This is a genomic window from Streptomyces sp. NPDC033216 (assembly GCF_055577115.1).
Genome location: NZ_JBVIQK010000022.1, coordinates 1 through 103,012, shown reverse-complemented (window position 1 = coordinate 103,012; position 103,012 = coordinate 1). Strand labels below are relative to the sequence as shown.

89 protein-coding genes, 3 pseudogenes and 1 riboswitch are annotated in these 103,012 nt (G+C 71.5%); of the genes and pseudogenes, 76 read left to right on the top strand and 16 right to left on the bottom strand.

Annotation, left to right across the window (positions count from 1 at the left end; genetic code table 11):
* The first annotated feature begins 126 nt into the window (after nucleotides 1-126).
* From pgsA to ACZ5Y0_RS30075, 15 genes and pseudogenes are all read left to right on the top strand, one after another.
* Nucleotides 127-863, top strand: a pseudogene (gene pgsA, locus ACZ5Y0_RS30145) (phosphatidylinositol phosphate synthase).
* The gene (locus ACZ5Y0_RS30140; RefSeq protein ID WP_469131843.1) at nucleotides 860-1,768 is read left to right on the top strand and encodes a phosphatidylinositol mannoside acyltransferase; all 909 of its coding nucleotides are present in this window, start codon (nucleotides 860-862) and stop codon (nucleotides 1,766-1,768) included. The pseudogene pgsA and the gene ACZ5Y0_RS30140 overlap by 4 nt, the downstream one beginning before the upstream one ends.
* Complete coding sequence (locus tag ACZ5Y0_RS30135) at nucleotides 1,765-2,931, top strand: glycosyltransferase family 4 protein (protein WP_469131842.1); 1,167 nt, start codon at nucleotides 1,765-1,767, stop codon at nucleotides 2,929-2,931. Before ACZ5Y0_RS30140 ends, ACZ5Y0_RS30135 begins: the two co-directional genes overlap by 4 nt.
* A 167-nt stretch (nucleotides 2,932-3,098) precedes the next feature.
* Complete coding sequence (locus ACZ5Y0_RS30130; protein ID WP_469131841.1) at nucleotides 3,099-3,644, top strand: LemA family protein; 546 nt, start codon at nucleotides 3,099-3,101, stop codon at nucleotides 3,642-3,644.
* 133 nt (nucleotides 3,645-3,777) lie between these two features.
* Nucleotides 3,778-4,683: a pyridoxal 5'-phosphate synthase lyase subunit PdxS gene (gene pdxS, locus ACZ5Y0_RS30125; protein ID WP_356567268.1), complete on the top strand. Its 906-nt coding sequence runs from the start codon at nucleotides 3,778-3,780 to the stop codon at nucleotides 4,681-4,683.
* Between the two features lie 5 nt (nucleotides 4,684-4,688).
* Nucleotides 4,689-5,297 carry a pyridoxal 5'-phosphate synthase glutaminase subunit PdxT gene (gene pdxT, locus ACZ5Y0_RS30120; protein ID WP_469131840.1) on the top strand — a complete coding sequence of 203 codons (609 nt, stop codon included), beginning with the start codon at nucleotides 4,689-4,691 and terminating at the stop codon, nucleotides 5,295-5,297.
* A gap of 48 nt (nucleotides 5,298-5,345) precedes the next feature.
* On the top strand, nucleotides 5,346-6,098 hold the full coding sequence (locus ACZ5Y0_RS30115; RefSeq protein ID WP_469131839.1) for a YebC/PmpR family DNA-binding transcriptional regulator: 753 nt from the start codon (nucleotides 5,346-5,348) through the stop codon (nucleotides 6,096-6,098).
* 222 nt (nucleotides 6,099-6,320) lie between these two features.
* Entirely contained in the window at nucleotides 6,321-6,851 is a 531-nt protein-coding gene (gene ruvC / locus ACZ5Y0_RS30110; RefSeq protein ID WP_469131838.1) for a crossover junction endodeoxyribonuclease RuvC, read from the top strand.
* Nucleotides 6,848-7,453, top strand: a complete 606-nt coding sequence (ruvA, locus tag ACZ5Y0_RS30105) for a Holliday junction branch migration protein RuvA (RefSeq protein ID WP_469131837.1) — start codon at nucleotides 6,848-6,850, stop codon at nucleotides 7,451-7,453. The genes ruvC and ruvA overlap by 4 nt, the downstream gene beginning before the upstream one ends.
* A gap of 27 nt (nucleotides 7,454-7,480) precedes the next feature.
* Nucleotides 7,481-8,575: a Holliday junction branch migration DNA helicase RuvB gene (ruvB, locus tag ACZ5Y0_RS30100; RefSeq protein ID WP_469131836.1), complete on the top strand. Its 1,095-nt coding sequence runs from the start codon at nucleotides 7,481-7,483 to the stop codon at nucleotides 8,573-8,575.
* 186 nt (nucleotides 8,576-8,761) lie between these two features.
* The gene (gene yajC, locus ACZ5Y0_RS30095; RefSeq protein WP_469131835.1) at nucleotides 8,762-9,286 is read left to right on the top strand and encodes a preprotein translocase subunit YajC; all 525 of its coding nucleotides are present in this window, start codon (nucleotides 8,762-8,764) and stop codon (nucleotides 9,284-9,286) included.
* 136 nt (nucleotides 9,287-9,422) lie between these two features.
* Nucleotides 9,423-11,168, top strand: coding sequence for a protein translocase subunit SecD (gene secD, locus ACZ5Y0_RS30090; protein WP_469131834.1), 1,746 nt, complete (start codon nucleotides 9,423-9,425; stop codon nucleotides 11,166-11,168).
* Between the two features lie 3 nt (nucleotides 11,169-11,171).
* Nucleotides 11,172-12,296 (top strand): protein translocase subunit SecF, encoded by a 1,125-nt coding sequence (gene secF, locus ACZ5Y0_RS30085; RefSeq protein ID WP_469131833.1) that lies wholly within the window; start codon nucleotides 11,172-11,174, stop codon nucleotides 12,294-12,296.
* Entirely contained in the window at nucleotides 12,293-12,841 is a 549-nt protein-coding gene (locus ACZ5Y0_RS30080) for an adenine phosphoribosyltransferase (protein ID WP_469131832.1), read from the top strand. The genes secF and ACZ5Y0_RS30080 overlap by 4 nt, the downstream gene beginning before the upstream one ends.
* Nucleotides 12,842-13,044: 203 nt before the next feature.
* Nucleotides 13,045-15,591: a RelA/SpoT family protein gene (locus ACZ5Y0_RS30075; protein ID WP_469131831.1), complete on the top strand. Its 2,547-nt coding sequence runs from the start codon at nucleotides 13,045-13,047 to the stop codon at nucleotides 15,589-15,591.
* A gap of 419 nt (nucleotides 15,592-16,010) precedes the next feature.
* Here the strand turns inward: ACZ5Y0_RS30075 and ACZ5Y0_RS30070 are convergent, their stop codons facing one another.
* On the bottom strand, nucleotides 16,011-17,240 hold the full coding sequence (locus ACZ5Y0_RS30070) for a DUF349 domain-containing protein (RefSeq protein WP_469131830.1): 1,230 nt from the start codon (nucleotides 17,238-17,240) through the stop codon (nucleotides 16,011-16,013).
* A gap of 143 nt (nucleotides 17,241-17,383) precedes the next feature.
* Nucleotides 17,384-18,199 carry a peptidylprolyl isomerase gene (locus tag ACZ5Y0_RS30065; RefSeq protein ID WP_469131829.1) on the bottom strand — a complete coding sequence of 272 codons (816 nt, stop codon included), beginning with the start codon at nucleotides 18,197-18,199 and terminating at the stop codon, nucleotides 17,384-17,386.
* A 179-nt stretch (nucleotides 18,200-18,378) separates the two neighbouring features.
* Between ACZ5Y0_RS30065 and ACZ5Y0_RS30060 the strand changes: the two genes are divergently transcribed.
* From ACZ5Y0_RS30060 to nusB, 17 genes are all read left to right on the top strand, one after another.
* The gene (locus ACZ5Y0_RS30060) at nucleotides 18,379-19,086 is read left to right on the top strand and encodes an MBL fold metallo-hydrolase (RefSeq protein WP_469131828.1); all 708 of its coding nucleotides are present in this window, start codon (nucleotides 18,379-18,381) and stop codon (nucleotides 19,084-19,086) included.
* A 13-nt stretch (nucleotides 19,087-19,099) separates the two neighbouring features.
* The gene (hisS, locus tag ACZ5Y0_RS30055) at nucleotides 19,100-20,362 is read left to right on the top strand and encodes a histidine--tRNA ligase (protein WP_469131827.1); all 1,263 of its coding nucleotides are present in this window, start codon (nucleotides 19,100-19,102) and stop codon (nucleotides 20,360-20,362) included.
* Between the two features lie 220 nt (nucleotides 20,363-20,582).
* Nucleotides 20,583-21,242 (top strand): vitamin K epoxide reductase family protein, encoded by a 660-nt coding sequence (locus ACZ5Y0_RS30050; RefSeq protein ID WP_469131826.1) that lies wholly within the window; start codon nucleotides 20,583-20,585, stop codon nucleotides 21,240-21,242.
* A gap of 65 nt (nucleotides 21,243-21,307) precedes the next feature.
* The gene (locus ACZ5Y0_RS30045; protein ID WP_469131825.1) at nucleotides 21,308-22,663 is read left to right on the top strand and encodes a replication-associated recombination protein A; all 1,356 of its coding nucleotides are present in this window, start codon (nucleotides 21,308-21,310) and stop codon (nucleotides 22,661-22,663) included.
* Nucleotides 22,664-22,966: 303 nt separating this feature from the next.
* Entirely contained in the window at nucleotides 22,967-23,581 is a 615-nt protein-coding gene (gene rpsD, locus ACZ5Y0_RS30040; protein ID WP_073497279.1) for a 30S ribosomal protein S4, read from the top strand.
* 209 nt (nucleotides 23,582-23,790) lie between these two features.
* Nucleotides 23,791-24,225 (top strand): DUF948 domain-containing protein, encoded by a 435-nt coding sequence (locus ACZ5Y0_RS30035; protein ID WP_469131824.1) that lies wholly within the window; start codon nucleotides 23,791-23,793, stop codon nucleotides 24,223-24,225.
* Nucleotides 24,226-24,234: 9 nt separating this feature from the next.
* The gene (locus ACZ5Y0_RS30030; protein WP_469131823.1) at nucleotides 24,235-24,582 is read left to right on the top strand and encodes a hypothetical protein; all 348 of its coding nucleotides are present in this window, start codon (nucleotides 24,235-24,237) and stop codon (nucleotides 24,580-24,582) included.
* Nucleotides 24,582-27,254, top strand: coding sequence for an alanine--tRNA ligase (alaS, locus tag ACZ5Y0_RS30025; RefSeq protein ID WP_469131822.1), 2,673 nt, complete (start codon nucleotides 24,582-24,584; stop codon nucleotides 27,252-27,254). Before ACZ5Y0_RS30030 ends, alaS begins: the two co-directional genes overlap by 1 nt.
* Nucleotides 27,255-27,262: 8 nt before the next feature.
* Nucleotides 27,263-27,727: a Holliday junction resolvase RuvX gene (gene ruvX / locus ACZ5Y0_RS30020; RefSeq protein WP_469131821.1), complete on the top strand. Its 465-nt coding sequence runs from the start codon at nucleotides 27,263-27,265 to the stop codon at nucleotides 27,725-27,727.
* 121 nt (nucleotides 27,728-27,848) lie between these two features.
* On the top strand, nucleotides 27,849-29,564 hold the full coding sequence (gene mltG / locus ACZ5Y0_RS30015; protein ID WP_469131820.1) for an endolytic transglycosylase MltG: 1,716 nt from the start codon (nucleotides 27,849-27,851) through the stop codon (nucleotides 29,562-29,564).
* Nucleotides 29,564-30,397: a shikimate dehydrogenase gene (locus tag ACZ5Y0_RS30010; RefSeq protein ID WP_467515280.1), complete on the top strand. Its 834-nt coding sequence runs from the start codon at nucleotides 29,564-29,566 to the stop codon at nucleotides 30,395-30,397. Before mltG ends, ACZ5Y0_RS30010 begins: the two co-directional genes overlap by 1 nt.
* Before the next feature lie 176 nt (nucleotides 30,398-30,573).
* The gene (gene aroC, locus ACZ5Y0_RS30005) at nucleotides 30,574-31,758 is read left to right on the top strand and encodes a chorismate synthase (RefSeq protein ID WP_469131819.1); all 1,185 of its coding nucleotides are present in this window, start codon (nucleotides 30,574-30,576) and stop codon (nucleotides 31,756-31,758) included.
* Nucleotides 31,755-33,401, top strand: a complete 1,647-nt coding sequence (gene aroB, locus ACZ5Y0_RS30000; protein WP_469131818.1) for a 3-dehydroquinate synthase — start codon at nucleotides 31,755-31,757, stop codon at nucleotides 33,399-33,401. The genes aroC and aroB overlap by 4 nt, the downstream gene beginning before the upstream one ends.
* A 167-nt stretch (nucleotides 33,402-33,568) precedes the next feature.
* On the top strand, nucleotides 33,569-34,492 hold the full coding sequence (locus ACZ5Y0_RS29995; RefSeq protein WP_469131817.1) for a Pro-rich N-terminal domain-containing protein: 924 nt from the start codon (nucleotides 33,569-33,571) through the stop codon (nucleotides 34,490-34,492).
* A gap of 100 nt (nucleotides 34,493-34,592) precedes the next feature.
* Nucleotides 34,593-35,699 carry an aminopeptidase P family protein gene (locus ACZ5Y0_RS29990; protein ID WP_469131816.1) on the top strand — a complete coding sequence of 369 codons (1,107 nt, stop codon included), beginning with the start codon at nucleotides 34,593-34,595 and terminating at the stop codon, nucleotides 35,697-35,699.
* A gap of 52 nt (nucleotides 35,700-35,751) precedes the next feature.
* The gene (gene efp, locus ACZ5Y0_RS29985) at nucleotides 35,752-36,318 is read left to right on the top strand and encodes an elongation factor P (RefSeq protein ID WP_020117452.1); all 567 of its coding nucleotides are present in this window, start codon (nucleotides 35,752-35,754) and stop codon (nucleotides 36,316-36,318) included.
* Between the two features lie 2 nt (nucleotides 36,319-36,320).
* On the top strand, nucleotides 36,321-36,752 hold the full coding sequence (nusB, locus tag ACZ5Y0_RS29980; RefSeq protein WP_469131815.1) for a transcription antitermination factor NusB: 432 nt from the start codon (nucleotides 36,321-36,323) through the stop codon (nucleotides 36,750-36,752).
* A 183-nt stretch (nucleotides 36,753-36,935) separates the two neighbouring features.
* Here the strand turns inward: nusB and bldD are convergent, their stop codons facing one another.
* On the bottom strand, nucleotides 36,936-37,436 hold the full coding sequence (gene bldD, locus ACZ5Y0_RS29975; RefSeq protein ID WP_020128858.1) for a transcriptional regulator BldD: 501 nt from the start codon (nucleotides 37,434-37,436) through the stop codon (nucleotides 36,936-36,938).
* Between the two features lie 254 nt (nucleotides 37,437-37,690).
* On the opposite strand from bldD, the gene pyrR reads away from it, so the two are divergent.
* From pyrR to ACZ5Y0_RS29905, 14 genes are all read left to right on the top strand, one after another.
* Nucleotides 37,691-38,317: a bifunctional pyr operon transcriptional regulator/uracil phosphoribosyltransferase PyrR gene (gene pyrR / locus ACZ5Y0_RS29970; RefSeq protein ID WP_469131814.1), complete on the top strand. Its 627-nt coding sequence runs from the start codon at nucleotides 37,691-37,693 to the stop codon at nucleotides 38,315-38,317.
* An 80-nt stretch (nucleotides 38,318-38,397) separates the two neighbouring features.
* Complete coding sequence (locus tag ACZ5Y0_RS29965; RefSeq protein ID WP_469131813.1) at nucleotides 38,398-39,378, top strand: aspartate carbamoyltransferase catalytic subunit; 981 nt, start codon at nucleotides 38,398-38,400, stop codon at nucleotides 39,376-39,378.
* A 5-nt stretch (nucleotides 39,379-39,383) separates the two neighbouring features.
* Complete coding sequence (locus tag ACZ5Y0_RS29960; protein WP_469131812.1) at nucleotides 39,384-40,670, top strand: dihydroorotase; 1,287 nt, start codon at nucleotides 39,384-39,386, stop codon at nucleotides 40,668-40,670.
* A complete protein-coding gene (locus ACZ5Y0_RS29955) occupies nucleotides 40,667-41,233 on the top strand; it encodes a PH-like domain-containing protein (protein WP_469131811.1) in 567 nt (188 codons plus the stop codon). Before ACZ5Y0_RS29960 ends, ACZ5Y0_RS29955 begins: the two co-directional genes overlap by 4 nt.
* Complete coding sequence (gene carA, locus ACZ5Y0_RS29950; protein ID WP_469131810.1) at nucleotides 41,230-42,372, top strand: glutamine-hydrolyzing carbamoyl-phosphate synthase small subunit; 1,143 nt, start codon at nucleotides 41,230-41,232, stop codon at nucleotides 42,370-42,372. The genes ACZ5Y0_RS29955 and carA overlap by 4 nt, the downstream gene beginning before the upstream one ends.
* Nucleotides 42,365-45,673 (top strand): carbamoyl-phosphate synthase large subunit, encoded by a 3,309-nt coding sequence (gene carB, locus ACZ5Y0_RS29945; protein ID WP_469131809.1) that lies wholly within the window; start codon nucleotides 42,365-42,367, stop codon nucleotides 45,671-45,673. The genes carA and carB overlap by 8 nt, the downstream gene beginning before the upstream one ends.
* 73 nt (nucleotides 45,674-45,746) lie before the next feature.
* A complete protein-coding gene (locus tag ACZ5Y0_RS29940) occupies nucleotides 45,747-46,853 on the top strand; it encodes a quinone-dependent dihydroorotate dehydrogenase (RefSeq protein ID WP_469131808.1) in 1,107 nt (368 codons plus the stop codon).
* A complete protein-coding gene (pyrF, locus tag ACZ5Y0_RS29935; protein ID WP_469131807.1) occupies nucleotides 46,850-47,692 on the top strand; it encodes an orotidine-5'-phosphate decarboxylase in 843 nt (280 codons plus the stop codon). The genes ACZ5Y0_RS29940 and pyrF overlap by 4 nt, the downstream gene beginning before the upstream one ends.
* A gap of 279 nt (nucleotides 47,693-47,971) precedes the next feature.
* Nucleotides 47,972-48,295 carry an integration host factor gene (locus ACZ5Y0_RS29930; protein ID WP_073493500.1) on the top strand — a complete coding sequence of 108 codons (324 nt, stop codon included), beginning with the start codon at nucleotides 47,972-47,974 and terminating at the stop codon, nucleotides 48,293-48,295.
* A gap of 60 nt (nucleotides 48,296-48,355) precedes the next feature.
* A complete protein-coding gene (gene gmk / locus ACZ5Y0_RS29925; RefSeq protein WP_469131806.1) occupies nucleotides 48,356-48,949 on the top strand; it encodes a guanylate kinase in 594 nt (197 codons plus the stop codon).
* A 52-nt stretch (nucleotides 48,950-49,001) separates the two neighbouring features.
* Nucleotides 49,002-49,274, top strand: a complete 273-nt coding sequence (gene rpoZ, locus ACZ5Y0_RS29920) for a DNA-directed RNA polymerase subunit omega (protein ID WP_003977348.1) — start codon at nucleotides 49,002-49,004, stop codon at nucleotides 49,272-49,274.
* Between the two features lie 122 nt (nucleotides 49,275-49,396).
* Complete coding sequence (gene coaBC, locus ACZ5Y0_RS29915) at nucleotides 49,397-50,599, top strand: bifunctional phosphopantothenoylcysteine decarboxylase/phosphopantothenate--cysteine ligase CoaBC (RefSeq protein WP_469131805.1); 1,203 nt, start codon at nucleotides 49,397-49,399, stop codon at nucleotides 50,597-50,599.
* Nucleotides 50,600-50,836: 237 nt separating this feature from the next.
* The gene (gene metK, locus ACZ5Y0_RS29910) at nucleotides 50,837-52,045 is read left to right on the top strand and encodes a methionine adenosyltransferase (protein ID WP_469131804.1); all 1,209 of its coding nucleotides are present in this window, start codon (nucleotides 50,837-50,839) and stop codon (nucleotides 52,043-52,045) included.
* A 148-nt stretch (nucleotides 52,046-52,193) separates the two neighbouring features.
* Nucleotides 52,194-54,368: a primosomal protein N' gene (locus tag ACZ5Y0_RS29905; protein WP_469131803.1), complete on the top strand. Its 2,175-nt coding sequence runs from the start codon at nucleotides 52,194-52,196 to the stop codon at nucleotides 54,366-54,368.
* Between the two features lie 180 nt (nucleotides 54,369-54,548).
* Here the strand turns inward: ACZ5Y0_RS29905 and ACZ5Y0_RS29900 are convergent, their stop codons facing one another.
* Nucleotides 54,549-55,094, bottom strand: a complete 546-nt coding sequence (locus ACZ5Y0_RS29900; RefSeq protein ID WP_469131802.1) for a hypothetical protein — start codon at nucleotides 55,092-55,094, stop codon at nucleotides 54,549-54,551.
* 335 nt (nucleotides 55,095-55,429) lie between these two features.
* Here ACZ5Y0_RS29900 and fmt point away from each other — a divergent pair, with 335 nt between their 5' ends.
* The 10 genes from fmt to ACZ5Y0_RS29850 all read left to right on the top strand — a co-directional run bounded on the left by fmt (nucleotide 55,430) and on the right by ACZ5Y0_RS29850 (nucleotide 68,103).
* The gene (fmt, locus tag ACZ5Y0_RS29895; RefSeq protein WP_469131801.1) at nucleotides 55,430-56,401 is read left to right on the top strand and encodes a methionyl-tRNA formyltransferase; all 972 of its coding nucleotides are present in this window, start codon (nucleotides 55,430-55,432) and stop codon (nucleotides 56,399-56,401) included.
* Between the two features lie 102 nt (nucleotides 56,402-56,503).
* Nucleotides 56,504-57,922, top strand: a complete 1,419-nt coding sequence (locus ACZ5Y0_RS29890) for an RsmB/NOP family class I SAM-dependent RNA methyltransferase (RefSeq protein WP_469131800.1) — start codon at nucleotides 56,504-56,506, stop codon at nucleotides 57,920-57,922.
* Between the two features lie 125 nt (nucleotides 57,923-58,047).
* On the top strand, nucleotides 58,048-58,734 hold the full coding sequence (gene rpe / locus ACZ5Y0_RS29885; RefSeq protein WP_469131799.1) for a ribulose-phosphate 3-epimerase: 687 nt from the start codon (nucleotides 58,048-58,050) through the stop codon (nucleotides 58,732-58,734).
* A 78-nt stretch (nucleotides 58,735-58,812) separates the two neighbouring features.
* A complete protein-coding gene (locus ACZ5Y0_RS29880; RefSeq protein WP_469131798.1) occupies nucleotides 58,813-59,856 on the top strand; it encodes a sugar-binding transcriptional regulator in 1,044 nt (347 codons plus the stop codon).
* A 511-nt stretch (nucleotides 59,857-60,367) separates the two neighbouring features.
* Nucleotides 60,368-61,810, top strand: coding sequence for a GuaB1 family IMP dehydrogenase-related protein (locus ACZ5Y0_RS29875; protein ID WP_469131797.1), 1,443 nt, complete (start codon nucleotides 60,368-60,370; stop codon nucleotides 61,808-61,810).
* A gap of 296 nt (nucleotides 61,811-62,106) precedes the next feature.
* A complete protein-coding gene (locus ACZ5Y0_RS29870; protein WP_469131796.1) occupies nucleotides 62,107-63,576 on the top strand; it encodes an amino acid permease in 1,470 nt (489 codons plus the stop codon).
* Nucleotides 63,577-63,586: 10 nt separating this feature from the next.
* Nucleotides 63,587-64,039 carry an Lrp/AsnC family transcriptional regulator gene (locus tag ACZ5Y0_RS29865; RefSeq protein ID WP_469131795.1) on the top strand — a complete coding sequence of 151 codons (453 nt, stop codon included), beginning with the start codon at nucleotides 63,587-63,589 and terminating at the stop codon, nucleotides 64,037-64,039.
* Nucleotides 64,040-64,194: 155 nt separating this feature from the next.
* Nucleotides 64,195-65,412, top strand: a complete 1,218-nt coding sequence (locus tag ACZ5Y0_RS29860) for an MFS transporter (RefSeq protein ID WP_469131794.1) — start codon at nucleotides 64,195-64,197, stop codon at nucleotides 65,410-65,412.
* A 156-nt stretch (nucleotides 65,413-65,568) separates the two neighbouring features.
* Nucleotides 65,569-66,357: a carbon-nitrogen hydrolase family protein gene (locus ACZ5Y0_RS29855; RefSeq protein WP_469131793.1), complete on the top strand. Its 789-nt coding sequence runs from the start codon at nucleotides 65,569-65,571 to the stop codon at nucleotides 66,355-66,357.
* A gap of 48 nt (nucleotides 66,358-66,405) precedes the next feature.
* Nucleotides 66,406-68,103 carry a flavin monoamine oxidase family protein gene (locus ACZ5Y0_RS29850; RefSeq protein ID WP_469131792.1) on the top strand — a complete coding sequence of 566 codons (1,698 nt, stop codon included), beginning with the start codon at nucleotides 66,406-66,408 and terminating at the stop codon, nucleotides 68,101-68,103.
* Between the two features lie 64 nt (nucleotides 68,104-68,167).
* On the opposite strand, the gene ACZ5Y0_RS29845 is transcribed toward ACZ5Y0_RS29850, so the two are convergent.
* A complete protein-coding gene (locus tag ACZ5Y0_RS29845; RefSeq protein WP_469131791.1) occupies nucleotides 68,168-68,905 on the bottom strand; it encodes a DUF5995 family protein in 738 nt (245 codons plus the stop codon).
* 208 nt (nucleotides 68,906-69,113) lie between these two features.
* Nucleotides 69,114-70,493, bottom strand: a complete 1,380-nt coding sequence (locus ACZ5Y0_RS29840; protein WP_469131790.1) for a uracil-xanthine permease family protein — start codon at nucleotides 70,491-70,493, stop codon at nucleotides 69,114-69,116.
* A 196-nt stretch (nucleotides 70,494-70,689) separates the two neighbouring features.
* On the opposite strand from ACZ5Y0_RS29840, the gene ACZ5Y0_RS29835 reads away from it, so the two are divergent.
* Entirely contained in the window at nucleotides 70,690-71,148 is a 459-nt protein-coding gene (locus ACZ5Y0_RS29835; RefSeq protein ID WP_469131789.1) for an acyl-CoA thioesterase, read from the top strand.
* Here ACZ5Y0_RS29835 and ACZ5Y0_RS29830 read toward each other — a convergent pair.
* A complete protein-coding gene (locus ACZ5Y0_RS29830) occupies nucleotides 71,108-72,319 on the bottom strand; it encodes an MFS transporter (RefSeq protein ID WP_469131788.1) in 1,212 nt (403 codons plus the stop codon). The genes ACZ5Y0_RS29835 and ACZ5Y0_RS29830 overlap by 41 nt on opposite strands.
* A 151-nt stretch (nucleotides 72,320-72,470) precedes the next feature.
* Between ACZ5Y0_RS29830 and ACZ5Y0_RS29825 the strand changes: the two genes are divergently transcribed.
* Nucleotides 72,471-73,673: an ROK family transcriptional regulator gene (locus tag ACZ5Y0_RS29825; protein WP_469131787.1), complete on the top strand. Its 1,203-nt coding sequence runs from the start codon at nucleotides 72,471-72,473 to the stop codon at nucleotides 73,671-73,673.
* Nucleotides 73,674-73,762: 89 nt separating this feature from the next.
* Here the strand turns inward: ACZ5Y0_RS29825 and ACZ5Y0_RS29820 are convergent, their stop codons facing one another.
* Nucleotides 73,763-76,153, bottom strand: a complete 2,391-nt coding sequence (locus ACZ5Y0_RS29820; protein WP_469131786.1) for a chitinase C-terminal domain-containing protein — start codon at nucleotides 76,151-76,153, stop codon at nucleotides 73,763-73,765.
* A gap of 209 nt (nucleotides 76,154-76,362) precedes the next feature.
* Nucleotides 76,363-76,493, top strand: a riboswitch (FMN riboswitch).
* A 148-nt stretch (nucleotides 76,494-76,641) separates the two neighbouring features.
* On the opposite strand from ACZ5Y0_RS29820, the gene ACZ5Y0_RS29815 reads away from it, so the two are divergent.
* The 9 genes from ACZ5Y0_RS29815 (at nucleotide 76,642) to ACZ5Y0_RS29775 (ending at nucleotide 83,938) form a co-directional block, all read left to right on the top strand.
* A complete protein-coding gene (locus ACZ5Y0_RS29815) occupies nucleotides 76,642-77,247 on the top strand; it encodes a riboflavin synthase (protein ID WP_469131785.1) in 606 nt (201 codons plus the stop codon).
* Nucleotides 77,244-77,885, top strand: coding sequence for a nicotinamide mononucleotide transporter family protein (locus ACZ5Y0_RS29810; protein ID WP_469131784.1), 642 nt, complete (start codon nucleotides 77,244-77,246; stop codon nucleotides 77,883-77,885). The genes ACZ5Y0_RS29815 and ACZ5Y0_RS29810 overlap by 4 nt, the downstream gene beginning before the upstream one ends.
* On the top strand, nucleotides 77,882-79,171 hold the full coding sequence (locus ACZ5Y0_RS29805; RefSeq protein WP_469131783.1) for a bifunctional 3,4-dihydroxy-2-butanone-4-phosphate synthase/GTP cyclohydrolase II: 1,290 nt from the start codon (nucleotides 77,882-77,884) through the stop codon (nucleotides 79,169-79,171). Before ACZ5Y0_RS29810 ends, ACZ5Y0_RS29805 begins: the two co-directional genes overlap by 4 nt.
* Before the next feature lie 20 nt (nucleotides 79,172-79,191).
* Nucleotides 79,192-79,677 carry a 6,7-dimethyl-8-ribityllumazine synthase gene (ribH, locus tag ACZ5Y0_RS29800; RefSeq protein WP_469131782.1) on the top strand — a complete coding sequence of 162 codons (486 nt, stop codon included), beginning with the start codon at nucleotides 79,192-79,194 and terminating at the stop codon, nucleotides 79,675-79,677.
* Between the two features lie 33 nt (nucleotides 79,678-79,710).
* Complete coding sequence (locus tag ACZ5Y0_RS29795) at nucleotides 79,711-79,983, top strand: phosphoribosyl-ATP diphosphatase (RefSeq protein ID WP_355904837.1); 273 nt, start codon at nucleotides 79,711-79,713, stop codon at nucleotides 79,981-79,983.
* A 47-nt stretch (nucleotides 79,984-80,030) separates the two neighbouring features.
* The gene (gene hisG / locus ACZ5Y0_RS29790; RefSeq protein WP_469131781.1) at nucleotides 80,031-80,879 is read left to right on the top strand and encodes an ATP phosphoribosyltransferase; all 849 of its coding nucleotides are present in this window, start codon (nucleotides 80,031-80,033) and stop codon (nucleotides 80,877-80,879) included.
* A gap of 13 nt (nucleotides 80,880-80,892) precedes the next feature.
* Nucleotides 80,893-81,348: a PH domain-containing protein gene (locus tag ACZ5Y0_RS29785; RefSeq protein ID WP_469131780.1), complete on the top strand. Its 456-nt coding sequence runs from the start codon at nucleotides 80,893-80,895 to the stop codon at nucleotides 81,346-81,348.
* A gap of 221 nt (nucleotides 81,349-81,569) precedes the next feature.
* On the top strand, nucleotides 81,570-82,895 hold the full coding sequence (locus ACZ5Y0_RS29780; RefSeq protein WP_469131779.1) for a hemolysin family protein: 1,326 nt from the start codon (nucleotides 81,570-81,572) through the stop codon (nucleotides 82,893-82,895).
* Nucleotides 82,892-83,938 (top strand): hemolysin family protein, encoded by a 1,047-nt coding sequence (locus ACZ5Y0_RS29775; protein ID WP_469131778.1) that lies wholly within the window; start codon nucleotides 82,892-82,894, stop codon nucleotides 83,936-83,938. The genes ACZ5Y0_RS29780 and ACZ5Y0_RS29775 overlap by 4 nt, the downstream gene beginning before the upstream one ends.
* Nucleotides 83,939-84,100: 162 nt before the next feature.
* Here the strand turns inward: ACZ5Y0_RS29775 and ACZ5Y0_RS29770 are convergent, their stop codons facing one another.
* Together ACZ5Y0_RS29770 and ACZ5Y0_RS29765 are read right to left on the bottom strand one after the other, a co-directional pair.
* Complete coding sequence (locus ACZ5Y0_RS29770; protein ID WP_469131777.1) at nucleotides 84,101-85,960, bottom strand: AAA family ATPase; 1,860 nt, start codon at nucleotides 85,958-85,960, stop codon at nucleotides 84,101-84,103.
* Nucleotides 85,961-86,403: 443 nt separating this feature from the next.
* Nucleotides 86,404-87,034: pseudogene (locus ACZ5Y0_RS29765) on the bottom strand (uridine kinase family protein).
* 277 nt (nucleotides 87,035-87,311) lie between these two features.
* Between ACZ5Y0_RS29765 and ACZ5Y0_RS29760 the strand changes: the two are divergent.
* The 3 genes and pseudogenes from ACZ5Y0_RS29760 (at nucleotide 87,312) to ACZ5Y0_RS29750 (ending at nucleotide 89,433) form a co-directional block, all read left to right on the top strand.
* Nucleotides 87,312-88,733 (top strand): peptidase C39 family protein, encoded by a 1,422-nt coding sequence (locus ACZ5Y0_RS29760; protein WP_469131776.1) that lies wholly within the window; start codon nucleotides 87,312-87,314, stop codon nucleotides 88,731-88,733.
* Between the two features lie 144 nt (nucleotides 88,734-88,877).
* Nucleotides 88,878-89,024, top strand: coding sequence for an SCO1431 family membrane protein (locus ACZ5Y0_RS29755; RefSeq protein WP_469131775.1), 147 nt, complete (start codon nucleotides 88,878-88,880; stop codon nucleotides 89,022-89,024).
* Between the two features lie 107 nt (nucleotides 89,025-89,131).
* Nucleotides 89,132-89,433, top strand: a pseudogene (locus ACZ5Y0_RS29750) (hypothetical protein).
* 57 nt (nucleotides 89,434-89,490) lie between these two features.
* Here the strand turns inward: ACZ5Y0_RS29750 and ACZ5Y0_RS29745 are convergent.
* Nucleotides 89,491-90,735, bottom strand: a complete 1,245-nt coding sequence (locus ACZ5Y0_RS29745) for a glycoside hydrolase family 18 protein (protein ID WP_469131774.1) — start codon at nucleotides 90,733-90,735, stop codon at nucleotides 89,491-89,493.
* A gap of 202 nt (nucleotides 90,736-90,937) precedes the next feature.
* Here ACZ5Y0_RS29745 and ACZ5Y0_RS29740 point away from each other — a divergent pair, with 202 nt between their 5' ends.
* A complete protein-coding gene (locus tag ACZ5Y0_RS29740; protein ID WP_469131773.1) occupies nucleotides 90,938-92,110 on the top strand; it encodes an acyl-CoA dehydrogenase family protein in 1,173 nt (390 codons plus the stop codon).
* Nucleotides 92,111-92,541: 431 nt separating this feature from the next.
* On the opposite strand, the gene ACZ5Y0_RS29735 is transcribed toward ACZ5Y0_RS29740, so the two are convergent.
* Nucleotides 92,542-93,000, bottom strand: coding sequence for a hypothetical protein (locus tag ACZ5Y0_RS29735; protein WP_469131772.1), 459 nt, complete (start codon nucleotides 92,998-93,000; stop codon nucleotides 92,542-92,544).
* Between the two features lie 240 nt (nucleotides 93,001-93,240).
* On the opposite strand from ACZ5Y0_RS29735, the gene ACZ5Y0_RS29730 reads away from it, so the two are divergent.
* The 4 genes from ACZ5Y0_RS29730 (at nucleotide 93,241) to fxsA (ending at nucleotide 97,680) form a co-directional block, all read left to right on the top strand.
* Nucleotides 93,241-93,681 (top strand): Lrp/AsnC family transcriptional regulator, encoded by a 441-nt coding sequence (locus tag ACZ5Y0_RS29730; RefSeq protein ID WP_392247493.1) that lies wholly within the window; start codon nucleotides 93,241-93,243, stop codon nucleotides 93,679-93,681.
* Nucleotides 93,682-93,771: 90 nt separating this feature from the next.
* Nucleotides 93,772-95,385 carry an amidohydrolase gene (locus tag ACZ5Y0_RS29725; protein WP_469131771.1) on the top strand — a complete coding sequence of 538 codons (1,614 nt, stop codon included), beginning with the start codon at nucleotides 93,772-93,774 and terminating at the stop codon, nucleotides 95,383-95,385.
* A 568-nt stretch (nucleotides 95,386-95,953) separates the two neighbouring features.
* Entirely contained in the window at nucleotides 95,954-96,814 is an 861-nt protein-coding gene (locus tag ACZ5Y0_RS29720; RefSeq protein ID WP_469131770.1) for a polyprenol monophosphomannose synthase, read from the top strand.
* A gap of 305 nt (nucleotides 96,815-97,119) precedes the next feature.
* Nucleotides 97,120-97,680 carry an FxsA family membrane protein gene (gene fxsA / locus ACZ5Y0_RS29715; protein WP_469131769.1) on the top strand — a complete coding sequence of 187 codons (561 nt, stop codon included), beginning with the start codon at nucleotides 97,120-97,122 and terminating at the stop codon, nucleotides 97,678-97,680.
* Between the two features lie 124 nt (nucleotides 97,681-97,804).
* Here the strand turns inward: fxsA and ACZ5Y0_RS29710 are convergent, their stop codons facing one another.
* The 4 genes from ACZ5Y0_RS29710 to yczE form a co-directional block, all read right to left on the bottom strand.
* On the bottom strand, nucleotides 97,805-98,179 hold the full coding sequence (locus ACZ5Y0_RS29710) for an RNA polymerase-binding protein RbpA (protein ID WP_020128921.1): 375 nt from the start codon (nucleotides 98,177-98,179) through the stop codon (nucleotides 97,805-97,807).
* A 278-nt stretch (nucleotides 98,180-98,457) separates the two neighbouring features.
* Complete coding sequence (locus ACZ5Y0_RS29705) at nucleotides 98,458-99,813, bottom strand: MFS transporter (RefSeq protein ID WP_469131768.1); 1,356 nt, start codon at nucleotides 99,811-99,813, stop codon at nucleotides 98,458-98,460.
* Nucleotides 99,814-99,877: 64 nt separating this feature from the next.
* On the bottom strand, nucleotides 99,878-100,645 hold the full coding sequence (locus ACZ5Y0_RS29700) for a glycerophosphodiester phosphodiesterase (RefSeq protein WP_469131767.1): 768 nt from the start codon (nucleotides 100,643-100,645) through the stop codon (nucleotides 99,878-99,880).
* Nucleotides 100,642-101,319 carry a membrane protein YczE gene (gene yczE, locus ACZ5Y0_RS29695; RefSeq protein WP_469131766.1) on the bottom strand — a complete coding sequence of 226 codons (678 nt, stop codon included), beginning with the start codon at nucleotides 101,317-101,319 and terminating at the stop codon, nucleotides 100,642-100,644. The genes ACZ5Y0_RS29700 and yczE overlap by 4 nt, the downstream gene beginning before the upstream one ends.
* 98 nt (nucleotides 101,320-101,417) lie before the next feature.
* Between yczE and ACZ5Y0_RS29690 the strand changes: the two genes are divergently transcribed.
* Entirely contained in the window at nucleotides 101,418-102,917 is a 1,500-nt protein-coding gene (locus ACZ5Y0_RS29690) for an SCO1417 family PLP biosynthesis transcription factor (RefSeq protein ID WP_469131765.1), read from the top strand.
* The last annotated feature ends 95 nt before the right edge of the window (nucleotides 102,918-103,012 follow it).

The window sequence follows — 103,012 nt, the reverse complement described above, 5'->3', positions numbered from 1 at the left end:
GCGAGGCCTGCACGCGCCGTTACCCTTACCCTCCCCCACTCCTCCTTCGTTTCACCCCCTCTCTCCTCCTCCCCCTCCCCCCCCCCCCCCCCCCCCCCCGCCCCCACACCCACGCGCGTGGCTACGATGGGCCAGCCGGTGGCCAGCAGGGGCCGCGCGGCCATACAACCGTCGGGAAGGCCATGCTGAACAAGTACGCGCGTGCATTCTTCACGCGTGTCCTCACACCGTTCGCCGCGTTTCTCATCCGCCGGGGCGTGAGCCCCGACACGGTCACGCTGATCGGCACCGCCGGCGTGGTCGCGGGCGCGCTGGTCTTCTACCCCATGGGCGAGTTCTTCTGGGGCACGGTCGTGATCACGCTGTTCGTGTTCTCCGACCTCGTCGACGGCAACATGGCCCGCCAGCTCGGCCGCTCCAGCCGCTGGGGCGCCTTCCTGGACTCCACGCTCGACCGGGTCGCCGACGGCGCGGTCTTCGGCGGCTTCGCCCTCTGGTACGCGGGCGACGGGAACGACAACGTGCTGTGCGCCGTCTCGATCTTCTGTCTGGCCAGCGGCCAGGTCGTGTCGTACACCAAGGCGCGCGGCGAGTCGATCGGGCTGCCGGTCGCGGTCAACGGGCTCGTCGAGCGCGCCGAGCGGCTCGTGGTGTCGCTCGTCGCCGCCGGGCTCGCGGGCCTGCACGCGTTCGGGGTGCCGGGCATCCAGTACCTGCTGCCGGTCGCCTTGTGGATCGTCGCCGTCGGCAGCCTGGTCACGCTGATCCAGCGGGTGGTCACCGTCCGGCGCGAGTCGGCGGAGGCCGATGCGGCGACCGCCGCGGCCCAGCAGGGGACCGAGGGGCGTGAGGCGACCCAGTGAGCGCACGCGACCGGCTGACCGACGGGCTGTACGGGCTCGGCTGGAGCACCGTCAAGAACCTCCCCGAGCCGGTGGCGGCCCGTCTCGGCCGCACCATCGCCGACCTCGCCTGGAGGCGGCGCGGCAAGGGCGTGCAGCGTCTGGAGAGCAACTACGCGCGCGTGGTGCCGGACGCGAGCCCCGAGCAACTGGCCGAGCTGTCACGTGCGGGCATGCGCTCCTATTTGCGCTACTGGATGGAGTCCTTCCGGCTCCCCGCCTGGAGTCCCGAGCGGATCGCGTCCGGGTTCGAGCCCAAGGACCTGCACCACCTGACCGACGGCCTCGCGGCCGGCAAGGGCGTCGTCCTCGCGCTGCCGCACCTGGCCAACTGGGACCTCGCCGGCGCCTGGGCCACCACCGCGCTGGGCATCCCGTTCACCACGGTCGCCGAACGCCTCAAGCCCGAGACGCTCTACGACCGCTTCGTCGCCTACCGCGAGGGCCTCGGCATGGAGGTCCTGCCGCACACCGGCGGCGCGGCCTTCGGCACCCTCGCCCGGCGACTGCGCGGGGGCGGCCTGGTCTGTCTGGTCGCCGACCGCGACCTGTCCGCGTCCGGCGTCGAGGTCGAGTTCTTCGGCGCCACCGCGCGCATGCCCGCCGGCCCGGCCCTGCTCGCCCAGCACACCGGCGCGCTGCTGCTCCCCGCCACGCTCTGGTACGACGAATCGCCCGTCCTGCGGGGCCGCCTCCACCCCCCGATCGCCGTACCCGAGTCAGGTACGCGAGCCCAGCGGACGTCCGTCATGACACAGGCGCTGGCAGACGTCTTCGCCACGGGTATCGCCGACCATCCGGAGGACTGGCACATGCTCCAGCGGCTGTGGCTCGCCGATCTCGACCCCGCGAAGGGATCCGCGTGAGAATCGGCATCGTCTGCCCGTACTCCTGGGACGTGCCCGGCGGCGTCCAGTTCCACATCCGCGACCTCGCCGAGTACTTCATCCGGCTCGGCCACGACGTCTCCGTCCTCGCCCCCGCCGACGACGACACCCCGCTCCCGCCGTACGTCGTCTCGGCCGGCCGCGCCGTCCCGGTGCCGTACAACGGCTCGGTGGCCCGGCTGAACTTCGGCTTCCTGAGCGCCGCGCGGGTGCGCCGCTGGCTGCACGACGGCGCCTTCGACGTGGTCCACATCCACGAGCCGACCTCGCCCTCGCTCGGGTTGCTGACCTGCTGGGCGGCGCAGGGCCCGATCGTGGCGACCTTCCACACGTCGAACCCGCGCTCCCGCGCGATGATCGCCGCCTATTCCATCCTCCAGGCCGCCCTGGAGAAGATCAGCGCGCGGATAGCGGTGAGCGAGTACGCCCGCCGCACCCTGGTGGAACACCTCGGCGGGGACGCCGTGGTCATCCCCAACGGCGTCGACGTCGACTTCTTCGCCCGTGCCGAACCCAACCCCGAGTGGCAGGGCGGGACGATCGGTTTCGTCGGACGCATCGACGAGCCCCGCAAGGGTCTGCCGGTGCTGATGGCCGCCCTTCCGAAGATCTTCGCCGAACACCCGGACGCACGCCTGCTGGTGGCGGGCCGCGGCGACGAGAAGGAAGCCGTGGAGAACCTCCCCGAGGAACTGCGTCCCCGCGTCCAGTTCCTCGGCATGGTCAGCGACGAGGACAAGGCCCGCTTCCTGCGCAGCATCGACCTCTACGTCGCCCCCAACACCGGCGGCGAGAGCTTCGGCATCATCCTGGTCGAGGCCATGTCCGCCGGGGCCCCGGTGCTCGCCTCCGACCTCGACGCCTTCGCCCAGGTGCTCGACCACGGCGGCGCGGGCCAGCTGTTCGCCAACGAGGACGCGGACGCCCTGGCCGAGGCGGCGGTACAACTGCTGGGCGACCCCGAGCGACGGGCCGGCCTGCGTGAACGCGGCAGCGCCCACGTCCGGCGCTTCGACTGGTCGACGGTCGGCGCGGACATCCTCTCCGTGTACGAGACGGTCACGGCCGGCGCGGCGGCGGTGGCGGCGGACGACAGGGGCTCCCCGGGCCTGCGGGCACGGTTCGGCCTGGCCCGCGACTGACGCGGTGGGGCGGGACCGGCGACGCGGCCGGGCGACTCGGGCCCCACTGGGGGAGTGCGCGGACGAAGCCGCTCGAAGGCCGGAGCGGGGCCGTGGGCGGCAGTCCCCGGCCGCCGCCCACAGGCGGCACCCCGGCCGGGCCCGCGGAGCGACTAGCCTTGCCGCCCGTGACCGCAACCCTCATCTGGATCCTCGTCGTCCTCGTCGCCATCGGCCTGTACCTGAGCTGGACGGCCGGACGCCTGGACCGGCTGCACGCCCGTATCGACGCCGCCCGTGCGGCGCTGGACGCACAACTCCTGCGCAGGGCGTCGGTGGCCCAGGAACTGGCCACCTCCGGCGTGCTCGACCCGGCCGCCTCGATCGTGCTGTACGAGGCGGCGCACGCCGCCCGGCAGGCCGAGGAGGAGCAGCGGGAGGTCGCCGAGAGCGACCTGAGCCAGGCGCTGCGGGCGGTCTTCGCGGACGTGCAGCAGTTGGAGGCCGTCCGTGAGGTGCCCGGGGGAGAGGCCGCGGCACACGAGTTGAGGGAGGCGGTCCTGCGGGTGCCGATGGCCCGCCGCTTCCACAACGACGCGGTGGGCGGGGCCCGCAGGCTGCGCGAGCACCGCAAGGTGCGCTGGTTCCGGCTGGCCGGCCACGCCCCGTTCCCGCTTGCCTTCGAGATGGACGACGAGCCGCCCGCCGTGCTCACGGGCCGTTCGCGCTCGTGACCACACCCGGGCGAACCACGGCCGGGATCCCAAAAGGATCCACCGCCTTCCCATTGGCCCTTGCTGTGGACTGGTCCACTCGCGTTTCCTCGGTGCGGTAGAAAGCCCTCTTTCCCTTCAGTGAGGTCAACCCGTGTCCAGCACCCAGAACCAGGCCCCCGAGACCGGCACCGCGCGCGTGAAGCGCGGCATGGCCGAGCAGCTCAAGGGCGGCGTGATCATGGACGTCGTCAACGCGGAGCAGGCGAAGATCGCCGAGGACGCGGGCGCCGTCGCCGTCATGGCCCTGGAGCGGGTTCCCGCCGACATCCGCAAGGACGGCGGCGTGGCCCGGATGTCCGACCCCAACATGATCGAGGAGATCATCGAAGCGGTCTCCATCCCGGTCATGGCGAAGTCCCGCATCGGCCACTTCGTCGAGGCCCAGGTCCTCCAGTCCCTCGGCGTGGACTACATCGACGAGTCCGAGGTCCTCACCCCGGCCGACGAGGTCAACCACTCCGACAAGTGGGCGTTCACCACTCCCTTCGTCTGCGGTGCCACCAACCTGGGCGAGGCCCTGCGCCGCATCGCCGAGGGCGCCGCGATGATCCGCTCCAAGGGCGAGGCCGGCACCGGCAACGTCGTCGAGGCGGTCCGTCACCTGCGCCAGATCAAGAACGAGATCGCCAGGCTCCGCGGCTTCGACAACAACGAGCTGTACGCCGCCGCCAAGGACCTGCGCGCCCCGTACGAGCTGGTCAAGGAGGTCGCCGAGCTGGGCAAGCTGCCGGTCGTGCTGTTCTCCGCCGGCGGCGTGGCCACCCCCGCCGACGCCGCTCTGATGCGTCAGCTCGGCGCCGAGGGCGTCTTCGTCGGCTCCGGCATCTTCAAGTCCGGCGACCCGGCCAAGCGCGCCGCCGCCATCGTGAAGGCGACCACCTTCTACGACGACCCGAAGATCATCGCGGACGCGTCCCGCAACCTCGGCGAGGCCATGGTCGGCATCAACTGCGACACCCTCCCCGAGGCCGAGCGCTACGCCAACCGCGGCTGGTAGTCACCATGACCGACGCACCTGTCATCGGCGTCCTGGCCCTCCAGGGCGACGTACGGGAGCACCTCATCGCCCTGGCCGCGGCCGACGCCGTGGCCAGGCCGGTCAGGCGCCCCGAAGAACTCGCCGAGGTCGACGGCCTGGTCATTCCCGGCGGCGAGTCCACCACCATCTCCAAGCTGGCCGTCCTCTTCGGCGTGCTGGAGCCCCTCCGCGCGCGTGTGCGGGCCGGCCTGCCCGTCTACGGCACCTGCGCGGGCATGATCCTGCTCGCCGACAAGATCCTCGACCCGCGCTCGGGGCAGGAGACCGTCGGCGGCATCGACATGATCGTGCGCCGCAACGCCTTCGGACGGCAGAACGAGTCCTTCGAAGCGGCGGTCGACATCGAGGGCGTCGAGGGCGGTCCGGTCGAGGGCGTCTTCATCCGCGCCCCCTGGGTCGAGTCCGTCGGTGCCCGCACCGAGGTCCTCGCCGAGCACGGGGGTCACATCGTCGCCGTCCGCCAGGGGAACGCGCTGGCCACGTCTTTCCACCCGGAGCTGACGGGCGACCACCGCGTGCACTCCCTGTTCGTGGACATGGTGCGCGCCAACCGGACACCGGAGTCCTTGTAGGATCTCTGGCGTTCACGCAGAGATGGGTTACGCGAAGGAGACAGGCAGATGTCCGGCCACTCTAAATGGGCCACGACGAAGCACAAGAAGGCCGTGATCGACGCCAAGCGCGGCAAGCTCTTCGCGAAGCTGATCAAGAACATCGAGGTCGCGGCGCGGATGGGCGGCGTCGACCTGGACGGCAACCCGACGCTCTACGACGCCGTCCAGAAGGCGAAGAAGTCGTCGGTCCCGAACAAGAACATCGACTCCGCGATCAAGCGGGGCGGTGGCCTTGAGGCCGGCGGTGCCGACTACGAGACGATCATGTACGAGGGTTACGGCCCGAACGGCGTCGCGGTGCTCATCGAGTGCCTCACCGACAACCGCAACCGCGCGGCCTCCGACGTGCGCGTCGCCATGACCCGCAACGGCGGCTCCATGGCCGATCCCGGCTCGGTGTCGTACCTCTTCCACCGCAAGGGCGTCGTCATCGTCCCCAAGGGGGAGCTGACCGAGGACGACGTGCTCGGCGCCGTCCTGGACGCGGGCGCCGAAGAGGTCAACGACCTCGGTGAGTCCTTCGAGGTCATCAGCGAGGCCACCGACCTGGTCGCGGTCCGCACCGCTCTCCAGGACGCCGGCATCGACTACGACTCCGCCGACGCCAACTTCGTCCCGACCATGCAGGTCGAACTGGACGAGGAGGGCGCCAGGAAGATCTTCAAGCTGATCGACGCGCTCGAGGACAGCGACGACGTGCAGAACGTCTTCGCCAACTTCGACGTCAGCGACGAGGTCATGGAGAAGGTCGACGCGTAGCGTGCCGCAGGCGGGGCGCGATGTCGGCGGGCCGATGGGACACCTCCCATCGGCCCGCGGCCGTTGTCGGTGGCAGCGGATAGCCTGGCGGGAGTCAAAGATCACCGCCCGGGCGACCATCCATCGAGGAACCCCGACGGTGCTCACCCAGGTCCGCGGGAGCGGGGGCGGTTCGGCCGCCAGGAGAGCGGCGGCGGTTCAGTCGCGACGAGGGAGGGGCGCGTGCGCGTACTCGGGGTGGACCCCGGCCTGACGCGATGCGGCGTGGGCGTCGTCGAGGGCGTCGCGGGCCGGCCGCTCACGATGCTCGGCGTCGGTGTCGTACGGACGCCCGCCGACGCCGAGTTGGGGCAGCGCCTCGTCGCCGTCGAGCAGGGCATCGAGCGGTGGCTGGACGAGCACCGGCCGGAATTCGTCGCCGTGGAGCGGGTGTTCAGCCAGCACAACGTGCGCACCGTCATGGGCACCGCCCAGGCCAGCGCCGTCGCCATGCTGTGCGCCGCCCGCCGCGGCATCCCCGTCGCCCTGCACACCCCCAGCGAGGTCAAGGCCGCCGTCACCGGCAGCGGTCGCGCCGACAAGGCCCAGGTCGGCGCCATGGTGACCCGGCTGCTCCGCCTCGACGCACCCCCCAAGCCAGCCGACGCCGCCGACGCCCTCGCCCTCGCCATCTGCCACATCTGGCGCGCCCCCGCGCAGAACCGACTCCAGCAGGCCGTCGCCCTGCACACATCGAAAGGCCGTACGGGATGATCGCCTTCGTGAGCGGACCGGTCGCCGCCCTCGCCCCCGACTCCGCGGTGGTGGAGGTGGGCGGCATCGGCATCGCCGTCCAGTGCACCCCGAACACGCTCTCGGGACTGCGCATGGGCCGGGAGGCCAGACTGGCCACCTCCCTGGTCGTCCGTGAGGACTCCCTCACCCTGTACGGCTTCACCGACGACGACGAGCGCCAGGTCTTCGAGCTGCTCCAGACCGCGAGCGGGGTCGGGCCGCGCCTCGCCCAGGCCATGCTGGCCGTCCACTCGCCGGACGCCCTGCGGCGCGCCGTCGCCACCGGCGACGAGCGGGCCCTCACCGCCGTCTCCGGCATCGGCAAGAAGGGCGCCCAGAAGCTGCTGCTGGAGCTGAAGGACCGCCTCGGCGAGCCGACCGGCGCCCCCGCGGTCGGCACGCCCGTCACCCAGGGCTGGCGCGACCAGCTGCACGCGGCCCTGATCGGCCTCGGCTACGCGACCCGCGAGGCCGAGGAGGCCGTGACCGCGGTCGCGCCGCAGGCCGAGGCCGCCGGGGGCACGCCCCAGGTCGGCCAGCTCCTGAAGGCGGCGCTGCAAACCCTCAACCGAGCCCGCTGACCCACCTACATCCCCGAGGCACACCACATGAACTGGGACGACCCGACCGACGCGACGGCAGACGAGGGGCTCGCCGGCCCCGCCGCGGAGCGGCTGGTGGGCTCTGTCGCCGACGGCGAGGACCAGGCCGTCGAGGCCGCCCTGCGCCCCAAGGACCTGGGCGAGTTCATCGGTCAGGAGAAGGTCCGCGAACAGCTCGACCTCGTCCTGCGCGCCGCACGCGCGCGCGCCGCGACCGCCGACCACGTGCTGCTCTCCGGCGCCCCCGGCCTCGGCAAGACCACCCTCTCGATGATCATCGCGGCCGAGATGGGCGCCCCGATCCGGATCACCAGCGGCCCCGCCATCCAGCACGCGGGCGACCTCGCCGCCATCCTCTCCTCCCTCCAGGAAGGTGAGGTCCTCTTCCTCGACGAGATCCACCGGATGTCCCGGCCCGCCGAGGAGATGCTCTACATGGCGATGGAGGACTTCCGCGTCGACGTCATCGTCGGCAAGGGCCCCGGCGCCACCGCCATCCCTCTGGAGCTGCCTCCGTTCACCCTGGTCGGCGCCACCACGCGGGCGGGCCTGCTGCCGCCCCCGCTGCGCGACCGTTTCGGCTTCACCGCGCACATGGAGTTCTACGAGCCGGCCGAGCTGGAGCGGGTGATCCACCGCTCGGCGAACCTCCTCGACGTCGAGATCGACACCGACGGCGCCGCCGAGATCGCCGGCCGCTCCCGTGGCACGCCCCGTATCGCCAACCGCCTGCTGCGCCGCGTCCGGGACTACGCCCAGGTGAAGGCCGACGGCGTGATCACCCGCGAGATCGCGGAGGCCGCGTTGAGGGTCTACGAGGTCGACGCCCGCGGCCTCGACCGCCTCGACCGCGCGGTCCTCACGGCCCTGCTGAAGCTGTTCGGCGGCGGACCGGTCGGCCTGTCCACGCTCGCCGTCGCGGTGGGGGAGGAGCGGGAGACCGTGGAGGAGGTCGCCGAACCCTTCCTGGTCCGTGAGGGCCTGCTCGCCCGCACGCCCCGAGGCCGGGTCGCGACCCCGGCGGCCTGGACCCACCTGGGCCTGACCCCGCCCCGCCCGGCGACCGCGGGAAACGGACAACAGGACCTGTTCGGGGCGTGACGGCGCGGGCATCCCTCCGGGATCGGACGGGACGATGGCGGCGCAGGAACCCTGGTGCCATGCTGAGCGTTGTTCACTGCGCGCGGACTCGCTTAGACTCCGCCGATGCTGCCCTAGTCGGCAGCATCCACACCCCCAACCATCAGGCCGCTCACCATCGCGGTCGCGTGAAGGAAGTACCGACCCGTGAGTCTCGTGACCATCCTCCCGTTCATCGTGCTCATCGGGGCCATGTTCCTGATGACCCGGTCGGCGAAGAAGAAGCAGCAGCAGGCCGTGGACATGCGCAACCAGATGCAGCCCGGTAGCGGTGTCCGCACCATCGGGGGCATGTACGCGACGGTCAAGGAGGTCAGCGAGGACACGGTCCTCCTCGACGCCGGCCCGGGTGTGGACCTGCTCTTCGCGAAGAACTCGATCGGTGCCGTCCTGACGGACGACGAGTACAACCGCATCGTCCACGGCATCGAGCACGACCTGAAGTCCGACGCCGACGTCGTCCCCGACGACGCCTCCTCCCTCACCGGGACCGACGGATCCGCCGACGCTGCCGCCGCCTCCGACGACCAGCCCGTCGACCTCGGCAAGAAGGACGAGGACCTCGGCGTGAAGGACGAAGCCGAGGCCGAGGAGAAGACCGCCGGGGGGAACACCGCCGAGGCCGACGCAGAGCCGAAGAAGACCGACGGCGACTCCGACGCGAAGAAGTAGCCACGATCCGGGGCACGCGGGTCCGTCCCGCGTGCCCCGGGCGCGCGCAATCTCGCACCTAGGGGATCCCGACACCATGTCATGGCCGCTGCCGCGCTGACCCGGCGCGAGGCGGCCCGAGAGGGAGTACGAGAAGGTGGCAGCACCTAAGAAGGGCCGGAGCGCGAGTGCCCAGAGCAAGCCGTGGCGCTCGCTGGCCCTGATCCTGATCGCCATCGTGGGGCTCACCGGAGGCATGTTCCTCTCCGGCCACACGACTCCGCGTCTCGGCATCGACCTTGCCGGCGGTACGAGCATCACGCTCCAGGCGAAGGCCGACCAAGGGTCCGCGATCAACAAGGCCAACATGGACACCGCGGTCGAGATCATGAACCGCCGTGTCAACGGCCTGGGCGTCTCCGAGGCGGAGGTGCAGACCCAGGGCGATCGCAACATCATCGTGAACATCCCCAAGGGCATCAACTCCAAGGAAGCCCGGGCACAGGTCGGCACCACCGCCAAGCTGTACTTCCGCCCGGTCCTGGCCAGCGAGCCCAGCGGCCCCGCCGCGAGCGGCTCGCCGAGCCCCTCGGCCAGTGGCTCCCCGACCGCCTCGCCGAGCCCTTCCACCAGCGCCTCCGCGGGTGAGAAGGCCTCCTCCTCGACCTCCCCGTCGGCCTCCGCCACCTCCCAGGGCCGCGCCGTCACCGACGCGCTGAAGGCCGACTCCACGCCGTCGCCCTCCGCGAGCGCCTCGGCCTCCGCCGGCGGCTCCGCCACCGACGAGACCGCCCTCCAGGCGAAGTACGCCGCCCTGGACTGCACCAAGAAGTCGCAGCGTGCCGCGGCCGACGAAGGCGTCAAGCCCGGCGACACGACCGTGGCCTGCGGCCAGATCGAAGGCGCCTGGTACAAGTACCTGCTCGGCCCGGCCGCCGTCGACGGCACCGAGGTCGACGAGGCCCAGGCGATCTTCGACACCCAGGGTGCCGCGGGCTGGCAGGTCAACATGAAGTTCGACTCCAAGGGTGCGAAGAAGTTCGCGGACATCACGGGCAAGCTCGCCCAGAACCAGCAGCCGCAGAACCAGTTCGGCATCGTCCTCGACGGCGAGGTCGTCTCCAGCCCGTACGTCAGCTCCTCCATCGCCGGCGGCCAGGCCCAGATCTCCGGCAGCTTCACCCAGGACGAGGCCCAGAGCCTCGCGAACATGCTGTCGTACGGCGCGCTCCCGCTCAGCTTCGAGGAGTTGGGTGCCCAGACGGTGACCGCCGCGCTCGGCGGTGACCAGCTCCGCGCCGGTCTGCTCGCGGGCGCCATCGGCCTCGCCCTCGTGATCGTCTACCTGGTGGTCTACTACCGCGGCCTGTCGCTCATCGCGATCGCCTCGCTGCTGGTCTCCGCCGCGCTGACGTACGTGATCATGTCGCTGCTCGGCCCGACCATCCACTTCGCCCTCAACCTGCCGGCCGTCTGCGGTGCCATCGTGGCCATCGGCATCACGGCGGACTCGTTCATCGTGTACTTCGAACGGGTCCGGGACGAGATCCGCGAGGGCCGCTCCCTGCGCCCCGCGGTCGAGCGGGCCTGGCCGCGCGCGCGGCGCACCATCATGGTCTCCGACTTCGTGTCGTTCCTCGCCGCCGCGGTGCTGTTCCTCGTCACCGTCGGCAAGGTCCAGGGCTTCGCGTTCACCCTGGGCCTGACCACCGTCCTCGACGTGGTCGTGGTCTTCTTCTTCACCAAGCCGCTGATGACGCTGATCGCACGCCGCACGTTCTTCGCGAGCGGCCACAAGTGGTCCGGCCTCGACCCGAAGAGCCTGGGTGCCAAGCCGCCGCTGCGCCGTACCCGCCGTCCCTCCGGTCCTGCCGCCGGTCCCGTCGAGACGAAGGAGGCGTGAGCGATGTCGAAACTCGGCAGCCTCGGCGCCCGACTGCACCGTGGTGAGATCAGCTACGACTTCATCGGTCACCGCAAGATCTGGTACGGCATTTCGATCCTGATCACCATCACGGCCATCGTCGGTCTGGCGGTGCGCGGGCTGAACATGGGCATCGACTTCCAGGGTGGTGCCATCTTCACCACCGGGAAGCACAGCCCCATCTCCATCTCGCAGGCCGAGACCGCCGCCGAGGAGGCGGCGGGCCACGAGGCGCTCGTGCAGAAGCTCGGCGACGGCTCGCTGCGCATCCAGATCGCCGGCATGGACACCAAGCAGTCCGACGCGGTCAAGGAAGACCTCGCCAAGGAGTTCAAGGTCGATCCCGAGTCGATCGGCGCCGACCTGGTCGGCCCCAGCTGGGGTGACCAGATCGCCAACAAGGCCTGGCAGGGTCTGGCGATCTTCATGGTCCTCGTCGTGATCTATCTGGCGATCGCCTTCGAGTGGCGCATGGCCATCGCCGCGCTCGTCGCCCTGATCCACGACATCACCATCACCGTCGGCATCTACGCCCTCGTCGGCTTCGAGGTCACGCCGGGCACGGTGATCGGTCTGCTGACCATCCTCGGCTACTCCCTGTACGACACGGTCGTCGTCTTCGACTCCCTCAAGGAACAGACGAAGGACCTCACGAAGCAGACCCGCTTCACCTACAGCGAGATCGCCAACCGCTCGATCAACGGCACCCTGGTGCGTTCCATCAACACCACGGTCGTCGCGCTGCTCCCGGTCGCGGGCCTGCTGTTCATCGGCGGCGGCTTCCTCGGCGCGGGCACGCTCAACGACATCTCGCTGTCGCTGTTCGTCGGCCTCGCCGCCGGTGCCTACTCCTCGATCTTCATCGCCACCCCGCTCGTCGCCGACCTCAAGGAACGCGAGCCGCAGGTCAAGGCCCTGAGGAAGCGCGTCCTCGCCAAGCGTGCCCAGTCGCCCGCCGACGAGGAGCCCACGCCGTCCTACGGCTACGACGGGCGCGACGACGCCCCCGAGGACTCCGAGGGCGTCGAGACGGCGGTCGTCGGTCCCCGCACCCAGTCCGCGTCCCGCGGCCGCGGCCGCGGCCGTCCGTCGGGGAAGCGCCGATGACCGAGACCGCCGACATCACGTCGCTGCTGCTCAGCCGCATCCGTGACGTGGCCGACTACCCGGAGCCGGGCGTGATGTTCAAGGACATCACCCCACTGCTCGCGGACCCGGCGGCGTTCACCGCGCTCACCGACGCGTTCGCGGAGATCGCCGGACGCACCGGTGCCAGCAAGGTCGTCGGTCTGGAGGCCCGCGGCTTCATCCTCGGTGCCCCCGTCGCGGTCCGGGCCGGCCTCGGCTTCGTCCCCGTACGCAAGGCGGGCAAGCTCCCCGGAGCCACCCTCGCCCAGGCCTACGACCTGGAGTACGGCTCGGCCGAGATCGAGATCCACGCCGAGGACCTGACCGCCGACGACCGCGTCCTGATCATCGACGACGTCCTCGCCACCGGGGGCACCGCCGAGGCGTCGATCCAGCTCATCAACCGTGCGGGCGCCCAGGTCGCGGGCGTCGCCGTCCTGATGGAGCTGGGCTTCCTCAACGGCCGGACCCGGCTGGAGGCCGCCCTGGCCGGAGCGCCGCTGGAGGCACTGCTCACCGTCTGACAGCGCCGTAGCGCATGACCGGCACGGCGCGAGAAGCGGCACCACGGCAAGCGGGCGGGCCCGGAGGAATCCGGTGCCCGCCCTTGTGTTGGGAGGGTGGCGCGCTCTCGCAGCGGTCCCGAGGCGATCCCGGAGCCCGGGATCGCTACGATGGGTGTTCCGGAGCCTGACCGGGGCAACCGGATCGCGCACGAGGAGCCCTCTTGCCAGACGAGGCCCAGCACCTGACCGCCGCCAAGCCCGAGTCTGCCTCGGAGCCCGCGGCAACGCCCGCGTCGCAGGCGCAGAACGACGCCCGCGGGCCGGTCGAGCACGACCGCTCCGCGCCCGTCGAGCAGCCGGCCGAGCAGCCCCGCCCCAAGCCTTCCCCGCCCGAGAGCCCCACGGCCACTCCTGCGGCCCGCCCGGCGGCCACTCCCGCCGCGCGTCCGGCGGGCGCGCAGCCGTCCGCCCGCTCCGGCTCCTCCAACCGCGTCCGCGCCCGCCTCGCCCGGCTCGGTGTCCAGCGCACCAACCCCTACAACCCGGTCCTGGAACCGCTGCTGCGGATAGTGCGCAGCAACGACCCGAAGACCGAGACCGCGACCCTGCGCCAGATCGAGAAGGCCTATCAGGTCGCCGAACGCTGGCACCGCGGGCAGAAGCGCAAGAGCGGCGACCCGTACATCACCCACCCGCTCGCGGTGACGACGATCCTCGCCGAGCTGGGCATGGATCCGGCCACCCTCATGGCGGGCCTGCTGCACGACACGGTCGAGGACACCGAGTACGGCCTGGACGATCTGCGCCGTGACTTCGGCGACGTGGTCGCCCTCCTCGTCGACGGTGTCACCAAGCTCGACAAGGTCAAGTTCGGCGAGGCCGCGCAGGCCGAGACCGTCCGCAAGATGGTCGTCGCCATGGCCAAGGACCCGCGCGTCCTGGTCATCAAGCTGGCCGACCGCCTGCACAACATGCGCACCATGCGCTACCTCAAGCGCGAGAAGCAGGAGAAGAAGGCGCGCGAGACCCTCGAGATCTACGCGCCGCTCGCCCATCGCCTGGGCATGAACACCATCAAGTGGGAACTGGAGGACCTCGCCTTCGCGATCCTCTACCCCAAGATGTACGACGAGATCGTCCGGCTGGTGGCCGAGCGAGCGCCGAAGCGTGACGAGTACCTGGCCGTAGTGACCGACGAGGTCCAGACCGATCTGCGCGCCGCCCGCATCAAGGCCACCGTCACCGGCCGCCCGAAGCACTACTACAGCGTCTACCAGAAGATGATCGTGCGCGGCCGTGACTTCGCGGAGATCTACGACCTGGTGGGCATCCGCGTCCTCGTGGACACCGTCCGCGACTGCTACGCGGCCCTCGGCACCGTGCACGCGCGATGGAATCCGGTCCCCGGCCGGTTCAAGGACTACATCGCGATGCCCAAGTTCAACATGTACCAGTCGCTGCACACGACGGTCATCGGCCCCAACGGCAAGCCGGTCGAACTCCAGATCCGCACGTTCGACATGCACCGCCGCGCCGAGTACGGCATCGCCGCGCACTGGAAGTACAAGCAGGAGGCCGTCGCCGGTGCCTCCAAGGTCCGCAGCGACGCGCCCAAGTCGTCCGGCAAGGGCAAGGACGACCACCTCAACGACATGGCGTGGCTGCGGCAGCTGCTGGACTGGCAGAAGGAGACGGAGGACCCCAGCGAGTTCCTGGAGTCCCTGCGCTTCGACCTCTCCCGCAACGAGGTCTTCGTCTTCACGCCGAAGGGTGACGTCATAGCGCTCCCGGCCGGGGCGACGCCGGTGGACTTCGCGTACGCGGTCCACACGGAGGTCGGCCACCGGACCATAGGAGCACGGGTCAACGGCAGGCTCGTACCGCTGGAGTCGACGCTGGACAACGGCGACCTGGTGGAGGTCTTCACCTCCAAGGCGGCCGGCGCCGGACCGTCCCGCGACTGGCTGGGCTTCGTCAAGTCACCGCGCGCCCGCAACAAGATCCGGGCGTGGTTCTCCAAGGAGCGCCGCGACGAGGCGATCGAGCAGGGCAAGGACGCCATCGCGCGCGCGATGCGCAAGCAGAACCTGCCGATCCAGCGCATCCTCACCGGCGACTCGCTGGTGACGCTCGCGCACGAGATGCGCTACCCGGACATCTCCTCGCTGTACGCCGCCATCGGCGAGGGCCATGTCGCCGCGCAGAACGTCGTGCAGAAGCTGGTGCAGGCCCTCGGCGGCGAGGAGGCCGCGAGCGAGGAGATCGACGAGACGGTCCCGTCCCGCGGCCGCAAGCGGCGCAGCAACAACGACCCGGGTGTCGTCGTCAAGGGCGTCGACGACGTGTGGGTCAAGCTGGCCCGCTGTTGCACGCCCGTCCCCGGCGACCCGATCATCGGCTTCGTCACGCGCGGCAGCGGCGTGTCGGTGCACCGCAGCGACTGCGTCAACGTCGAGTCGCTCTCGCGGGAGCCGGAGCGCATCCTCGAGGTCGAGTGGGCGCCGACGCAGTCCTCGGTCTTCCTGGTCGCCATACAGGTCGAGGCCCTGGACCGCTCCCGCCTGCTCTCGGACGTCACGCGCGTCCTGTCGGACCAGCACGTCAACATCCTCTCGGCGGCCGTCCAGACCTCCCGCGACCGCGTCGCCACCTCCCGCTTCACCTTCGAGATGGGCGACCCCAAGCATCTGGGACACGTCCTGAAGGCCGTCCGCGGGGTGGAGGGCGTCTATGACGTCTACCGGGTGACGTCGGCGCGCCGGCCGTAACCCGCCCAACGGCCGGGGGGAGCCGACGGAGAGTGGCACGGGTGGTGCCGTCTCGGTCGGGACGGATCAGCGGCCGAACACCGCCGGTGGACGAGCCGGTGGGCGCGTCGCCGCCCGCCGTGTCCTTCCTGTTCGCCGTTCGTGCCCGTGTGGTCGCCGGGACGCCTCCGCCGCTCCGCTTCCTCGGCCGCGCTGGCACGGGTGTCGTCCATGAGGCGGAGGACACCCGGCCCGACCGCCACGTCGCCGTGAAGAGCACTCACCCGCGGTGCGGGCGCGCTCGACGGCACAACCCTGGCCGGCCCGGTCTCGGCCACGGGACCGCGCACCCCGACACCATGGGACACCTCCGGGAAAGCCGAACGGCCCGGCCGTGGTCTCCCACAGCCGGGCCGCGAGGCCGGTTCCGGCAGGCGGTGTCAGCCGCCGAACTCCTGGAGGCCCTTGAGCGCCTGATCCAGCAGCGCCTTACGGCCCTCCAGCTCACGCTCCAGCTTGTCGGCCCTGGCGCTGTTGCCCTGGGCGCGCGCCTGCTCGATCTGGGAGCGGAGCTTGTCCACGGCCGCCTGGAGCTGACCGGTCAGACCCTCGGCACGCGCGCGTGCCTCCGGGTTCGTCCGGCGCCACTCGGCCTCCTCGGCCTCCTGGATCGCCCGCTCCACCGCGTGCATCCGGCCCTCGACCTTCGGCCGGGCGTCGCGGGGCACATGGCCGATGGCCTCCCAGCGCTCGTTGACCGTGCGGAACGCCGCCCGCGCCGCCTTGAGATCCGTCACCGGAAGGATCTTCTCGGCCTCCTCGGCCAGCTCCTCCTTCAGCTTCAGGTTCTCCGTCTGCTCGGCGTCGCGCTCCGCGAAGACCGAGCTGCGGGCGGCGAAGAAGACGTCCTGGGCGCCGCGGAAGCGGTTCCACAGGTCGTCCTCGTGCTCGCGCTGGGCACGGCCGGCCGACTTCCACTCGGTCATCAGATCGCGGTAGCGCGCGGCCGTCGGGCCCCAGTCGGTCGAACCCGACAGCGACTCGGCCTCGGCGACCAGGCGCTCCTTGACCCGGCGGGCCTCCTCGCGCTGCGCGTCGAGCTGCGCGAAGTGGGCCTTGCGGCGCTTGGAGAACGCCGAGCGGGCGTGCGAGAACCGGTGCCACAGTTCGTCGTCCGACTTGCGGTCCAGGCGCGGCAGACCCTTCCAGGTGTCCACCAGCGCCCGCAGCCGCTCACCGGCCGGCCGCCACTGGTCGGAATGCGCCAGCTGCTCGGCCTCCGCGACCAGGTCCTCCTTGGCCTTGCGGGCCTCGTCGGACTGCTTGGCCCGCTGCTGCTTGCGCTCCTCGCGGCGCGCCTCGACCGTCGCCACCAGCTGGTCCAGCCGGGTCCGAAGCGCGTCCAGGTCGCCGACCGCGTGATGCGCGTCCACCTGCTCGCGAATGTGGTCGATGGCGGCCTGGGCGTCCTTCGCCGACAGGTCGGTGGTCCGCACTCGCTTCTCGAGGAGGCCGATCTCGACAACCAGGCCCTCGTACTTGCGCTCGAAGTAGGCCAGCGCCTCGTCAGGTGAGCCTGCCTGCCAGGAACCGACGACCTGCTCGCCGTCGGCCGTACGCACGTACACGGTCCCCGTCTCGTCGACGCGGCCCCACGGGTCGCTGCTCACAGCGCCTCCTCCACATGATGCCTGCGAGGGGCTTCCGCGCCCCTGGGCATCGTCCACAGTTTCGTCACGGCCAACATAGGCGACCGGCGGGCCGCCTGTCCGCATCCAGCACGACCGAAATTGGGCGGTCGGCCGCCCTGTCATCAGGACTTGGTGACCGTCGCCCTGTCGATCACCACGGTCGCGTTCGGGGCACCGTCACCGGCGCCCGTGTTCTCGCCCGCGGCGGCGATCTTCTTCAGAACGGCCATGCCGGCCTTGGAGACCGTACCGAACGGTGTGTAGCTGGGCGGGAGCTGGCTGTCCTCGTAGACGAGGAAGAACTGGCTGCCGCCGCTGTGGGCCTGACCGGTGTTGGCCATCGCGACCGTGCCGGCCGGGTAGACGTTCGCCTTGAGGCTCGCGTCCTTCAGGTTCTCGTCCGGAATGGTGTAGCCGGGTCCGCCGCTGCCGCTGCCCGTCGGGTCGCCGCACTGGAGGACGAAGATGCCGTTGGTGGTGAGCCGGTGGCACTTGGTGTGGTCGAAGTAGCCCTTGCCCGCGAGGAAGTTGAACGAGTTCACGGTGTGCGGAGCCGCCGACGCCTTCAGCGCGACGTCTACGTCACCGCACGTCGTGGCCAGCTTCATCGTGTACTTCGCCGACTTGTCGATCGTGACCGCCGGCTCCTTCTTCCACGTCTGCGTCTTGACCGCGCCCTCGGCGGGCTTCTCGCACGGGTCCTTCGCGGCGCTGGGCGAGGCCGACGGGGTCGCCTCCGCGGCGGCGTTCGCCTTGTCGTCGTCCTTGAGGACGCCGGTCGTGTACAGCGCCAGACTGCCCACCAGGATCACGCCGAGGACCGACGCGATCACCGCGTTGCGAGCGCGTGCCTTGCGTCGCAATGCCGTACGGCGCTGCTGCTGCCGCAAGAACTTCTCCCGGGCGAGCTGACGCTTGCGCTGTTCCTGGGTGACCACCGGGTTCTCTCCTCATGCGTCTCGTATGTCCACCGGTACGCGTGCGTCCAGTGAGCCGACCGCCTGCGTGTGCCCCGTACCGTATATGGGTTCGCTGAGGATTCGGCAGCGCCGGTAGGCTCTGACCACAGGCGCAGCCGCTCCCAAGTCACCCGTATCGACACAAACGAAGGACGATCGTGCTCATTGCCGGGTTCCCCGCCGGGGCCTGGGCGACGAACTGTTATCTCGTCGCCCCCGCCGCCGGTGAGGAGTGCGTGATCATCGACCCGGGCCACCAGGCGGCCCCCGGAGTCGAGGAAGCGATCAGGAAGCATCGGCTCAAGCCCGTCGCCGTCGTCCTCACCCACGGCCACCTCGACCACGTGGCCTCGGTCGTCCCGGTCTGCGGGGCGCACGACGTCCCCGCCTGGATCCACCCGGAGGACCGGTTCATGATGAGCGACCCCGAGAAGGGACTCGGCCGGGCCATCGGCATGCCGCTGCTGGGCGAGCTGACCGTGGGGGAGCCGGACGACGTCCGTGAGCTGACGGACGGCGCGCGACTGGAGCTGGCGGGTCTGGAGTTCTCCGTCGCGCACGCTCCGGGCCATACCAGGGGGTCGGTGACCTTCCGGATGCCCGAGGCGGCGGACGTCCCGTCCGTCCTCTTCTCGGGCGACCTGCTGTTCGCCGGCTCCATCGGACGCACCGACCTGCCCGGTGGCTCCATGGACGACATGCTCGAGTCGTTGGCCCGCGTGGTCCTTCCGCTCGACGACTCCACCGTGGTGCTGCCCGGTCACAACGAGCACACGACCATCGGCCAGGAACGAGCCACCAACCCGTACCTACGGCAGGTGGCCGCCGGCCAGGGAGCCTCCGAGGCTCCCCGACGAGGAATGTGACGAGAGACTTCCCGTGAGTACCTTCCAGGCCCCCAAGGGCACGTACGACCTCATCCCGCCGGACTCCGCGACGTACCTGGCCGTCCGCGAGGCGATCGCGGCCCCGCTGCGCAACTCCGGCTACGGCTACATCGAGACCCCCGGTTTCGAGAACGTCGAGCTGTTCGCGCGCGGTGTCGGCGAGTCCACCGACATCGTGACCAAGGAGATGTACGCCTTCGAGACCAAGGGCGGCGACCGGCTGGCCCTGCGCCCCGAGGGCACGGCCTCCGTGCTGCGCGCCGCGCTGGAGGCCAACCTGCACAAGACGGGCAACCTCCCGGTCAAGCTCTGGTACTCCGGCTCGTACTACCGCTACGAGCGCCCGCAGAAGGGCCGCTACCGCCACTTCTCCCAGGTGGGCGCCGAGGCGATCGGTGCCGAGGACCCGGCGCTGGACGCCGAGCTGATCATCCTGGCCGACCAGGCGTACCGCTCCCTGGGGCTCAGGAACTTCCGCATCCTGCTCAACAGCCTGGGCGACAAGGAGTGCCGACCGGTGTACCGGGAGGCACTTCAGACCTTCCTGCGCGGCCTGGACCTCGACGAGGAGACACTCCGCCGCGCGGAGATCAACCCGCTGCGGGTCCTCGACGACAAGCGCCGGGACGTCCAGCAGCAGCTGGGCGAAGCCCCGCTGCTGCGGGACTACCTCTGCGACGCCTGCAAGGCGTACCACGAGGAGGTCCGCGAGCTGATCACGGCGGCGGGCGTCGCCTTCGAGGACGACCCGAAGCTGGTCCGCGGGCTGGACTACTACACCCGCACCACCTTCGAGTTCGTGCACGACGGCCTCGGCTCGCAGTCCGCGGTCGGCGGCGGCGGGCGCTACGACGGCCTGTCCGAGATGATCGGCGGCCCCGCGCTGCCGTCCGTCGGCTGGGCCCTCGGCGTCGACCGCACGGTCCTGGCACTGGAGGCGGAGGGCGTGGAACTGCGACTCCCGGCGTCCACCAGCGTGTTCGCGGTGCCGCTCGGGGAGGAGGCGCGCCGCGTCCTCTTCACGAAGGTCACCGAACTGCGCAAGCTCGGCGTCGCCGCCGACTTCTCCTACGGCGGCAAGGGCCTCAAGGGCGCGATGAAGAACGCCAACCGCAGCGGCGCCCGCTACACGATCGTCGCCGGTGAACGCGACCTCGCCGAGGGCGTCGTCCAGCTGAAGGACATGGAGTCCGGCGAGCAGACGGCGGTCGGCGTCAACGAGATCGTCGCCGAGCTGGAGTCACGGCTCGGCTGACACACGCATGCGGGGCGCCGTAACTTCCCAGGGAGATACGGCGCCCTTGCCGCGTCCGGGGTCGGACACGGTGTCCGTGTCCGGCAGTTGTCCGGAACCGAACGCACGCCCCACGTCTCACCTTCATCCTTATGTGGAGCGAACGGTGCGCACACGCGCGTGTGCGGCACAATGGCCCTGCCCGGAGAAGGTCCAAGTCTCAAGTGACGGAATCGGCGTGATGAGCAAGACGACAGTCAAAGACGTCTCCACCGAGCCCGAGCCGCGGCGCGCCGAACCGGACGCGTCCAGGACGGCGGGCGGCAGCCGGGCGTTCGCCCTGTTGCTGGTGATCACCGGCGCGGCCGGACTGCTCGCCGCGTGGGTCATCACGATCGACAAGTTCAAGCTCCTCGAGGCCAAGGTCGAGGGCAAGACCTTCACCCCCGGATGCAGCCTCAACCCCGTCGTCTCCTGCGGCAGCGTCATGGAGAGCGACCAGGCCTCGGTCTTCGGCTTCCCCAACCCGATGCTGGGTCTCGTCGCCTACGGCGTCGTCGTCTGCGTCGGCATCAGCCTGCTCGCCCGGGCCCGCTTCCCGCGCTGGTACTGGCTCACCTTCAACGCCGGCACCCTCTTCGGGGTGGTCTTCTGCGCCTGGCTGATGTTCCAGTCCCTGTACCGGATCAACGCCCTGTGCCTGTGGTGCTCCCTGGCCTGGGTCGCCACCATCCTCATGTTCTGGTACGTGACCTCGTTCAACGTCCGCAACGGCTTCCTGCCCGCCCCCGGCTGGCTCAGGAGCTTCTTCGGCGAGTTCACCTGGGTCCTGCCCGTGCTGCACGTCGGCGTCATCGGCATGCTGGTCCTGACCCGCTGGTGGGACTTCTGGACCAGCTGACCCGGCGGACCCGGGGTCTTGCGACGGCCGACGGGATTGTCCGTGCGGTGAACTAGGGTTTCAGCGTGGAGCCCGATCTGTTCACCGCCGCAGCCGAAGAACGCCAGGAGAAGGACCCCGCCGGAAGTCCCCTGGCGGTCCGGATGCGCCCGCGCACCCTCGACGAGGTCGTGGGCCAGAAGCACCTGCTGAAGCCGGGCTCCCCGCTGCGCCGCCTGGTCGGCGAGAGTGCCAAGGGCCCGGCAGGTCCCTCCTCGGTGATCCTGTGGGGCCCGCCCGGCACAGGCAAGACCACCCTGGCCTACGTCGTCTCCAAGGCCACCGACGCCCGCTTCGTCGAACTGTCCGCGATCACCGCCGGCGTCAAGGAGGTCCGCGCCGTCATCGACGGCGCCCGCCGCGCCACCGGGGGGTTCGGCAAGGAGACCGTCCTCTTCCTCGACGAGATCCACCGTTTCAGCAAGGCCCAGCAGGACTCCCTCCTGCCCGCCGTCGAGAACCGCTGGGTCACCCTGATCGCGGCCACCACGGAGAACCCGTTCTTCTCCGTCATCTCGCCCCTGCTCTCCCGCTCCCTCCTGCTCACCCTCGAACCCCTCACCGACGACGACCTGCGCGACCTGCTGCGGCGCGCGGTCACCGACGAACGCGGCCTCAAGGGCGCCGTCACCCTCCCCGAGGACACCGAGACACACCTCCTGCGCATCGCCGGCGGCGACGCCCGCCGCGCCCTCACCGCCCTCGAGGCCGCCGCCGGGGCCGCCCTGGACAAGGGCGGGACGGAGATCGCACTCGCCACCCTGGAGGAGACGGTCGACCGGGCCGCCGTGAAGTACGACCGCGACGGCGACCAGCACTACGACGTGGCCAGCGCCCTGATCAAGTCGATCCGCGGCTCCGACGTCGACGCGGCCCTGCACTACCTGGCCCGCATGATCGAGGCCGGCGAGGACCCGCGGTTCATCGCCCGCCGCCTGATGATCTCCGCCAGCGAGGACATCGGCCTGGCCGATCCCCACGCCCTGCCGATCGCGGTCGCCGCCGCCCAGGCCGTCGCCATGATCGGCTTTCCCGAGGCCGCCCTCACGCTCAGCCACGCCACCATCGCCCTGGCCCTCGCCCCCAAGTCGAACTCCGCGACGACCGCCATAGGCGCCGCCCTGGACGACGTACGCAAGGGGCTGGCCGGGCCGGTGCCGGCGCATCTGCGGGACGGGCACTACAAGGGAGCCGCCAAACTGGGGCACGCGCAGGGGTACGTGTATCCGCACGACCTGCCCGAGGGGATCGCCGCCCAGCAGTACGCCCCGGACGCCATCAAGGACCGCGAGTACTACGAGCCGACCCGGCACGGCGCGGAGGCGCGGTACTCGGACGCCGTGGAGTGGACCAGGAAGCACCTCGGTCGCAAGCGGGACTGAGCACCCTGTAAACTCGTCCGAAGTGCTGCGTCCCGCGCTGTCAGAACGGGACAGTCAGCCGGAGTCCCGGTCCTCGCGGACCGGCTCCAGGAGCGTCGCGCACCGTCGAAGGTGTCGCGGGCAGCCCACCACCAGCCGGAGTTCCGGTACAGGTCGGTGGGCCACTCGCGTGCTGCACGTATGTGCCCAGACCAGGGGAGCGGCTGCCCGGCCAGGTCCCAGGTGGACCCGACGGGTTTCCCCGGCTGCGGATGCGACCTCCCTTGACTCTGACAAGCCGAAGATTTTCGAAAGTGAGAGACCGTGGCCAACCAGCCCCGTCCCAAGGTCAAGAAGTCGCGTGCCCTCGGCATCGCGCTGACCCCGAAGGCCGTCAAGTACTTCGAGGCCCGCCCCTACCCGCCGGGTGAGCACGGCCGCGGCCGCAAGCAGAACTCGGACTACAAGGTCCGTCTGCTCGAGAAGCAGCGTCTGCGCGCGCAGTACGACGTGTCCGAGCGCCAGCTCGTCCGCGCCTACGAGCGTGCCTCCAAGGTCCAGGGCAAGACCGGTGAGGCCCTGATCATCGAGCTGGAGCGCCGCCTCGACGCGCTGGTCCTGCGTTCGGGCATCGCCCGCACGATCTACCAGGCCCGCCAGATGGTCGTCCACGGCCACATCGAGGTCAACGGCCAGAAGGTCGACAAGCCCTCGTTCCGCGTCCGTCCCGACGACGTGGTGATGGTCCGCGAGCGCAGCCGCGAGAAGACCCTCTTCGCTGTCGCCCGTGAGGGTGGCTTCGCCCCCGACGGCGAGACCCCGCGCTACCTCCAGGTGAACCTCCGCGCCCTGGCGTTCCGCCTGGACCGCGAGCCGAACCGCAAGGAGATCCCGGTCATCTGCGACGAGCAGCTGGTCGTCGAGTACTACGCCCGCTGATCCTCCGGCGGCCGAAGTACTTCTGTGTCCGAACCCGCCGTCCCCCCGCCCTCCTGGGCGGGAGGGGCGGCGGGTTCGCGCGTGTCCGGGAGCGACGCGGCGGCGGGCCGCGCCGCCCGTAAATCCGGTTCGGACCGGTAGCGGCGGCGCGATAGGCTCGGTGCACAGCTTTTCCGATGTAGAGGCACGTTTCAGGGAGCGGGTGCGCAGTGTCCGGTGGTGAGGTGGCCGGCATCCTGGTGGCCGTGTTCTGGGCGATCCTGGTCTCCTTCCTCGCCGTCGCGCTGGCGAGGCTGGCCCAGACGCTCAGGGCCACCACCAAGCTGGTCGCGGACGTGACCGATCAGGCCGTACCGCTGCTGGCCGACGCCTCCGCGGCGGTCCGCTCGGCGCAGACCCAGATCGACCGTGTCGACGCGATCGCCTCGGACGTCCAGGAGGTCACCTCGAACGCCTCGGCTCTCTCCACCACGGTCGCCTCCACCTTCGGCGGGCCCCTGGTGAAGGTCGCCGCCTTCGGCTACGGCGTACGCCGGGCCCTGGGCGGCCGCAAGGAAGACGGGCCCGCCAAGGCGCCCCGACGTACCGTGATCGTGGGCCGGACCGTCCCGGCCCCGCGGTGGGGCAAGCGGAAGAAGGACTGAGACCTAGCGATGTTCCGCCGTACGTTCTGGTTCTCCACCGGTGTAGCCGCCGGTGTGTGGGCCACCACCAAGGTAAACCGCAAGCTCAAGCAGCTGACCCCCGAGAGCCTCGCCGCGACCGCGGCCAACAAGGCCCTCGAGACGGGGGCGCGGCTCAAGGACCGCGCGGTCGGCTTCGCGCTCGACGTCCGCGACAACATGGCCCAGCGGGAGGCCGAACTCGGGGACGCGCTGGGGCTCCACGCGGACCCCGAACTTCCCGCGGCCCGGCGGTACACCGCCATCGAGAACAACCGCAGCAAGCCGAAGTACGTCGACGACACGACGAACTCGTACAACCGGAATGAGGACCACTGATGGAGTCGGCCGAGATCCGCCGCCGCTGGCTGAGCTTCTTCGAGGAGCGCGGGCACACCGTCGTCCCTTCGGCGTCGCTCATCGCGGACGACCCGACTCTGCTCCTCGTCCCCGCCGGCATGGTGCCCTTCAAGCCCTACTTCCTCGGCGAGGTGAAGCCGCCCTTCCAGCGCGCCACCAGCGTGCAGAAGTGCGTGCGCACGCCCGACATCGAAGAGGTCGGCAAGACCACCCGCCACGGCACGTTCTTCCAGATGTGCGGCAACTTCTCCTTCGGCGACTACTTCAAGGAAGGTGCCATCTCCTACGCCTGGGAGCTGCTCACCACGCCCCAGGACAAGGGTGGTTACGGCCTGGAGCCGGAAAAGCTCTGGATCACCGTCTACAAGGACGACGACGAGGCCGAGCGCATCTGGCACGAGGTCGTCGGGGTGCCGAAGGAGCGCATCCAGCGCCTCGGCATGAAGGACAACTACTGGTCGATGGGCGTGCCCGGCCCCTGCGGCCCCTGCTCCGAGATCAACTACGACCGCGGACCCGAGTTCGGTGTCGAGGGCGGCCCGGCCGTCAACGACGAGCGGTACGTGGAGATCTGGAACCTCGTCTTCATGCAGTACGAGCGCGGCGAGGGCATCGGCAAGGACAACTTCGAGATCCTGGGCGACCTGCCGAGCAGGAACATCGACACGGGCCTCGGCATGGAGCGCCTCGCCATGATTCTGCAGGGCGTGCAGAACATGTACGAGATCGACACCTCCATGGCCGTCATCAGGAAGGCCACCGAGCTGACCGGTGTCGAGTACGGCGAGGCCCACGACTCGGACGTCTCCCTGCGCGTGGTCACCGACCACATGCGCACCTCGGTGATGCTCATCGGCGACGGCGTGACCCCCGGCAACGAGGGCCGCGGCTACGTCCTGCGCCGCATCATGCGCCGCGCCATCCGCAACATGCGTCTGCTCGGCGCCACCGGCCCGGTCGTGAAGGACCTCATCGACACCGTCATCGCCATGATGGGCCAGCAGTACCCCGAGCTGGTCACCGACCGCGAGCGCATCGAGAAGGTCGCCCTCGCCGAGGAGAACGCCTTCCTCAAGACGCTCAAGGCCGGGACCAACATCCTCGACACCGCCGTCTCCGAGACCAAGGCCGCCGGCGGCCAGGTCCTCGCCGGCGACAAGGCCTTCCTGCTCCACGACACCTGGGGCTTCCCGATCGACCTCACCTTGGAGATGGCCGCCGAGCAGGGGCTGTCCGTGGACGAGGACGGCTTCCGCCGCCTGATGAAGGAGCAGCGGGAGCGCGCCAAGGCCGACGCCCAGGCCAAGAAGACCGGCCACGCCGGCGTCGGCGCCTACCGCGAGATCGCCGACAAGGCCGGCGAGACCGACTTCATCGGCTACACCGACACCGAGGGCGAGACCACGATCGTCGGCATCCTCGTCGACGGCGTCTCCTCCCCGGCCGCCACCGAGGGCGACGAGGTCGAGATCGTCCTGGACCGCACCCCCTTCTACGCCGAGGGCGGCGGCCAGATCGGCGACACCGGCCGCATCAGGGTCGACACCGGAGCCGTCGTCGAGGTCCGCGACACCCAGAAGCCTGTCCCGGGCGTGTACGTCCACAAGGGCGTCGTCCAGTTCGGCGAGGTGACTGTCGGGGCCAAGGCCCACGCCTCGATCGACGGCCGCCGCCGTACGGCCATCGCCCGCGCCCACTCGGCCACGCACCTCACCCACCAGGCCCTGCGGGACGCCCTCGGTCCGACGGCCGCCCAGGCCGGTTCCGAGAACCAGCCCGGCCGCTTCCGCTTCGACTTCGGTTCCCCGTCCGCCGTCCCGACGGCCGTGATGACCGACGTCGAGCAGAAGATCAACGAGGTGCTCGCCCGCGACCTGGACGTGCACGCCGAGATCCTGAGCCTCGACGAGGCCAAGAAGCAGGGCGCCATCGCCGAGTTCGGCGAGAAGTACGGCGAGCGGGTCCGGGTGGTGACCATCGGCGACTTCTCCAAGGAGCTGTGCGGCGGTACACACGTGCACAACACCGCCCAGCTCGGCCTGGTGAAGCTGCTCGGCGAGTCGTCGATCGGCTCGGGTGTGCGCCGTATCGAGGCCCTCGTGGGTGTCGACGCCTACAACTTCCTGGCCCGTGAGCACACGGTCGTCGCCCAGCTCCAGGAGCTGATCAAGGGCCGCCCGGAGGAGCTCCCGGAGAAGGTCTCCGCCATGCTCGGCAAGCTGAAGGACGCCGAGAAGGAGATCGAGAAGTTCCGGGCCGAGAAGGTCCTCCAGGCCGCCGCCGGTCTTGTGGAGTCCGCCAAGGACATCCGCGGGATCGCCGTCGTCACCGGTCGGGTCCCGGACGGCACCACGCCGGACGACCTGCGCAAGCTGGTCCTCGACGTGCGCGGCCGCATCCAGGGTGGACGGGCCGCGGTGGTCGCCCTCTTCACGGTCAACAACGGCAAGCCGCTCACGGTCATCGCCACCAACGACGCCGCCCGCGAGCGCGGTCTCAAGGCCGGCGACCTGGTCCGTACGGCCGCCAAGACCCTCGGTGGCGGCGGTGGCGGCAAGCCGGACGTCGCGCAGGGCGGCGGCCAGAACCCGGCCGCCGTCGGCGAGGCCGTCGACGCCGTCGAGCGGCTCGTGGCGGACACGGCCAAGTGAGCCGTGCCATGAGGAAGGGACGCCGTCTCGCCGTCGACGTCGGGGACGCCCGGATCGGGGTCGCCTCGTGCGACCCCGACGGGATCCTCGCCACCCCGGTGGAGACGGTCCCCGGCCGTGACGTCCCGGCGGCTCACCGTCGGCTCGGGCAACTCGTCGAGGAGTACGAGCCGATCGAGGTCGTCGTCGGTCTCCCTCGCTCCCTCAAGGGGGGCGAGGGCCCGGCCGCGGTCAAGGTGCGTGCCTTCGCCCAGGAGCTGGCCAAGGGCATCGCACCGGTCCCGGTCCGGCTGGTCGACGAGCGGATGACGACCGTGACGGCCAGTCAGGGACTGCGAGCCTCGGGCGTGAAGTCCAAGAAGGGACGTTCCGTCATCGACCAGGCCGCCGCTGTGATCATCCTTCAGCAGGCGCTGGAATCCGAACGGGTGTCAGGCTCGGCCCCGGGCGAGGGCGTCGAAGTGGTCATCTGATCGCGGTGCGGTAACGTTCCGCGCGATGCGGTGGTCTTCGAACAGCGACCGCACAGAAAGAGGCGGAACGGTAGCCGGACCCGCAGCCGCGCGACCGCCGCCTCGCGGCTCTAGGGGATAGATGACTGAGTATGGCCGGGGCCCAGGCTCCGAACCGTGGCATCCCGAGGACCCGTTGTACGGGGACGGCGGATGGGAAGGGCAGCAGGGCCACGCCGGCCATCAGCCTGCCTACGGCGGCCGGCCGCAGCACCAGCACCCCCAGCAGCCGCAGCAGGAGCAGTACGGCGAATGGAACAACGGCCAGCCCCAGCCGTACGAGCAGCAGCAGTACCAGCAGCAGTACCAGCAGCCCTACGACCAGCAGCAGTACGCCGGTGAGGGCCAGCAGCAGTACGTCCACCAGAACCAGCAGGCCTACCAGGAGGGCGGCTGGGACGGCACCGGCACCCACGCGCACGTCCCGTACGCCGCCGACCCCGGTGACCCGTACGGACAGCAGGCCGCGGCCTACGGTGCCGAGCAGCCCGACTTCTACGGCACTCCGGACGCCTATCCGCCGCCGGAGCCTCCCGCGCGCCGGCGCGCCGAACCGGAACCGGAGACGGAGCGGCCGGACCGGGATCCCGGTCCCGATCGGGGCGAGCACGGGTCCACCGCGGGCGGCGGGGCGCACGACGGGGACGACGACGAGCCGGAGAGCCGCGCGGACCGCCGCGGACGCGCCGGCAACGGGGCCAAGAGTCCCAAGGGCAGGAAGAGCCGCAACGGCTTCGCGTGCCTGGTCGTCCTGCTCGTGTTCGGCGGCGGCCTCGGCGGCGTCACCTATTTCGGCTACCAGTTCTACCAGGAGCGTTTCGGCCCGGCGCCCGACTACGCGGGCGACGGCAACGGTGAGCAGGTCACGGTCGTCATCCCCAAGGGCGCCGGCGGCTATGTGATCGGTCAGAAACTCAAGGAGGCGGGCGTCGTCGAGAGCGTCGACGCGTTCGTCTCCGCGCAGCAGTCGAACCCCGACGGCAAGACGATCCAGGACGGCGTCTACATCCTTCAGAAGCGGATGTCGGCCGCGAGCGCGGTCGAACTGATGCTCAGTCCGAAGAGCCGCAGCAACCTGATCATCGCCGAGGGATCGCGCAACACGGCGGTCTACGCACTGATCGACAAACGCCTCGGAGTGCCGGCGGGCACCACGGCGGACGTCGCGAAGAAGGACTACAAGAGTCTCGGTCTGCCGGACTGGGCGCTCGGCCGTCCGAACCTGAAGGACCCGCTGGAAGGCTTCCTCTACCCGTCCAGCTACCCCGCCTCCAAGGGCCAGAAGCCCGAGGCCGTACTGAAGGACATGGTCTCCCGGGCCAACGAGAAGTACGCGGCGCTCGGCCTGGAGAAGAAGGCCGAGAGCCTCGGTCTCGACGGACCCTGGGAGCTGCTGACCGTGGCGAGCCTGGTGCAGGCCGAGGGAACCAGCCACGACGACTTCCGCAAGATGGCCGAGGTCGTCTACAACCGGCTCAAGCCGGGCAACGCGCAGACCAACGGCATGATCGAGTTCGACTCCACGTACAACTACGTGAAGAACCAGAGCAAGATCGACCTGTCCGTCAGTGAGCTGCGTAAGTACGACAACCCCTACAACACGTACTACTACAAGGGCCTGCCGCCCGGCCCCATCGACAACCCCGGCGAAGAGGCGCTCAAGGGCGCGCTCGACCCGACGAGCGACGGTTGGTACTACTTCATCTCCCTGGACGGCAAGACCAGCAAGTTCACCAAGACGCTCTCGGAGCACGAGGAACTGGTCAAGGAGTTCAACGCGTCGAGGAACCAGGACTGATGACGGCTCATCGCAGGGCGGCCGTGCTGGGCTCGCCCGTCGCCCACTCGCTCTCCCCGGTGCTGCACCGGGCCGCGTACCAGGCCCTGGACCTCACGGAGTGGACGTACGACCGCTTCGACGTGACCGAGGCGGCGCTGCCCTCCTTCGTGGAGGGACTCGGGCCCGAGTGGGCGGGCCTGTCGCTCACCATGCCGCTCAAGCGCGCGGTCATCCCCCTGCTGGACGAGATCAGCGAGACGGCGGCCTCCGTCGAGGCGGTCAACACCCTGGTGCTCACCGAGGACGGCCGTCGCGTCGGCGACAACACCGACGTCCCCGGCATGATCGCCGCCCTGCGCGAGCACGGCGTCGAGCAGGTCGACTCGGCCGCGATCCTCGGCGCCGGCGCCACCGCCTCCTCCGCGCTGGCCGCGATGTCCCGGGTCTGCGCCGGCAAGGTCGTGGTCTACGTGCGCAGCGAGGCCCGCGCCGCCGAGATGCGGCAGTGGGGCGAGCGCCTCGACGTCGACGTCCGTACGGCCGACTGGTCCGACGCGGCCGAGGCGCTCCGCGCCCCGCTGGTGATCGCCACCACGCCCGCGGGCACCACCGACGCGTTCGCCGCCGCCGTACCGGAGCGGCCCACCACCCTCTTCGACGTGCTGTACGACCCCTGGCCGACCGAACTGGCCGCCCGCTGGTCGATGTTCGGCGGAGCCGTCGTGGGCGGTCTCGATCTGCTGGTGCACCAGGCGGTGCTCCAGGTGGAGCAGATGACCGGACGGGCCCCCGCCCCCGTGGACGCGATACGCAGAGCCGGCGAACACGCGATCGCCTCCCGCCGCCGGTGAGATCCCGCGGTCCGAGGCCACCGACCGTCCGCCAGATGGACCTGCGGCCGGTTCCGGGCCTCGGACGTGGGAGGATCGGGGGTGGCGGACCAGGGTCGCGCACCCGGTCGCGCCGTTGCCGTACGCGAGGACGCGCGTACGCAGGGCAGTACCAGGCGCGAGACTGAGGAGCACCGTTGAGCAGGTTGCGCTGGCTGACCGCGGGGGAGTCCCACGGTCCCGCACTCGTGGCGACGCTGGAGGGCCTTCCGGCCGGCGTGCCGATCACCACGGACATGGTGGCGGATCACCTGGCGAGGCGCCGGCTCGGCTACGGGCGTGGTGCGCGGATGAAGTTCGAGCGGGACGAGGTGACCTTCCTCGGCGGTGTCCGCCACGGACTCACCCTCGGTTCCCCGGTCGCGGTCATGGTGGGCAACACCGAGTGGCCGAAGTGGGACCAGGTGATGGCGGCCGACCCGATCGACCCCGAAGTGCTCGCCGGGCTCGCCCGCAACGCGCCTCTGACCCGTCCCCGCCCCGGCCACGCCGACCTGGCCGGAATGCAGAAGTACGGCTTCGACGAGGCCCGCCCCATCCTGGAACGCGCCTCCGCGCGCGAGACGGCCGCCCGCGTCGCCCTCGGCGCCGTCGCCCGGTCGTACCTGAAGGAGACGGCGGGCATCGAGATCGTGTCGCACGTCGTGGAGATCGCCGCCGCCAAGGCGCCGTACGGCGTGTACCCGACCCCCGCCGACGTCGAGAAGCTGGACGCCGACCCGGTGCGCTGCCTGGACGCGGACGCGTCGAAGGCGATGGTCGCGGAGATCGACCAGGCCCACAAGGACGGCGACACCCTCGGCGGAGTCGTCGAGGTGCTCGCCTACGACGTGCCGGTGGGTCTGGGCTCGCACGTGCACTGGGACCGCAAGCTGGACGCCCGGCTGGCCGGTGCCCTCATGGGCATCCAGGCGATCAAGGGCGTCGAGGTCGGTGACGGTTTCGACCTCGCGCGGGTGCCCGGTTCCCAGGCGCACGACGAGATCGTCAGCACACCCGAGGGGATCCGGCGGACCTCCGGGCGCGCCGGCGGCACCGAGGGCGGACTGTCCACCGGCGAACTGCTGCGCGTCCGCGCGGCCATGAAGCCGATCGCCACCGTGCCGCGCGCCCTGCGGACCGTGGACGTGGCCACCGGCGAGGCGACGCAGGCCCACCACCAGCGCTCCGACGTCTGCGCGGTCCCGGCCGCCGGCATCGTCGCCGAGGCGATGGTCGCGCTCGTCCTCGCGGACGCCGTCGCGGAGAAGTTCGGCGGCGACAGTGTCGCCGAGACCCGCCGCAACGTGCGCTCGTACCTCGACAACCTCCCCGTCCGATGAGCGGGCCGCTGGTCGTCCTCGTCGGACCGATGGGCGTCGGCAAGTCGACCGTCGGGCAGCAGCTGGCCGAGCGCCTCGGGGTCGCCTACCGGGACACCGACGACGACATCGTCGCCGGGCAGGGCCGCACCATCGCCGACATCTTCGTCGAGGAGGGCGAGCCCGCCTTCCGCGCAGCCGAGAAGGCGGCCGTGCTGCGCGCGCTCGCCGAGCACGACGGCGTCCTGGCGCTCGGCGGCGGCTCGATCCTCGACGAGGAGACGCGCGAGGCGCTGGCCGGGCGGCGCGTCGTCTACCTGTCGATGGACGTCGAAGAGGCCGTGAAACGCACCGGTCTCAACGCGGCCCGTCCGCTGCTCGCCGTCAACCCGCGCAAGCAGTGGCGCGAGCTGATGGAGGCCCGCCGCCACCTCTACGAGGCGGTCGCCACGGCGGTCGTACCGACGGACGGCCGTACGCCCGAAGAGGTCACACGAGCGGCCCTGGACGTGTTGGACGTGATGACCCCATCGCCCGGGGGCCGGCCCCCGGTACCCCGGCCGGAGGACATTGTGGCGAGCCAGGTGACGAGAATCCGGGTCGGAGGCAGCGCAGGCTCCGAGCCGTACGAGGTGCTGGTCGGCCGTCAGCTCCTCGGTGAGCTGGGCGGGCTGATCGGCGACCGGGTGAAGCGGGTCGCGGTGATCCACCCCGAGGCGCTCGCCGAGACCGGGGAGGCGCTCCGCGCCGACCTCGCCGAGCAGGGCTTCGAGGCGGTCGCCATCCAGGTGCCCAACGCCGAGGAGGCCAAGACCGCCGAGGTCGCGGCCTACTGCTGGAAGGCGCTCGGCCAGTCCGGGTTCACCCGCACCGACGTCGTGGTGGGCGTCGGCGGCGGCTCGACCACCGACCTCGCCGGGTTCGTGGCCGCGACCTGGCTGCGCGGGGTGCGCTGGATCGCCATCCCGACCACCGTCCTCGCCATGGTGGACGCGGCCGTCGGCGGCAAGACCGGCATCAACACCGCCGAGGGCAAGAACCTGGTCGGTGCCTTCCACCCCCCGGCCGGCGTGCTCTGCGACCTGGCCGCGCTGGACTCCCTCCCGGTCAACGACTACGTCTCCGGGCTCGCCGAGGTCATCAAGGCCGGCTTCATCGCCGACCCGGTGATCCTCGACCTCATCGAGGCCGACCCCGAGGCCGCCCGCACCCCGGCGGGCCCGCACACGGCCGAGCTGATCGAGCGCTCCATCAGGGTCAAGGCGGACGTCGTCTCCTCCGACCTCAAGGAGTCGGGCCTGCGGGAGATCCTCAACTACGGTCACACGCTCGCCCACGCCATCGAGAAGAACGAGCGCTACAAGTGGCGGCACGGCGCCGCCGTCTCGGTCGGCATGCACTTCGCCGCCGAGCTGGGCCGCCTGGCCGGCCGGCTGGACGACGCCACGGCCGACCGCCACCGCACCGTGCTGGAGTCGGTGGGGCTGCCGCTGCACTACCGGTACGACCAGTGGCCCAAGCTGCTGGAGAACATGAAGGTCGACAAGAAGTCCCGCGGGGACCTCCTGCGCTTCATCGTCCTCGACGGGCTGGCCAAGCCCACCGTCCTGGAAGGCCCCGACCCGGCGGTGCTGCTCGCCGCGTACGGCGAGGTGGGCGAGTAAGTCCGCAGGGTCCCCATCCGTCCGATTCGCTTTCCGCACCGGGCACTTCCCCCCGCCCCCCCGCCGTTCACCAAAGGACGGCAGGGGGCGGTACCGTTCGGTGGGAAGCGAGGGCCCGCACCCTCGCTGCCAGCGTCAATCGCCTGTACGAGACGGAGTGGCACCGGATGCAGCACGCAGTGGGTTCTCCGCTGCCGCAGCCCCATCAGCCGGGGCACGGACCGGCCGTCGGCTGGTCGCCGGCCGCACAACACCCGGGCCCGCACCAGCCCGGCGGCGCCCCCCGGCGGCCCCTGCCCCCGCCGCCCCCGGGCTTCAGCGCCCCGCCGCCCTCGGGCCCGCTCCAGCCCGCGCCGCCACCCGGCCCGCAGCCCCCTGTTCCGCCCGGCCCGCAGCCCCCGGCTCCGCAGCACGCTCCACCCCCGCGGCACGCCCCCGCGGGCGGTGAGGCCACCGGGCACGTGCCGTTGCCCCCCGGCGGCCCCGTCGGCATGCCGAGCGCTCCTCCCGCACCGGCGGCCCCCGACCCGACGGCCACGACGCTCGCGGTGCTGCTCATCGGACCGGCCGGCGCAGGGAAGACGAGCGTCGCCAAGTTCTGGGCCGACCACCGCCGGGTGCCCACCGCCCACATCAGTCTGGACGACGTCCGCGAATGGGTCCGCTCCGGTTTCGCCGACCCCCAGTCCGGCTGGAACGAGCACTCCGAGGCGCAGTACCGTCTGGCCCGCCGCACCTGCGGCTTCGCCGCGCGCAACTTCCTGGCCAACGGCATCTCGTGCATCCTCGACGACGCGATCTTCCCCGACCGCCCGGCCGTCGGGCTCGGTGGCTGGAAGCGGCACGTGGGGCCCGGCCTGCTCCCGGTCGTCCTGCTTCCCGGCCTGGAAGTCGTCCTGGAACGCAACGCGGAACGCTCCGGCAACCGCCGCCTCACCGACGAGGAGGTCGCGCGCATCCACGGCCGCATGGCCGGCTGGTACGGCTCAGGCCTGCCGATCATCGACAACTCCCAGCTGGACGTCCCGGCGACGGCGCGGATCCTGGACGACATACTGGCCCGGGCGATAGCCAGCCCTCCGAACTGGTGATCAGGGGGTGGCGGCGGCCAGGGGCGGCTCGGGCCGCCCAGCCACCCCGCTCGGCTCAGCCCAACCGGCACGAACCGGTCATTGCTCCTACGCTCGACACATGTCAGAGGTGTACGCGGCCCGCCGCAAGCGGCTGAGGGAACGGTTCAGTGCCGGCGGCAGCGCGAGCGCGCTGATCTGCCGTCCCGCCAATGTGAGATACCTCGCGGGCGCGGCGCCACAGGGCGCCGTCCTGCTGCTGGGCGCCGACGAGGACCTCCTCGTGTGCACGGACCCGCCCGACGACCGGCCCCATGAGGGCAGACCCGACGATGCGCTGAGGGTCCAGGTGCTCTCCCGCTCCGGAGGCGATCCCGCGGTGGCCGCCGCGGACATCCTCACGGACCGCGGCGCCGACTCCCTCGCCGTCGAGGAGCACCACCTCACGGTCGCCCGGCACCGCGCGCTGCGGTCGGTCGCGCCCCGGCTGCGCCTCGCCGACCTGGGCGGCGCCGTGGAGCAGCTGCGGGTCGTCAAGGACGAGGAGGAGATCTCCTGCCTGCGCATCGGCGCCGAGATCGCCGACCAGGCCCTGGGCGAGCTGCTGGAGTCCATCCTCGTCGGCCGGACCGAACGTCACCTCGCCCTGGAGCTGGAGCGCCGCCTCGTCGACCACGGAGCCGACGGCCCCGCCTTCGCCACCTCCGTGGGCACCGGCCCGCACTCGGGGCGACGCGGGCACCGGCCCACCGACCGACGGGTGGAGGAAGGCGATTTCCTCTCGGTCTGCCTCGGGGCGACCTACCGGGGCTACCGCTGCGAGATCGGCCGTACGTTCGTCATCGGCACCTCTCCCGCGGACTGGCAGATCGAGCTGTACGACCTCGTCTTCGCCGCTCAGCGAGCCGGACGCGAGAGTCTGATGCCCGGTGCCGCGTACCGCGACGTGGACCGTGCCGCACGCCAGGTGCTGGACTCCGCGGGGTACGCCGAGGGCCTTCCGGCACTCACCGGGCACGGTGTGGGACTGGAAATCGAGGAGGACCCGCAGCTGGGCCCCGCGGCCATGGGTAAACTGGACGCTTGCGTGCCGGTCACCGTCGAACCAGGGGTTCACCTCCCGGGCAGGGGCGGTGTCCGGATCGATGACACGCTCGTCGTACGCCCCGAGGCGGACGGCGGACCCGAGCTACTCACCATCACGACCAAGGAGCTGCTCGCACTATAGGCAGGTGCGTGCCCCCGGGGTCGTCCACGTCAGTCCAGGAGATTCCGCAACCGTGGCTTCCACGAACGACCTCAAGAACGGCCTGGTGCTCAAGCTCGAAGGCGGCCAGCTCTGGTCCGTCGTCGAGTTCCAGCACGTCAAGCCCGGCAAGGGCCCGGCCTTCGTGCGCACCAAGCTCAAGAACGTGCTGTCCGGCAAGGTGGTCGACAAGACCTTCAACGCCGGCGTCAAGGTCGAGACGGCCACTGTCGACAAGCGCGACATGCAGTTCTCCTACATGGACGGCGAGTACTTCGTCTTCATGGACATGGAGACCTACGACCAGCTCATGGTCGACCGCAAGGCCGTCGGCGACGCCGCCAACTTCCTGATCGAGGGCTTCACGGCCACCGTCGCGCAGCACGAGGGCGAGGTGCTCTTCGTCGAGCTGCCGGCCGCCGTCGAGCTGGTGGTCCAGGAGACCGAGCCGGGCCTCCAGGGTGACCGCTCCACCGGCGGCACCAAGCCCGCGACGCTGGAGACCGGCCACCAGATCCAGGTTCCGCTCTTCATCACCACCGGTGAGAAGATCAAGGTGGACACCCGTACGAGCGACTACCTCGGCCGGGTGAACAGCTAACCGTGGCTGCCCGCAACACGGCCCGTAAGCGCGCCTTCCAGATCCTCTTCGAGGGCGACCAGCGCGGCGTCGATGTCCTGACGGTCCTCGCGGACTGGATCCGGCTCTCCCGGGCCGACACCCGGCAGCCTCCGGTGAGCGAGTACACGATGCAGCTGGTCGAGGGCTACGCCGAGCACCAGCGGCGTATCGACGAGCTGATCTCGCAGTACTCGGTCGGCTGGACGCTCGACCGGATGCCGGTCGTCGACCGCAACATCCTGCGGCTCGGCGCGTACGAGCTGATCTGGATGGACGAGACCCCGGACGCCGTCGTCCTCGACGAGATGGTGCAGCTGGCGAAGGAGTTCTCCACGGACGAGTCGCCCTCGTTCGTGAACGGCCTGCTCGGTCGGCTCAAGGAGCTCAAGCCCTCGCTGCGCCGGGAGGCGTGAGCCGTACCGCCCGCACCGAGGGGCCCGTGGACAGCGCGTCCGCGGGCCCCTCGGCGTCTGCGGGCTCCCGGCGTTCTCCGGTGCCCCGGCGGATTCCACAGGCCCGCAGAAAGCCGCCGGGGCGGCCGGAACCTCTCGGTCCGGCCGCCCCGGCGGCACGTTTCTGCTGACTCGCCGCGGCGCTCAGCCCTCCTCGTGGGAGACCGCGCGACGCGCGTCCGCGTCCAGCACGCCCCAGCTGATCAGCTGCTCGGTCAGGACCGAGGGCGACTGGTCGTAGATGACGGCGAGCGTGCGCAGGTCGTCCTGCCGGATCGAGAGCACCTTGCCGTTGTAGTCGCCGCGCTGGGACTGGATCGTGGCCGCGTACCGCTGGAGGGGGCCGGCCTTCTCGACCGGCACATGGGCCAGCCGCTCCAGGTCCAGGACCAGCTTCGGCGGCGGCTCGGCGGCACCGCCGGGAGTGGTGCCCGGGAGCAGCTCCTGCACGGGAACACCGTAGAAATCGGCCAGCTCCGCAAGGCGCTGGACGGTCACGGCGCGGTCGCCGCGCTCGTACGAACCGACCACGACCGCCTTCCAGCGTCCCTGGGACTTCTCCTCGACACCGTGGAGGGAAAGGCCCTGCTGGGTGCGGATCGCCCGGAGCTTGGCCCCGAGCTGTTTGGCGTATTCGCTGGACATATAGCTCCCCGGCACTGGGTCGACGCGACTGGGTTGGGTTTCCATGCCGCGCGGCTGGTAACTCACTGTGAGGTTACGCAGCGTGATTCTTCTGCGTCAAGCCGAATGGTCCACACCGACTCTTCCGTGGTATCCGTAACCGATTGAGCCAAAGGGGTGAACGGGAGCGTCCCCCCGGCCTGCTACCGTGGATGGCGCAAATCCGACGTCCTTTAAGGTCCGTCCCGTGAGGCGGAGAAGGAGGTCCGTTTCATATGGACAAGCAGGACAAGCAGGACAAGCAGACCGGCCAGGACCCGCAGGACGCGCGGCAGGAACCGCCGTCCGACGCGCGGCCCGTCCTCGAGGCCCCCGACATCGCGCGGGTGCTGACCCGCATCGCCCACGAGATCGTCGAGCGCGCCAAGGGCGCCGACGACGTAGTGCTCCTCGGCATTCCGACCCGGGGCGTCTTCCTCGGCCGCCGGCTCGCCGCCAAGCTCGAGCAGATCACCGACCGCGGAATCCCGGTCGGCTCCCTCGACATCACCATGTACCGCGACGACCTGCGCATGCACCCGCCGCGCGCGCTCGCCCGCACCGAGATCCCCGGTGACGGGATCGACGGCAAGCTCGTCGTCCTCGTCGACGACGTGCTCTTCTCCGGCCGCACCATCCGCGCCGCCCTCGACGCCCTGAACGACATCGGGCGCCCCCGCGCGGTGCAGCTCGCGGTCCTCGTCGACCGCGGCCACCGCGAACTGCCCATCCGCGCCGACTACGTCGGCAAGAACCTCCCCACGTCGCTGCGGGAGACGGTCAAGGTCCAGCTGTCCGAGGAGGACGGTCGCGACACCGTGCTGCTCGGTGTCAAGCAGACCGACCCGGGCGCACAGCACTAGCACTCGGCCGTACGCCCCGAGTGCGTGCCTCCACGCACCCGCCTGCCCGAAAACTCCCCATGCCTTACGGAGCCTGACAGATGCAGCGTCATCTCATCTCGGCCGCCGACCTCACCCGCGACGACGCCGTCCATGTTCTCGACACCGCCGAGGAGATGGCCAGGGTGGCGGACCGGCCCATCAAGAAGCTGCCGACCCTGCGCGGCCGCACGATCGTCAACCTGTTCTTCGAGGACTCCACCCGGACCCGGATCTCCTTCGAGGCCGCCGAGAAGCGCCTGTCCGCGGACGTCATCAACTTCTCCGCCAAAGGCTCCAGCGTCTCCAAGGGCGAGTCGCTGAAGGACACGGCCCAGACCCTCGAGGCGATGGGCGTCGACGCCGTCGTCATCCGGCACGGTGCCTCCGGAGCCCCGTACCGCCTCGCCACCTCCGGCTGGATCGACGCGGCCGTCATCAACGCCGGCGACGGCACCCACCAGCACCCCACCCAGGCGCTGCTGGACGCCTTCACCATGCGCCGCAGGCTCGTCGGCCGGGACGCCGGACTCGGTCAGGACCTGTCCGGCAAGCGCATCACGATCGTGGGCGACGTACTGCACAGCCGGGTCGCCCGCTCCAACGTCGACCTGCTGCACACCCTCGGAGCCGAGGTCACCCTCGTCGCCCCGCCCACCCTGGTGCCGGTGGGCGTCGAGACCTGGCCCTGCGAGGTGTCGTACGACCTCGACAGCACGCTGCCCAAGTCCGACGCGGTGATGATGCTGCGCGTCCAGCGCGAGCGGATGAACGCCGCGTTCTTCCCGACCGAGCGCGAGTACTCGCGGCGCTACGGCCTCGACGGCGACCGGATGGCGCGGATGCCCGGGCACGCCATCGTGATGCACCCCGGCCCGATGGTCCGGGGGATGGAGATCACCGCCGAGGTCGCCGACTCCGACCGCTGCACCGTCGTCGAACAGGTCGCCAACGGGGTGTCGATCCGGATGGCCGTCCTGTACCTGCTCCTGGGCGGGAACGAACCCGCCGTCGCCCACGCCCGTACCACCGAGGAGAAGTAACCACCATGAGCAAGATCCTTATCCGTGGTGCGCGGGTGCTCGGCGGCGAGCCCCAGGACGTCCTGATCGACGGCGAGGCCGTCGAGGCCGTCGGCAGCGGGCTGTCCGCGGAGGGCGCCGAGGTCGTCGAGGCCGACGGCAAGGTGCTGCTGCCGGGGCTCGTCGACCTGCACACCCACCTGCGCGAGCCGGGCCGCGAGGACTCCGAGACCGTCCTGACCGGCACCCGGGCGGCGGCGAGCGGCGGCTTCACGGCCGTGTTCGCCATGGCCAACACCTTTCCCGTGGCGGACACCGCCGGTGTCGTCGAGCAGGTCTGGCGACTGGGCCGGGAGCACGGCTACTGCGACGTGCAGCCCATCGGCGCCGTCACCGTCGGCCTGGAGGGCAGGAAGCTCGCCGAGCTGGGCGCCATGCACGAGTCCGCCGCCGGCGTCACCGTCTTCTCCGACGACGGCAAGTGCGTCGACGACGCCGTGATGATGCGCCGCGCCCTGGAGTACGTGAAGGCCTTCGGCGGGGTCGTCGCCCAGCACGCGCAGGAGCCGCGGCTGACCGAGGGCGCCCAGATGAACGAGGGCGTCGTCTCCGCCGAGCTGGGGCTCGGCGGCTGGCCGGCCGTCGCCGAGGAGTCGATCATCGCGCGGGACGTGCTGCTCGCCGAGCACGTCGGTTCCCGCGTCCACATCTGCCACCTGTCCACCGCCGGCTCCGTCGAGATCGTGCGCTGGGCCAAGTCCCGCGGCATCGACGTCACCGCCGAGGTCACCCCGCACCACCTGCTCCTCACCGACGAACTGGTGCGCTCCTACAACCCGGTCTTCAAGGTGAACCCGCCGCTGCGCACCGAGCGTGACGTGCACGCCCTGCGCGAGGCGCTCGCCGACGGCACCATCGACATCGTCGCCACCGACCACGCCCCGCACCCGCACGAGGACAAGGACTGCGAGTGGGCCGCGGCCGCCATGGGGATGGTCGGCCTGGAGACCGCGCTGTCGGTGGTCCAGGAGACGATGGTGGAGACGGGCCTGCTGGACTGGGCCGGCGTCGCCGACCGCATGTCCTTCGCGCCCGCCCGCATCGGACGGGCGGCGGGCCACGGACGCCCCGTCTCGGCTGGTGAGCCCGCCAACCTCACGCTCGTCGACACGGCATACCGTGGGTCGGTGGACCCCGCGGGCTTCGCCTCGCGCAGCCGGAACACCCCGTACGAGGGGCGTGAGCTGCCGGGCCGTGTCACGCACACCTGGCTCCGGGGCAAGGCCACGCTCGTCGACGGGAAGCTCACGTGACACCTGTAATCCTGCTGGCGGCCGAGAGGCAGTCGGCCGAAGTGACCGACTGGGCCGCCCGCGTCGGCTGGGTCGTCGGCCTCGCCCTCTTCGTCGCGCTCGTCTACTGGCTGATGCGCGAGGGCTGGAAGTGGCGCGGAACGCTCCAGGGCGACCTGCCGGAGCTGCCCGCCGCGCCGTCCGACCCCGGGGCGGCGAGACTGACGATGAGCGGCCGCTACCACGGCTCCACCACCGCCGGGCAGTGGCTCGACCGCATCGTGGCGCACGGCCTGGGCACGCGCAGCCGGGTCCGGCTCACGCTGACGGACGCGGGCCTGGACGTCGTACGCCCCGGCGCGGGCGACTTCTTCGTCCCGGCCGGCGCGCTGCGCGAAGCGGTGCTCGGCAAGGGCATCGCCGGCAAGGTCCTCACCGAGGGCGGACTGCTCCTGGTGACCTGGGAGCACGGCGGCAGGCTGATCGACTCCGGGTTCCGCGCGGACCACGCGGCCGAGCACACCGAGTGGGTCGACGCCATCAACTCCATGATCAACAAGAGGGAAACGGAAGGCGCACGATGACGACCTCCACCAGGGGAACCACGAAGGTTCCCGCCGTACTCGTCCTGGAGGACGGCCGGATCTTCCGCGGCCGTGCCTACGGGGCCGTGGGGGAGACCTTCGGCGAAGCGGTGTTCTCCACCGGCATGACCGGCTACCAGGAGACCCTCACCGACCCCTCCTACGACCGCCAGATCGTCGTGGCGACCGCCCCGCAGATCGGCAACACCGGCTGGAACGACGAGGACGACGAGTCGGGCCGCATCTGGGTCTCCGGCTACGTCGTGCGCGACCCCGCGCGCGTGCCGTCCAACTGGCGCTCCCAGCGCTCCCTGGACGACGAGCTGGCCGCGCAGGGTGTCGTCGGCATCTCCGGGATCGACACCCGCGCCCTCACCCGGCACCTGCGCGAGCGCGGCTCCATGCGCGCCGGCGTCTTCTCCGGCGAGGCGATCGCCGCCGACCCCGAGCTGCTCGCGCGGGTGCAGGCCCAGCCGCACATGAAGGGCGCGAGCCTCTACGAGGAGGTCGCCACCCAGGAGGCGTACGTCGTCCCGGCGGTCGGCGAGAAGCGGTTCACCGTCGCCGCCATCGACCTCGGCATCAAGGGCATGACCCCGCACCGCATGGCCGAGCGCGGCATCGAGGTGCACGTGCTGCCCGCGACGGCCACGGCGGACGACGTGTACGCCGTCGGCCCCGACGGCGTCTTCTTCTCCAACGGCCCGGGCGACCCGGCCACCGCCGACGGCCCCGTGGCGCTGATGACGGAGGTGCTGGAGCGCAGGACGCCCCTGTTCGGCATCTGCTTCGGCAACCAGATCCTCGGCCGCGCCCTCGGCTTCGGCACCTACAAGCTCAAGTACGGCCACCGCGGCATCAACCAGCCGGTCCAGGACCGTACGACCGGCAAGGTCGAGGTCACCGCGCACAACCACGGTTTCGCCGTGGACGCGCCGCTCGACAAGGTCAGCGACACCAGGTTCGGCCGCGCCCAGGTGTCCCACGTCTGCCTCAACGACGACGTCGTGGAGGGGCTCCAGCTGCTCGACCAGCCGGCCTTCTCCGTCCAGTACCACCCCGAAGCGGCGGCCGGCCCGCACGACGCCGCCTACCTGTTCGACCGCTTCGTTTCCCTGATGGAGGGCCAGCGTGCCTAAGCGCACCGATATCCAGTCCGTCCTGGTCATCGGCTCCGGCCCGATCGTCATCGGACAGGCCGCAGAGTTCGACTACTCCGGCACCCAGGCGTGCCGCGTCCTGCGCGCCGAGGGTCTGCGCGTGATCCTCGTCAACTCCAACCCGGCGACGATCATGACCGACCCGGAGATCGCCGACGCCACCTACGTGGAGCCCATCACCCCCGAGTTCGTCGAGAAGATCATCGCCAAGGAGCGGCCGGACGCCCTGCTGCCCACCCTGGGCGGCCAGACGGCCCTCAACACCGCCATCTCGCTGTCCGAGAACGGCGTCCTGGACAAGTACGGCGTCGAGCTGATCGGCGCCAACGTGGCCGCCATCCACAAGGGCGAGGACCGCGACCAGTTCAAGGACGTCGTGGCGGAGGTCCGCCGCAAGATCGGGCACGGCGAGTCCGCCCGCTCGGTCATCTGCCACACCATGGACGAGGTCGTCGCCGGCGTCGAGACGCTCGGCGGCTACCCGGTCGTCGTCCGCCCCTCCTTCACCATGGGCGGCGCCGGCTCCGGCTTCGCCCACGACGAGGAGGAGCTGCGCCGCATCGCCGGCCAGGGACTGACCCTCTCGCCGACCACCGAGGTGCTCCTGGAGGAGTCCATCCTCGGCTGGAAGGAGTACGAGCTGGAGCTGATGCGCGACAAGCACGACAACGTGGTCGTCGTCTGCTCCATCGAGAACTTCGACCCCATGGGCGTGCACACCGGCGACTCGATCACCGTCGCGCCGGCGATGACGCTGACCGACCGCGAGTACCAGACCCTGCGCGACATCGGCATCGCCGTGATCCGCGAGGTCGGCGTGGACACCGGCGGCTGCAACATCCAGTTCGCGGTGAACCCCGAGGACGGCCGGGTCATCGTCATCGAGATGAACCCGCGCGTGTCGCGCTCGTCGGCGCTGGCCTCCAAGGCGACCGGCTTCCCGATCGCGAAGATCGCGGCCAAGCTCGCCGTCGGCTACACCCTCGACGAGATCCCGAACGACATCACCAAGGAGACCCCGGCCTCCTTCGAGCCCACGCTCGACTACGTGGTCGTCAAGGCCCCCCGCTTCGCCTTCGAGAAGTTCCCGAGCGCGGACTCGACGCTGACGACCACCATGAAGTCCGTCGGCGAGGCCATGGCCATCGGGCGCAACTTCACCCAGGCGTTCCAGAAGGCGCTGCGCTCGCTGGAGAAGAAGGGCAGCCAGTTCACGTTCGTCGGCGACCCCGGCGACAAGCAGCAGCTCCTGACGGAGGCGGTCCGCCCCACCGACGGCCGGATCAACACCGTCATGCAGGCCATCCGCGCGGGCGCCACCCCGGAGGAGGTCTTCGAGTTCACGAAGATCGACCCCTGGTTCGTCGACCAGCTGTTCCTGATCAAGGAGGTCGCGGACGACCTGGCCGCCGCCGACCGCCTGGACCTCGAACTGCTCGCCGAGGCCAAGCGGCACGGCTTCTCCGACCAGCAGATCGCCGAGATCCGTGGCCTGCGCGAGGACGTCGTCCGCGAGGTCCGGCACGCGCTGGGCATCCGCCCGGTGTACAAGACGGTCGACACCTGTGCCGCCGAGTTCGCCGCGAAGACGCCGTACTTCTACTCCTCCTACGACGAGGAGAGCGAGGTCGCGCCGCGCGAGAAGCCGGCCGTCATCATCCTGGGCTCCGGTCCGAACCGCATCGGTCAGGGCATCGAGTTCGACTACTCCTGCGTCCACGCCTCCTTCGCGCTGTCCGACGCCGGGTACGAGACCGTGATGGTCAACTGCAACCCCGAGACCGTCTCCACCGACTACGACACCTCCGACCGCCTGTACTTCGAGCCGCTGACGCTCGAGGACGTGCTGGAGATCGTGCACGCGGAGGCGCAGGCCGGCCCGATCGCCGGTGTCGTCGTCCAGCTCGGCGGCCAGACCCCGCTGGGCCTGGCGCAGGCGCTGAAGGACAACGGCGTACCGATCGTCGGCACGCCCCCGGAGGCGATCCACGCGGCCGAGGACCGGGGCGCCTTCGGACGCGTCCTCGCCGAGGCCGGCCTGCCGGCCCCGAAGCACGGCACCGCCACCACCTTCGCCGCGGCCAAGGCCATCGCCGACGAGATCGGCTACCCGGTCCTCGTCCGGCCGTCGTACGTGCTCGGCGGCCGCGGCATGGAGATCGTCTACGACGAGACCCGGCTGTCGTCCTACATCGCGGAGTCGACGGAGATCAGCCCCACCCGGCCGGTCCTCGTCGACCGCTTCCTCGACGACGCCATCGAGATCGACGTCGACGCGCTCTACGACGGCGAGGAGCTGTACCTCGGCGGCGTCATGGAGCACATCGAGGAGGCCGGTATCCACTCCGGCGACTCGGCCTGCGCCCTGCCCCCGATCACCCTCGGAGGCTTCGACATCAAGCGCCTGAGGGCCTCCACGGAGGCCATCGCGCGCGGGGTGGGCGTCCGCGGTCTGATCAACATCCAGTTCGCGATGGCCGGGGACATCCTCTACGTCCTGGAGGCCAACCCGCGCGCGTCCCGCACCGTCCCCTTCACCTCGAAGGCGACGGCGGTACCGCTGGCCAAGGCCGCCGCCCGGATCTCCCTGGGCGCGACCATCGCCGAGCTGCGCGCCGAGGGGCTGCTCCCGGCGACCGGCGACGGCGGCGAACTGCCGCTGGACGCGCCGATCTCCGTCAAGGAGGCCGTGATGCCGTGGAGCCGCTTCCGCGACACCTCCGGCCGCGGCGTCGACACCATCCTGGGCCCGGAGATGCGCTCCACCGGCGAGGTCATGGGCATCGACTCCGTCTTCGGCACGGCGTACGCCAAGTCGCAGGCGGGCGCCTACGGCCCGCTGCCCACCAAGGGCCGAGCGTTCATCTCGGTCGCCAACCGCGACAAGCGCTCGATGATCTTCCCGGCGCGCGAGCTGGTCGCCCATGGCTTCGAGCTGCTGGCGACCTCCGGCACCGCCGAGGTCCTCAGGCGCAACGGCATCAACGCCACGGTCGTGCGCAAGCAGTCCGAGGGTGTGGGCCCGAACGGCGAGAAGACCATCGTCCAGCTCATCCACGAGGGCCAGGTCGACCTCATCGTCAACACCCCGTACGGGACCGGCGGCCGCCTCGACGGCTACGACATCCGCACGGCGGCGGTGGCGCGCTCGGTGCCCTGCCTGACGACGGTCCAGGCGCTCGCCGCCGCCGTCCAGGGCATCGACGCCCTCAACCACGGGGATGTGGGGGTGCGTTCCCTCCAGGAACACGCCGAGCATCTGACCGCGGCCCGCGACTAGCAGCCCTGGGGGACACCGGAAACGGTGTCCCCCTCCGTATGAGGTCTCCGATGCTCTCCACGAGGACACAGTGATGTACAAGATCTTGTTCCGTCTGGTCTTCTCCCCGATGGATCCGGAGAAGGCCCACCACCTGGCCTTCCGCTGGATCCGGCTCGCCGCCCGGATCCCGGTGCTGCGCACGTTCGCCGCGGCCGTCCTCGCCCCCCGGTACAGGGAACTGCGGACCGAGGCCTTCGGTCTGCGCATGCACGGCCCCTTCGGGCTCGCCGCGGGGTTCGACAAGAACGCGGCCGCCGTCGACGGCATGGCGATGGTGGGCTTCGACCACGTCGAGATCGGCACGGTCACCGGGGAGGCACAGCCCGGCAACCCCAAGAAGCGGCTGTTCCGCCTGGTCGCCGACCGGGCGCTGATCAACCGCATGGGCTTCAACAACGACGGCTCGTTGACCGTCGCCGCCCGCCTGGCCTCCCGCGAGCCCGTCTTCAGGACCGTCGTGGGCGTCAACATCGGGAAGACCAAGGCCGTACCGGAGGCCGAGGCGGTCGCCGACTACGTCAAGTCGGCCGAGCGGCTCGCGCCGTACGCCGACTACCTGGTCGTCAACGTCTCCTCCCCGAACACTCCCGGACTGCGCAACCTCCAGGCCACGGAGGCGCTGCGGCCGCTGCTGAGCGCCGTGCGCGAGGCCGCCGACCGCGCGGTCGCCCACCGGCGTGTGCCGCTGCTGGTGAAGATCGCCCCCGACCTCGCCGACGAGGACGTGGACGCCGTCGCCGACCTGGCCGTCGAGCTGGGGCTGGACGGCGTCATCGCCACGAACACCACCATCGCGCGCGAGGGCCTCGGACTGACCTCAGCGCCCGCCTTGGTCAAGGAGACCGGCGGCCTGTCCGGAGCACCCCTCAAGGCGCGTTCCCTGGAGGTCCTGCGGCGCCTCTACGCGCGCGTGGGCGACCGCATCACCCTCGTGGGCGTCGGCGGCATCGAGACGGCGGAGGACGCCTGGGAGCGCATCCTCGCGGGTGCCACCCTCGTGCAGGGCTACAGCGCCTTCGTCTACGAGGGGCCCTTCTGGTGCCGCGCGATCCACAAGGGGCTCGCCGCCCGCCTGCGCACCAGCCCGTACGCCACCCTCGCCGACGCGGTCGGCGCCGACGTGAGGAGGACGGCATGACCCTGGAGCCCTTCGGAGCCCGCCTGCGCCGCGCCATGGACGAGCGCGGCCCGCTGTGCGTCGGCATCGACCCGCACGCCTCGCTGCTCGCCGAGTGGGGCCTGGACGACACCGTCGCCGGGCTGGAGCGGTTCAGCCGGACGGTCGTCGAGGCCGTGGCCGACCGGGTCGCCGTGCTGAAGCCGCAGAGCGCCTTCTTCGAGCGGTTCGGATCGCGCGGTGTCGCCGTCCTGGAGAGGTCGGTCGAGGAGGCGCGGGCGGCCGGTGCCCTGGTCGTCATGGACGCCAAGCGCGGGGACATCGGCTCGACCATGGCCGCGTACGCCGAGTCGTTCCTGCGCGCGGACTCGCCCCTCTTCTCGGACGCGCTGACCGTCTCGCCGTACCTCGGCTACGGGTCGCTCTCGCCGGCCGTGGCCCTCGCGCGCGAGAGCGGCGCCGGACTGTTCGTCCTGGCGCTCACCTCCAACCCGGAGGGCGGCGAGGTCCAGCACGCGGTGCGCGCGGACGGCCGGACGGTCGGCGCGACGATGCTGGCGCACCTGGCCGCCGAGAACGCCGGGGAGGCGCCGCTGGGCTCCTTCGGCGCGGTCGTCGGTGCCACGCTCGGTGACCTGTCGGCGTACGAGCTCGACATCAACGGTCCGATCCTCGCGCCCGGCGTCGGGGCCCAGGGGGCCACTCCGGCCGATCTGCCGCACGTCTTCGGGTCCGCGACGCGCAACGTCGTGCCGAACGTCAGCCGCGGAGTGCTGCGTCACGGCCCCGACATCGTCGCGCTGCGTGACGCCGCGGAGCGGTTCGGGCAACAGGTAAGGGCCGCCGTCGAGGCCGCCTGACCGACCTCGGCCGTCCGGCCGGGACCCCGCCGGCAGGCCCGTGGACCGACTTGAGGCTGAATACTTTCTCAAATCCGGGGCAATTTGTCCTACATGCCCGTCCTCGCTGAGGCTGACCAGGACTTTTCCGCTGTTCCCGCTGACTCTGGCGGAGTTGGCCGCTAGTCTCCGAGCGGAGGGTGAACGGGCAAGCGTGTTGCTCGTAGCTCCCCAGGTGTGGGGCGACTAGGTTCCTCACCGGTCCGTATCCGACAGTTCGACATCCGAGGTGACGTAGGCGTGGCTCTTCCGCCCCTTACCCCCGAACAGCGCGCAGCCGCGCTCGAAAAGGCCGCCGCGGCTCGCCGGGAGCGGGCCGAGGTCAAGAATCGACTCAAGCACTCCGGCGCCTCCCTTCACGAGGTCATCAAGCAGGGCCAGGAGAACGACGTCGTCGGCAAGATGAAGGTCTCCGCACTGCTGGAGTCCCTGCCTGGCGTGGGCAAGGTCCGCGCCAAGCAGATCATGGAGCGGCTCGGCATCTCCGAAAGCCGTCGTGTGCGCGGTCTCGGCTCCAACCAGATCGCCTCCCTGGAACGGGAGTTCGGCGACACGGCCAAGTGAGTCCGACGTGCTCCGGGCACAGCGTCCCGGGCACGGCGAGACAACTGGAATAATCGCTGCATGGCTGTAACACCCCGGGGGACGACCCCCGAACCCCCGGACGCACGTCCGCGGCTGACCGTGCTCTCCGGCCCCTCCGGGGTCGGCAAGAGCACGGTCGTCGCTCATATGCGCAAAGAACACCCCGAGGTCTGGCTCTCGGTGTCGGCGACGACCCGCAGGCCCCGCCCCGGCGAGAAGCACGGTGTCCACTACTTCTTCGTCACCGACGACGAGATGGACAAGCTGATCGCCAACGGCGAGTTGCTGGAGTGGGCCGAGTTCGCCGGCAACCGCTACGGCACGCCGCGTGCCGCCGTGCTGGAACGCCTGGAGGCGGGTGAGCCCGTCCTCCTGGAGATCGACCTCCAGGGCGCGCGACAGGTCAGCGGGTCCATGCCCGAGGCCCAGCTGGTGTTCCTGGCTCCCCCCTCCTGGGAGGAGCTGGTGCGCAGGCTCACCGGCCGCGGCACCGAGCCGCCCGAGGTCATCGAACGCCGTCTGGACGCGGCCAAGATCGAACTCGCGGCCGAGCCGGAGTTCCACGAGACCCTGGTCAACACCTCCGTCGAGGACGTGGCGCGCGAGCTGCTAGCCTTGATGGATGTCGTGTGATCAGGACCGTGTGATCACACCCCGTCTTTTTCCCCCTATCGGAAGGTAGAGCGTGTCCTCTTCCATCTCCGCTCCCGAGGGCATCATCAACCCGCCGATCGACGAGCTCCTCGAGGCCACCGACTCGAAGTACAGCCTCGTGATCTACGCGGCCAAGCGCGCCCGCCAGATCAACGCGTACTACTCGCAGCTCGGCGAGGGCCTCCTCGAGTACGTCGGTCCGCTCGTCGACACCCACGTCCACGAGAAGCCGCTCTCGATCGCGCTCCGCGAGATCAACGCGGGTCTGCTGACGTCCGAGGCCATTGAGGGCCCGGCTCAGTAGTATTTTCACCTCGCAGTGGGTTTTCCCACAGGCCCGGCAGTCCGACTGCCGGGCCTGTGGTGTGTGATGGACTCGTACGCCCGGAATCGCGGCGTGCGTTTTCCGAGGTCCGGGGAGAGACGGTGGACAAACCCAAGGTCGTGCTCGGGGTCAGCGGTGGCATCGCCGCGTACAAGGCCTGCGAGCTGCTGCGCAGGCTGACCGAGTCGGGGCACGACGTGCGCGTCGTCCCCACCGCCGCCGCCCTGCACTTCGTCGGCGCGGCCACCTGGTCCGCCCTCTCCGGCCACCCGGTCGCCACCGAGGTCTGGGACGACGTCCACGAAGTCCCGCACGTCCGCATCGGCCAGCACGCCGACCTGGTCGTCGTCGCCCCCGCCACCGCCGACATGCTCGCCAAGGCCGCCCACGGACTGGCCGACGACCTGTTGACCAACACCCTGCTCACCGCCCGCTGTCCGGTCGTCCTCGCCCCGGCGATGCACACCGAGATGTGGGAGCACCCGGCCACCCAGGAGAACGTGGCGACGCTGCGCCGCCGCGGTGCCGTCGTCATCGAACCGGCCGTCGGCCGGCTCACCGGCGTCGACACGGGCAAGGGCCGGCTGCCCGACCCGGCCGAGATCTTCGAGGTCTGCCGACGCGTCCTGGCCCGCGGCACACGGGAGCCCGACCTGGCCGGACGGCATGTCGTGGTCAGCGCGGGCGGCACCCGCGAGCCCCTCGACCCCGTGCGTTTCCTCGGCAACCGCTCCTCCGGCAAGCAGGGGTACGCCCTCGCCCGCACCGCCGCCGCCCGAGGCGCCCGGGTGACGCTCGTCGCGGCCAACACCGCGCTGCCCGATCCCGCGGGCGTCGACGTCGTCCCGGTCGGCACCGCCGTACAACTGCGCGAGGCGGTACTGAAGGCGGCGGCCGACGCCGACGCGGTGGTCATGGCCGCCGCGGTCGCCGACTTCCGGCCCGCGAACTATGCCGTCGGCAAGATCAAGAAGAAGGACGGGCAGGAGCCGGACCCCATCGTTCTGCTGCGGAATCCGGACATCCTCGCGGAGATCTCCGCCGAGCGCGCCCGCCCCGGCCAGGTGGTCGTCGGCTTCGCCGCCGAGACCGACGACGTGCTGGCGAACGGCCGGGCGAAACTGCGCCGCAAGGGCTGTGATCTGCTGGTGGTCAACGAGGTGGGGGAGCGCAGGACCTTCGGCGCCGAGGAGAACGAGGCGATCGTCCTGGGCGCCGACGGCAGCGAGACCACCGTCCCTCACGGCCCCAAGGAAGCCCTGGCCGAAATCGTGTGGGACCTGGTGACGCGGCGCCTGACGTGATTGTTTGATGCGCGTCACGGTGTCTCGAACCTTGCCCGTTGGGCGTGGCGCCCCTGGCCACGGCGGTCGGCATTCGGCAGAATGCCTGTGCCGCAGGTCACAGGGCTCCCGAGAGGCGAGACGGGTGGGCCGGTGGTGAAGCGCGACCGATAAACTGTTTGTCGGACGACGCCGGGCGCAGCTCCCGTCGCGTCCGCCCATGATCAGCCAGCAGCCGCTGCAACCCCAGGGAGCGTTGTGTCCCGTCGCCTGTTCACCTCGGAGTCTGTGACCGAGGGTCACCCCGACAAGATCGCTGACCAGATCAGCGACACCATTCTCGACGCGCTCCTGCGCGAGGACCCGACGTCCCGGGTCGCCGTAGAGACCCTGATCACCACCGGCCTGGTGCACGTGGCCGGCGAAGTCACCACCAAGGCGTACGCGCCGATCCCGCAGCTGGTCCGGGACAAGATCCTCGAGATCGGCTACGACTCCTCGAAGAAGGGCTTCGACGGCGCCTCCTGCGGTGTCTCGGTGTCGATCGGCGCGCAGTCCCCGGACATCGCCCAGGGTGTCGACACGGCGTACGAGACGCGGGTCGAGGGCGACGACGACGAGCTGGACCGTCAGGGCGCCGGTGACCAGGGCCTGATGTTCGGCTACGCGTCCGACGAGACCCCGACCCTGATGCCGCTGCCGATCTTCCTGGCCCACCGCCTGTCGAAGCGCCTCTCGGACGTCCGCAAGAACGGGACCATCCCCTACCTGCGCCCCGACGGCAAGACCCAGGTCACCATCGAGTACGACGGCGACAAGGCGGTCCGGCTGGACACGGTCGTGGTCTCCTCGCAGCACGCGTCCGACATCGACCTGGAGTCGCTGCTCGCGCCCGACATCCGCGAGTTCGTCGTGGAGCCCGAACTGAAGGCGCTGCTGGACGAGGGCATCAAGCTCGACACCGAGAACTACCGGCTGCTGGTCAACCCCACCGGCCGTTTCGAGATCGGCGGCCCGATGGGCGACGCCGGACTGACCGGCCGCAAGATCATCATCGACACGTACGGCGGTTTCGCCCGCCACGGCGGCGGTGCCTTCTCGGGCAAGGACCCGTCCAAGGTCGACCGTTCCGCCGCCTACGCGATGCGCTGGGTCGCGAAGAACGTCGTCGCCGCCGGCCTGGCCGCGCGCTGCGAGGTCCAGGTCGCCTACGCGATCGGCAAGGCGGAGCCGGTCGGTCTGTTCGTCGAGACCTTCGGCACGCACAAGATCGACCCGGAGAAGATCGAGAAGGCCATCGACGAGGTCTTCGACCTGCGCCCGGCCGCGATCATCCGCGACCTCGACCTGCTCCGCCCGATCTACGCCCAGACGGCCGCCTACGGCCACTTCGGCCGCGAGCTGCCCGACTTCACGTGGGAGCGCACCGACCGCGTGGACGCGCTGAAGGAGGCGGCGGGCATCTGAGGTCCCGTCCTCGACGTACGCACCCGGCCCGGCTTCCCCAGGGAGGCCGGGCCTCGGCGTTGCGCGGGCCCACGCCGTGGGCGAGCGGCTCAGGGGCGGGGGCGTCGGGCGGGCGCCGATGTCGGTGGCGTTTGGTATGAATGCAAGCGTGAGCAGCGAGAACGGGCAGCAGGGGGGCGGCGGGGACGGAGCGCCGCCGGAGCAGCTCGCGCTTCTCCGGGAGAGCGTGCGGCAGGCGAAGGCGCCGCGCGCGAAGCCGCGGACCTGGCGCGGGGCCGCGCTGGCCGATGAGCTGCCGGTCGCGCGGGTGCTCGTCGACAAGGGCGTCCTGCATCTCGACCGGTACTTCGACTACGCGGTGCCGGCCGAGCTGGACGCGGACGCCCAGCCGGGCGTGCGGGTCCGGGTCCGGTTCGGGGCCGGGCGCGGGCGGGTGCGCGAGGGGCGCCGCGAGGGCGGGGGACTGATCGACGGGTTTCTCGTCGAGCGGCTCGCCGAGTCGGACTACGCCGGGCCGCTGGCCGCCCTCGCCCAGGTCGTGTCGCCCGAGCCGGTACTGAGCCCGGAACTGCTGGGGCTGGCGCGGGCCGTCGCCGACCGGTACGCGGGCAGCCTGGCCGACGTGCTCCAGCTGGCGGTGCCGCCGCGCAGTGCTCGCGCCGAGCAGCGGCCCTCGCCGGCGCCGCTTCCTCCGCCACCGGCACCGCAGCAGGGTTCCTGGGGGCGGTACGAGCACGGGGGCGCGTTCCTCGACGCGCTGGCCCAGGGCGGGTCCCCGCGAGCGGTGTGGAACGCGCTGCCCGGCCCCGAGTGGAGCGAGGAACTGGCGCGGGCCGTCGCCGCGACGCTGGCCTCGGGGCGCGGGGCACTCGTCGTCGTACCGGACGGGCGGGCCGCCGCGCGCGTGGACGGCGCCCTGACGGCTCTGCTGGGGGAGGGGCGGCATGCCCTGCTCACCGCCGACGCCGGACCGGAGAAGCGGTACCGGGAGTGGCTCGCCGTGCGCCGCGGCAGCGTGCGGGCGGTCGTCGGGACGCGGGCGGCGATGTTCGCCCCGGTGCGCGACCTCGGTCTGGTGGCCGTGTGGGACGACGGTGACGACAGCCACAGCGAGCAGCACGCCCCGCAGCCGCACGCGCGCGACGTACTGCTGCTGCGGGCGGCGCAGGACAGGTGCGGCTTTCTGATGGGCGGCTGGAGCTGCACCGTCGAGGGGGCGCAACTGGTCGAGAGCGGGTGGGCACGGCCCCTGGTGGCGGGCCGGGAGCAGGTGCGCCGATCCGTGCCCCTGGTGCGGACCGTGGGGGACCAGGATCTCGCGCGGGACGAGGCGGCGCGGGCCGCCCGGCTGCCCAGCCTCGCCTGGCAGGCCGTCCGGGAAGGACTGCGGCACGGGCCCGTGCTCGTGCAGGTGCCGCGGCGCGGCTACGTGCCGCGCCTGGCGTGCGCCAACTGCCGGGCACCCGCCCGGTGCCGGCACTGTTCCGGACCCCTGGAGGCGCGGGACGGCGGGGCGCTGTGGTGCGGCTGGTGCGGGCGCGAGGAGAGCGCCTGGCACTGCCCGGAGTGCGGGGGGTTCCGGATGCGCGCGCAGGTCGTCGGGGCCCGGCGCACCGCCGAGGAACTGGGGCGGGCGTTCCCCGCCGTTCCGGTGCGCACCTCCGGGCGGGAGCAGGTGCTGGACACCGTGCCGGGCACGCCCGCGCTCGTCGTGAGCACGCCCGGCGCAGAGCCCGTCGCCGAGGGCGGGTACGCGGCCGCCCTGTTGCTGGACGGCTGGGCCATGGTCGGGCGGCCCGACCTGCGGGCCGGGGAGGACGCGCTGCGGCGCTGGATCGCGGCCGCCTCACTGGTACGGCCGCAGGGAGAGGGGGGAACAGTGGTCGTGGTCGCCGAGCCGACCCTGCGGCCCGTGCAGGCGCTGGTGCGGTGGGACCCTGTCGGGCACGCCCTGCGCGAACTCTCGGAGCGGGCCGAGCTGGGCTTTCCGCCGGTGTCGCGGATGGCGGCCGTGGCCGGGACGGGGGAGGCGGTGGCCGCCTTCCTCGGCTCCGTCACGCTGCCCGGGGAGGCCGAGCTGCTGGGGCCCGTCCCCCTGCCGGTCACCCCCGCGGGACGGAACCGGCGGCCGGGGGCACCGCCTCCCGGCGAGCGGTGGGAGCGGGCGTTGATCCGGGTGCCGCCGGGCAAGGGCGCCGCCCTGGCCGCCGCGCTCAAGGCGGCGCAGGCCGCGCGGATGGCGGCGCGCGGCGGTACGGCCTCGCGTGGCGAAGGGACGTCGGGGACGGTGTGGGTGCGGGTCGATCCGCCGGACATCGGGTGAGGGTCCGGACATCGAGGGTCCGGACATCGGGTGGGGGGCCGGTACCCGGGTGAGGGCGGGGATCTCGGGTGGCAGTCCCGGAGACCGGGTGACGGTCCCGGGCGGTGCGCACGGTGCCCGGCCGCCGACATGCGTCCGCCCTCTCGGGCGGGTGCCGAGAGGGCAGCGGGCGGAGCGACGTCAGCAGTTCCGCGGACCGGGGAATGCGGTCGGCCTTGCCTCCTCGCGCAGGGACGAGCTGCTCGCCGTCGGCTGGGTCGGCATCGAGCGGGCCGCGGGGACCGTCGGCACCACGGAGATGCCGGTCCCGACCTCGACCGTGCGGGGGACCGGTGTCTCCTCCGCCGCCCGGTCGGTGTCCGTTGCCGTCTGGGCGGCGGCACGGCGGGCGCCGTAGCGGCGGTGGACCGCCTGCTTGGTGACGCCGAGCGCGGAGCCCACCGCGTCCCACGAGAAGCCGAGCGAGCGGTCGAAGTCCACCGCCGCGGTGACCAGCGTCTCGACGCTGTCCCGCAGTTCCTGGGCGAGGCGGACCGTCGGGGCGGGGGCCCGCCCGTAGACGACGAAGCCCGCGGACGGGCCGGAGCGGCGCGGGCGGTAGACGTTGCCCAGCTGTGCGGTCAGGGTGCGCAGCGCGTCCACCTGCCGGCGGACCCGCTCGATGTCCCGCACCAGCAATTGCAGGCTGGCCCGGGCCTGGGCGTCGTGGGTTGCGTGGTCGGCCATGAACAAGCCTCTCGAACCGGCGTTGAAGACAAAGGGGTGGGCCGCGACGGGGGCGCGGTCCGGTGTGGTCAACTCTGTCTTGACCAACGCGGGTGTGCTCCGCTGGTCACGGTGTGGGGGCGTATGGGCATATGCGTACGCCCCCGGCGGAGGGTGGGGCTCGGCTTTCGGCCCGCGCCCGATCCGTCTCCCACCCGCCCACCGTCCGTGCCGCCCGGCCCAGGCCGTGGAACCTCGCCCGTCGCGGTGCAGCGCCGTCAGCGGCTCCGTCATCGGGGGCAATAAACTGGTGCGTCGACCGTCGCCCGTTTCCTCCGAGAGGCCCGTGCCCACTCATGAAGCTTGTCTTCGCCGGTACCCCCGAGGTCGCCGTTCCCGCTCTGGACGCTTTGCTCGCCTCCGGTCGACACGAGGTGGCCGCCGTCGTCACGCGGCCCGACGCGCAGGCGGGGCGGGGCCGCAGGCTGGTCGCCTCCCCGGTGGCCCAGCGGGCCGAGGAGGCCGGGATCGAGGTGCTGAAGCCCCCCCGGCCGCGGGACCCGGAGTTCCTGGCCCGGCTCGAGGAGATCGCACCGGACTGCTGTCCCGTCGTCGCCTACGGTGCCCTGCTGCCCAGGGCGGCCCTGGACATCCCGGCCCGCGGTTGGGTCAACCTGCACTTCTCGCTGTTGCCCGCCTGGCGGGGGGCCGCGCCCGTGCAGCACGCCGTCATGGCGGGTGACGAGATCACCGGTGCCTCGACCTTCCTCATCGAGGAGGGGCTCGACTCCGGCCCCGTCTACGGCACGGTCACGGAGGAGATCCGGCCCACCGACACCAGCGGTGACCTGCTGACCCGGCTGGCGTTCGCCGGCGCCGGGCTGCTCGCCGCCACCATGGACGGGATCGAGGACGGCACGCTGAAGGCCGTGCCCCAGCCCCAGGACGGCATCACCCTCGCGCCGAAGATCACCGTCGAGGACGCACAGATCGACTGGACCGCTCCGGCACTGCGCGTCGACCGGGTCGTGCGCGGGTGCACTCCGGCACCCGGTGCCTGGACGACGTTCCGCGGAGAGCGGCTCAAGCTCATCCAGGTGCGGACCGCGCCGGGGCGCGACGACCTCGCGCCGGGCGGACTGGCCGTCGGGAAGAACAGCGTGCACGTCGGCACCGGATCGCACGCCGTCGAGCTGCTGTGGGTGCAGGCGCAGGGCAAGAAGCCGATGCGGGCGGCCGACTGGGCCCGCGGGGTGCGCATCGCCGACGGCGAGCGGGTGGGGACGTCCGTCGGCGAGCAGGCCGGCGAGCGGCCGGGGGAGCAGTAGCGGTAGTAGCGGGGGGCCAGGGGACAAGGCTCCCGCACCGTGCCCCGGCCACCCGTCGTAGGCTGGGCGTACCTTCACCCAGCAATCCGGAGCACCTTTTTCGTGAGCGAGCAGCCCAGCCGTCCCCGTACCACCGGCAAGCCCCACCGTCGGCCCAAGAAGGACCCCGTCCGCTTCCTCGCCTTCGAGGTGCTGCGGGCCGTGGACGAGCGGGACGCCTACGCCAACCTCGTGCTGCCGCCGCTGCTGCGCAAGGCACGGGCTAGCGGCGACTTCGACGCGCGGGACGCCGCCCTCGCCACCGAGCTGGTGTACGGGACGCTGCGGCGGCAGGGGACGTACGACGCGATCGTCGCCGCGTGTGTCGACCGGCCGCTGCGGGAGGTCGATCCGCCCGTGCTCGACGTGCTCAGCCTGGGTGTGCACCAGCTGCTCGGGACCCGGATCCCGACGCACGCCGCCGTGTCCGCCTCCGTCGAGCTGGCGCGGGTGGTGCTCGGGGACGGGCGGGCCAAGTTCGTCAACGCCGTGCTGCGCAAGGTCGCCCAGCACGACTTCGACACCTGGATCGAGAAGATCGCGCCGCCCTACGACGACGACCCCGAGGACCATCTCGCCGTCGTCCACGCGCACCCGCGCTGGATCGTCTCCGCGCTGTGGGACTCCCTCGGCGGCGGCCGGGCCGGCATCGAGGAGCTGCTGGAGGCGGACAACGAGCGGCCCGAGGTGACCCTGGTCGCCCGGCCCGGGCGGGCCACGACGGACGAGCTGCTGGAGGAGGAGGCCGCCGTCGCCGGACGCTGGTCGCCGTACGCCGTGCGGCTCACCGAGGGCGGCGAACCCGGCGCGATCGACGCCGTACGCTCCGGGCGCGCGGGCGTGCAGGACGAGGGCAGCCAGCTGGTGGCGCTCGCGCTCGCCAACGCGCCCCTGGAGGGATCCGACACGCACTGGCTCGACGGATGCGCCGGACCCGGCGGAAAGGCCGCGCTGCTGGCGGCGCTCGCCGCCGAGCGGGGTGCCGTGCTGCTGGCCTCGGAGAAGCAGCCGCACCGGGCCCGGCTCGTGGCCAAGGCCCTCGCCGGGAACCCGGGGCCGTATCAGGTCGTCGCCGCCGACGGGACGCGGCCGCCGTGGCGGCCCGGCTCCTTCGACCGGGTGCTGATGGACGTGCCCTGCACCGGGCTCGGCGCCCTGCGCCGCCGGCCCGAGGCGCGCTGGCGGCGCAAGACGGAGGACCTGGACGGCTTCGCGCCCTTGCAGCGCGGCCTGCTGCGGACCGCCCTGGAGTCCGTACGGATCGGGGGAGTCGTCGGGTACGCCACCTGCTCGCCGCACCTCGCGGAGACCCGCGCCGTCGTCGCCGACCTGCTCAAGCAGTTCCCGGAGGCCGAACTCGTCGACGCCCGGCCCCTGCTGCCGGGCGTGCCCGACCTCGGCGAGGGCCCCGACATCCAGCTGTGGCCGCATGTGCACGGGACCGACGCGATGTACCTGGCGATCATCCGGCGCACCGGCTGACCGCGGGTCCGCGGTCAGCCGCTCCGGCCTCCGTGGAGCCGGGCCCGCGGCCCGCGCCGTGCAGACGCCCACATCCGTTCGGGACCGATGCCGCTAACCCCCGCACGGCATGGCAGGCTTGGGGCATGGCCGCGCAGATCAACCCCAGCATCCTGTCCGCCGACTTCGCCCGCCTCGCGGACGAGGCCCAGGCGGTCGCCGGAGCCGACTGGCTCCATGTCGACGTCATGGACAACCACTTCGTCCCGAACCTCACGCTCGGCGTGCCGATCGTGGAGTCGCTGGCCCGCGCGACGGACACCCCGCTGGACTGCCATCTGATGATCGAGGCGCCCGATCGCTGGGCCCCGCAGTACGTCGAGGCGGGTGCCTCGTCCGTCACCTTCCACGTCGAGGCGGCCGCCGCGCCCGTGCGGCTGGCCCGGGAGATCCGCGCCAAGGGTGCCCGCGCCTCCATGGCGTTGAAGCCGGCGACGCCGATCGAGCCGTACGAGGACCTGCTGCCCGAACTGGACATGCTGCTGATCATGACCGTCGAGCCGGGCTTCGGCGGCCAGGCCTTTCTCGACATCATGCTTCCGAAGATCCGCCGCACCCGGGAGCTGATCGGCAAGCACGGACTGGAGCTGTGGCTCCAGGTCGACGGCGGTGTCTCGACGTCGACGATCGAGCGCTGCGCGGAGGCGGGGGCGGACGTCTTCGTGGCCGGTTCGGCGGTGTACGGCGCCGAGGACCCGGCCGAGGCGGTCCGCGCGCTGCGAGCGCAGGCGGACGCGGCGACCGCCAAGGCCTCCTGGGCGTGCGACCACTGAGCCACAGCTACGTGAACGGCTTTCATCGGGACTGATCGAATGCGCCGCATCTGCAAGGATGAACGGCGAATCCAGAGTGTGAACAGCAGTGAGGAGATCGCCGTGTCGGGTATGTCGGCGGGCCGGTCAGCCATGCGGATGGGACCCGCTGAGCTGGTGCAGGCGGCGGCCATGGCCCGCCGCTTCTACCTCGAGGGCAAATCCAAGATCCAGATCGCCGAGGAGTTCGGCGTCAGCCGCTTCAAGGTGGCCCGGGTCCTGGAAACCGCTCTCGAACGGGATCTCGTACGGATCGAGATCCGGGTGCCGGCCGAACTGGACGCCGAGCGCTCCGACGCGCTCCGCGCCAGGTACGGCCTCAGGCACGCCGTGGTGGTCGAGTCCCCGGCCGACGCCGAGGAGTCGCCCGACCCCGAGAACCTGGGGGAGGTGGCCGCCGACCTGCTCGGCGAGCTGCTCAACGAGGGGGACGTCCTGGGCCTGGCCTGGGGCCGGTCCACCATCCACATGGCGGCGGAGCTGGACCGGCTGCCGCCCTGCACGGTGGTGCAGCTGACGGGCGTGTACGACGCCGGGACCGCCGAGCGCGGCTCGGTCGAGGCCGTCCGCCGTGCCGCCCAGGTGTCCGGAGGTGACGCGCATCCCATCTACGCGCCGATGCTGCTGCCGGACGCGGCCACCGCGATCGCGCTGCGCCACCAGACCGGGATCGCCCGGGCCTTCGAGTACTTCGACAAGGTCACGGTCGCCTGTGTCTCCATCGGCTCCTGGGAGCCGGGCATCTCCACGGTGCACGACATGCTCAGCGACGAGGAGCGGGCGCACTACGCCTCGCTCGGGGTCGCCGCCGAGATGTCCGCGCACCTCTTCGACTCCGAGGGGCGCCGGGTCGGCCGGGACCTCGGCGAGCGGTGCATCACCGTCAAGGCGGACCAGCTCCGCCGGATCCCCGAGGTCGTCGCGATCGCGGGCGGACAGCGCAAGGCGGCCGCGATCGACGCGGTGCTGCGCTCGGGACTCGTCACCAGCCTGGTGACGGACACCTCGGCCGCGGACTACCTGATGACAGCGGGCCCCACACCCAGGCCCGCACTGAACCGGGCGGACCCCGACGGGGTCTGACGGCCCTGACACAGCAGGTCACGGGGGACGCACCGCGACAGCATCGACGCATGCTGCCGCGGTGCGTCCCCCGTGTGTCGCCCGCCCCTCGCCCCGCCTCTGCCGCCGCCGGTTTCCCGCCCTGCTGACACTGTTCGCCGGGCTGCCCGCTCGCGCTGCTGCCGGGCGGCGCTCCTACGGAGCCCTGCGGACCGTCCCGCTGCTGTTCGTCGTGAGGGAGTGGGGGTGGCGGCCCGTGCGGGCGGGGGGACGCACGGGACCGGGCGGTCGCCGAGGTCGTGCTCGCGCAGGCCGCCGCCCGGCCGCCGGGCGCTCGCCCGAGGGGCGTGTCGGGGGCTCGGGGGCCAGACCCGTGGACATCCCTCGGACGTTCCTCCGAACACCCTCCTGACCAGCCTGGACGATCCTCCTGGGCCGGGCGCCACGGCTGTCATGGGAGAATGAAGTACGTGCTCTTCCCCCTGGCCGGCCGGTCAGGGGGTCACCTCTGATCGACTGGGATGTGCGGCACGTGCGTTTCCTCAACGACATCCAGCCCGCGTACGACCTCACGTACGACGACGTCTTCATGGTCCCGAGCCGCAGTGCGGTCGGATCGCGTCTGGGCGTGGACCTCAACTCCCCGGACGGCACGGGCACCACGATCCCGCTGGTCGTCGCCAACATGACCGCCGTCGCCGGGCGCCGGATGGCCGAGACCGTGGCGCGGCGCGGCGGCCTCGTGGTGATCCCCCAGGACATCCCGATCGACGTCGTCACCGAGGTCATCTCCTGGGTCAAGAGCCGCCACCTCGTGCTGGACACCCCGATCATGCTCGCCCCGCACCAGACCGTCGCCGACGCGCTGGCCCTGCTGTCGAAGCGCGCGCACAACGCCGGCGTCGTCGTGGACGGGGACATCCGCCCCGTCGGTGTCGTCACCGACGCGGACCTCAACGGTGTCGACCGCTTCACGCAGCTCACCGAGGTCATGTCCAAGGACCTGCTGCTGCTGGACGCGGACATCGACCCCCGTGAGGCCTTCAACACACTCGACGCGGCCAACCGCCGCTACGCCCCCGCGGTCGACGCGGACGGTCGGCTCGCCGGCATCCTGACCCGCAAGGGCGCTCTGCGCGCCACCCTGTACCGCCCCGCCACCGACGCCCGGGGCAGGCTGCGGATCGCCGCCGCCGTCGGCGTCAACGGTGACTTCGCGGAGAAGGCCAAGCTTCTGCTCGACGCGGGCGTCGACACCCTCGTCATCGACACCGCCCACGGCCACCAGGAGTCGATGCTCAAGGCGATCAGGCTCGTGCGCGACCTCGATCCGCAGGTCCCCATCGTCGCCGGCAACATCGTCTCCGCCGAGGGCGTCAAGGATCTGATCGAGGCGGGCGCAGACATCATCAAGGTCGGCGTCGGCCCCGGCGCCATGTGCACCACCCGGATGATGACCGGCGTGGGGCGGCCGCAGTTCTCCGCCGTCCTCGAGTGTGCGGCGGAGGCGAAGAAGTACGGCAAGCACGTGTGGGCCGACGGCGGCGTCCGCCACCCGCGCGACGTGGCGATGGCCCTCGCGGCCGGCGCCTCCAACGTGATGATCGGCTCCTGGTTCGCGGGCACCTACGAGTCCCCGGGCGACCTCCAGCAGGACGCCGGCGGACGGCTCTACAAGGAGTCGTTCGGCATGGCGTCCGCGCGCGCCGTGCGCAACCGCACCTCCGAGGAGTCGGCGTACGACCGCGCCCGCAAGGCGCTGTTCGAGGAGGGCATCTCCACCTCCCGGATGTTCCTCGACCCGGCCCGTCCGGGCGTCGAGGACCTCATCGACTCGGTCATCGCGGGCGTCCGCTCCTCCTGCACCTACGCCGGTGCCGCCTCCCTGGAGGAGTTCGCCGAGAAGGCCATCGTGGGCATCCAGAGCGCGGCCGGCTATGCGGAGGGCCAGCCCCTGCACGCCAGCTGGAGCTGAGCGCTTCCGGCAGTGCCGTACGGCGCCGCGGGCCCGGGTGTGGCCGGGCCCGCGGTCCCTTCCGGCACCGTCGACGGGCACCGCCGTCATGGCGCAACGAATGGGCACCCCGGTGCGATAGACGCAACGATCCTGCGGGCACACGCAAGGTTGCTGCATTACACCGGCAACGTTCCGCCTCGTAAGGTCGTGCGCTGTACAAGGTGTGGCGGGGACCCCGCTCGGTGGGTTCCTGTTCGCGCGGGGGTACCACCGGTCCCCGTCGCTCCGATCGGCAGCGACAAAGGAGTCAGCGCGTGCTCGACCAAGGCGCACCCCCGCAACAGCGCAGTCGGACCGTCCCCGCTTCCCCCGGGCTCGGCGCGCGGCTCATGCGGCGCAAGTCCGTGGAATGCCTGGTCGACGAGGGTGGCCAGGGTGAGGGAGGATCCCTGCGCCGCTCCCTCGGCCTGTGGCAGCTCACCATGATCAGCATCGGCGCGACGCTCGGCACGGGCATCTTCGTCGTCCTCGGCGAGGCGGTCCCCAAGGCCGGACCCGCCGTCACGCTGTCCTTCGTGATCGCCGGACTCACGGCGCTGTTCTCGGCCCTGTCCTACGCCGAACTGGCGGGCACCATCCCCGTCGCCGGCTCCTCCTACTCGTATGCGTACGCAACGATGGGCGAGCTGATCGCGTGGGTCTGCGGCTGGTGCCTCGTCCTGGAGTACGGCGTGTCGGTCGCCGCCGTGGCCGTCGGCTGGGGCGAGTACCTCAACGAACTGCTCGACGGCACGATCGGCGTCACCATTCCGGACGCGCTGTCCGCACCGCCCGGCGACGGCGGTGTCTTCAACCTGCCCGCCCTGATCGTCGTCCTGCTGGCGATGGCGTTCCTGCTGGGCGGCGCCCGCGAGTCCGCCCGCGCCAACACCGTCATGGTCGTCGTGAAGATCGCCGCGCTGGTGCTGTTCTGCGCCATCGGTGTCCAGGGCTTCCGCTCCGGCAACTACGACGACTTCATGCCGCTCGGCATGGCCGGCGTCAGCGCCGCCGGGGCCACCCTCTTCTTCTCGTACATCGGCTTCGACGCCGCCTCGACCGCGGGTGAGGAGGCGACGAACGCGCAGCGCGACCTGCCCCGCGCGATCATGCTGTCCCTCGTCATCGTGACCGCGCTGTACGTCCTCGTGGCCGCCGTCGCCGTGGGCGCCAAGCCCTGGCGGGGCTTCACCGACTCGGAGGCCGCCCTCGCCCAGATCATGCGCGACGTCACCGGCCAGGCCTTCTGGGGCACCCTGCTGGCCTTCTGCGCGGTCATCGCCATCGCGAGCGTCGTCCTGACCGTTCTGTACGGCCAGACCCGCATCCTCTTCGCCATGTCCCGGGACGGGCTCGTGCCCAAGGTGTTCTCCCGCGTCCACCCGAAGACCGGCGCCCCCCGCGCCAACACGCTGATCGTGTCCCTGTTCTGCGGTGTCCTGGCCGCGGCCGTCCCGCTCGGCCAGCTGGCCGACGCCACCAGCATCGGCACCCTCTTCGCCTTCGCGCTGGTCAACGTGGCCGTCGTGGTGCTGCGCCGGACCCGCCCGGAGATGCCCCGCACCTTCCGCGTCCCGCTGTCGCCGGTACTGCCCGCGCTGGGCTTCGCCTTCTGCGTCTGGATGATGGGCAGCCTCGCCACCGTCACCTGGGTGGTCTTCGGTGTCTGGATGGCGGTCGGGCTCGTGTTCTACTTCCTGTACGGCTACCGCCGCTCCCGCCTCGCGTCATCCGAAGTGAAGTGAACGACCCGCAGTGCTGAACGATCTCGACGAACGCATCGTGCACGCCCTCGCCGAGGACGCCCGCCGCTCCTACGCGGACATCGGGCAGCTCGTCGGCCTCTCCGCGCCCGCCGTGAAGCGGCGCGTGGACCGGCTGCGCGCCACCGGGGCCATCACCGGCTTCACCGTGCGCGTCGACCCGGCGGCCCTGGGCTGGGAGACCGAGGGGTACGTCGAGATCCACTGCCGGCGCAACACCTCGCCGGAGACCATCCAGCGGGGCCTGGAGCGCTACCAGGAAGTCGTGTCCGCCTCCACCGTCACCGGGGAGGCGGACGCGATCGCCCAGGTCTTCGCCGCCGACATGCGCCACTTCGAGCGCGTCCTGGAGCGGATCGCGGGCGAGCCGTTCGTGGAGCGCACGAAGTCCGTGCTGGTGCTGTCCCCGCTGCTGCGCCGCTTCTCGTCCGGTTCGCCGACCTGAGCGCCACCGGCTCCGCGAAGCGCTGGTGAGCGGGCCGGGACCGGGTCTACCCTCGGTGCCATGACCTGGCGACATTGATCCACCAGCCGTGCCTCCCGAGGGCCGCCTCGGACGCCGTACCCCCGGTGTCCGAAACGTCCCTGCGGGAAGGCCTCATGACTTGCTCACCTGCGCGTAGGCCCGTCGGCGTACGACGGCTCACGGCCACGCTGTACGGCTATTCGTTCCTGGACGAGTTCGTCCTGCTCTACCCGGTGTACGCGCTCCTGTTCGCGGACACCGGGCTGTCCGTCGGCCAGCTGTCCTCGCTGTTCGTCCTCTGGTCGGCGACCGGTGTCCTGCTGGAGGTCCCCTCCGGCGCCTGGGCGGACGCCGTCTCCCGCCGTCTGCTGCTGTGGCTGGGCCCGCTGCTGGGCGCGGTCGGCTTCGCCCTGTGGGTTCTGGTCCCGTCGTACTGGGCCTTCGCCACCGGTTTCGTGCTGTGGGGCGCGCGGGGAGCGCTGGGCTCGGGCGCCCTGGAGGCCCTGGTCTACGAGGAACTGGAGCGGCTCGGCGCGGCGGACCGGTACGCCCGGGTCATGGGCCGGGCCCAGGCGGCCGGGCAGGCCGCGACGATGACGGCGATGGCCCTGGCCGGTCCCGTGTTCGCGGCATACGGCTATCCGGCGGTCGGCGCGGCCAGCGTGCTGGCCTGTCTGCTCTGCGCCGCGACGGCGACCCGCTTCCCCGAACACCGCGACCCCGCCGCCGCTGCCGCGGGCGTCGACGGGGAGGGGGAGGGACAGGGGGGCAAGGAGGGGGACGGCTGGGCGGCGGCTCTGAGGGCGGGGCTCGCCGAGGCCCGCCGCGACCGCTCCGTGCGGGGCGCACTCCTGCTCGTGCCGGCCGTCGCCGCCGTCTGGGGCGCGCTCGACGAGTACACCCCGCTGCTGGCACGGGAGACCGGCGTCCCCGACGCGGCGATCCCGTACCTGCTGATGATGGTCTGGGCCGGCGTCACCGCGGGCAGCCTGCTGTCCGGCCAAGCCGGACGCCTGGGCCGCAGGGGGTTCGCCGCGCTGCTCACGGCCTCGGCCCTCGCCCTCGCCGTGGGCGCGGGCGGAGGCGCACCGGCCGGTTTCGCCCTGGTGGCCCTGGCCTTCGGCGGCTTCCAGCTGGCGACCGTGCTGGCGGACGCCCGCCTCCAGCAGCGCATCGAGGGCACCGCCCGTGCCACCCTCACCTCGGTCGCCGGGCTGGGTACCGAACTCGCGACGATCGCCGTCTACGGCGCCTACGCCCAGCTGGTGCCGACGACCACGCACGGCACCGCTTTCGCGTTGTTCGCGGTGCCCGGACTGGTGGTGGCGCTCCTGGTCGCCGTGCGGCGGTGAGCCGGGCTCCGGGCGGCGCAACGAATCGCCGCCCGGCGTTCCGGGCACGCAACGAACAGCTCACCAGCGCGCAACGGCTCCTCCTTGTCCGCCCTGCTCAGCGGGCCGTACCGTCTAGGTGTCCCCCACGCCCTTCCGCTCCCGGTGAGGAACCGCATGCGCATCGCCCTGCTCCAGAGCTCCGGCCGGCCCGGCTCGGTCGTCGAGAACCTCAAGGTCCTCGACGAGGCCGCGGGCCACGCCGCCGCCGCGGGCGCCGGGCTGCTCGTCGCACCGGAGATGTTCCTGACCGGGTACGCGATCGGCGACGACATCGCCCGCCTCGCCGAGCCCGCCGACGGCGACTCCGCGGACGCGGTCGCCGACCTCGCCGGGCGGCACGGCCTCGCGGTCGCCTACGGATACCCGGAGCGCCACGGCGAGACGGTGTACAACTCCGCCCAGCTGATCTCCGCCGACGGCGTCCGTCTGGCGAATCACCGCAAGACCCATCTCTTCGGCTGCTTCGAGCGCGACCACTTCACGCCCGGCGACCAGCTGGTCGTACAGGCGGAACTGGGCGGCCTGACCCTCGGCCTCCTGATCTGCTACGACGTCGAGTTCCCGGAGAACGTCCGCGCCCACGCCCTGGCCGGCACGGACCTTCTGGTGGTCCCGACCGCGCAGATGCACCCCTTCCAGTTCGTCGCCGAGTCGATGATCCCGGTGCGCGCCTTCGAGAACCAGATGTACGTCGCCTACGTCAACCGGGTCGGCCGGGAAGGGGAGTTCGAGTTCGTCGGTCTCTCCACCCTGGCCGGTCCCGACGGTGTCGCCCGCGCCCGCGCCGGACGCGACGAGGAACTCGTGTTCGCCGACGCCGACCCCGCCTTCGTGGCCGCCTCCCGCGAGGCGAACCCGTATCTGGAGGACCGCCGCCCCGGCCTCTACGGATCCCTGGTCTGAAACCCCCGCTCTTCCTTTCCTTTCCTTTCCGCAAGGAGTCCGCGCCCCATGACGTCCACCGTGCCCAACGCCGTCGAGCACGTAGACGAGCAGCAGCCGCCGATCACCATGTTCGGCCCGGACTTCCCCTACGCCTACGACGACTTCCTCGGCCACCCGGCCGGCCTCGGCCAGGTACCGGCGACCGAGCACGGCACGGAGGTCGCCGTGATCGGCGGCGGGCTGTCCGGGATCATCGCCGCGTACGAGCTGATGAAGATGGGCCTCAAGCCCGTCGTGTACGAGGCCGACCGGATCGGCGGGCGCCTGCGCACGGTGGGCTTCGACGGCTGCGACCCCTCGCTGACCGCCGAGATGGGCGCGATGCGCTTCCCACCGTCCTCCACGGCCCTCCAGCACTACATCGACCTGGTGGGCCTGGAGACCCGGCCGTTCCCCAACCCGCTCGCCGAGGTCACGCCCTCGACGGTCGTGGACCTCAAGGGTGAGTCGCACTACGCCGAGACGGTCGACGACCTGCCGCAGGTCTACCGGGACGTCGCCGCCGCCTGGAACAGGTGCCTCGAAGAGGGCGCCGACTTCTCCGACATGAACCAGGCCATGCGGGAGCGCGATGTGCCGCGCATCCGCGAGATCTGGGCGAAGCTCGTCGAGAAGCTCGACAACCAGACCTTCTACGGCTTCCTGTGCGACTCCGAGGCCTTCAGGTCCTTCCGGCACCGGGAGATCTTCGGCCAGGTCGGCTTCGGCACCGGCGGCTGGGACACCGACTTCCCCAACTCCATCCTGGAGATCCTCCGCGTCGTCTACACCGAGGCCGACGACCACCACCGCGGCATCGTCGGCGGCTCCCAGCAACTGCCGCTGCGGCTGTGGGAGCGCGAGCCGGAGAAGATCGTCCACTGGCCCCACGGCACCTCGCTCGCGAGCCTGCACGAGGGCGGCGAGCCCCGCCCGGCCGTGACCCGCCTCAACCGCACCGCGGGCAACCACATCACCGTCACCGACGCGAACGGCGACATCCGCACATACCGGGCCGCGATCTTCACCGCGCAGTCCTGGATGCTGCTGTCGAAGATCGCCTGCGACGACTCGCTCTTCCCGATCGACCACTGGACGGCGATCGAGCGCACCCACTACATGGAGAGCTCCAAGCTCTTCGTGCCGGTCGACCGCCCGTTCTGGCTGGACAAGGACGAGGAGACCGGGCGGGACGTCATGTCGATGACGCTCACCGACCGCATGACCCGCGGCACCTACCTCCTCGACGACGGCCCGGACAAGCCCGCCGTCATCTGCCTGTCCTACACCTGGTGCGACGACAGCCTGAAGTGGCTGCCGCTGTCCGCGAACGAGCGGATGGAGGTCATGCTGAAGTCGCTCGGCGAGATCTACCCGAAGGTCGACATCAGGAAGCACGTCATCGGCAACCCGGTGACCGTCTCCTGGGAGAACGAGCCCTACTTCATGGGCGCGTTCAAGGCCAACCTGCCCGGCCACTACCGCTACCAGCGGCGCCTGTTCACCCACTTCATGCAGGACAGGCTGCCCGAGGACAAGCGGGGCATCTTCCTCGCCGGCGACGACATCTCCTGGACCGCGGGCTGGGCCGAGGGGGCCGTCCAGACCGCCCTCAACGCGGTCTGGGGCGTCATGCACCACCTCGGCGGTACGACGGACGCGACCAACCCGGGTCCCGGTGACGTGTACGACGAGATCGCCCCGGTCGAACTGCCGGAGGACTAGGGTCTCTCGTCCGCACCGCCCCGGCATGATCCGGACGCCACCGGCCCGTCGCGCCCCCGGCTCCTCACGACCCTGGAGCCGGGGTACGCACGCACCGCCCCGGCCAGTCCGGCATCGGGGTCAGGAGCATGCGGCCCGCGAAGCCGACCGCCGCGTCGAGGCGGTCGGTGAACTCCCCGGCGACGTCCGGGAGACGGCGCAGTGCCCACAGGGCGCGGGCCGCGGACCAGGTGGCGTCGCGCGCCCGCTCCAGGCTCCAGGAGCCGAGCAGATGGGTGAGCGGATCGGCGATCTGAAGCAGGTCGGGGCCGGGCATCAGGTCCTCGCGGATGCGTTCCTCCAACGCCACGAGGAGATCGCCCACCCGGTCGAACTCGTCCTCCAGCTCGGCCGGTTCGCACCCGAGGCTGTCACAGGCGTCCACGACGGCGAGCACGAGGTCGTGCCCGATATGGGCGTTGATGCCCGCGAACGCGAACTGTAGCGGACATACGCCGGGATGGCGGCGGAGCTGGAACAGCGGGCGCCAGCAGGCCGGCGGGCGGCGGTCGCCCGTGGCCGCGTCGACGGCGGCGAGATAGCGCTCCGCGAACCGTACGTCCAACGTGACCGCGGCGCGGGTGTCGGTGAAGCGGCCCGTGTCGATGTGCCGGTCCACCTCCTGCGTCACGGCGAGATAGACACGGTTGAAGACGGCGACCCCGTCCCGCGGCGGGAGGGCCGCGTCGAGGGCCCGCATACGGGAGAGCACCCCGTCGACGGACGCGTCGAGGGGAGGGGCGAACTGTTCCAAGTGCGGCATGCAGGAAGGGTCGCAGCCCTGGGCGGGCCGGCGGGCCGGCGGGACCGGTGCTTCCCCGGAACGGGGGAACGGGTCCCCCGCGCGCGGGAGCGGGCGCATACCGCTCCCGACACCGGCGAGGACGCCCCGACGCCCGTCCGTGGGTGAAGCCGCCCGGCGGCTCGGACGGCCGCGGGAGGGCTGCGGGCGGCTTCGGCCCGTCGTACGCCTACGAACCGGCCTCGTCGTAGGAGCTGGTGCCCTCGTCGAGGAGCGGTGGCTGGGTCCTGAGGTGGGCCGGGGCGAAGGCGCGCAGGGCGTGGTAACCGGTGATGACGACCAGCGTGCCGAGGGCGATGCCGCTGAGGGAGAAGGTGTCGGTGAACTCCATGGTGACGTTGCCGACGCCGATGATGATGCCGGCGGCGGCCGGGACCAGGTTCAGCGGGTTGCGCAGATCGACCCCGGCGTTGAGCCAGATCTGGGCGCCGAGCAGGCCGATCATGCCGTACAGGATGACGGTGATGCCGCCGAGGACGCCGCCCGGGATCGCGGCCACCACCGCGCCGAACTTGGGGCACAGGCCGAAGAGGAGGGCGAAGCCTGCCGCCGCCCAGTAGGCGGCCGTGGAGTAGACGCGGGTCGCGGCCATCACGCCGATGTTCTCGGAGTACGTGGTGTTGGGCGGGCCGCCGACCGCGGTGGAGAGCACCGAGCCGATGCCGTCGGCCGAGATCGCCGTGCCCAGCTTGTCGTCCAGCGGGTCGCCGGTCATCTCGCCGACCGCCTTGACGTGCCCGGCGTTCTCCGCGACCAGGGCGATGACGACGGGGAGCGCGACCAGGATCGCCGACCACTCGAAGCTCGGGCCGTGGAAGGACGGCAGCCCGACCCAGTCGGCCCGGCCCACTGCGGAGAGGTCGAGCCGCCAGTGGTCGACGACCTTGCCGCTCGCGTCCGCCGAGTGGATCCGGCCGAAGATCCGGTCGAACGCCCAGGAGATGCCGTAGCCGAAGACCAGGCCGAGGAAGATCGCGATGCGGGACCAGAATCCGCGCAGGCAGACCACGGCCAGACCGGTGAACAGCATCACCAGCAGGGCCGTCCACTGGTCCTGCGGCCAGTAGGTGGAGGCGGTGACGGGGGCGAGGTTGAAGCCGATCAGCATCACGACCGCGCCGGTCACGACCGGCGGCATCGCGGCGTGGATGATCCGGGCGCCGAACCGTTGCACGGCCACGCCCACCAGGAACAGTGCGACACCGACCACGAGGACCGCGCCGGTGACGGTGGCGCTCGTGCCGCCCTGGGCGCGGATGACCGCCGCGACGCCCACGAAGGAGAGGGAGCAGCCGAGGTAGCTGGGCACCCGGCCACGGGTCGCGAGCAGGAAGATCACGGTCGCGACGCCCGACATCATGATGGCGAGGTTGGGGTCCAGGCCCATGAGGACGGGCGCCACGAAGGACGCCCCGAACATGGCCACCACGTGCTGCGCGCCGAGGCCGGCCGTGCGGGGCCAGGAGAGCCGTTCGTCGGGGCGGACCACCGCTCCGGGCTCCGGCGTGCGTCCGTCGCCGTGCAGTTTCCAGCGGACGCCGAGATCCATGGTGGGTTTCGCTTTCGTTCGTCGGTGCGGATGCGTTCGTGCGGTGTGGTGCGGTGCGGACGCGTTCGCGCGGTACGGACGCGTCGTGCGGTGTCGATGTCCGGCCCATTCTCACGCGAAAGCGGAGGGTGAGCGACCGCTTAGGATAGGGGTGATCGCCCATGCGTCTTCCTTCGTCCCCTCAGGAGCTCCACCCGTGACCGCCGAAGCCCCGGCCGCCCCCGCCCTGCCCTACGGCCGGCTGATCCCCGTCACCGTCCACTTCGACGACCTGGACGCACTCGGACTGCTGCACAACGCCCGCTGTCCCGTGATGGTCGAGCGCGCCTGGACCGAGCTGTGGCAGGAGCACGGGGTGCGCTTCGAGGGGGACTGGGCCGCGGCCGGCGACGCCTGCAACGCCGTGAAGGAACTGCGTGTCAGCTACGAGGCCCCGGTCACCAAGCCGGGTGCCTACGCCGTCCACCTGTGGCTGGAGCGGCTCGGCAACACCGGCCTGACGTACGGCTTCCGGTTCTGCTCGGCCGACGGGGCGGTCACCTACGCGCGGGGCACCCGGGTCCTGGTCCGCCTCGACGCCGCGACGATGCGCCCGACGCCCTGGAGCGACACGCTCAGGAGCGCGGGCCGGGCACTGCTGCGTCCGACGGACTGACCTTCACGGACGGGCGCTCGCCGCCGCGCAGCACGCCCGCGAACACGACGAGTCCGAACGCCAGCACCGTCACCACGCCGAACGACACCATCAGGCTGGTCGCCTGCGCCACCCCACCGATCAGGCTCGGCGCGATCAGCCCGGAGGTGTACGTGATCGTCGCGACGCCCGCGATGGCCTGGCTGGGATTGGGTCCGCTGTGTCCGGCCGCCGCGAAGCACAGCGGGACCACCACGGCGATGCCCAGGCCCATCATGCCGAACCCGCCGATCGCCACCGCCGGATGACCGGCCACCACGATCAGCAGTCCGCCCGCGGCGGCCAGCACCCCGCCCGCGCGGACCGTGCGGACCGCGCCGAACCGGTTCACCACGGCGTCCCCCACGATGCGGGCCACCGCCATGGTGAGCATGAAGCCGGTCGTGCAGGCCGCGGCGAGACCGGCCGAGGTGCCGAGGTGGTCGTCCAGGTAGACCGCCGACCAGTCCAGGCTCGCGCCCTCCGCGAACACCGCGCAGAACCCGACCGCGCCGATCAGCAGCGCCGAGCGGGGCGGCAGGGTGAAGCGGGGCGGCGGCTCCTCGTCCTCGGTGGGCCGCAGGTCGAGCACCCACCGGCAGGCCAGCAGGCCGAGCAGGGTGAGGGCGGCAGCCGCCAGCACATGGTGCAGGCGCGCGTCGGTGCCCAGGTGCGCGGCGAGGGTCCCGCCCGCCGAGCCGATCAGCGCGCCCGCGCTCCACATTCCGTGCAGGCCGGACATGATCGACTTGTCGAGCCGCTGCTCGACCTCGACGCCGAGGGCGTTCATCGCCACGTCGGCCATGCCCGCGGTGGCGCCGTAGACGAACATCGCCAGGCACAGGGTGGGCATGTTCGGCGCGAGCGAGGGCAGAACCAGCGACAGCGTCCACAGGGCGAGCAGTCCGCGCAGCGCCGCGCGGCTGCCGAAGTGGTGGGTGATCCGGCCCGCCAACGGCATGGCGCAGGCCGCGCCGAACGCCGTGAAGGCCAGGGCGAAGCCGAGCTGGCCGGCCCCCACGGAGGCGTGGTCCTGGATCCACGGCACTCGGGTGGCGAAGGAGCCGGTGACCGCGCCGTGCACGGCGAAGACGGCGGCCACGGCGTACCGGGCGCGCCGTACCTCCGACGGTGCGTCTGTCACTTCGCTCATCCCTGGGGCCCTCCCCGTCAGTGTGCCGCCCGGCGCGGTGCCGTGCGCGGGCCGCGGCGTCGCGGCGCCTGCGTAAACTATCAGGGACCCTGCCTGATAAATAGAGGCCGGTCCGGTGCGACGCTCCGGCCCCCGTGGGAGGATTCCGCGCATGCCCGCATCCCCGAGCACCGCCCGGGCCATCAACGACCGGCTCGCCCTGCGGCTCTTGCAGGACGAAGGCCCGTTGACGGCGGGGCAGTTGAAACAGCTCACCGGCCTGTCCCGGCCCACGGTCGCCGACCTGGCCGAACGTCTCACCGCCTCCGGCCTCATCGAGGTCGTCGGTGAGGCGGGCGAGCAGCGGCGCGGCCCGAACGCCCGGCTGTACGGCATCGTCGCGGACCGCGCCCATCTGGCGGCGCTGGACGTGCGCACCGAGGGCGTCGCCGTGCTGGTCTCCGACCTGGTCGGGCGGGTGCTCGCCGAGGCGTCCGTGCCGATCGGCGGTGACATCGGCACCCAACCCGCCGTGGAGCAGGCGGTGACACTGGTCGAACGGGCCGTGAAGGAGGCCGGTACGGACCGGCTGCACACCGTCGGCATCGGCGCGCCCGGCCTGATCGATCCCGCCAGCGGCGAGCTGCGCGACTCCTCGGGCCTGCCCGTCTGGCACCGCCGTCTGGTGGCCGTCCTCCAGGAACGGCTGCCCGAGGCCCGTGTCACCGTCGAGAACGAGACCAATCTCGCCGCCCTGGCGGAACAGCGCGAGGGGGTCGCCCGGGACCGCGACACCTTCGTGCTGCTGTGGCTGGGCCACGGCACGGGCGCGGCCGTCGTCCTGGACGGCACCCTGCGCCGGGGAGCCTCCGGCGGCACCGGCGAGATCGGCTTCCTGCCGGTCCCCGGCACCACCGGCCTGCCGTCGGCCACGGACTGCGAGGGCGGGTTCCACTCCCTGGCGGGCTCGGCGGCCGTCGCCGCGCTGGCGCGGGAGCACGGACTGGGGCCGGCCCCGGAGCCGGTGCCCGGCGAACCGGAGGCGGCCGGCCTGGTGCGGGCGGCGGTTGGGCGGGCGGACGCCGTCGGGGACGCCTCCGGCCGCTTCCTCGACGTCCTCGCCGACCGCCTCGCCATCGGCGCCGCCTCCGTCGTGGCCGTCCTCGACCCGGGATGTGTGGTGCTCGGCGGGGAGGTCGGTCGGGCCGGCGGCGAGGCCCTCGCGGCCCGGGTGGCGGAACGGCTGCGGCGGATGGCGCCGCTGCCCACCCAGGTGCGCCCGAGCCCCCTGGGCGGCGCGGCGGTACTGCGCGGCGCGCTGCTGACGGCACGGGAGTCCGCCCAGGAGGAGCTGTTCGGCGCCCCGGACCGCTGACTCGCCCCGGCGGTCGGGGCCGGGGGCGTGGAGAGGCCCGGCGGCGGGCAAGGGCCGTCGTCACCGCCGCCGGGCCGGTCTGTGCCGGGTCAGCAGGAGCCGAGGTCCTGCCACACCCCCCACTCGCCCGTGGTGCCGGGCTCCTCGCCCCTCGTCCACCACTGGGCACGCCAGACGTGCCCCTTGTGGGACACCCTGCTCCCGCCGGTGTACTCCGTCGTCGCGGTCCAGGCCGGAGCGGTGCACTGCCCGGTCCCGCCGGAGGGGGACGGGGAGACGCTTCCCGACGGGCTCGGACTCGTGCTCGGGCCGGCGCTCGGGCTAGTGCTCGGACCGGGACTCACCGAGGTCGACGGCCCCGGCTCCACCACGGTCGTTCCCCGTGCCAGGTCCCCGGCCAGGGCGTACGTCCTTCCGCCGAAGGTCACCGTCCAGTTCGAGGGCGTCGACACCGGCAGGTAGTACACGAAGTCCAGCTCCGCCGACGCCCCCGGCGCGAGTGTCTGCCAGGCCGGGAGCTTCAGCGAGACCCGGTGGTGTGCGCCCTCGAGACCGCCTACGTTGTCCCCGGTGTGATCGCTGCTGATCACCGAAGTTCCCCAGCCCGACTGGTCCTTGGCGTTGCCGGGCGCCGACGTGCCGTAGTCGAAGCGGAACTCCGTCCCGCCGGGCAGGGTCGTGGACGTGTTGTTGGTGATCTTCAGCTTGGGGCTGATGGGGTAGTTGGAGTCGCCGAGCGGGAAGTGCCCGAACTCCACGTCGATCTTCAGTGCCGCCGCGGGCACCTCCACCGTCGACCGTTCAGCGCCGTACGGGCCGGCCGACCTGAACTTCTCGTACATCGTGGAGGTCAGCGTCGAACCCGGCCCGTACTGTCCCTTGACCGCGTCCCAGCCGTAGTCGCCGGCCAGCTCCCAGACCATCGTGCCGCCGATGCCCTGGTCGACGACGTAGTCGGCCTTGGCGGCGACGGACTGCTCGTCCTCGGTGGACAGGAACACCTTCTTCTCGGCGTTCCACAGCCAGGGCGCGACCAGCGTGGCGTCGTACCTGCGGGCGTACGTGCCGGTCAGCCGGGTGTCGGCCGGGAAGCCGTACCGCGTGACGTAGTCGCCGACGACGCCCTTCTCCAGGTTCTTGGCGTGCCATATCGGGTTGGAGCCCGCGGGCGCCTCCTTCCCGGCGGAGTCCAGGTCGTGCCAGAGGTTGTCGATGCCGACGGCACCGTCCCCGCACTTCGTGAGCCCCGACCCGGCCGGACAGGTGGTCGTGGCCGCCCTGCCCCACAGCCCGTCTGTCCCGCCGGTCACGTTCTTGAACCCCCGTGTGTAGTAGGGGAGTCCGATGTTGATCCGGCCGGCCGGCATCGACCCGCGGAAGTAGTGGTAGGCCCAGTCGGTGTTCAGATAGCCGATCCCGCCGTACTGGGACGTCGAGTACACGCCCGCCGCGGCGAGTTCGGCGTCCTTGCCGTCGTCGAAGAGGGAGGCGTTCGGGCCGACGTACTCGTTCCAGGCGCCGTGCAGGTCGTACGACATGATGTTGACGTAGTCCAGGTACTTCTGGATCTGGAAGGTCTCCATGCCGCGCAGCAGATATCCGGACGACGGCGCCGCCACCGACAGCAGGTAGTGCTTCCCGTCCGCCGAACCGGCCCGGTCCAGCTTCTCGCGCAGCGTCCTCATCAGCGCCGCGTAGCCCTGGACGAGGCCGGCGCGGCGGGCGTTGGAGAGCGACCAGTCGAGCGGATTCCCGGCGTCCTTCATGGTCGTCGGGTACTCGTAGTCGATGTCGACGCCGTTGAAGCCGTACTTCCTGATGAAGTCGACCGCGGAATTCGCGAAGGTGTCGATGCCGGTCCGGTTGACCGAGCCGTCCGCGTTCGTGGCCATGGAGTAGAAGCCACCTGAGTTCACCCGGGTGCCGTCGGCGGCGAAATAACCGCCGGTCTCCGCCCAGCCGCCCACCGAGATCAGGGTCTTGACGTCCGGGTGCTGCTTCTTGAACTTGTTGAGCAGGTTGAAGTGGCCCCGGTAGGGGAGTGACGGGTCCATCTCGGCACCGGCCACGCCCGGCCAGGTCATCCCGGTCGCCGCGTTGGCGGCGCCGTCCGCTCCGACGGAGAGCCTGTTGGCGCCGTCCACGTGCGCGAAGGCGTAGTTGAGGTGGGTGACCTTGTTCCAGGGGATGTCCGAGGCCAGGTAGGCGGGTGTGCCGTCCTTGCCGGTCCGCCAGCCGGTGAAGTAGCCGATCACCCGGCGCTGGTGGTCGGCGCCCATCCTCTCGCGGCCGGCCGTGTCGTAGACCGAGCAGTAGGGAACGTCCACGCCCGGCGTCCCGTACAGCCCGTCGGGGCGGCAGGACTCCTGGTCGGCGGCGTTCGAGACGGTGGCCGGCAGTCCGGCCACCAGCAGGCCCGCGACGGCCGCCGCGGCGGCGAGCAGCGCGGTTCTCGCCCGGTGTCGTGAGGGGGACAGCACAGTCGGTTCCTCTCCACGGAAGTTGCGCAGACCCTAGAGAGGACTAGACCAGTGCGTCAATAGGTATGGACCAATAGGAAGGGGCGCGCGGCAGGAGGGAGTTGGGGCGGGGTCCGGACGTCCGTGCGCACGCCCTGTGAGCCACCCCACAGCCTTCACCCGCATGGATGCGTACCGGGCGTGGCACACTGGCCCTGTACCACCAACAGCAGCGCACTCCGGGGTCGGTGAAAGTCCGAACCGGCGGTTACAGTCCGCGACCCGGTCGCTTCCAGCGACCGGTTGACCAGGTGAAATTCCTGGACCGACGGTTAAAGTCCGGATGGGAGGCAGTGCGCGGCGGGCGGGCATTCGTGCGCGTCGCCGTATATGTACTCGTCCGTGGACGAGTCTGTCCGGCGTCGCCCCCGGTGTCCTCGCTCGCTTCTTTCTGTCGTCATCGACAGGCCCCGGAGTCCGTGCCCGAATGAGGCAGGAGGACCCGGGAAGTGTTCACCGGAATCGTCGAAGAACTGGGTGAGGTCACCGCCGTCGAGCATCTCGGCGACGCCTCCCGCTTCCGACTGCGCGGCCCCGTCGTCACCGAGGGCGCCAAGCACGGCGACTCCATCGCCGTGAACGGGGTCTGCCTCACCGTCGTCGAACACGAGGGCGACGAGTTCACCGCCGACGTCATGGCGGAGACCCTGAAGCGCTCCAGCCTCGGCGCTCTCACCGCCGGCTCGCGCGTCAACCTCGAACGGCCCACCGCCGTCGGCGCCCGTCTCGGCGGCCACATCGTGCAGGGCCACGTCGACGGCACCGGGCACGTGCTGGAGCGCACCCCCTCCGAGCACTGGGAGATCGTCAAGGTCGCGCTCCCCGCCGACCTGGCCCGGTACGTCGTCGAGAAGGGCTCCATCACCGTCGACGGCATCAGTCTCACCGTCGTCGAAGCCGGCCCCGACTACTTCACCGTCAGCCTCATCCCCACCACTCTCGCCCTGACCACCCTCGGCCTGAAGCAGCCCGGAGACCCGGTCAACCTCGAGGTGGACATCGTCGCCAAGTACGTGGAGCGGCTGATGGCCGCCACTGCGGGGGCGGCGAAGTGAACTCGCTGAACTCCGAGGCCTTCGTCCTCTTCGACCAGCACATCCTCTGGTCGGACATGATCGGCAACATTCTCGGCCTGGCCGCCCTCGCGCTCGGCTGGCGCCGGTCCATCTGGAGCTGGCCCGTCCAGTTCCTCTCCGGCCTCATCCTCTTCGGCGCCTTCTTCGGCCACCTGACCGGCAGCGCCGGCAAGCAGGCCGTCGTCATGACCGTCGCCCTCTACGGCTGGTGGCAGTGGAACCGCGACCGGAGCAGGTCCGCCGACGGCCACATCACCCCGCGCTTCGCCACCTGGCGCGAGCGGGCCGCCATGCTCGCCGCCGCCGCCGTCGGCACGGTCGCCGTGGCCCTGCTCTTCGAGGCCTACCCGACCCTCTCCTGGGACCCCTGGCCCGACGCCTACATCTTCGTCGGCACCATCGTCGCCATGTACGCCCAGGCCAGGGGCATGGTCGAGTTCTGGTTCGCCTGGCTCCTCGTCGACCTCGTCGGCGTCCCCCTGAACTTCACCAACGGCTACGCCTTCTCCGGCTTCGTCTACGTCATCTACGGCGCGCTCGTCCTGTGGGGCATGCGCGACTGGTGGCTGCGCTCCCGCAGGGGTCCGCGGCCCGCTCTGGAAGGAGCGCCCGCATGAGCACGGCACCCATCCTCTACACCACCGACGGCGTCGAGGACTTCGCACTCGACCCGGTCGAGCAGGCCATCGCCGACATCGCCGCCGGCCGCCCCGTCGTGGTCGTCGACGACGAGGACCGCGAGAACGAGGGCGACCTCGTCATCGCCGCCGAGAAGGCCACCCCCGAGATCATCGCCTTCATGATGAGCGAGTGCCGCGGCCTGATCTGCGCCCCCATGGAGGGCGACGAACTGGACCGGCTCGAACTCCCGCAGATGGTCGCGGACAACACCGAGTCGATGAAGACCGCGTTCACCGTCTCCGTCGACGCCTCCGCCGCGCACGGCGTGACCACCGGAATCTCCGCCGCCGACCGCGCCGCCACCCTGCGGCTGCTGGCGGACGGCACCGCCGAACCCGCCGACCTCGTCCGCCCCGGCCACATCTTCCCGCTGCGCGCCAGGCCCGGCGGCGTGCTCGTGCGCAACGGGCACACCGAGGCGGCCGTCGACCTCGCCCGCCTCGCGGGGCTCCGCCCGGCCGGTGCGATCGTCGAGATCGCCGGCGAGGACGGCCGCATGCTCCGTCTGCCCGAGCTGATCCCGTTCGCCCGCAAGCACGGTCTGACGATCATCTCCATCGAGGACCTGATCTCCTACCGCCGCACGGCCGAGCCCACCGTCCGCCGCGAGGCGGAGACCCGCCTGCCCACCGTGCACGGCACCTTCACCGCGTACGGCTACCGCTCCACCGTCGACGGCGTCGAGCACGTCGCCCTGGTGCACGGCGAGATCGGCGACGGCAAGGACGTGCTCGTCCGCGTCCACTCCGAGTGCCTCACCGGGGACGTCTTCGGCTCCGCGCGCTGCGACTGCGGCCCCCAGCTCGACACGGCCCTGGAACGCATCCAGTCCGAGGGCCGGGGCGTCGTGGTCTACCTGCGCGGACACGAGGGCCGCGGCATCGGCCTGCTGTCCAAGCTGCGGGCGTACGAACTACAGGAGCACGGCCGGGACACCCTCGACGCCAACCTGGAGCTGGGCCTGCCGGCCGACGCCCGGGACTACGGGGCCGGCGCCCAGATACTCGACGACCTCGGTGTGCGCAGCGTACGTCTGATGACGAACAACCCCGAGAAGAGCGACGCGCTCGTCCGGCACGGGATCGAGGTCGCCGCGCGCGAACCGATGCCCGTCCAGGCGGGCGAGCACAACATCCGCTACCTGCGCACCAAGCGGGACCGGATGGGACACGACCTGCCCTGGCTGGACACGGCCCCCGTGTCCCCCTGCGGCAACCAGTAAGCACAGCACGAAGGAGAGACGTGAGCGGCAAGGGTGCACCGGAACTGACCGTACGCAATGTGGGTGACCTCAGGGTCGCCGTCGTCGCGGCACAGTGGCACGAGAAAGTGATGGACGGTCTGGTCGACGGCGCCCTGCGCGCCCTGCACGACCTGGGCATCGACGAGCCCACCCTGCTGCGGGTCCCCGGCAGCTGGGAGCTGCCGGTCGTGGCGAAGGTCCTGGCGGGCCGCGGCTACGACGCGATCGTCGCCCTGGGCGTCGTCATCCGCGGCGGCACCCCGCACTTCGAGTACGTGTGCCAGGGCGTCACCCAGGGCCTGACCCAGGTCTCCGTCGACACCGGCGTGCCCATCGGCATGGGTGTCCTCACCTGCGACACCGAGGAGCAGGCACTGGACCGGGCCGGCCTCGAGGGCTCCCACGAGGACAAGGGGCACGAGGCGGTGACGGCGGCGGTGGCGACCGCGGCCACCCTCCGCTCAGTATCCGAACCCTGGCGGTAGGCAGGCCGGCACAACGGCTAGGGTGGGATCACCATGTCCAAGAAGACGTTCGAGGAGCTGTTCACCGAGCTCCAGCAGAAGGCCGCCAACGGCGACCCCACCACTTCCCGCACCGCAGAACTGGTCGGGAAGGGGGTCCATGCCATCGGCAAGAAGGTCGTCGAAGAGGCCGCCGAGGTCTGGATGGCCGCCGAGTACGAGGGCAAGGACGCGGCAGCCGAGGAGATCTCGCAGCTGCTGTATCACGTCCAGGTGATGATGGTCGCCCGCGGCATCTCGCTGGACGACGTCTACGCCCACCTGTAAACCCCGCCCGTCCCTGCCTGAACGACATCACGAAGGAAGCCGACCTCATGCTGCGCATCGCCATCCCCAACAAGGGTTCCCTGTCCGGACCTGCGGGGGAGATGCTGCATGAGGCCGGCTACCAGCAGCGCCGCGAGTCCAAGGAACTGCGGATCGTCGACCCGGAGAACGAGGTCGAGTTCTTCTACCTCCGCCCGCGCGACATCGCCATCTACGTCTCCTCCGGCCGCCTCGACATCGGCATCACCGGCCGCGACCTGCTCATCGACTCCGGAGCCGACGCCGAGGAGATCCTCCCCCTCGGGTTCGCCCGCTCCACCTTCCGCTTCGCCACCAAGCCGGGCACGGCGAGCGGCGTCGAGGACCTCAAGGGCATGACGGTCGCCACCTCCTACGAGGGCATCGTCGCCAAGCACCTCGCCGACCACGGCATCGACGCCTCCGTCGTCCACCTGGACGGCGCGGTCGAGACCGCGATCGAGCTGGGCGTCGCCGAGGTCATCGCCGACGTCGTCGAGACCGGGACCTCTTTGCGCAACGCGGGCCTCGAGGTCATCGGCGAGCCGATCATGAAGTCCGAGGCCGTCGTGATCCGCCGGACCGGCGCCGACGGCGAGGACCCCAAGGTGCGGCAGTTCCTGCGCCGCCTCCAGGGCGTCCTGGTCGCCCGGACGTACGTGATGATGGACTACGACTGCCGGGTCGAGCAGCTGGAGAAGGCCGTCGCCCTGACCCCCGGCCTGGAGTCGCCGACCGTCTCCCCGCTGCACAACGAGGGCTGGGTCGCCGTCCGGGCGATGGTCCCCGCCAAGGAGGCCCAGCGGATCATGGACGACCTGTACGACATCGGCGCCCGCGCCATCCTCACCACGGCCATCCACGCCTGCCGCCTCTGAGAACCCAGGGAAGATGTCCGACCAGCCCACGCTCCCCGTCACCTTCCGGCCCAGCCGCACCCGCGCGGTGCTGCTCTCGGCCGGAGGGGCGCTCTTCCTCGTCATCTCCGCCGTCGCCCTGCTGCTGGAGCAGCTCGGACCGGGGGAGCGGTTCAGCTTCATCCTCACCGGCGCTCTCTGCCTCTGGGTGTCGGCCCAGCTGGCCCGGGTCAGGGTCGTGGCCGACGACTCGGGTGTCACCGTGGTGAACATCGCGAGCAGGCGGCGCCTGGAGTGGGCCGAGATCCTCAGGGTGAACCTCCGGCCGGGCGACCCCTGGGTGTTCCTCGACCTCAGCGACGGCACCAGCCTGCCCGCGCTCGGCATCCAGCCGGGCATCGACAAGCAGCAGGCCATCGCCCACGCGCGCGCCCTGCGAAGCCTCGTGGAGGACCGGTCCGTGCCCCGCTCCGAGCAGGATCAGGGCTGACCCGGAGCAGGACGGGGCCGACTCGGGGTCGGCCACCCTGCCGCTGCGGCCGCCGTCTTGATTAATCTGGTGACGGAGGCGTTCCCCTTACACCTCCACCCCCGTTCCGCCCGGCCGGGCGCACGGGGGGTCCTGCTACCCGAGGAGTGACCTTCTCCGGCGATGGACGGTTCGTCCTGTAGTACCTGCGCCGCCCCCTCCGACGTGGAGGCGGCGGCATCATGATCATCCCGCTGTTGCTCCTGGCAGCCGCGTTCCTGCTCATCCTGGCCAACGGCTTCTTCGTGGCCGCGGAGTTCGGGCTCGTCACCGTCGAGCGCCAGGAAGCCGAGAAGGCCGCCGCCGAAGGCGACCGACGAGCCCGTACGGTCGTCGAGTCGCTGAAGGAGCTGTCCTTCCAGCTGTCCGGCACCCAGCTCGGCATCACCATCACCTCTCTCGTCGTCGGCATGCTCGCCGAACCGGCCCTCGCCGAACTGCTCGGCGGCCCCCTCACCGCGATGCGCGTACCCGAGGGCGCCGTCCCCGGTGCGGCCGTCGTCGTCGGCATGCTGCTGGCCTCCGCCGTGCAGATGGTGATCGGTGAACTCGTGCCGAAGAACTGGGCGGTCTCCAAGCCCCTCCAGGTCGCGCGGTTCGTCGCCGGCCCGCAGCACAGGTTCGCCCGCCTGTTCCGGCCGGTCATCGCCGGCCTCAACGCGGTCGCCAACCGGCTCGTGCGCGCCCTCGGCGTCGAACCCACCGAGGAGCTGGCCTCCGCCCGCACCCCCGGTGAACTCGTCTCCCTGGCCCGGCACTCCGCCCGGGCCGGCACGCTCGAACAGGACACGGCCGACCTCTTCGTGCGGACCCTGTCCCTGGCCGAGCTGACCGCACAGCACGTGATGACGCCGCGCGTGAAGGTCAGCGCCCTCCAGGCGTCGGCCACCGCCGAGGACGTGGTCAACCTGACCCGCGCCACCGGCTTGTCCCGTTTCCCCGTCTACCGCGAGAAGATCGACGAGATCGTCGGCATGGTCCACCTCAAGGACGCGTTGGCCGTCCCCGTCCACGACCGGCTGCGCACCCCGCTCGGCCGGATCGCCCGCCCGGCCCTGCTGGTCCCCGAGACCCTGCCCGTGCGGCCCCTGCTGGCGCGGTTGCGCAGCGAGCAGCCCATCGCCGTCGTCGTCGACGAGTACGGCGGCACGGCCGGCGTGGTCACCCTGGAGGACATCGTCGAGGAGATCGTCGGCGAGGTCCGCGACGAGCACGACGGCCTGGACACCCCCGAACTGACCGCCGCCCCGCCCGAGGACGGCAGGCCCGCCTGGGACGTCGACGGCAGCTGCCGGGTCGACACGCTCCGGAGCATAGGCCTCGAGGCGCCCGAGGGACCGTACGAGACGGTCGCCGGGCTCGTCGCCGACCTGCTCGGCCGCATCCCGGCCGTCGGCGACCGGGCCGAGCTGCCCGGCTGGCGGCTGTCGGTCCGCCGTGTCGGCCACTACCGGGCCGAACGGGTCCGGATCGTCCGCACCGCGGTGGTCGTGGAGGTCGCCCGATGAGCGTGCTCCAACTCGCCTTCGCGGGTCTTCTCGTGCTCGCGAACGGGTTCTTCGTCGGTGCCGAGTTCGCCCTCGTCTCCGTCCGCCGCAGCCAGATCGAACCGCTCGGCACCACGCGCGCCCGCCAGGTGCTGCACGGGCTGGAACACCTGCCCCAGATGATGGCCGCAGCCCAGTTCGGCATCACCGTGTGCTCACTGACCCTGGGCGCCGTCGCCGAACCGACGGTGGCGCAGCTGCTGGAGCCGCTCTTCGAAGGCATCCACCTGCCGCACGGCATGATCCATCCGCTCGGTTACGCCATCGCCCTGGCGGCCGTGGTCTTCTTCCACCTCGTCATCGGCGAGATGGTCCCGAAGAACCTCGCCATGGCGGCCCCGGAGAAGGCCGCGCTCTGGTTGAGCCCCGGTCTGGTCGCCTTCGCCCGCCTCTGCCGGCCGATCACCGTCGCCCTCGGCGCCTGCGCGCAGGGCATTCTGCGCCTCTTCGACGTCGAGCTCAGGGACGAGGTCGAGGCCGTCTTCACCAGCGAGCAGCTCAACCGGCTGGTGGAGGACTCCGGCCAGGCCGGTCTGCTCGATCCCGAGGAGCAGGAGCGGCTGGAGGACGCGCTGGAACTGGGCTCCCGCCCGGTCACGGACGTCCTGCTCAAGCGCGAGTCGCTGGTGACGGTCCCGCCGTCGGTCACGCCGGGACAGATCGTCGCCCTCACCGCCCGCACCGGCTACTCCCGCTTCCCCGTCGCCGCGGAGAACGGCGCCTTCATGGGCTACCTCCATGTGAAGGACGTCCTCGACCTGGAGGAGTCGGAACGGGCGGTGCCGCAGCAGGTGTGGCGCCCGATGACGACGCTCCGCTCCGAACTCCCGCTGGACGACGCGCTGACGGTGATGCGGCGGGCGGCGACGCACCTGGCGCAGGTCGCCGACGCCTCGGGCCGGGTGCTCGGCCTGGTCGCCCTGGAGGATGTCCTGGAGCTGCTGGTGGGCGAGGTGACGGACCCCGCGCACCGGGACTATCCCGAGGTGGTGATGGCGACCTAGGGGCTGCCGTTCGGATCAGCCTGGCCGTGAGCTGCGGCGCCATGTGGTCGACCCGAGCGGGGTTCGGTGCGTGCGGCTGCAAGGCGGAGGAGGGCGGCGATGCGGAGCATCGGCAACCGACGACAACGCCGCAGCCGCACGCCCCTGCCTCCCGACCAGCCCCTAGACCGGATCCTGCGGCCCGCGTCCCGACAGCACCTCGCCGTACGCCTGCATCAGATCGGGCAACCGCAGTGTCGACAGGTCGACCCGGCCCAGGCTTCCCGGATACGCCGACAGCCGCAGGTCCCGGTAGGCGCAGCTCTTCTCGTACAGGGTCCGCAGGAACCGGCCGTTCCCCAGTTCGTCGATCCAGCCCTGGTCCACCACGTGCCCGGCGATCGACCGCAGCTCGTCCAGCGCCTCCTCGTCCCACACGTCCCCGTTGTCGGCCGCGAGCGCCTCACCGATCGAGGTGAGTTCGAGTGGACGGTACGAGGGGAAGTCGACGCGGGTGGTGAAGCGGGACGACAGTCCGGGGTTCGCCGCGAGCAGCCGGTCCATGCCCTCCGGGTAGCCGGCCAGGATCACCACCAGGTGGTCCCGGTTGTCCTCGGCCCGCTTCAGCAGCACCTGCAAGGCCTCGTCGCCGTACGCGTCGCCCTTGCCGTAGCCGGAGTTCGACAGGGAGTAGGCCTCGTCGACGAACAGGACGCCGCCCAGCGCGGAGTCGATCAGTTCGTTGGCCTTCACGGCCGTCTGGCCCAGGTACTCGCCGACCAGGTCGGCCCGCTGGGCCTCCACCAGGTGGTCGCCGCCGAGCAGGCCGAGGGCGTAGAAGACGCGGCCGAGGATGCGGGCCACCGTGGTCTTGCCGGTGCCGGACGGGCCGGAGAAGACGAAGTGCCGTTTCGGCGGCTGGACGGGGAGGCCCTGGCCGGCCCGCAGCCGGGCCATGTTGAGCTGTGCCGACAGGGCCTTGACCTGCCGTTTCACCGGCTCCAGGCCCACCATGCGCTCCAGCTCGGCGAGCGCCTCCTCCAGTAACACCGGGTCGGTGGGACCGGCCGGCAGGACCGAGGGCACGACGGTCTTCTCGCGCACGGTCCGGTCGGGCGCGGTCGGGACGGGACCGACGGGCGGCAGGTCGGACGGCTCGCTGAGCTTCATGTCCCGGCCCTCGGCGCCGAACAGCGGGTCCAGCACGTCCGGCCCGTCCCCGACGTCCTGCCCGACACCGGTCAGTGCGATGGACGCGAGGTCGGCCGCGTCGTCGTAGCCGTCGCCCTCGGCGATCGCGGCGAGCCGGGCCGAGGTGTCCATGAAGGCGGGGTCGACTCGGTGCACGGCCCGGTACAGGGGCAGCGCGGCGGCGGAACGGCCGGTGCCCTCGTGCGCGCGGGCCAGCCAGTAACGCAGCTCCTTGCGCTGCGGCTGTTCGCTGCGGCAGCGCATGAGGGCGGTGGAGAGCAGCGGCTCGGCCTGCCCGTACATCTCCAGCCGGACCCGGGCCATGCCGCCGAAGAGACCGGCCTCGATACCGAGGAGGGGATCGTCGAGGAGCGGGTCGGTGTGCCGGACCAGCTGCTCCCAGTCCTTGACCAGATAGGCGCGGCAGGCGTGCAGGAAGCGGACCTGGTGGTCGGTGTCGACGGGTGGGAGACCGGCGAGGGCCCGGTCCAGCTCGGGCACGTGCCGGCCGTCCAGCCAGTGCGAGGCGTGTGCGAGGAGCAGATCGCGGGGGCTCTCCAGCACGGGCTGCACCCACCAGCCCAACCAGTACCAGGAGTTGATGGTACGGCGGTGCCGGGTGCGCTGCTCGCCGAAGCGGTCGCGGTGCCGGAACATCCTGAGCAGCGCGGTCGTCGTGTCGATGCGCAGCGCGTGCAGCCCGAGCCAGCCGTCGGCCATGCCGGGGTCGATCCGCACCGCGGTGCGGAACTCCTCCTCCGCCTGCGGATACGCGCCCATGGTGTAGGCGTCCACGCCTCGTAGCCAGGCGAGGTCGGCCGGGGCCTCGGGGCCCTGCGTGCCGAAGTCCATCACGTCCCCCACAAACCGTGCCCCCGTCGGTGTGCCGCCGGACCGGAGCCCATCGGCTGCCTTGGTCGAACCGCTGTGCTGCGGACCGGAGTTGCCAGGTGCGCGCAGCAGTCGTCCGTAGGTCGCACCGAGGGCATCGTACCTGCGGGGGAGTGCCCTGCCGAAGGGTGCCGCACAGCCCGATCGACGAGGTGGGAGCAGAGGGGGCGCACCGTCGCGCGGTGACCCTGGGTGAGCGGGCGGCGCCGCGGTGCGTGCGCGGACCGGAGCGAAAGGGGGTGTGAGGGCAGAACGAAGCCCCCGGTCACGGGGGAACAACCGGGGGCTTCGCGACTGCGGGGCGGCCTCAATGCCGCACATTGAGAACGTAAGTCCTGTACGGGCCCTCGGTCAAGCCGAGTTGAGGCACTTGGCGAAGTCTGAACGCAAGGCCCTTCACAGTTTCACCACATCGCAGGCAGTCCCTCACGGTGCGTGACTCCGCAGTGGTGCTCAGCCCGTTCCAGCGGGCCCCGGGCGCACCTCGTATCCCTCGTGCCCCTCCTGCGACTGCCGTACCAGGCCGTGCGCGTACGGCCTCGACGGGTCCTCGGCGAAGTGCCGTGCCTCTGCCTGGGTCCATCCGTCCCAGAACTCCCGCTGGCCCTCCCCGTCCCGGGACCGTCCGCGCGCCCACGCCCGCTCGCGGGGGAGGTCCATCCACAGCAGATGCGCCAGATACGGCCGCAGGGCGCGGCGGCCGGCGCCGACGCCCTCGAGCAGCAGCACGGGTGCCGGGGGGAGCCGGCGGGGCGGGTCGAAGTGGCGGGCGTGCCAGTCGTAGGGAGCGTAGTGCGCCGTCTCGCCGCGGCCGAGGGGTTCGATGACCTCGGCCAGCAGCCGCCCGGTCCACCCGAACAGCTCGTCGTGGGTCGCGATGTCGTCCAGGTGCAGGACGGGCGCGTCGCCCAGTGCCTCGGCCAGCCGGCCCGCGAACGTGGACTTGCCCGACCCGGCGTGTCCGTCGACGGCGATCAGGCGGACCGGGCCGCAGGACGGCGGCAGACGGCGGAGCCGGCAGGCGAGCTGGCGGATGGCGGTTCCCTGGCGGTGGTGGCGGTGGGGTGGTCCCGGTGGCGGGGCGGCGCGGGTCTAGCGGCGCGGGATCGCCCTGCCGCAGGTCACGCCAGTGGACCAGACCAATATTACCGCGCGTGGCACGGGCGGAAGTGCTGGCAGGTCCGCCCGCCTCCCGCCATAGTTGGCCCACGCCGCACTCCCCACTCAGCACAGCACGCGCCACACACCGCGGCACTCCGCACTCCGCCCGCCGGACCCGCTCCGACTCGGACACCTTGGGGGTCTTCCGCTCATGAGCAACACCGAACAGCCGTCCAGCAGAACCGACCAGCTCCCCGACCGGACCGATCAGCCGTCCCGCAGGACCCTCCTGGCCGCCGCGGTCGTCGCCGCCGTGGCGGGTGGCGCGGCTCCCGCGGCGGCCGAGGCCGCCGCTCCGGCGGGGCACGCGGGCCCGGACGTGCCGCCGGGCGCGGCTCCGGCCCGCACGGTGGACCACCACTCCTGGACCACGTACACCGACTGGCGCTCCGGCACCGCCGCGGGCACCCGTGCCGTCGCCGGCGCCCGGCCCGGCCTGGTCCTCGCGACCCCGGCCGGGACCACCGACTACACCGACCCGCACACCGGCACCACCGCCGCCTGGGAGTACGCGACCTGGACGTCGCCCGTCCACCGCCTCGCCGTGCCCGCCACCGAGGCGATCGCCTCCTGGAACGCGAGCACGCCGGCCGGCACCTGGCTCCAGGTCGAACTGAAGGCCGCCTACACCGACGGCACGGACACCCCCTGGTACGTGATGGGCCGGTGGGCTGCCGGTGACCAGGACATCAAGCGGACCTCGGTCGACGACCAGAGCGACGGCAGGAGCACCGTGTGGACGGACACCCTCGCGGTTGACGACGCCGCCACGGGCCTGCGCCTCTCCTCGTACCGGCTGCGTCTGACCCTCTACCGCAGGCCGGGCACGAAGCTCACGCCGACCGTGTGGCGGGTGGGCGCGATGGGCTCCGACGTCCCGGACCGCTTCACCGTCCCGGCCTCGGTGCCCGGCCTCGCCCAGGAGCTGGTCGTCCCGCGCTACTCGCAGGAGATCCACGCCGGCCAGTATCCCGAGTACGACAACGGCGGCGAGGCCTGGTGCAGCCCCACCTCGTCGCAGATGATCATCGAGTACTGGGGCGGCCGCCTCACGCCCGCGCAACTGGCCTGGGTCGACCCCGCGTACGCCGACCCGCAGGTGTGCCACGCGGCCCGGTACACGTTCGACCACCAGTACAACGGCTGCGGCAACTGGCCGTTCAACGCCGCCTACGCCGCCACCTTCGAGGACCTCCAGGGCGTGGTGACCCGGCTCACCTCCCTCACCGACCTGGAGACGCTCATCGCGGCCGGTATCCCGGCGATCACCTCCCAGTCCTTCCTGAAGGAGGAGCTGACGGGCGCGGGGTACGGCACGTCCGGGCATCTGATGACCGTGATCGGCTTCACCCCCGACGGCGACGTGATCGCCAACGACCCGGCCTCGCCGAGCGACACGGCGGTGCGGCGGGTCTACCGGCGGCGGGAGTTCGAGAACATCTGGCTGCGTACCAAGCGCCACAACGCGAGCGGCAAGGTCGCGTCCGGCACCGGAGGCGTCTGCTACCTCTACTTCCCGGCACGGCCGAGCCCGCTCCAGCGCAGGGCGCTCGCGGCGGTCGGCGTGCGCTGAGGTCCCCTCATGACGGCCCCCGGCGCGACCGGGGGCCGTCGGCGTGTGAGCAAGCTCTCGGCCGCAAAAGCCCCACACGGTGGCAAGGTGGACGCATCGGGGAAGCCCGCCGCCCATCGCACGTACGACCGTCAGTGAGACGCCATGACCGCACATGCCGCCAGCGCCACCGCCGCCCGCACCCGCACCGGCGGGCCCGAGGACAAGGGTCCGAAGGTCCTGGAACACGTCATGGGATGGACGCTGGTCGTGGTCGTGGCGATGCTCGTGACCCAGCTCGGCCTGGTCTGAGACCGGGGCGGGAGTGCTGCCGTCGGCCCGGGATCACTGCGACCCGAGCCCGGGTTCGACCTGACATGCTGACGTCGTCCCGCCGACCGTTGCAGCCAGGGCCGACATTGAGCATCAGCCACCAGTGTGACGCGGCCCGTCCCCGGGCGCGCGGCACCGAGCGCTCACTGCGCGTCGCGCCGAACTCATCGCCATCGGGCGCGGATTGTTCGCCGACACGTCCTACGACGCTCTTTCTGTCCTGGGTGTGCAGCATGGAGGGTGCCACCCTCGCCTGGAACGACCGCCCCGGCCTCTCCCGCGCGACCATGCGCGATCTCCTGGCGAAGACCCTGGGTGGTGCGCTGCGCGCCGTGGAGGAACTCGCTCCCGCTTTCCCGCCCCGAAGCCGGTCCGGCGCGAGGACTGAACCGCCCTCGGGGCGGAGGCTCGTGGTCCTCCGCCCCAAGTGCCCTCGCGGGTCAGGTCAGTTGATGGCCCTGATCAGCTCACCGCCGGCCGTGTCCCCGCTCAGCTCCCAGAAGAAGGTCCCGCCGAGACCCTGCTGGTTCTTGTACGCCATCTTCGTCGCGACGGTCGCCGGGGTGTCGTAACTCCACCAGTCGTTGCCGCACTTGGCGTACGCCGTCCCGCCGACCGTGCCCGTCGCCGGGCACTTGGTCCTGAGCACCTTGTAGTCCTCGATGCCCTGCTCGTACGTCCCCGCGGCCGGGCCGGTCGCGGTGCCGCCGGGTGCCGCCTGGGTGACTCCGGTCCAGCCGCGCCCGTAGAAGCCGATGCCCAGCAGCAGCTTGGCGGCGGGGATGCCGAGGCCCTTCAGCTTGGTGATGGTCGCCGAGGTGTGGGTGTTCGCCTTCGGGATGCCGGAGTAGGAGTTCAGCGGGGAGTGCGGAGCCGTCGGCCCGCTCGCGTCCCAGGCGCCGAAGTAGTCGTACGTCATCGGGTTGTACCAGTCGACGTACTGCGCCGCGCCCGCGTAGTCCGCCGCGTCGATCTTGCCCCCCGCGGTGGCGTCGGCGGTGATGGCCGCCGTGACGAGGTTCCCGGTGCCGAACCTGGCGCGCAGTGCCTGCATGAGGTTCCTGAAGGCCGCCCGGCCGCTGGTGTCACAGGTGGCGCCGCAGGTGTTCGGGTACTCCCAGTCGATGTCGATGCCGTCGAAGACGTCGGCCCACTGGGAGTTCTCGACCAGGTCGTAGCAGGACTGGGCGAACGCGGCCGGGTTCCGGGCGGCCTCGCCGAAGCCGCCCGACCAGGTCCAACCACCGAAGGACCACAGGACCTTGAGACCCGGGTGCTTCTTCTTCAGCTCGCGCAACTGGTTGAAGTTGCCACGCAGCGGCTGGTCCCAGGTGTCGGCGACCCCGTCGACGGACTCGGCGGCGGTGTAGGTGCGGTCGGTGGCGGCGTAGGCGTCGCCCATCGCGCACCTGCCGCCGGTCACATTGCCGAAGGCGTAGTTGATGTGGGTGAGCTTCGCCGCCGAGCCCGACGTCTCGATGTTCTTGACGAGGTACTTGCGGTCGTAGGTGCCCCATTCCGTGAAGTAGCCGAGGATCTTGGACCCGGCGGCCACCCGTGCGGACGGTGCGGCGGTGTCGGTGGCGGTCGCGGTGCCCGCGCCGGCGAGCAGACCGGCGCCGAGCACGGCCGTGCAGGCGGCGGCGACGAGCGCCCGGAAGCGGGAGCGGCGATGGGGAGGGTGCTGCATCGGGTGTCACCTCGTGGGGGAGAGGGGAACGCGCGCCGATTGGCATGAACGCGGTAAAGCGGTGCCGAGAGCGTAGGAGGACTAGACCAGTCAGGTCAATGGTGCGGACCAATACCGTCCGATCGCGCGGTGCGGTGCCCTTCCACCGCGGGCATACTCACAACGCCGGGTCGCCGACCAGCACCGGAAGGGGAGTGGTGTGATGTCCGACCGTGTCCCGCCGTCCGTGGACCGCCTCCTGCCCACCGACGAGGCCCGCGACCTGCTCGCCCTCGTCCAGGACGTCGCCCGCCGCGAGATCACCCCGAGCGCCGCCGAGGAGGAGGACGCCGGACGCTTCCCGCGCGAGCTGTTCACGCTCCTGTCCCGATCGGGCCTCCTCGCGCTGCCGTACCCGTCCGCGTACGGCGGCGGCGACCAGCCCTACGAGGTCTACCTCCAGGTCCTCGAGGAACTCGCCGCCGCCCGCCTCACCGTCGGGCTGGGGGTCAGCGTGCACACCCTGGCCACCTACCCCCTCGCCGCGCACGGCACCGAGGAGCAGCGGGCCGCCCGCCTTCCCGCCATGCTCGGCGGCGGGCAGCTCGGCGCGTACTGCCTCTCCGAACCCTCCTCCGGTTCGGACGCCGCCGCGCTGCGCACCCGGGCCGTCCGGGACGGCGACGGCTGGGTCATCGACGGGACCAAGGCCTGGATCACCCACGGCGGCATCGCCGACTTCTACACCGTCATGGCGCGCACCGGCGCCGAGGGCCCCCGCGGGATCACCGCCTTCCTGGTGCCCGGCGACGCCGAGGGGCTGAGGGCGGCGCCGCCGGAGAAGAAGATGGGGCTCAAGGGTTCGCCGACCGCCCAGGTCCACTTCGACGGCGTGCGGATCCCCGACGAGCTGCGTGTCGGCGACGAGGGGCAGGGCTTCGCGATCGCCCTCGCCGCACTGGACTCCGGACGGCTCGGCATCGCCGCCTGCGCCGTCGGTGTCGCCCGCGCGGCCCTGGACGAGGCGGTCGCCTACGCCACCGTGCGGCGGCAGTTCGGGCGGCCGGTCGCCGACTTCCAGGGGCTGCGCTTCCTGCTCGCCGACATGGCGACGCGGGTCGAGTCGGGCCGGGCCCTGTATCTCGCGGCGGCACGGCTGCGGGACGCGGGCCGGCCGTTCGCGCGGGAGGCGGCCATGGCCAAGCTGCACTGCACCGACGCGGCGATGCAGGTCACCACGGATGCCGTCCAGGTGCTCGGCGGCTACGGCTACACCGCCGACTTCCCCGTCGAGCGCTACCTTCGCGAGGCCAAGGTCCTACAGATCGTCGAGGGCACGAACCAGATCCAGCGCATGGTCATCGCCCGTCACCTGCTGGGTCCGGAGACCCGCTGAACTGACCCGGCCGTACCAGCGGTGCCACCAGCCGCACCCACTCCGGGTCCCGCCGACCGGGCAGCGTGCGGCCCCGGTCGGCCCAGACGCGCATCATGTCGCGGTAGATCGGCGGGTCCTGCGGGGGCGGCGGCGGAGCCAGCGGAACCGATCCTGCGGACACGGGCACGAAGAGTTGGCGGTGACGCCCGAGCGTTTGATAGGTGGGGGTCATACCAGGGCAACGCGAGCGCGTGACGCCAGGTCACGGCTCGTACCCTCGTGTGTGAGTTCGGGATGTGCCCCGCGGCCGCCCGGACTGGTGGTACGTCCGGACGTACTGTCATGTCGTCCGCTCCCGACGGAACGTGACCCTGCCGGGCATGCCGGTCCTGCGCCATGGCCGGTCGTGGGCCATGGCGCTGGGTCACCACGGGAGTCGAGGGCAGCGCTCAGGCGGCGTGGCGGCGCATCGCCGGTACCCGCATCGGGCGGGAGGCCGGCCCGCCGACGTGCGAGAAGGGCTGCGTCCGCCAGTCCAGGCCCTGAGGGAGCGTCAACAGCAGTGCGGTCTCCTGCTCCTGGAGCTCCACCGACTCGTCCGCGGGACGGGCCTCGGACGCGGCACGGCCCGTGCCGGCGCAGACCGTGAGCCCGAACGGGTTCCACGGCGAGGCGCACAGCGCGTGTTCCGGCAGGACCTCCTCGTCCGCCAGCAGCGCGATGGGCTGCGCGCAGTCCGGGCAGATCACCCGGTACATCTCGAACGTGTCGTACGCGTCGAACTCGTCGCCGTTGTCGTCGTCGAAGCCGTCGTGGCCGTCGGGTTCGACGCCCTCCGGCTCGGACTCGACGATGGTGGGCCGGAACCGCTTGGGCGCGGTACGGCCAGGGCGCTTAAGACTCTGCATGGGATTCTCCCCCTCGGGCTGGGCCGTTCAGGCACTGCGGCCTCGACCACAGCAAGCACTTCCCAGCCTCTCTGGGTGGTAATCACCGGACCGTCACGAAGACTTGGCGCAGCCTGTGGTGTTCGTCACATGCCGTGCGCAGATGTCCATCGGCTCGTACGGTCCGCCACATCACGAACCGGTATGACCTGGGCTGTATACGTATACGAAGAGATCGCGCGCCCTGTAAGTTCTTGCGCCATGGAGGAGCTGGACCGACAGATCGTGCAGCTGCTCGTCAAGGACGGGCGGATGAGTTACACCGACCTGGGCAAGGCGACAGGCCTGTCCACCTCGGCCGTGCACCAGCGGGTGCGCCGGCTGGAACAGCGCGGCGTGATCCGCGGTTACGCGGCCGTCGTCGACGCCGAGGCCGTCGGGTTGCCCCTGACCGCCTTCATCTCGGTGAAACCGTTCGACCCCAGCGCGCCCGACGACATCGCCGACCGGCTCGCCGGGGTGCCCGAGATCGAGGCCTGCCACAGCGTGGCCGGCGACGAGAACTACATCCTCAAGGTGCGGGTGGCCACCCCCCACGAACTGGAGGAGCTGCTGAGCCGGCTGCGGGCCCTCGCCGGCGTCTCCACGCGCACCACGGTCGTGCTGTCCACTCCGTACGAGGCCCGGCCGCCCCGGATCTGAGGGTCGCCGCACCGGACGGGCCCAGGACCCTTCCCCGATACGAGGGATCCCCCGTGCCGGTCTGCCGGGGCGAGGCGCGAAACTGTTGCCATGAGTGAGCGCACGCCCGACCCGAAGACCGTCCTGCTCCGCCGAGGAGAGGTCCACAGTCCCGCCGACCCGTTCGCGACCGCGATGGTCGTGGAGCGCGGCCAGGTCGCCTGGGTCGGTTCCGAGGGCGCGGCCGACGCCTTCGCCGACGGCGTCGACGAGGTGGTCGACCTGGACGGCGCCCTGGTCACCCCCGCGTTCACCGACGCCCACGTCCACACCACCTCCACCGGCCTGGCCCTGACCGGCCTCGACCTGTCGACCGCCCCCTCCCTGGAGGCGGCCCTCGCCCGGGTACGGGACTTCGCCGCGGCCCGACCCGGGGACAAGGTCCTCCTCGGTCACGGCTGGGACGCATCACGCTGGCCCGGCGGCCGCCCACCGACCCGCGCGGAACTCGACGAGGCCGTCGGCGGGCGACCCCTCTACCTGTCCCGTGTCGACGTCCACTCGGCGGTCGTCACCACGGCCCTGCTGGACCTCGCGCCCCGCCTCGACACGGCGGACGCGTCCAGCGACGCCCCGCTCACCGCGGACGCCCACCACGCCGTCCGCGCCGCCGCGTTCGCAGCGGTGACGCCGGCCCAGCGGGCCGATGCCCAGCGGGCCGCCCTCGCGCACGCCGCCTCGCTCGGCATCGGCTCGGTCCACGAGTGCGCCGGCCCCGAGATCTCCTCCGAGGACGACTTCACCGCCCTGCTGCGGCTGGCCGCCGAGGCGCCGGGCCCACGGGTGGTCGGCTACTGGGCGGAGCAGGACGTCGACAAGGCACGCGCTCTGGGGGCCCTCGGCGCGGCCGGTGACCTCTTCGTCGACGGCGCCCTCGGCTCGCACACCGCCTGCCTGCACGACCGGTACACCGACGCCGCCCACACCGGTACCGCCTACCTGGACGCCGCCGCGGTCGCCACGCACGTCACGGCCTGCACCGAGGCCGGTCTCCAGGCGGGCTTCCACGCCATCGGTGACGCCGCCGTCACCGCCGTCGTCGAGGGTGTGCGCGCGGCGGCCGAGAAGGTCGGCCTGGCCCGCGTGCGCGCCGCCCGCCACCGCGTCGAGCACGCCGAGATGCTCACCCCCGAGACGATCGCCGCCTTCGCCGAACTGGGCCTCACCGCCTCCGTCCAGCCCGCCTTCGACGCCCTGTGGGGCGGTGAGGACGGCATGTACGCACAGCGCCTGGGCGCCGAGCGGGCCCGCACCCTCAACCCGTTCGCGGCCCTGCTGCGCTCCGGCGTCCCGCTAGCCTTCGGCTCCGACAGCCCGGTCACCCCCCTCGATCCCTGGGGCACGGTCCGAGCCGCCGCCTTCCACCGCACTCCCGAACACCGGATCTCCGTGCGCGCCGCCTTCACCGCCCACACCCGCGGCGGCTGGCGGGCGGTCGGACGCGACGACGCGGGCGTCCTGGTGCCGGGCGCACCCGCCGACTACGCCGTCTGGCGCACCGGCGCCCTCGTCGTCCAGGCGCCGGACGACCGCGTCGCCCGCTGGTCCACCGACCCCCGCTCCGGCACCCCCGGCCTGCCCGACCTGACGCCCGGCACCGATCTGCCCGAGTGCCTGCGCACGGTGGTCGGCGGACGGACCGTGTTCGCGCGGCCGGGCGAGTGATCTCGCCGGGGCGCGGCGCGGAAGATCACCCGTCCGCGCGGCGTCCAGCGAGAGCCTTGGCCCGCCCGCTGACCAGCACGTTACTCAGAAAGTCGCAGGTCGAACGGCTGTTGACAGCCGACCGCGGGGGGCCGGTAGGTTCGGCCGAGTCCACCACCGGACGCCCCACCGGGGAACGTCCGCGCACTCGCCGGTGAGCCGCTGGGTCAGGACGGTGTGCCGCACCGGCGCACCGCCACTGGGAGCCAGGCTCAGCGCCCCACCAGAGCGAGGGAACGTTCCGGCCGGTCGGGGAGGTGTGACCCGGGTGGGGCCCGGACGCTCAGTAGACAACGGCTTCAGGTCGATCCGCAGCCGGCGGGTCCCAGGTCGGCCCGAAGGGCGCCGGGCCCCCATCCGCCGGACCGTGGGGGCGTTTCCTGGGTGGTAGGCCCAGGCCATACAAGCCAAAAAGCGCATTCTTACCCCGGTCCTGTGGAAACGACACCACCATACGAACGTCCTGTCACGTCACCGCAGGCGGCGGCCACTATGGTGGACCCCTGCGTACGGACACGAAGGGGCAGCAGTGAACGACGGCGACGCGAACCGCGCGGCACAGGACCGGGGGAGGAAGTTCGGTCCGCTCGGCACGGCGTTGGTGATCATTCCGACTTTCAACGAGGCGGAGAACATCAAGAGCATCGTCGGCCGGGTGCGCGAGGCCGTTCCGGACGCGCACGTCCTGGTGGCCGACGACAACAGCCCCGACGGCACCGGCAAACTCGCCGACGAACTGGCCGCCACGGACGACCACGTCCAGGTGCTGCACCGCAAGGGCAAGGAGGGCCTCGGCGCCGCCTACCTCGCGGGCTTCCGCTGGGGACTGGAGCACGGCTACGGCGTCCTGGTCGAGATGGACGCCGACGGCTCCCACCAGCCGGAGGAACTGCCCCGCCTGCTCACCGCGCTGAAGGGCGCCGACCTCGTGCTCGGCTCCCGCTGGGTCCCGGGCGGCCGGGTCGTGAACTGGCCCCGATCCCGCGAGATCATCTCCCGCGGCGGCAGTCTCTACTCGCGCCTGGCGCTGGACCTCCCGCTGCGCGACATCACCGGCGGCTACCGCGCCTTCCGGCGGGAGACCCTCGAAGGCCTCGGCCTCGAGGAGGTCGCCTCCCAGGGGTACTGCTTCCAGGTCGACCTCGCCCGCCGGGCGGTCAAGGCCGGCTACCACGTCGTCGAGGTCCCCATCACCTTCGTCGAGCGCGAGCTGGGCGACTCCAAGATGAGCCGCGACATCCTCGTGGAGGCGCTGTGGCGGGTCACCGCCTGGGGCGTGGGAGAACGCGTCGGCAAGATCGCGGGCCGGACGGGTGGGCCGGAGCGGCAGCCGTCCCCTTCACAGCCCTCCCCCTCGCAGTCCTCCCCGTCGCCGCAGCAGCCGTCGTAGTCCGTGGGGCGCGTTTCGAAAGCGGCGTCGTCCCCCCCGCAGGGCGGGCGGGCCCGGCGGGTGGACCCCCGGCGGGCTCGGCGGCGGGTCCGGTGCGTCTGATCGCCAGGCGGAGGGCCGCCCGACACCGGGTGTATCGGGACGATCGCGGCAAGCCGACTGAGGGTGCCCCTCGGGAGTGCGTGACAGGCGTCGCGCGGCGGACGGGGCTTCCGAGACACGCCCTGCGTTCCCGACGGGAACCGCGCCGGAACGGCTGATCAGCCCTTATGCCGCTCTGAGCCGGGGCCGGGCACACTGGGGGCATGACGACTGGCGCTCAGACTCCCACGCACTTCGACACCCGGCCGCGGCGCTCCCGTCTGCGGACGTTCCTGGCGCTGGGATTCGTCGGGTGGCTGGTGCTGGAGATCTGGCTGCTGACCGTGGTCGCGGGCGCCGCCGGCGGCTTCACGGTCTTCCTGCTGCTGCTCGCCGGTTTCCTGCTCGGCTCGGTGGTGATCAAGCGGGCGGGCCGACGCGCCTTCCGTAACCTCAACGAGGCACTCCAGCGCGGTACGCCCCCGTCCTCGGGCGGCAACGGCCTGATGATGCTCGGCGGCCTCCTCCTGATGATCCCCGGCCTGGCCTCCGACGCGCTGGGCCTGCTCCTGCTCCTTCCGCCCGTCCAGAAAGCCGTCGGCCGTTTGACGGAACGCACGGTCGACCGAAAGCTGCGCGCCGCCACCCCCGGCACCCTCGGCAACGCCTTCCAGCAGGCCCGCATGCACCGCCCGGACGGAAAGGTGGTCCAGGGCGAGGTGATCATCCGTGAGGACGAGAGCGGTGAGGCCCCACAGGATCCGCGTCCCCCGCTGACTCGGTGAGCGTCAGCCGTCGTCCGAGGGTATGACCCCGGACACAGCAAGACCGCGGGCGCCGTACGCGACTTCACGTACGGCGCCCGCGGTCATGTGTCGTGCGCTGTAAACCAGCCCCAGCTCCGCAGAACTACGCGGACTTGCGGCTGTCCCGAGGATGTACCGCGAGGTTCATCGCTCCGGAACGCAGAACGGCCAGCCGTTCCTCGAGGACCTCTTCCAGTTCCTCGCGGGTCCGCCGCTCCATCAGCATGTCCCAGTGCGTACGCGCGGGCTTGGCCTTCTTCTCCTCAGGGCCGTCGCCGTCCACGAGGAGCGCAGGCGCTCCGCAGACCTTGCACTCCCACTCCGGCGGGATCTCCGCCTCCACCGAGAAGGGCATCTCGAAGCGATGCCCCTTCTCGCATGCGTACTCCACGGCTTGGCGCGGGGCCAAGTCGATGCCGCGGTCCGTCTCGTAGCTGGTCACCACGAGGCGCGTGCCGCGAAGAGCTCGCTCACTCATGAATCGTGCCTCCCGGGCTTGTCGCCCACAGGACAGGTGTCGCTGTCGTCGTCATCCGGTCAACGTCCGGTCGGCGGTAAAGATTCCCGGTCGGAGTTCCGTTCCGGGTCGTGCGTCGCCGTCGTAGCCGCAGCCTTGTCAACCAATGCAGTACCCACCGGCGCCCGGTTTGTCACATCTGAAAGGAGATGTCACCCAGCGTCTCGGCATCCTTGACACGCAGTAACGGTACGCCTGGCAGGCCAAACGCGTACACTACCGCCCTTTGGCCTTGAGTGCTAAATCCTTTCGGGTACCGGATTGCCCGCGTCGCTGACAGCCCGCCGCACCGGCACCCGTGCCAGCAGCAGGAAACCGAGGACGAAGAAGAGCACCAGCGAGATGATCGCGTCCCGGTAGCTTCCGGTCACCTGATAGGTGATCCCGAACAACAGCGGGCCGAGCCAGCTCATCCCGCGGTCGCTCACCTCGTACGCGGAGAAGTACTCCGCCTCCCTGCCGGGCGGGACCAGGTGAGAGAAGAGGGACCGGGACAGGGCCTGGCTGCCGCCGAGGACCAGGCCGATCGCGGCCGCCAGCAGGAAGAAGCCCAGCGGCGCCCCGGCCGGCAGGAAGTAGCCGACGACCAGGGTGAACGTCCAGGCCACCAGTGAGCCGAGGATCGTGCGCTTCGCGCCGTACCTCCGGGCCAGCCGGCCCATCGTCAGGGCGCCCGCGACCGCCAGGACCTGGACCAGGAGGACGGCGGCGATGAGGGTGGACTGGCCGAGGCCGAGTTCCTCGGAGCCGTAGACCGAGGCCTGGGAGATCACCGTCTGGATGCCGTCGTTGTAGATGAGGTAGGCCAACAGGAAGGCGAGAGTCAAGGGGTGGCGGCGCATGTCCCGGTAGGTCGCCACGAGTTGGCGCAGGCCCGGTGCGGTCGCCTCGCGCGCGGAGGAGAGCGTCGTCGGGCGGTCGCGCAGCCGGAGCAGCGGTATCAGAGTGAAGCCGCCCCACCACAGGCCCGCCGAGGCCAGGCAGATCCGTACGGCCGTGGATTCCGAGACGCCGAAGGAGTCGTGGGCCAGGTACAGGACCAGGTCGACGACCAGGACCAGGGAGCCCGCCGCGTACCCGAAGGCCCAGCCGCGTGAGGACACCGCGTCGCGCTCTCCGGGCGGGGCGATCTGCGGCAGGTACGAGTTGTAGAGCATCATCGCGACGGACTGGGCCGCGTTGGCGACCACCAGCAGCACGCCACCCAGCAGATAGCGGTCGCCCGACAGGAAGAACATGCCCGTCGTGGCCGCCGCCCCGGTGTAGGCGGCGGCCCCGAGGAACGGTTTCCTGCGGCCCGTGCGGTCGGCGGCCGCGCCCACCAGGGGCATGACCAGGACGGCCGCGATCACCGACAGGGACACCGAGTACGCGAAGAACGAGCCCGCGCGGACCGGGATGCCCAGGGGATGCACATAGCCGTCCGGATCGGCGGCCTCCTTGGCGACCGACGTCAGATACGGGCCGAGGAACACGGTGAGCACGCTCGTCGAGTAGACGGAGCACGCCCAGTCGTAGAAGTACCAGCCGCGCTGTTCGCGCCGCCGCCCGGCGGCGTCGTCGAACGCCTCCCTCCGCACGGTGTCGGTGCCCACCCGCGCCCTCGCTTCCCCGCCCAAGGTGCCGCGCGCGGGCCGTGGAGGGGGGAGGGGGGTGGGGTCAGACCCAGACGCCCCGGTCCTCCATGACCGTGCGCAACGTGTCGATGTGATCGGTCATGATGCCATCCACCCCCAGGTCCAGGAGCCGGTGCATCCGATCCGCGTCGTTGATCGTCCACACATGCACCTGGAGCCCGCGCGCGTGGGCCGAACGCACGAAACGGCGGTCGACGACCTGGATGCCCGACTGTGCCTCCGGCACCTGGGCGGCGACGGCCGAGCGGCGCAGCGCCGCGGGCACGCCCCAGGACCGCAGCCGCAGGTTGAGCACCCCACGGGTCCCGTACGACGTGGCCAGGCGGGGGCCGGCCAGCCGCTGGGCACGCACGACGCGGGCCTCGGAGAACGAGCCGACGCAGACGCGGTCCCAGGCGTCGGTGCGCCCGATGAGGTTGAGGAGCGGGTGGAGCGCCGGTTCGGCCTTGAGGTCGACGTTCCAGCGGACCTCGGGGAAGGTCTCCAGCAGCTCCTCGAACAGCGGGACCGGCTCCCTGCCTCCCACGCGCGCGTGCCGTACGTCCTTCCACGGCAGGTTGGCGATGCGGCCCGCGCCGTCGGTCAGCCGGTCCAGCGTCGCGTCGTGGAAGGCGACGAGCTTGCCGTCCCTCGTGGTGTGCACGTCGGTCTCGATGTAGCGGTAGCCCGCCTCGACCGCGCGCCGGAACTGCGCCACGGTGTTCTCCAGACCGCCGGCGGCACCGCCCCGGTGCGCGAACGCCAGGGGGCCCGGATGGTCGAGGTACGGGTGGCGTATGGGGGTGCTCACGGACGCAGTATGGCCCCCTGCGGTGACCCGGTGGCAACGGCCGTGCTGCCGCCGGATGCCGGGGGCACGGCGAACACCCGCAGGAAGATCTGGGCGAGCGGCCCGATCGACAGCGCGTACAGCAGGGTGCCGACGCCGATCGTGCCCCCGAGGGCGAAGCCGGTCGCCACCACCGCGATCTCGACGGCCGTCCGCATCGCCCGGATCGACCGGCCGGTGCGCCGGTGCAGTCCCGTCATCAGGCCGTCGCGCGGTCCCGGCCCGAAGGACGCCGCGATGTAGAGGCCGGTGGCCACGCCGTTGAGGACGATGCCCGCCACCAGCAGCGGCACCCGCACGGCCAGGCCGTGCGCCTCGGGAACCAGTGCGAGCGTGCCGTCCATGGCGAGACCGACCACGAAGACGTTGGAGACGGTGCCGAGACCCGGGCGCTGGCGCAGCGGGATCCACAGCAGCAGTACGGCGGCGCCCACGACGATCGACACGACGCCGATGGACAGGCCGCTCCGTTCTGCGAGTCCCTGGTGGAGCACGTTCCAGGGTTCCAGACCGAGGCCCGCGCGCACGAGCAGGGCGGAGCTGGCGCCGTAGAGCGCGAGGCCGACGTAGAGCTGGGTGAGGCGGCGGGGGAGGCCGCCCTTCGGCGGGACGGTCGGCGGAGGAGACTCGGACAAGTGGACCCCTGCTGGTGGTAGTGGACTGGCGCGTGTCACTCTGTGGCGTGGAAGGACGGGTCATCCATGGCCAATTCCGGGAAGGTGGACTGATATCCATGGCGCAGTGGACCTCCGCGGTGGGGGCCGCGCAGCTAGCGCGGCTGCTCACGTCCCAGCAGGACCGGCCGGCCGGCGCCGGGACGCGCCGCCCGCCCGCCTACCGCGCGCTCGCGGACGGTGTCCGGCTGCTCGTCCTGGAAGGGCGGGTCCCGGTCGCCGCGCGCCTGCCCGCCGAACGTGAACTGGCCCTCGCCCTGTCCGTGAGCCGTACGACCGTCGCCGCCGCCTACGAGGCGCTGCGCGCGGAGGGCTTCCTGGAGTCCCGGCGCGGCGCGGGCAGCTGGACGTCCGTCCCCGCGGGCAACCCGGTGCCCGCGCGTGGCCTCGAACCCCTGCCGCCCGAGGCCCTCGGCTCCATGATCGACCTGGGCTGTGCCGCCCTCCCGGCCCCCGAACCGTGGCTGACACGAGCGGTGCAGGGCGCGCTGGAGGAACTGCCCCCGTACGCCCACACGCACGGTGACTACCCGGCGGGGCTGCCGGCCCTGCGCGCGATGATCGCCGAGCGGTACACCCGGCGCGGGATCCCGACGATGCCCGAGCAGATCATGGTGACCACGGGCGCGATGGGCGCCATCGACGCGATCTGCCACCTCTTCGCGGGCCGCGGCGAGCGCATCGCCGTCGAATCGCCCTCGTACGCCAACATCCTCCAGCTCATGCGGGAGGCGGGCGCCCGGCTGGTGCCCGTGGCGATGGCCGAAGGGCTCGCCGGGTGGGACATGGACCGCTGGCGGCAGGTCCTGCGCGAGGCCGCGCCGCGCATCGCCTATGTGGTCGCCGACTTCCACAACCCGACGGGCGCGCTCGCGGACGAGGACCAGCGGCGCCGGCTCGTCGAGGCTGCCCGGTCGGCCGGGACCGTGCTGGTCGCCGACGAGACGATGACCGAGCTGTGGCTCGACGACGATGTCGAGATGCCCCGTCCGGTGTGCAGCTTCGACCCGGCCGGGGCGACGGTGATCACCGTGGGCTCGGCGAGCAAGGCCTTCTGGGCGGGCATGCGCATCGGATGGGTCCGGGCCGCCCCCGATGTCGTCCGCAGCCTGGTCGCGGCCCGCGCCTACGCCGACCTCGGGACTCCGGTCCTGGAGCAACTGGCCGTGAACTGGCTGTTCAGCACCGGCGGCTGGGAGCAGGCCGTGGAACTGCGGCGCGAACAGGCCAGGGGCAACCGGGACGCGCTGGTCGCGGCGGTGCGGCGGGAGCTGCCGGAGTGGGAGTTCGCGGTGCCCAGGGGCGGCCTGACCCTGTGGGTGCGGGCCGGCGGGCTCTCCGGGTCGCGGCTGGCCGAGGCCGGGGAGCGGGTCGGGGTGCGGGTGCCGTCCGGGCCGCGGTTCGGGGTGGACGGCGCCTTCGAGGGATATGTGCGGCTGCCGTTCACCGTGGGGGGCGCGGTGGCGGACGAGGCGGCGGCGCGGCTGGCCGCGGCCGCCCGGGTCGTGGAGAGCGGGGGGACCGTGGGCGGTGAGGGTCCGCGCACGTTCGTCGCCTGACGGGTCGGGGGGGGGGGGGGGGGGGGAAGGGCAACCCCCCCCCCCCCCCCCCCCCCCCCCCCCCCCCCCCCCCCCCCCCCCCCCCAACCCAGCCA

Bases quoted from the DNA above. Each gene is read 5' to 3' on its own strand.
- pdxT (WP_469131840.1), top strand. From the start codon at position 4,689: ATGACCGACGCACCTGTCATCGGCGTCCTGGCCCTCCAGGGCGACGTA.
- ACZ5Y0_RS30115 (WP_469131839.1), top strand. From the start codon at position 5,346: ATGTCCGGCCACTCTAAATGGGCCACGACGAAGCACAAGAAGGCCGTG.
- ruvA (WP_469131837.1), top strand. From the start codon at position 6,848: ATGATCGCCTTCGTGAGCGGACCGGTCGCCGCCCTCGCCCCCGACTCC.
- ruvB (WP_469131836.1), top strand. From the start codon at position 7,481: ATGAACTGGGACGACCCGACCGACGCGACGGCAGACGAGGGGCTCGCC.
- secF (WP_469131833.1), top strand. From the start codon at position 11,172: ATGTCGAAACTCGGCAGCCTCGGCGCCCGACTGCACCGTGGTGAGATC.
- ACZ5Y0_RS30080 (WP_469131832.1), top strand. From the start codon at position 12,293: ATGACCGAGACCGCCGACATCACGTCGCTGCTGCTCAGCCGCATCCGT.
- ACZ5Y0_RS30050 (WP_469131826.1), top strand. From the start codon at position 20,583: ATGAGCAAGACGACAGTCAAAGACGTCTCCACCGAGCCCGAGCCGCGG.
- ACZ5Y0_RS30030 (WP_469131823.1), top strand. From the start codon at position 24,235: ATGTTCCGCCGTACGTTCTGGTTCTCCACCGGTGTAGCCGCCGGTGTG.
- alaS (WP_469131822.1), top strand. From the start codon at position 24,582: ATGGAGTCGGCCGAGATCCGCCGCCGCTGGCTGAGCTTCTTCGAGGAG.
- ruvX (WP_469131821.1), top strand. From the start codon at position 27,263: ATGAGGAAGGGACGCCGTCTCGCCGTCGACGTCGGGGACGCCCGGATC.
- mltG (WP_469131820.1), top strand. From the start codon at position 27,849: ATGACTGAGTATGGCCGGGGCCCAGGCTCCGAACCGTGGCATCCCGAG.
- ACZ5Y0_RS30010 (WP_467515280.1), top strand. From the start codon at position 29,564: ATGACGGCTCATCGCAGGGCGGCCGTGCTGGGCTCGCCCGTCGCCCAC.
- aroB (WP_469131818.1), top strand. From the start codon at position 31,755: ATGAGCGGGCCGCTGGTCGTCCTCGTCGGACCGATGGGCGTCGGCAAG.
- ACZ5Y0_RS29995 (WP_469131817.1), top strand. From the start codon at position 33,569: ATGCAGCACGCAGTGGGTTCTCCGCTGCCGCAGCCCCATCAGCCGGGG.
- ACZ5Y0_RS29990 (WP_469131816.1), top strand. From the start codon at position 34,593: ATGTCAGAGGTGTACGCGGCCCGCCGCAAGCGGCTGAGGGAACGGTTC.
- bldD (WP_020128858.1), bottom strand. From the start codon at position 37,436: ATGTCCAGCGAATACGCCAAACAGCTCGGGGCCAAGCTCCGGGCGATC.
- pyrR (WP_469131814.1), top strand. From the start codon at position 37,691: ATGGACAAGCAGGACAAGCAGGACAAGCAGACCGGCCAGGACCCGCAG.
- ACZ5Y0_RS29965 (WP_469131813.1), top strand. From the start codon at position 38,398: ATGCAGCGTCATCTCATCTCGGCCGCCGACCTCACCCGCGACGACGCC.
- ACZ5Y0_RS29960 (WP_469131812.1), top strand. From the start codon at position 39,384: ATGAGCAAGATCCTTATCCGTGGTGCGCGGGTGCTCGGCGGCGAGCCC.
- carA (WP_469131810.1), top strand. From the start codon at position 41,230: ATGACGACCTCCACCAGGGGAACCACGAAGGTTCCCGCCGTACTCGTC.
- ACZ5Y0_RS29940 (WP_469131808.1), top strand. From the start codon at position 45,747: ATGTACAAGATCTTGTTCCGTCTGGTCTTCTCCCCGATGGATCCGGAG.
- pyrF (WP_469131807.1), top strand. From the start codon at position 46,850: ATGACCCTGGAGCCCTTCGGAGCCCGCCTGCGCCGCGCCATGGACGAG.
- gmk (WP_469131806.1), top strand. From the start codon at position 48,356: ATGGCTGTAACACCCCGGGGGACGACCCCCGAACCCCCGGACGCACGT.
- ACZ5Y0_RS29900 (WP_469131802.1), bottom strand. From the start codon at position 55,094: ATGGCCGACCACGCAACCCACGACGCCCAGGCCCGGGCCAGCCTGCAA.
- fmt (WP_469131801.1), top strand. From the start codon at position 55,430: ATGAAGCTTGTCTTCGCCGGTACCCCCGAGGTCGCCGTTCCCGCTCTG.
- rpe (WP_469131799.1), top strand. From the start codon at position 58,048: ATGGCCGCGCAGATCAACCCCAGCATCCTGTCCGCCGACTTCGCCCGC.
- ACZ5Y0_RS29860 (WP_469131794.1), top strand. From the start codon at position 64,195: ATGACTTGCTCACCTGCGCGTAGGCCCGTCGGCGTACGACGGCTCACG.
- ACZ5Y0_RS29855 (WP_469131793.1), top strand. From the start codon at position 65,569: ATGCGCATCGCCCTGCTCCAGAGCTCCGGCCGGCCCGGCTCGGTCGTC.
- ACZ5Y0_RS29850 (WP_469131792.1), top strand. From the start codon at position 66,406: ATGACGTCCACCGTGCCCAACGCCGTCGAGCACGTAGACGAGCAGCAG.
- ACZ5Y0_RS29845 (WP_469131791.1), bottom strand. From the start codon at position 68,905: ATGCCGCACTTGGAACAGTTCGCCCCTCCCCTCGACGCGTCCGTCGAC.
- ACZ5Y0_RS29840 (WP_469131790.1), bottom strand. From the start codon at position 70,493: ATGGATCTCGGCGTCCGCTGGAAACTGCACGGCGACGGACGCACGCCG.
- ACZ5Y0_RS29830 (WP_469131788.1), bottom strand. From the start codon at position 72,319: ATGAGCGAAGTGACAGACGCACCGTCGGAGGTACGGCGCGCCCGGTAC.
- ACZ5Y0_RS29825 (WP_469131787.1), top strand. From the start codon at position 72,471: ATGCCCGCATCCCCGAGCACCGCCCGGGCCATCAACGACCGGCTCGCC.
- ACZ5Y0_RS29805 (WP_469131783.1), top strand. From the start codon at position 77,882: ATGAGCACGGCACCCATCCTCTACACCACCGACGGCGTCGAGGACTTC.
- ACZ5Y0_RS29795 (WP_355904837.1), top strand. From the start codon at position 79,711: ATGTCCAAGAAGACGTTCGAGGAGCTGTTCACCGAGCTCCAGCAGAAG.
- hisG (WP_469131781.1), top strand. From the start codon at position 80,031: ATGCTGCGCATCGCCATCCCCAACAAGGGTTCCCTGTCCGGACCTGCG.
- ACZ5Y0_RS29785 (WP_469131780.1), top strand. From the start codon at position 80,893: ATGTCCGACCAGCCCACGCTCCCCGTCACCTTCCGGCCCAGCCGCACC.
- ACZ5Y0_RS29780 (WP_469131779.1), top strand. From the start codon at position 81,570: ATGATCATCCCGCTGTTGCTCCTGGCAGCCGCGTTCCTGCTCATCCTG.
- ACZ5Y0_RS29775 (WP_469131778.1), top strand. From the start codon at position 82,892: ATGAGCGTGCTCCAACTCGCCTTCGCGGGTCTTCTCGTGCTCGCGAAC.
- ACZ5Y0_RS29770 (WP_469131777.1), bottom strand. From the start codon at position 85,960: ATGGACTTCGGCACGCAGGGCCCCGAGGCCCCGGCCGACCTCGCCTGG.
- ACZ5Y0_RS29760 (WP_469131776.1), top strand. From the start codon at position 87,312: ATGAGCAACACCGAACAGCCGTCCAGCAGAACCGACCAGCTCCCCGAC.
- ACZ5Y0_RS29755 (WP_469131775.1), top strand. From the start codon at position 88,878: ATGACCGCACATGCCGCCAGCGCCACCGCCGCCCGCACCCGCACCGGC.
- ACZ5Y0_RS29745 (WP_469131774.1), bottom strand. From the start codon at position 90,735: ATGCAGCACCCTCCCCATCGCCGCTCCCGCTTCCGGGCGCTCGTCGCC.
- ACZ5Y0_RS29740 (WP_469131773.1), top strand. From the start codon at position 90,938: ATGTCCGACCGTGTCCCGCCGTCCGTGGACCGCCTCCTGCCCACCGAC.
- ACZ5Y0_RS29735 (WP_469131772.1), bottom strand. From the start codon at position 93,000: ATGCAGAGTCTTAAGCGCCCTGGCCGTACCGCGCCCAAGCGGTTCCGG.
- ACZ5Y0_RS29730 (WP_392247493.1), top strand. From the start codon at position 93,241: ATGGAGGAGCTGGACCGACAGATCGTGCAGCTGCTCGTCAAGGACGGG.
- ACZ5Y0_RS29725 (WP_469131771.1), top strand. From the start codon at position 93,772: ATGAGTGAGCGCACGCCCGACCCGAAGACCGTCCTGCTCCGCCGAGGA.
- fxsA (WP_469131769.1), top strand. From the start codon at position 97,120: ATGACGACTGGCGCTCAGACTCCCACGCACTTCGACACCCGGCCGCGG.
- ACZ5Y0_RS29710 (WP_020128921.1), bottom strand. From the start codon at position 98,179: ATGAGTGAGCGAGCTCTTCGCGGCACGCGCCTCGTGGTGACCAGCTAC.
- ACZ5Y0_RS29690 (WP_469131765.1), top strand. From the start codon at position 101,418: ATGGCGCAGTGGACCTCCGCGGTGGGGGCCGCGCAGCTAGCGCGGCTG.